Raw genomic sequence first — 115,343 nt, 5'->3', positions numbered from 1 at the left:
CGATCCTCGGCCCAGTCGCGATGCGACAGGCTGTGCGCGGCCACCTGCCAGGACATGGCGACGGCACAGGCAGTGATGGCGGCAAGCAGGATATAGATAAAGCGCTTCATGGCTTTGAAAATCCACATAAAGTGCCGGCGAAACCCCACCGGCGGAGCAAGGGCCGGACGGCGGCGCTATCTCACCGCCGCCCGGTACGCGTCACTCAAATCCCCCCTCATATCCGGGCGATAACCCGGTCCCTCCCAGAGGCGTAGTGAGTGTGAAACAGCGCTTTCTCACAGGGGCGAACCATGATATGAACGCTGTTCACAATTGTTATGTATCGCATGTTTGAACGACGTTCAATATAAAAAATGAACTTTGTTCAAAAATAATTCGAGACTTGTCACTCATGTCCATCAAAGTCGTATCCCCTGCCACCGCCGATCGCCGCCAGGCCCAGCTCGAAGCCCTTCTGGCGGCGGCAGAAAAGCGTATCTGCGATACGGGCTCCCATACCCTTAAGGCGCGTGATCTGGCAGCGGATATCGGTGTGGCCCTGGGCGGGCTCTATAATATCGTGCAGGACATGGACGATCTGCTGCTGCGTATCACGGTGCGCACGCAAGGGCGGCTGGATGCCCTGTTTGAGCGCGATACGGCCCATCTGCCCATGACAACGCGCAGCGAGGCCCTGGAGCGGCTGGTGGCGGTGGCACTGGCCTATTTCACCTTCGCGCGCGAGAACCTGTCTCTGTGGCGGATGATGTTCGAGGTGCGCATCCATACGCCTCTGCCGGAATGGGCGGAGCAGGCGCAGCTGGGGCTCTTCCGCCATGTCGGCGCACCGCTGTCGGTCATCATGCCGGACCTGACGCCGGAGGCCCTGACCATACGAGCACGGACCCTGTTTTCAGCCGTGCATGGCGTGGTCTATATCGGTCTGGAAGAACGCCTGATCGCCGTGCCGTCACAGAAGCTGGCGGACGAAATCGACTGGCTGGTCCGGGCGGGGTGTGGGTGATGCGCATGGGTTTGCCATTGAGGCTCATCATCGCCGGTATACTGTTGATCGCAGGAAGTATTGGACTGATGATGTATTTCTTCGAATACGAAAGCGATAATGGGGGTGCCCTGTTTGGGGTAACGGTTGTCCCGGTAGCGGTGGGATTAGGCGCTATTCTGGTGATTGTCGGAATCGTCGTTGGAATTATTCGACTAACAAACAGAAAAAAGCACTAGGTGGTATGTTTCTATACCTCCCGGCTATGCCGGGGAGGTATAGGTCGGACACTATTCAGCGCTATCGCGATTTCGGGTGCAGGGCCTGTGGCCCTCACCAGATGCGAACGCGATCGGCCGGGGCCAGATAGTACTTATCGCCCGGCTGGACATTAAACGCCTTATACCAGGTATCGACATTGCGCATGGGGCCGATGACGCGGAAGTCGTAGGGGCTGTGCACATCCGCCACCAGCCGCATTTTCAGCGTATCGTCGCGCACGATCCCCTGCCAGGACTGGGCATATGAGATCAGCAGGCGCTGGTCGCCGTCAAAGCCGTCGATGACCGGCGCCGGCTGGCGTTTAAGCGCCAGATGGTAGGCGTCGAGCGAGATCAGTATGCCGCCCAGATCGGCGATGTTTTCGCCCAGGGTCTGGTCGCCCTTGATATGCAGGCCAGGCAGGGGCTCGAACTGATCGAACTGTTCCGCGTATTTTTTGGCCTCGGCGTCGAAGCGCTCGGAATCGGCCTCGGTCCACCAATCGGTCAGCTTGCCGTCGCCGTCATAATGGCGCCCTTCGTCATCGAATCCGTGGGTGATTTCGTGGCCGATGGTCGAAGCGCCGATGCCGCCGTAATTGACGGCCAGATCGGCCTTTGGGTCGAAGAAAGGCGGTTGCAGTTCGGCCGCCGGCAACACGATTTCGTTGCGGACCGGGTTGTAATAAGCGTTCACCGTCTGCGGGGTCATGTCCCATTGCAGTGGATCGACCGGCTTGTCGAGTTTGGAAAGCTGCCAGTTCCAGTCGAAGCGGCTGCCGCGCTCGATATTGCCATAGAGGTCATCCCTCGCCACGGTCAGTCCGGAATAGTCGCGCCATTTTTCCGGATAGCCGATCTTGGCGTTCAGCTTGGAGAGCTTCTCCAGCGCTTTCTGCTTGGTGGCGTCCGACATCCAGGTGAGGTTCTGGATGCGATCTTTCAGCGCCTCGCGGAAATTACCGAAAATCTCTTCCATCTGTGCCTTTGAATCGGCCGGGAAGTAGAGCGCCACATAGTCGCGGCCGAGGGCCTCGCCGAGATTGTTTTCCACCAGGCCGATGGCGCGTTTCCAGCGCGGGCGCTGCTCGACGGCGCCGCGCAGGGTGTGGCTCTTGAACGACCACGAGGCGTCGACAAAGCGCTTCGAGAGATAGGGCGCGGCCTGATCGATAACCTTGTAGGCCTGCCAGGCTTTCAGGGTTTCCAGTGGCGTATCGGCATAGATCTGCGCGATCTTCGGAAAAGCGGTGTTTTCCCCAACAATGACCTGGCGGGCATTGGCCAGACCCGCCGCCTTGAAATAGGCAGCCCAGTCGAAGCCCGGCGCATAGGCCGACAGAGCAGCCTCGCTCATTGGATTGTAGGTCTTGACCGGGTCGCGGCGTTCGGCGCGGCTCCAGCTGACGCGGGCGATGGCGGTTTCCAGCGCCACGATATCGTGGGCATTTTTCGCCGGATCGGGATAGCCGGCCATGGTCAGCATCTGGGCGACATAGGTTTCATAGGCGGCCAGCTTGTCCCTGAAGCTGTCTTCCAGATAGTAGTCGCGATCGGGCAGGCCCAGTCCGTTCTGGCCGATATAGAGCACATTGATCTGCGGATTCTTGGCGTCGGCGTCGATATAGGTGTCGAAAAAGGCGCTGCCGAAGCCGCCCGCGGCCTGGCCCATGGAGGTGGCCATTCCGCCCTTGGTGTGGATGGCGGCGATGGCGGCGAGGGCCGGTTTCAGGGGCGCGGCATCGAGTGTTTCGATCCGGGCCTCGTCCATCATCGAATTGTAGAGGGCGGCGATCTTCGCATCGTCGCCGGTCAGGTCCGTCCGGCCGGCCAGGCCGGTGACGATGGCTTTCGAGCGGTTTTCCGACAGGTCTTCCAGGATTTCATTGACGCCGTTGGAAGTTTTGTCGGCGGGGATGACCAGCTTGCGGTCGGCCGTGCCGTTGACATAGGTGAAGAAGTTGTCGCCGGGCTTTACGGAGTTGTCCATGCCGGACAGGTCGATGCCCCAGGTGCCGAAATGCGGGGTTTCCAGACTTGGTGCGTCCTGGGCGAATACGGGAGCGGTCAGGGCCGTTGTGGTCAAGAGGGCGGCGCAGGTCAGGGTCTGGAAGAGGCGCATGATGGCTCCTGAAGGGTAGCTTTCATAAAAAGGCCGTCCCGAAGCGATCGGAACGGCCTTTAATCAGAAGTAAGAGGCCCCCTCCGGCGAGACAAGCTCGCCGCCTCCCTCACAACGACGTTGCCGTACGCTACAGGGGAGGAGGGAGTGAGACCCGCACCGGCGCGTGTTGCAACCGCCGTCAAGATTCCGGATCCAGGATCCGGGACCCTGGTTACCAGATACGGACGCGGTCTTCCGGCGCGATATAGTACTTGTCGCCGAGCTGGACGTTGAAGGCCTTGTACCAGGCGTCGATGTTGCGGACCGGCCCGATGACGCGGAAGACCGCCGGCGAGTGCGGATCGGTGGTGACCTGAAGCTTCAGCGCTTCCAGACGGTACTTGGAACGCCAGACCTGGGCGAAGCCCATGAAGACGCGCTGATCGCCGGTGAAGCCATCAAGAACCGGCGATTCCGTGCCCTTCAGGTAAAGGTGGTAGGCATCCAGGCCCATCAGGTTGCCGCCGAGGTCGGCGATATTTTCGCCCATGGTCTGGCCGCCCTTGACGTTAAAGCCAGGCGCGACTTCGTACTGATCGTATTGTTCGCCATAGATCTTGGCCTCGGCATCGAACTTCTTGCCGTCTTCTTCCGTCCACCAGTCCTGCAGTTTGCCGTCGCCGTCGAAGTGGCGGCCCTGATCGTCGAAGCCGTGAGTGATTTCATGGCCGATCACGCCGCCAATGCCGCCGAAATTCACCGCCATGTCGGCATTCGGATCGAAGAAGGGGGGTTGCAGGATGGCGGCGGGGAAGACGATCTCGTTGCCGGTCGGGTTATAATAGGCATTCACGGTCTGCGGGGTCATGCCCCATTCAGTCTTGTCGACCGGCTTATCGAGCTTGGCCAGGTCACGGTTCCAGCTGAACGTGCTGCTGCGCTCGACATTGCCGATCAGATCGTCGGCCTTCAGGGTCAGCTTGGAATAGTCGCGCCACTTGTCGGGATAGCCGATCTTGACCGTGTACTTGGAGAGCTTTTCCAGCGCCTTGGCCTTGGTTTCCGGGCTCATCCAGGTCAGGTTCTCGATACGGGCCTTCAGCGCGACGCGCAGATCGGCGACCAGGTCGATCATCTTGGCCTTGGAATCGGCGGGGAAGTAGGCGTCGACATAGTTGTGGCCCAGGGCGAAGCCCATCTGGCTGTTGACGATGCCGATGCCGCGCTTCCAGCGCGGCTGCTGGGCCAGGGCGCCCGAAAGTTCATGCGAACGGAACTGCCATTGCGCATCGACGAAGCGCTTCGACATGTAGGGCGCGGCCTGATCGATGGTGCGGAAGGCTTCCCAAGCCTTGAGGGTATCGAGCGAGGTATCGGCATAAACCTTGGCAATGCCCTGGATCGCGGTGTTTTCGTTCAGCACGATCTTTTTGGCCTTTGCAACGCCGGCATTGGTGAAGAAGGGCGCCCAGTCAAAGCCCGGCGCATAGGCCGGCAGGTCCGACAGCTTCATCGGGTTATAGGTCTTAACCGGGTCGCGGCGCTCGATATTGGTCCAGCTTACCTTGGCGATGGCGGTTTCCATCGCCACGATGTCATGCGCAGCCTTCTTCGCATCGGGATAGCCGGTCTTACCCAGCATGTCGGCGACATAGATTTCGTACTTGGCCAGTTTGTCGGCGTACTTGTCTTCCAGATAGAAGTCGCGGTTCGGCAGGCCCAGGCCGGACTGACCCATGGAGAGGGCATTGACGGTGGGGTCCTTGGCATCGGCATCGATGCCGATATCGAATACGGCCCGGCCGAGTATGGTCGCGGTTTTGCCCATATAGGCGGCCATCTGTGCCTTGGTCTTGATGGCGGCGATGTCGTTCAGGCGATGCTGGATCGGCTGGAAGTCAAGGGTCTCGACGCGGGCCTCGTCCATCATGGCATTATAGGCGGCGGCGATCTTCGCATCGTTGCCGGTCAGGTTCTTTTTCGTGGCCAGGTCCATGACGATGGCCTTGGAGCGGGCTTCGGACAGTTCCGCCAGCTTGACGAACGAACCGTAGGAGGTGCGGTCGTCGGGGATGACGATGTTCTTCGTCGCCGTGCCGTTCACATAGTCGTAGAAATTGTCGCCCGGCTTGACCGAGGTATCCATGCCCGAGATATCGATGCCCCAGGTGCCATAATGCGGGGTTTCGGTCGAGGTGCCGTCGGCGCCTGCCTGGACCTCGGCGGCATTGGCCGGAATGAAGCCGTCCAGGCTTTCCAGGCTCTGCATGTGGCAGTAAACATCGAAGCATTGGGCGGCGTGGGCCGGCGCGACGCTTGCGGCAAGGCCGGTGAGAGCCGTGGAGCAGGCGAGAATTTTCAGCAATTTCATATGGAAGTCACCCCAGTGAACCGGTGGTCTTGGCCATCGTGTCCGTTGATTGAAAAAGATACTAATTTGGACCTTAGCGCTTTTATGAACGTAGCCAACATGAATTTTCCGTCATGTTTCACGAAAACGTGCGCATCGGGGGTTACAATTCACGCAATCCTCCCCTTATAGTTAAGGCACACCCCTAAAGAGGATAAGTACCCGAAGATGAACGCATCCGCAGCCAGCCACATGTCCACTATGGCGAAGGAAACCCTCGCGCCCGTCCTGAATACCGAGGCGCAAGGATATTATGTCTTCATCATTGTCTTCCTGCTGGCCTCCGCGGTCGTCGTTCCCATCTTCCAGCGCTACAAGGTATCCAGCGTCCTGGGCTTCCTGCTGATCGGCGTGCTTCTGGGACCGGATGTCATGGGCCGCCTGGCCACGGCCTGGCCGGTGCTGGGCGCTTTCGGCCTTATCCGCTCGCATACGGTCCACCAACTTGCCGAGCTGGGCGTGGTCTTCCTGCTGTTCTCCATCGGCCTGGAGCTGACCTTCGAACGCCTGAAATCGATGCGACGGCTGGTCTTCGGCCTGGGCGCGCTACAGGTGGTCTTGTGCGCGGTAGTGCTGACCGGCCTGTTCTTGCTGCTGGGCCAGAGCATCGTCGCCTCGATCGCGCTCGGCATGGCCATAGCCCTGTCCTCCACCGCCGTGGTGGTGCCGGTCCTGGCCGACCGCAAAGCGCTGAAGACGGCCTCGGGCCGGAGCGTTTTCGCCGTGCTTCTGGCGCAGGATCTGGCCGTGGCGCCGATCATGATCACCGTGGTTATGCTGGCGGGCGGTTCGGGCGGCGGTAGTGGGCTGGGCGGGTTGCTGGCTCTAATCCCGGCCCTGATCGGGATCGGCATTCTGGTGATCGGCGGCCGCTGGCTGCTGCGTCCGCTGTTCAATACAGTTGCCTTCTCGCGGTCGCGCGAACTGTTCATGGCCGCCTGCCTGCTGTGCGTGCTGGTGGCCGGTCAGATATCGGTCATGGCCGGGCTGAGCATGGGGCTGGGCGCCTTCGTCGCCGGCGTCCTGCTGGCCGAAACCGAATACCGTCGCGAGATCGAGAACATGGTCGATCCCTTCAAGGGCCTGCTGCTGGGTCTGTTCTTTGTGACGGTCGGAGCGCGTCTCGAAATCGCCGCCGTCATCAGCCAGCCACTGCTGGTCTTCGGTCTGGCGGCGGCGCTGATCGCGCTCAAGGCCGCAGTCATTTATCCGGTGGCGCGCCTGTTCGGTCTCAATAACCGCAGCGCCATTGAAACGGCGGCGGTGCTCGGGCCTGCGGGGGAATTCGCCTTCGTCATCATCGATCAGGCCATCGGCCACAAGGTTCTGAGCGCCGAAATCGGTCAGGCGGTCATACTGGCGGCGATCATTTCACTGTTCTGCATTCCTTTCCTGGCCGCTGCCGCCGGGCGCCTGTCGCGCTCGATCGCCAAAAGCAGTGAAACCCCCACGGCCGTGATGCCCGATGTGGTCAGCGAGGCCGCCAAGGTCATCGTGGTCGGCTTCGGGCGAGTCGGCGAGCTGGTCACCGAAATGCTGAAGGTGCACAATATCGACTACATGGTGGTCGATATCAATCCGTCCGTCACCCAGCGCGCCCGTGCCCAGAATATCGAGGCCTGGTACGGCGATGCCTCGGCGGCAGAATTTCTGCACAGTTTAGGGATTGAGCGCGCCCGCGCCGTGGTGGTCACGGCCTCGAACCCGGCCTTCACCGACCAGGTCGTTCAGGCGGTGCGCGCCATGCGCGCCGACGTCCATATCATTGCCCGGGCGCGCGATGCTGCCCATGCCCAGCGGCTGTATCAGATGGGGGCCACCGACGCGGTGCCGGAAACCATCGAGGCCTCGCTGCAACTGGCCGAAAACACCTTGATCGACCTGGGTGTGCCCATGGGCCTGGTGCTGGCGAGCGTGCATGAACGCCGCGACGTCTTCCGCAAGATGTTCGGTATCCGCAAGCCCGAAGCGGCGCCAAAGCCGCAGCGTTCGCTTGAGGCCCTGGCGTCGGCGATGGCCGAGAAAACCGGAAAAGCCTAGATAGTCAGTGACAGTGGGCGTCGATCTGGACGTCCATATCCTGCTTCTGGCTGGCAAAGCTTGAGGACATGTCCTGCAGGTCGTGCAGCATTCGGTCGCGCACGGTATCGCTCAGTCCGCGATCATGGCCAAGCTGAGCCTGGAGCTGCTGGGCCAGGGCCACGCTGTTATCCAGGCCAGATGAGGCGGCGCGCAGGTCTGTGCAACCACCGGCAATATCATTGGCCCGGAAACGCTCGGCGGCGTCATCTGCCTGCTGTTCGGCCAGATTGACGGAATCCACCAGCTGGTCCTGGAGCTGCTCCTGGGTTTGCGCCTGCGCCGTGCCAGCCATGAGGCCCAGACAGAAGACAACAGGCAGGATGCCCCTGGGCAGGACGGACTTCATACGCGGCTCCATAGCAAACACCCGGAAGCTATCACAGGCTTTTCAGCGATAAAATCCCGAATTCTCGGTATTATTTGCCGTGGCTGTCGTGGGCTTCCAGACGGTTGCGCAAGGAGTCGATCTCGTTGAAGAAGCGCTTGCGGATTTCGGCAGCGAAGGGGTTGTCGCGTTCGATGGAGAGGAAGAGCTCGTCGGAATCGCCGGAGACGAGGCCGACCCCCTGCATCAGCAGATCATAGGAGCGTGTGGTATGCACGGTTGGCAGGGGCTCCAGACCACTCAGAACCTTGGCAATCAGGTGGGTCAGGCCCTGCACAGCCGCCAGCGCCTTGTCGTGTTCCTCCGGCGTGGCCACCGAAACCTTGAGATCGAGCGTCTTCTCAAAGAACCGCACCAGTGTGTTCATATGACGCACGCGCACCGGGCACAGGACGATTTCCAGGTCGTGGACGCCCTTGCGCGCCGATTGCGGCCCGAACAGGGGATGGGTGCACAGAATCGACACCGTGGAAGGCAGGGTCTCGATGAGCCACTTTGCCGGTTTCATCTTGACGGAACCGACATCGGCCACCAGCCCGTTGGGCTTCACATAGGGCGCGATGGCCTTTGCCAGGGCTTCCAGGGTGCGGATCGGCGTGGCCAGCACTACCACATCGCAGGCGGCGGCGGTTGGCAGGTCCGTGAGGGTGACATTATGACGTTTGGCGTAGGCGCGGGCGTCCGGACTGGGGTCGCAGGCATAGATGTCGAAATAGGGGGACAGATGCCTGACAATCAGGCGCCCGAAAGCGCCGAGACCAAATAAACCCAGAGTGCGAACCTTTTTGGACACTTTGTCCCTGCCTCAGATAAAAATGAAGCGCGCCACCTAACATGAAACCATAGACGTGGCGAGAAAAAACATCCTTATTGATGCAATTAAAAGGTCCGTTTTTACTAAAAGAACACGATTGTGCGAATGATTTTGCTGGAAAATCAGTTTCCAGTGAAACGTTTTTTCTTGCCCTTCTTTGCGTCCGGCGGCGGCATCTCACTGGCGAGCTGGGACGGCGTCTTTGGCAGTTCGTCCGGCGTGATGAAGCCGTCACCATTGCGGTCCAGAATGGTGAAGCGCTGGTTGGTAGCCGCCAGCCATTCGTCACTCTTGACGCGGAAATCAAAATTGGCGTCGGCGGCGCGGATGGGTTGAGGCTCATCGATCAGGCCATATTGCGAGGCGCCGATCAGTTGCTTTTGGTAACGGCCGGCCGTCGGGTCGCTGACCTGCCCGGAATCGTCCGGTTGTGCAACATAGTTCTTGGGCTGCTTGACGCGCGGATCTACGACTTGGATTTCCGGTGCTACCTTGGTCTCGTAATTGGTATTTTCCGGGCTGTTGATATAGCCGTCGTGATTCAGGTCGAGCGAATTGAAGAAATGGGTGGCATCGGCGACGAACTCGTCATGGCTGATCTTGCCGTCCTTGTCAGTGTCCACCTGCTGGAACCATTTCATCACCGGATAGGGCTCATTAGCCGCCGAGCGGAAGGGCTGGCCCGAGGGAGAAAAGAAGATGTTCTGATTCATGCCTATGCCGAGGTAGCCTTGCGCGCCTGCGGCAGAAGCGAGACCGGTGCCGGCGATGAGAAGCGGAAGAAGAAGGTGGATAGGGCGCATGGCGGTGTCACTGCTCTGGAGAATGAAAGTGGTCTGACGGGTACGGACGTTTTGTGGTCAATTTTGGGCCTGGAATCAGCTTATATGTACTGCCCGATACAGGCAAGCCGGTCCGTGAGGCGGGAAAAACTTGCCGGATAAAATTTTCCTAGAGTAAAAATTGCTCATTTTTATATTTACAACGTTATAATCGTAATCGATTACTGTATGTTTGAAGTCCTTATTGCGTTATTTTCGTTTCTATTTTGAAATATCCATTAAAATAACATCCTGTTAACTTTAATATTTTTTTCTGTTGACTTGCCGGCGTCTCTCCACCGGCATTTTCAGGAGATAAACATGCAGATAGGCAGCACGACGGGGTCATCCCTCAGTCAGTTATTGTCTCAGATGCAGAGCAAACTGGCGTCCCAGACGTCTTCCACCTCTTCTGCCTCAAGTACGTCCAGTACTTCGGGCAGCAGCGGGTCATCGTCTTCGACCAGTTCGACTACCTCTGCCTCTTCGACAACCAGCGTAAGCGAAGACTTAAGTTACTTCCTCAGCCAGATGTCCGATGAACTGATGAGCAGCCTGCTCGACGCTCAGCAGCAAGGCCAGGGGCCGGGCGGTCCTGGCGGCCAGCAGGGCGCTCCCTCCCTGTCCGACATGGACAGTGATGGCGATGGGGCGCTCAGCAAGACCGAGATGGAGGCCTTCGATACCTCCGTCACGGGCAGCACCGATACCACGCGTGCCGATCAGATGTTCGCCGCTATGGATACCGATGGCGACGGCTCGGTCACCTCGACCGAAAAATCGGCCTTCGATGAGCAGATGGCTGCCAATGGCCCGCAGGGTGGGGCTCAGGGCGCCGGCGGGCCTCCGCCAGGACCTCCGCCGGGCGGCATGGGTGACAGCACCTCCACCTCATCAGCTTCCAGCAGCCTGAGCAGCACTGATTCCACTACGGACATCGCCAGCCTGCTCAAGGAACTGCAGGATGCGATCTCGTCCTACAGCCAGAGCAGTCTGCAGTCGATGGCCACGGCCTCTACCTCCAGCCTGTCAGTGGCAGCCTGACACGAGGTCTGAAACGAAAAAGACGCTTCTCTGCAGCCGCAGAGAAGCGTCTTTTCAATTCAACAGTCAGGATTTCCGTCAGGAGCGATCCGGGAACAACTCGCGGCGGATCGAGGCCCAGATATAGTCGAGCACCAGATAATAAAAGACGGTCTTGACCAGCTTCACCGTCTGGATGTCGTAAAAATATTGCAGGCCGATGCACAGCAGCAGCGTGGCGATCATCACCAGGCCCGCAATCATCAGCTTTTTCGGCATCAGCAGTTTTTCAGTCAAAGACATGTACGCGTCTCCACAACTTATGACATTTTAACTTTTACAACCGCCGGATTTATAATCTCTTAACACCGGTTAACAGGGGTGCGTCAATCAAAAAATGCGCCTGAAAAGCGAGGGGGGTGGGATTTCACCCCGTCTGCGACCGTGATAGCGTCGCCGCATGAGCCGTGAATTCGTCAATGCGCTGTGCACCACCCTGCCGGGCGCCGAGGTCTCCGATCCGTGGGGCGGCGGCCATGACACCTGGAAGGTCGGCGGCAAGATGTTCGCTTCCATCGGCGCGGTGACGCCGGCCGTCTCGGTCAAGACCGCCGCCATCGAAGTGGCGGACATGCTGGTCGAGGCCGGCATCGGCCAGCGCGACAAATACATGCACCGCTCATGGGTTCAACTGCCCTGGGGCACGCCGGAAGACGAGCTGCGCGCCCGCATTCTCGATTCCTACAGGCTCATCCGGGGCGGACTACCGAAAAAGGTTCAGATGGCGCTGGGCGTCATTCCGGGGGACAAGACATGATTTCAAAACGCGCTTTTCTGGCTGGGCTGACCGCCTCCGGCCTCGTCGCTCCCGCATTTGCCCAGACTGCGCCGGCATCCATGGTGGCCAATGCCAAGCCAATCGACGCCACCGAGCGGCTGGCCCGCATCGACAAGCTGCAAGGTCTGATGCAGGCGCAGGGTATTGCCGCTCTGCTGGTCGAATCCGGCTCGACGCTCGACTACTTCACCGGCATCCAGTGGTGGACCTCCGAACGCGTCACCGCGGCAGTATTGCCGGCAAAGGGCGCGGCCATCGTCGTCACGCCCGCCTTCGAGGAGCCGAGCGTTCGCGAAACCCTGCAGATCGAGGCCGATGTCCGGCCATGGAACGAGCATGAGAACCCGGAAGCGCTGATCGTACAGGCGCTGAAGGATCGGGGCCTGACGGCGGGACGGATTGCCATCGAGCCCGATGTGCGCTTCTTCATCGTCGATGCCCTGAAGGCGCAGGGACCGGCCTTTGAACTGGTCTCCGGCCAGGGTCTGGTCAATGCCTGCCGCCAGATCAAGTCGCCTGCCGAACTGGCCCTGATGCAGGTGGCCAACGACATCACCATCGCCGCCCTGCGCCAGGTCCATGCGGCCGTCCAGCCCGGCATGTCGGGCCACGATATCTCCGCCCTGATGAACAAGGCGACGGTGGCGCTGGGCGGCTCGGTCGAATTTTCCATGGTTCTGCTCAATGAGGCCAGCGCCTATCCGCACGGCTCGAAACAACCGCAGACCGTGCGCGAAGGTTCGGTGATTCTGATGGATTGCGGCTGCAGCGTGCATGGCTACGAGTCGGATATCTCACGCAGCTGGGTCTATGGCACACCATCGGCAAAGCAGCGCCAGGTATGGGAAACGGTCAAACGCGGACAGGAAATCGCCCTGGCGACGGCGCGGATCGGTGTCCCGGTAGGCCGTATAGACGACGCGGTGCGCGCCTTTTACGAAAAGCAAGGCTGGGGACCGGGTTATCGCCTGCCTGGCCTGTCGCACCGCACCGGCCACGGCATCGGCATGGACGGCCACGAGTCGCCCTATCTGGTCCACAGCGACCTGACACCGCTGGCCCCCGGCATGTGCTTCTCTGATGAGCCGGGCCTCTACATTCCGGGTGAATTCGGCATCCGACTGGAAGATTGCTGGCACATGACCGAAACTGGCCCGAAGCTGTTCACACCCCTGGCCCGGTCTATAGACGATCCGGTTTAAGCCGAGGCCGAGCTGTCCGCGAAGGTCTCGCCGATGCGCTGGGCGCCGGTGATCTCGATGGGGGCGGCCAGCATCTGGCCGGCCCAGCCGCCTTCGCGGGTGTGGCTGTCGATCTTGCCCTTCAGGATGGCCTTCACCACGTCCAGACCCTTGGTGACATGGCCGAAGGCGGCATAGCCGAGCTTGTCGTCCGAGCCTTCACGACCGGCGTCCATATAGGTGTTGTCGCCAACGCAGAGAATGAAGTCGCCGGTCGCCGTGCCGGGGGCGAAGCGCGACATCGAGATGGCGCCATTTGTGTGCGAAAGGCCGGTCATCTTGGTCGATTCATGGGCGATCGGCGGGAAGGTCGGGCCCTGGATGCTGGCCTGGATAAAGCCGCTGGGGCCGGAATGGGCGGCGCGCCAGAAATTGGCGCCGACGATCTTGCCGGCGTCGAGATAGTGCAGGAAGTTGGCGGTGGTGAGCGGGGCCTTCTTCGCTTCCAGCTGGATCTCGATATCGCCCTTGGTCGTGGTCAGGCGCACGCTGACGGTTTCGGGTTCCGGCGGCGGGGCCGGCGGCGCTTTCGGCTTTTCAGCGACGGGTGCCGCGGCCTTTTCCGGCTTTTTCGAACAGGCGGCAACCGCCGTCGCGACAAGCGCCAGGCCCGCGCCGATAAATCCCCGTCTTTTCATACCGTCTCTCCAAACTGACAGGCTCGCAGTTATCGAAATTCCGGCCGTTTTGGCAAGCCCTACCGGACTGAAAGCCTCTGTTTCAGTCTGATATCGGCCGAGGACTCGCCGATCATCAGATCGACGGGCGCGGTCTCGACCGTGAAGGCCCTGGTGTCGACATTCCAGTAAGCCAGTTGCGAGGCCTTCAGGGGCAGGGTCACGGTCCGGGTCTCGCCGGCCGCCAGATGGACGCGCGTGAAGCCCTCCAGTTCTTTCAGTGGGCGTTCGACTTGTGAGGCCGGATAGCCGACATAGAGCTGAACGACCGTATCTCCCGCCACCTTGCCGGCATTGCTGACATCGACGCTGACCGTAACCTCGCCGTCCTTATTGATCGCCGGCGCGCTCGTTTTCAGATTGGCATAGCGGAAGGTGGTGTAGCTCAGACCGTAGCCAAAGGGGTAAAGCGGCTTAGCCTTGGCATACATGTAGGTGCGGCCGTGGCGGATATTGTAGTCCATCATCGGCGGCAACTGATCCATCGAAGCCGGCCAGGTGGTCACCAGATGGCCGCCGGGATTGTAATCGCCGAAGATCACCTGGGCCAATGCTGTGCCTTCATCCTGCGATGAATGCGTCATGTGCAGGATGGCGGGCACATGCGCCTGCGACCAGTTGATGGTGTAGGGGAAGCTGGAAATCAGCACCATCACCGTTTTGGGACTGGCGGCGTACACCTGCTTGACCAGATCTTCCTGTGCCAGAGCCAATGTCTCGCGGTCGCGGCCCTCCCGGCCGTCGCCGGGATCGGCGCAGGGGTTGGTGCCGGCGTCGTTCCAGTCATGCGCCATGTTCGGTCCGCAGGTCGGGTCATTGCCGACGATAACAATGGCGACATCGGCGGCCTTGGCCGCGGCCACTGCTTTGCCATCGGTATTATCCGCGGCATAGGTCACGGTCACATCCGGTCCCAGCGCGGCCTTGATGCCGGCCAGGGGTGTCACCGCATAGGGTGGCGTGCCGCCGTACCAGTCCCAGTGAACACTGTCGGCCAGTGGCCCGACCACCGCCACCGATTTCAAGCTGGCCTTTTGCAGCGGCAGAGCCCCCTTGTCGTTCTTGAGCAGCACAACGGATTCCAATGCGATCTGCTGCGATACATCGCGACTCTGATCGGTATTCCAGGGCTCGGCGCCATCATGGATTTTGCTGTAGGGCACGCGTTCCGGCGGATCGAGCAGGCCGAGCTTGAGGGCAATGCGCATCTTGCGGCGCACGGCATAGTCGATATCGGCCGGCGTCAGAGACCCATCGGCCAGGGCGGCATGGACCTCGTCCTTGTAGGTATCGAGAAACTGGTTGATGCCGGCTTTCACGCTGGCCACCACGGCATCCTTCTGGTCGGGGAAGGTCTTGTGCCACTTGACCAGATTGGTCACCGCGCCGCCATCGGAAGACAGCACCTCGACACCCCATTGTTTCGTCAGAATGCTGTCGAGTATGGGATGAATGGTCATCGGCGTGCCGTTCCAGCTGTTGTAGGACGCCATCACAGCCTTGGCGCCGCCGTCCTCGAAGGCCATGCGGAAGGGCACGGAATAATATTCCCAAAACAGCCGCTCGTCGAAATCGGACGACGACCAGCTGCGGCCGTTCTCATTGCTGTTGGCCAGGAAATGCTTCAGCAGGGCGGCCGACTGCCAGTATGTCGGATCGTCACCCTGAAGGCCCTTCACGAAGGCGGTCGCCAGGGTGCCGTTGAAAAACGGGTCCTCGCCATAGACCTCTTCGCTGCGTCCCCAGCGCGGATCGCGCGCCAGATCGGACTGCGGCCCCCACAGCATCAGGATCTGCCGGCCGTATTTTGCCGTCTGTGAGATATAGCGTGCCTCATACCCCTCTATACCGGCGGCCTTGCGCACGATTTCCGGATCCCAGGTTTCGCCCATGCCGGGCGGCTGCGGGAACTGGGTGGTGGTGATCGGCGTCAGGTTGCGCTTGCCGCCGCCGCGCTGAACCACGCCGTGAATGCCTTCGGAACTGCCGATATTGGCGATGCCGAGGCGCGGCACGCCGGTCTGGGTGCCTAAGATGTCGATCTTCTCATCGATCGTCATCAGCGAGAGGACATTGTCGATGCGTTGTTCCGCCGGCAGGTCGGGATTACGGAAGGGGTAGGCGTCCTGCGCCAGGGCGGGAACGCCGGCGCACACTATTGAAGCCGCCAGCACAAGGGCGCGCCATATCTGGCCTGACATGCGCATCTTCTCCTGAAATCGGCCGCTTCTCATTCGACGAACGGTCGGCCATCCGGAAAGCCTGTCACACGAAACCCAGGCTGGCAAGAGCTGTTAAGGCGTGGTGCGCCGGGTCTGCCAGCGGCGCCATTCGAGGATCCACATGCCGGCGATTAGGGCCAGGCTCAGTCCGTATCCGCCCCACAGGCCGACCGCGGTGATCTGGGTATACATGTCGACATGCGAGGACAGCTGCACGGCGAAATGGGAGATGATGGCATTGAGCTGGAAGGCCGAGATGAAAAGCGTCCAGATGCGCCGCGACCGCAGAGACAAGACAACAAAGCCGATCAGGGTGATGATATCGACCACCACAAAGGCAGGCACTTCGAAGCTCTCCCTTGGACGTGTGAGCTCCACCACCTCGGTCATCAGGAAGCCGACGAGCAGGATGGCGCCGCCCCAGCGTTCCGGCGCTTCGCCTCGCCACAGGGCCCAGAGGCAAGCGCCGAGCAGCAGGGTCGTCCCCAGAAATTGCCAGATGAATTCAATTGTCATGGCTTCGTTTCCCGAACAATCCGCCGACCCCGAAAGGGAAATCGCCAGACCTGCCCCCTCAGCGGATCTGGCGATTCAAAACCTGAAGACCTTCCAGCGTGCCGATGACCGCCGCGATGAGCCCGCTGACCAGGATGGCAGAGAGTACCCCCACGACCACGATCAGTCCCAGCCACTGGAATGCATTCAGTCGGGCCAGCCTGTATTCGAGGCTGCCCCGTCGTCGGTCAACCAGGCGGTCGCCGCGATCAGGTCGAACAGTGCCATCTCCGGGCCTCTGGTCATGTTCAGCCTCTGGATATCCGCCAGTATGCCGTGGATCGAGGCCCGCTTCTCCGGCGCCGCGACCCGGCGCCAGGCTGTTTCCAGCTGGTCCCAGCGGATCGTCAGGGGCGATGGAGGCAGAGAGACGGGTTTGTTCATGAGGTGAAGCTAACGATGTGTCCGGGTTTTCCGCCATCGGTCGCGTTGCGCCTCGGTCTTCACGACCGATGGCGGCGCCTTCCTGCCCGGCCTGAGGCAATGCCTCAGATAACGCCTCATGAGCGACCAGCAGGCGGGCCGCATCACGACTGCTGGCCACGCCCAGGCGCCTGCGTATTTCCTCGGTATGGGTCTTGACCGTGCGTTCGCTGATATCGAGCAGACGCGCGATTTCCTTTGTCTGGTATTGCTTTGCAATCAGCCGCAGGATTTCCTTCTGACGCGAAGTCAGGGTGTCAATGCCCGCCGGTTTACGCTCCATAGTCCACTCCTGATCCACTAACAGTTGCGGATCGTGGGCAACCTTAAGCAGGTTTTACCGTCAGTAGCCAGAAGATTGCGAAATTGACATGAAGGTTTATTGGCCGATCGGCGAGGCAATGGCCTTCTTCGCCGCCACCTTGCCGGTCGTCGGCGCGCCCTTCGCCTGGGCCTCGGACAGCAGGCCGGCGCAATTGGCATCCCTGGCATAGTCGAGATTGACGAAGGGCAGGATGGTATTGAGCGCCACTGCCAGTCCGCCCTGCAGCACGGCCGGCCCCGGATCGACGCCCAGCTTCGGCGCCGACAGATGGCCGCCAACCACGATGGGAGCGGTGACGTGGATCAGGCGGAACTTCTTGGGCTTGCCCTTGAAGACCAGCTTCATGCTTTCGTCGTTAAGATTGATCTGACCGTTGCCGTTCACGCGCGTCACGCCGGTGTCGAAGATGGCGGTCGTTGTGCGCATCTGGCCATTCCGCACCTGTAAATCAGCGACTGCGCAGCGGATATCGGTCTGGTGCGGGTCCTTGGTCAGCAGCTGAAACAGGCCCTTGGTGGCATTGACACCCATCAGTTCGGCGAAGCTCTGGCGGATCGTGCCGCGCGGCATGACGATGGTGAGCTGGCCATTGGCGCTGGCGGCCGCCTTGTGCACCGAATTGCCAGTGCCTGTGGCCTTAAGCCGCGCATCCAATACGCCTTCCAGGGGCTTCGAGCCGCTGACATTGGGCAGGAAATCCTGCACGCGCAGGCCGGTCAGGCGCATGTCGACGCTGTTTTGCTGCACGGCGTTGCGCGCATCGATCCGGGCCATGCCCTGCAGGCGGCCCTGCGGGAAACTGAATTCGACCGGATCGAGGATCAGCAGGCCATGATCGAGATTGACGCCCAGGCTGACCTCGCGCAGCGGCAGGCTGGAACTGGCCTTAACCGCCAGCGCCCGATAGCGCACCTTGGCGTCCATGCCGCGCACACGCTCGATATCGAGGGTCGAGTCCGGCAGCAGGCGGCGCGCGGTGGTGGTGGCCGTCGGGGTGGCCGATACCGAGGCACCCTGTGGCGTATTGGCCGAGGTGGCGCCGACCAGCGAGCCGAGATCCTTGAAATCGAGCCGGCGCGAACGCAGATCGCCGGTCAGGTAGGGGCGGTTGTTGCGGCTGGTATCGACTTTCAGCGTGCCTTCCAGATCGCTGCCGCCGACCCGGCCATTGATGCCGGCGATATCGTAGACGCGATTCTTGCGCGTCACATTGGCCGATATGCGGTAAGCGGGCGTATTCGGCAGGGTCAGGCCGGTCAGGTAATAGAGGTCGGCCAGGTCGCGGCCGCTGACGGAGACGGTGCCGCCCAACTGGCCGAGATCGAACGGATGCAGCACGCGCCCCTTGGCCGTGATGCGCGTCTCGCCGGCCTGCACGGCCATCTCGAACGGGTAGGGCACGCTGGTGCGCACATTGAGCAAAGGCCCGCCGGTGGCGTTCAGCGCGAACTTGCGGTCGTTCAGGCTGCCATCGCCGGTCAAGGCAAAGGCCTGGCCACCGGCATCGGCGGTTTCATGGGCATTGACCGTGCCGGTAAAGGTCATCTTACGTTGCACGCTGGTCAGGGTCAGGTGGCCGTCATTGATGATGAAGTTCCTGATCGGCGGCAGCTTGGTGGACTGGCCGGTATTCTTGCCGTCGCTGAAATCCCAGTTGGCGCGGCCGTCCTTGTCCTGGTAGAGGACGACATCCGGCCGGTCGATCTGAAGGCGCGGCAGGACAATATGGCCGATGAACAGTGGCATCAGCTCGGCGGTGACGCCGATACTGTCGACTTCGGCCAGATAGGGTTTCAGGCCGGCCTTGGCGCCCCAGTCCGGCTGGCCGACCTTCAGGCCGCCGACCGTGGCACTGGGCATGAAGCTGAAGAGATGAACGCGCAGATTGCCATCTATGGTGACCGGGCGATGCAGTTTTCCGGAAGCGATGGAGGAGACAAAAGGCCGCGCCCAGTTCCAGTTCGGCTGGGCCAGAAAGAGAAGCAGCGCACCGATGAGAAGCACGATCATGGCGATGATGCCCTGCAGCCAGCGGGGCAGGGCGCGCGCACGGGCCCACAGGCTGCGGCCGACAGACTTCAGCCAGTCCCACGCCTTGTGGAGCCATGCGACGGCCTTGGCCTCGGCGTCGGCAATATACCGGTCGATGTCTGCCTTGCTGGTCATGCGCAAAGCGTAGGGAGGCCGGTATCAGGATTCGATCAGGATTGGTTCGGCATAGTCTAGGAAGTCCGTCAGGATATACGATGCGCCGAGGTGATGATAACGGGCTTCACGATCGCCTGGTCCCTGATATGGCTGTCCAGGATATGTTTGACCACATCCATGCCTGAAACCACATGGCCGAAGACGGCGTAGCCCTGTTTGTCGGGCGTGGCAGTGCCGCCGGCATCGAGATAGGTCATGTCGCCGATGCAGATGGTGAATTCGTTCGAGGCCGTGCCTACAGCATAGCGCGCGGTCGAGACGGCGCCATCGGTATGCGAAAGTCCGGTCTGGCTGGTCGGCTCGTGCGGGATCGGCGGATAGGTGCGATCGCCGCTGTTGAACTGGATGAAGCCGGCGTCTCCAGCGCGGATGGCACGGTAGAAGGTGCCATTGTCGAGTTTCTGCGTGTCGACATAATGCAGGAAATTGGCGGTGGTCTGCGGCGCGTGCTTGCCATCGAGTTCGAGCACGATCTCGCCCTCACTGGTCTCGATAGCCACGCGCACCGTATCCGGCGGCACGTCGAGTCCGGTGTCCGGCAGGTACTTTGGCGCGGGCGTCGCCGCGGGTTTGGGCGGATCGGCGGGCTTCGAGCAGCCGGCCAGCAGGGCACCAGCGGTCAGGATCAGGAAAAGGCGTCTGGTCATGAGACGACTATTAAAAGCGAAACGCATTCTGGCAAGGGGTGCGGTAGTGGCATTCTCCGGAAACAAGGAGAAAGCGACTTTATCTTTGGCCCTATCTTTGGCCCTGGCGGAAGGCGAGCGGGCGTTGGCCCGTCGCTTTATGGAAGAACCGCGAAAAATACGAGGGATCCTCAAAGCCAAGCCAATAGGCAATCTGTCCGATCGACATATTGGAATAAATCAGATTTCGCTTCGCTTCGGCAATTATGCGGTCATGGACCAATTTGGCTGGCGGCTCGCCGATGACGTTCTGGCAGGCCACGCGCAGGGCCGAATAGGTAATGTTCATCTCATCGGCGAAGCGCTGAACCGGCCAGCCTTCGCGATAGCGGCGCTCCAAGAGTTCGGTAAATTGACCAACAATGGTAGAGTGTACGCCAAAGAGGGTTGACTGCGCGGTTTGCTGGGCACCGATCTCCCGCAAGAGCGTGATGAGAATGCGAGTGACATAGGCTTCAGCCATGACAACGGCGCCAACCTCGCCGGTATCGAGTTCCTGGTCCAGCTCCAGCAGGGTCTCATTCAGCAAGCTGAATGACCGGGGCGAATTGGCAAGCGATAGGGTGCGGGGAGATTTGAAGATCGTGTCGATGCCAATGTGTTCGGCGATCATCTTGCGTCGGAACGACTCGGCAATTGTCAGAACCCAGCCATCGGTATCGACATCGTAGCTAAAGCCGTGAACAACATGGACGGGAACAACGAGAACCGAATGCGCCCCGAATGGCAGGGTGGTCTCATCCGCCTGCATAGTGCCGCCACCCGTTTTGACCAGGACGATCTGCGTGAACCCCGGGTGAGAATGCGGCGCGATATGCCAGTTGGATTCCCGGCAGCGTTTGGACAGAGGTTCGACATTGACGAACCAACTGCCGTCGGCTTCGCTGTCGCCATAGAGATAATAGCGTGGAATGCCTGGCGATGCCCCGGCTCCGGCAAAGGTGAGTTTGCGCTCTGTCATGTTCCGCCCGTTTTGCTTTTTTTTAAAAAGTACCAGAAATTGCGCGAAAAATCCATCGCCCAAGCCGGTAACTTGGCATTTAATGGATGATATTGGACAAGTATTGATAAGGTCAATATGCAGTCTGCAAAATGAAAATTGATGTACGCCTGGTGTTTGTGCGCGCGGGTGCGAAAAACTCTGCGGTCTATAAACGGAGGGTTTGTTTTGGGGATGAATTAGACATGTGCAGTCGCATGTATGAGGTGTCTTTGGGCGCTATGCTGGGTGGATTATTGCTTTTTAGAAAATCATTCATATCTCGCTTGGGTCGATTGCTAGGGGCGGCGTTTCGCTTATTGTTGAAATGCATTGCTCTATCCTGCTTGTCTTCTGATTGGCGCAAAGTTGTCTTTCCTCTGCCCCTCTGCCGCACGGAATTCCCATGAACCGTGCTGTCTTTTGTCTTGTCATCCTGGCAATTGACGGTGGCTTCGCGCTCCTGAGTTCGAAATCCCTAAGGCTTCCGTCCCAGATCCCGGCGGTATCCGGCATTCCGGTCTCGATTCTGGCAGGCATTGCCGGCATCGCATTGCTGGTTTTACTGAATTTTGTCATCGCGGCCCTTGTCCTGCCGAAGCGTGGAGGCGGGCAATGATCGGAATCATCTGTTTTGTCGTCACAGTGATCATCACCCTGCTGATAACTGCTTGGGCAGGGCGCCAGGGGCAGAAAAAGGCGCAGCTCTATAACGCTGGCGGCAATATCACCGGCTTTCAGAATGGCCTCGCCATTTCCGGCGACTTCATGTCGGCAACGACCGTACTCGGCATTACAGGGCTGTTTTTCTCCGGCGGCTGGGACACTATCCTGTTCTATCTGGCGCCGATTGCGGGCCTCGCCTTAATGCTGTTGCTGGTCGCCGGGCCGCTCCGTCGGCTGGGGGTTTACACCCTGGGCGACGTTCTGACCCATAGACTGCAGTCGCCAGGCTTGCGTCTGTTCTCCGGCCTGACGACTATCGTCATTTCGTTATTCTATCTGCTGGCGCAGATGGTAGGGGCGGGCACGCTGATCGCCGCCCTGTTCCATATGCCGTTCGTACTTGCCGTGACGATCGTCGGCGTGCTGATGGCGATCTATGTGGCCGTCGGCGGTATGCTGGCGGCGACCTGGGTTCAGATCGTCAAAGCCGTTCTGCTGGTGGGCACTGTGATTGTCATCGCCGTCATCTGTCTTGTGCAGGCCAACGGTATCGATGGGCTTTACAGTCAAATCGCGCCGCTGAAAGCCCAGCTTCTGGCGCCGGGAGGCATGAAGTTCGATCCCCTGTCGGCAGCGTCGCTGGGTCTGGGCATGACGGTCGGTCTGGTCGGTCTGCCGCATTTGCTGATCCGTTTCTTTACCGTCCCCGATGAGCGCGCGGCGCAGACTTCAGTCGTGGTGTCCAGTACGGTAGTGGGCGTTGTTAATATCGTACTGTTCCTGATTATCGGTCCCTCGGTCCTCGCCTTCGTCACGCAAGCGCCCCATGTCGGTGCCGACGGCAAGCTGATCGGGGGAAGCAATATGGCGATCCTGCATCTGGCGTCCCTGCTGGGCGGCGACAGCCTCTACGGAATCATTTCCGCGGTCGCATTTTCGACCATTCTGGCGGTCGTTGCGGGCCTGACCATCGCCTCAGCCTCGGCGGCTTCGCACGACGTCTGGCGTACGCTGCGTGCCCGCAAAAGCAGTGAGGCGGAAGAACTGTGGGTGTTCCGGCTGGCCGCCGTGGTGCTGGCTGGAATCGCGATCGCCCTTGCCGTCGTGTTTCAGCACGAGAATATCGCCTTTCTCAGCGCCCTGGCCTTTGCCGTGGCGGCCAGCACAAACTTTCCCGTGCTGATACTTGTCCTCTACTGGCGCAGACTCACGGCGGCGGGCGCGCTCATCGGTGGGCTAAGCGGACTTCTCCTGTCCGTAGGGCTGATCGTCGTCGGCCCTCAGGTATGGGGACCGGTTTTCCATCAGGCCAGGCCCCTGTTTCCATATGAATATCCGGCCTTGTTCGTAGTGCCCGTAACCTTTCTGGTCTGTATTCTGGTTTCGATTCTGGGCCGCAAGCCCCCTCACGAGGAATAGTCGGAATGGCTCGCATTATTGGGGGTATCGGCTCGTCACATACGCCGACAATCGGCTTCGCCGTCGATCAGGGCAAGCGGGACGATCCGGTCTGGGCGCCAATCTTCGAGGCGTACCAGCCGGTGCGCGACTGGCTGGAGGCGAAGCGCCCCGACGTCCTGTTCTTCATCTATAACGATCACGTCACTTCGTTCTTTTTCGATCACTATTCGGCTTTCACACTGGGGATAGGCGAGGCATATGAAGCGGCGGATGAGGGTGGAGGGCCGCGCAACCTGCCGCCGGTGAGGGGGCATGGGGCGCTGGCCCGCCATATTGGTCAGTCGCTGATGGCCGAAGAGTTCGATATGTCCTTCTTCCAGTCCAAGCCGCTCGATCATGGCTGCCTGTCGCCGCTCAGCGTCATGTGGCCCTATGAAGGCGGCTGGCCGGGCCAGATCATTCCGCTGGCGGTGGGCGTGCTGCAATTCCCGATCCCGTCGGCACGGCGTTGTTACAAGTTTGGCAAGGCTCTGCGCCGGGCGATCGAGAGCTATCCGGAAGACCTGACCGTCGCCATCGTTGCGACCGGTGGACTGTCGCATCAGGTACATGGCGAACGCGCCGGCTTTAATAATCCTGAATGGGATCGCGAATTCCTCGACCTGATGATCGACCAGCCGGAAACCCTGGCCAATATGACCCATGCCCGCTACGCCGAACTGGGCGGCTGGGAAGGCGCCGAGGTGATCATGTGGCTGGTCATGCGCGGCGCCATGCCGGATCGTATCAACTGCCTGCATAAGAGCTATTATCTGCCGTCCATGACCGGCATTGCCAATTTGCTACTGGAGCCGGCCGAAACAGACCCCGTTACAGATGTCGAGGCGCAGCGCGTTTTGATCGGCCGCCAGCTGGAAGGGGCCGAAGTCCTGACCGGTACCTATCCCTTTACGCTGGATCTGAGTGTTCAGGCTTACCGGGTCAATCAGTATCTGCACAATATGGTGCACCCCTCTCACCGTCAGCTGTTCCTCAATGATCCAGAGGCGTCATTCCAGCAGGCTGGTCTGTCGGAGACGGAGCGAACGCTCATTCGTAACCGCGACTGGGCCGGCCTGATTCATTACGGCGCAATCTTCTTCGGTTTGGAAAAGATGGCGGCCGTGCTCGGCCTGCCGAATGCCGCAGTTTATGCGGGCATGCGCGGCGAGACCATGGCTGATTTCCAGAAGACACGGAACGCCCCGGGGGCCATCTATTCGGTTTCAGACATTAAGGTCAGATAGCGCCTTCCATCTGCTCAGTCCGCGAATGAAGGGGGCATTTGCGACAGACTGTCAAATAGATCACAGGTCAAGAAAAAGACATTTGAATTACAAAAAGTACCAAAAATACTGCGAATTGTCCATCGTTTCCCTGTTTCTGCAACCGTACGGTAATCGGATAAGTCTTTCGTTTCAGTCTGAAATAAAAGGCTTTGAAGATAAAAATATACGTGACGGCCCGTCTAGTTGCGATAACGCCTGATATCAAGGGCTATACATACAGGGAATGAAAGAATGAAGGGGTTTCTAAAATCTAGTCTTATCGCGTCTTGCGCCATGATTGCCTATCCTGTCGTTACCGGCGGAGCTCAGGCGCAGGACACCGCCAAGAAGGACGACGAAATTGTCGAGGTCATCGTCACCGCGCAAAAGCGGGCGGAGGTGGCTTCGAAGACGCCGGTGGCCATTACGGCCTTCTCCGGCGACATGCTCAAACAGCAGGGCGTCATCAATGTCGCCGACGTCCAGAACGTCGCCCCCTCCGTTGCGGTCGGCAATGACGGGTACGGTGTCAATCTGAACATTCGAGGCGTGACGACGACCGATACGCGCAGCAAGGGTGAGCAGGGTATTGCGTTCAGCGTCGATGGCATTCCGATCGGTCGTCCCAGCGAGCAGGGCGTGGCCTTCTTCGACACGCAACGGGTCGAAGTTCTGCGTGGACCGCAAGGGACTTTGTACGGCAAAAGCTCGACCGGAGGCGCTATCAATGTGATCACGAATAAGCCGAGTTCGTTCTTCGATGCCGCCGGTGATGTGGAACTCGGTAATTACAACACGCGCCGCGCCAACCTCATGTTGAACCTCCCGCTTAACGACAAGCTGGCGGTTCGTTTTGCGGTGAACAGCAATAAGCGCGACGGGTTTGTCGAGTTGAACAATGGCGGAACGCCGTTAAACGACGAAGACAACACCTCAGGCCGTATGTCGGTCCTGTGGAAGCCTGCCGATAATTTCTCTTTCCTGGCTACGGTGACCGGCGGGGAACTGGGCGGGGTGGGGTCCACAGTCGTACCGGTCTACAATGTCGCCAACTATTCGGGTGAGGCGCAGCGCACAGGCTACTCCAGTCCGGTGACTGGCGATATCAATGAGCACTACACCAATCTGAACGCCGAAGCGAACTACAGCTTCAATGGTATTCGGGCGACCGTTCTTGGCGGCAGCCTCTTCTTCAAGGCACATGACCTGAATCAGTTCGCATTCAACCCGGCGGGCAATACCAGCCAGTATCAGTTCCGTCTCTATCAGGGCGATGTCAGCACTGACTATGCCGAACTGCGTTTCTCGAACGACACGCCGGGCAAGCTGGACTGGGTGGTCGGGACGAATTACTTCCGTGAAGACATAAACGAAAGCGACCATGTTTGGAACCTGGCCGTCGCCACCCCGGATATTTCGAACAGCAAGAATAGCATCAACCCGCTGAACGAGACGGTACACACGAGCCGGGGCCTGTTCGCCCAGGGCACCTATCACTTCACCGATAAACTGGGTCTGACCCTGGGCGCGCGTCAATCGAGCGATGCGGTCTGGCGTCTGGGTACGTTTGCGGCGGGGCCGGGGCCCTGGCTTGACGAAGACGGCAACACCTGCGTCTGGCCGAACAGCTGCGTCGGTACGGCCAACAATGCCTCACAGACGGAAAAAAAGACGACATGGCGGGTGGGGCTCGACTATAAGTTAACGCCGAACCAGATGATCTATGGCAGCGTCGCCACAGGCTATAAGGCGGGCGGGTTCAACGACTTCGATCCAGATACTGGCACGGTCGGCACCTATGAGCCGGAAGAGCTGACCGCTTATGAAATCGGGTACAAGGGCCGCATCCGCAGCAACCTGCAGTACAATACCAGCGCCTTCTATTATGACTACTCTAAGGATCAGATCAGCAGCCGTCTGTTGTTCGGCACGGCTCGGGTGATCTACACGCGTTCGGTCCCGGTCAAGATCAGCGGTTGGGAAAATGAAGTTCACTGGAAGCCGACGTCGGCGGATGCCGTGGATGCGTCCATTGTCTTTATGGATTCGCACTATGTGAAGTTCATGGCCGGTATCAATCAGAACGTCGATTGGAGCGGCAAGAAGCTGGACAAGACGCCATCGACGTCCGGCACCCTGGCCTACAGCCATACCTGGACGCTCAAGGATAACAACGCGCTCGTGGCCCGCATCGGCACCAAATATAGTGCCGATTACCTGCTGAGCGACTTCGTCAACGCGGTGCAGTTCACTCAGAAAGCCTTCACGCGGACGGATCTGACGCTGACCTACCGCTTCGATGACGATAAGATGTATTTCGAGGGGTTTGTGAAAAATCTCGAAGACAAGATTCAGGCGGTCAGCTCGCCGATCAACTACTCCGCGTCCGTTGCGGATGCTGCCGCCTCGGCTGTTTCTCAGCCACGGATGATGGGCGTGCGTTTCGGCGCGAAGTACTAAGCGTTACACCCTTTGGGGCGGGCTCTTTAGGCCCGCCTCCTTTTAGTTGTGTCTTGTGACCAAATTTCATTCCAATTGGCCAGTTTTGGGTTTACCCGAGAAAAGCAGTCCTGGAGTGACAGTGCTGATCGGCGCGTGGCAGGCGCTTAGGACTTTCTGTTATGCAGGCTGCGTGATGCACCAAGTAAAAAGATAATTCCAACGAGTCCTGAGACCTGCATTAAGGCAATGGCAGGTGCGAGACCATCCGAGAAGCCGCGCTCCGCGAAGCAATCGCTGAACCAGCCCGCCAGAGACGGTCCGGCCCCCATGCCAATGACATTCAAAAGAAACAGTACAGTCGCCATGCCTAGCGCACGCAAACGAGGTGGTAGGAGTGCCTGGCTGGCGGTGAAGATCGGCGCGTATATCGCGGATTGAGAAAACTCTACAACGAAGTAGCAGACGTACATCGCAACGCCTGTCAGCTTGAAGAAAATAACAGCGCCAGCGCCCGAGAACACGAAACCCAGCACCGCAAGCCATATGTACCAGCGCTTATCGCGATTTCCGAGCTTGTCCGCCAGGAGGCCGAACAGAAGCGTGCCGACAAAGCCCGTAACGCCCTGAAACAGACCGCTGATAGAGCCCACTTCTGACGAACTCATATGGTTGACCCGGATCATGTAGGTCGGAATCCAGTTCTCGAAGGTGCTGTTGGCAGCCCCTACCAGAGCGAAACCGATGGCAATCAGGAGAAAACTGGGGTGGCTGAAGATATGGGCGGCGGCTTCCTTTAAGCTGTATTGACGGTCGCTCCCTTCCACATGTTGGTCATAGAGGCCGCGCTGTGGTTCCTTCACGATCAGGAAAAACAGTGTCGCGAGCAGGACGCCTGGAAAGCCGAGCATCATGAAGGCATAACGCCAGCCGAATTTATCCTCCAGAATGCCCCCGAATGTAAGGCCGGCCCACATGCCGATGGAGATGCCCAGGCTGTAAATGGCAATGGCAGTCCCACGTCGCTTCTGGGGGAAATAGTCTGAGATCAGGGAGTAAGCCGCAGGTGAACAGCCCGCCGATGAGATGGCGATGCCACACCGGCTGAGCGCCAGCGTCAGGAAACTACCGGCGAAGCCGCTGGCCGCTGTCAAAAGACTCCATGCGCCAACAGCCGCCGTGATGATGGCGCGGCGTGACCCCTTGTCGGCAAGGCGGGCGATGGGAAAGCCCGCGAGCGAATAAAGCAGTGAGGAGCCAAATCCCGTCAAGAGCCCGATCTGGGTGTTCGTGACATGTAATTCCTTGCTCAACGGATCGATCAGAATGATGAGCAGGGACCTGTCGACCCAACTGAAGCTGTAAGCGGCCACCAGCATGGCCAGCACTATCCACGCCCGGACCGGCACGCGCACTTCAGGAGAAACGCGCGGCGTTTGTACCTGCGGAATATCAATGTCACTCATGTCGCGCCTTACTGAAGGGTACTGATCTCGGTATGAAACATGGCGCCGAGCATGCCGAGGATGCTGAACTACGAAACCAAGCTTGTCACAAATTCGAACAAAAGTTCGCCCATGTCAGATGGCCCGCTTCAGCCCCTTATTTGTGAGGGATGGCGCGGCATTCACAGCCTCGACATGGTCTACAAAGGCATTGATCAAAGGAGATAACTTGCCCTGCCGAGTGATAATGGAAATGTGGCTTTTGTAGCCGAAGGTATCCGGCAGGATCTTGCGGAAACGCGTCGGGTTGGGTTGGCACGCGACATAGTGGTCCGGCAGGAAACCCAGGTAGCGTCCAGAGGCCACCAGCATGCTCAAGGCCTCCATGTGATCGACCGTTGCGGTCCGCTTGAGCAGCCCGCGCACGCCAAGCTTCTCCATTTCGTGCTCGAAGGGATACCCTACGAAGTCGCATTGCCTCAGGTCATCCTCGGTAATGTTTCCCTGGGATGTCTGCCAGACCGGGTGATCCTCGGTGCAGTACATGAAGCAGGCCTCTTCATAGAGGAAGCGGTAGTTTAGCTGCTCCATTCGCCTGCGTTCGAAAACGATGCCGACATCTAACTCGCCGTCGATGACTTCCTGTTCGATATAGTTCGACGTCTTGCTTGAGATCCGGAAATGCACATTGGGGTAGGCGGCCTTGTAGGCTTCGAAAGCGCGCGTCAGTCGGAAATTGGGGTCGGTGGTAAGCGCATCGACCATGCCCAGGCTGATCGCGCCGGCCGGGTTGGTATAGATGTCCCGTACGCGGCTTTCGAATATCACCAGATCATCGAACAGCTTCTGGCAGGCATCATGTACGTGTTTGCCCTCGGCCGTCAGTGTGAAGCCGCGTCGGCCGCGGTCACAGAGCCGCACGCCCAGGCGAATTTCCAGATCCTTGATATAGCGGCTGATCGATGGCAGACCGATCTGGAGTTCGGACTCTGCGGCCACGAAGCCCCCGTGTTTCACCACGGTTGCGAAGGTGCGCATAAGGCGTAAATCGTTGTCGCTGATCCGCCCGGTAAAAGGCTTCAGTCCCAGTTCCATAGTTTCAGGCTCCGGCAAGTATCATTGCGAACAGCCCTATTCTCCAGCTGTCATAAAACCGTATCAATGAAGGTGACGATCTGTACAGAACGAGATTCGTGCAGTTCAGAACTGTTGCGATGCAGCAACACCTGTTGGAGCGCAATTGTTGTATTTAAATAGTTTTTCTTCGTTTTTCGATTTGGACGTGGAATTAAATATTGTGCAATGCAGCAATTTTTTGCCCAAAAGCGTGCCGGATTTCGTCCCTAAGGCGAAGTCTCTGCCATCTGCAATTATTTCCTAAATGTACAATTAAACAGGAGCCGAGTTGTGACCTTACGTCAACTGTTAGCCGGCGTGATCGCCGTCGCGGTGGCTATATCGCCCCTGGCCGCGTCTAGCCAGACCAGGAGTGATCGGTGGGCGGGAGATGGCGGGGTGACGGCCTTCTATACCTATGACCTGAAGATCCCCGCTCAGCCAGGTGTCATGTTGCGGACGGAAGCCGCATCGGCGGAGGTGTCGGTGCCGTCGGCGGGATCCGCCTACCGGATTCTGTATAGCTCATTGGACTGGCGTGATGGCAAGACGCCCATAACGGTCTCGGGACTTATCTTCTTCCCGAAAGGAGCGCCGCCTAAGGGCGGGTGGCCCATCTTGGCCTGGTCGCACGGCACGACCGGAGTTGCCGATGTGTGCGCCCCGTCGCTTAATCCCAGGTCCGAGCGTGACAGAATCTATCTCAGTGCCTGGCTGGACGACGGTTATGCCATCGTCGCAACCGATTATTCCGGTCTCGGTACCCCAGGCGCCCATCCTTACCTTCAATATAGATCCGAGGGTATGGCCGTTCTGGACAGTGTGCGTGCGGCGTTAAAAGCCTATCCTGGGAAGCTGCAAAACAAGATCGTCACCATCGGCCAATCCCAGGGCTCGGGGGCTGCAATCGCCGCCGCCTATCTCGCCCCCACCTACGCCAGGGATCTCAGGATCAAGGGAACAGTCGCAACGGGCATCGTGGCGCACACCACCCATCTGAACGGGGCGAGACAAGAACCGGTACCCAGCCTCTATACCGAAACGGATACGGCGAAGAACGCGGGCTACGAGATGCTGTATTTCCTGGGAACCGTTCGGTCGATTGACCCTGATGGGATCCGACCTGAAGATTACATTTCCGACGCGGCCTGGCCGCTGCTTGAGAAGGCGCAGAGTACCTGCCTGTCAGGTCTCAGCACCTATGCGGGCCAGCTCGGCGTGACGGTTGACCAGCTTTACAAGCAGCCGATTGATGAACTCGAGAAGCGCGCCGATCAGGCTGGCGATTTCCCGGATGTCAAAATCCGGACGCCGGTATTTGTCGGCACGGGGTTGGCGGACTCGGACGCGCAAACCGCGACCCAATATAATTTCGTTTCTGCCATGTGCGCCGCGCGCGATGTTGTGGAGTGGCATTACTATCCCGGCGCCACGCATTCGAGTGCGGTCTTACGTTCACGCGCAGATAGCCCGGCCTTCGTGGAGGCTGTCATGCACGGACGAAAGATTGCTAATCGCTGCGGGAGTCTTGTGCCGCCGGGGCCATTGCAAGCGCCCGATAGCTAATCGGAAGCCCCAAAGGCCGCCTCCTTTCGGAAGTGGCCTTTTGGGCAGGGCTTGTGGCGCCTTTGTTCACACCTGGGCGATGAAGGCGCGCCATCCGCCAAATTCGGTGATATCGCGAGCGCCCTCCATGGCGCGGGGTTCCGCGACGAACCCCTTGACCGTCCGGCCATCAGTCAGGACCACCGAGCCGATCGCCAGCGGCGCCGGTACGTCGGCAACGAAGCTGCCGAAGGCGCTGAGGTTCAGTTCGTACAGTTCGACGGCAATCGAGGCGCCGTCGTTAGCATGTATAAGTGCGGGTTTCGGCGGCGTTGAATTGGCGATGCTGTACAAACGATAGGTGGGCGCTGTCTGCGCAGGTCCAAGTGACCGGGCATTACGAGACGTCAGTTGCCAGTGCAGCGGCATGCCCTCAAGGTGGGCGCCTACGACGGCGAGCGTAACCGTTTCCATTTTCTCTCCCAGATCAAGCGATGGCGCCTCGGGCAGCGCTGCAGTGGACAAATAGGCCTGCCCGATATCGAGCAGGGCGCGATCGCAATGGGCAGGGCCAATCAGGGTAATACCGAAGCCCGTTCCGTTTTCGCGAAAACCGGCGGGCAAGGCGACTGCGCTCATATCGAGCAGGTTGACGAAATTGGTATAGAGGCCAAGGGCGGAGTTGAGGCGGATCGGTTCCTGCCGCATTTCGGAAATACGGTAGCAGGTCGGTGCGGTGGGCAAGGCCAGAACGTCCACCCCTTGCCACATCGCCTCGGCTTCCCGCGCCAGGGCTTTTAGCCTGTATTCGCCTTCGAAAAGCTCGACCGCGGAAATACCAAAACCGGCAGCGCTGATCGCCCTAACAGTGGCGTCCATGACATCCGGATTCGTCTGGAGCAGCTTTTTCAGGGCGGTGGTGCGTTCGGCCACCCATGGGCCGCCGTATAGAAGCAGGGCGGCTTCCGACAGAAAATCGATATCGATCTCTATCAGCTCAGCCCCCATAGCGCTCAGGGCAAGCAGCGCTTGGTCGTACAGAAACGCACTTTGCGCATCACCCATGAAATTACGCTGGGCCGGTAGGGGGACGCCGATTTTCCGGCCCGATCTGGGCACATTCTCCAGCGGCCTTGAGAAGGGATCGGTCAGGTCGAAGCCCGCCATGACGGCGTCAACAAGACCCGCGTCCTCAAGCGAATGCGTAAAGGCCGTGATGCAGTCGAGCGAACGGCAGGCCGGCACCAGACCCGATGTGCTCCAGCGGCCCTTTGTGGGCTTGAAGCCGATGAGATTGTTGAAGGCGGCCGGCACTCGACCGGACCCCGCCGTGTCAGTGCCAAGGGCGAAGGCGACGAGACCGGCGCCCACAGCCACAGACGAGCCTGAGCTTGAGCCACCGCTGACAAACGCCCGATTGAAGACGCAATGCGGCGCGCCGAAGGGGCTGCGCGTGCCGTTCAGGCCGGTGGCGAACTGATCCAGATTGGTCTTGCCGACCGGGATGGCGCCGGCTTCTATCAGTTTGTTGACAACGTAGGCCGAGGCGGTTGGCGGGTAGGAGAAGGCCGGGCAGCCGGCCGTGGTGTCGATGCCCTCCAGATCGATATTGTCCTTGATGGCGAACGGCACGCCAGCCAGGGGCAGGATTTCGCCGGCCGTCAGTCGTGCGTCCACGCGCGCGGCATAGGCCTCGATCTCTGGCTCTGACAGTCTGGAAATCCAAATCTGCGGCTGAACCCGGTCATAGGCCCGGATGCGATCCAGGGTTTTCTGAATAACCTTCGCCGCCGTCGTTACGCCGGCCTGTACTGCGCTGGCGGTCGCCTTTACGCCGATCATGCCGACACAATCATGCGTACGGGTGTGGGATTGAACCCATTGCAGGGGTTGTTTATCTGCGGGCAATTCGAAACCACGACCGTGACATCCATTAAGGCCTTCAGTGTCACCGAGAGGCCGGGCGCGGATATGCCATCGACAATGCCAAGCGCGCCGTCCGCCTCTACAGGCACGTTCATGAACCAATTGATGTTCGACACCATGTCGCGCTTGTTCCGTCCAGCCCGAGCATTGGCATCGAGGAAGTTGTCGACACAGGCGTGTTGTGACTTGGTGTGGTGGCCATAGCGCAGGGTATTGGACTCGCACGAGCAGGCGCCGCCGATCGTATCGTGGTAGTCGACATTGGTCGCCAGAATCGACATCATCGGCCGGCCTTCGTTCGACATCAGCTTGGCACCGGTCCGCAGGAAGATATTTCCCTGAGCGGCAATCGTATCCTGGGCGCTGTACCGCTCTGCGTCGTCGGCCAGGGCGTAAGCCAGAAAGTCGACGGCCTGGTTGCCTTCGAGGTCGATGATCTCCAGGGTCTGTCCCCTCATCAGGTCATACATCCAGGGGGCACGCGCTGGCACGACCTCATCGTGAATGACTAACTGAGCCGGGTTCAAATCTTCACGCATGACTATCTCGCATAATAATCTTCGACATTCAGGAAGGCCCGCAACGCTTCCGGTGTTCCGGTTCGGATCGGGTCGTCTTCAGGCGTAACCGGGCCTTTCCAGGCAAGGCACTGAACCGGGGAGACGGCGTAATCGGAGCGCGTATCCAGCACATGCGGCGTGTTCGCGAGCACGACGATCAAGTCCATTTCCGCGCGCAAGGTGACCTTCCGGTTCGGCGCAAACGGCCCGATCTGCGGCGTAACAGAGCCATCGGCTTCAATATACGCGCCCTTGAACAGGTTGAGGCATGGGTGAATATCCTTTCGGCCAAGGCCGTATTTGGCCACGGCAATTGCGAAACGATCCCGTGCGGATGGGTGAGGGCCATAATTGCCGCCATCGCCATATCGCGCCGTGTTGGAGGCGGCATTCGAAGCGCCGCAGAATGCATCATGCGTGCCGGCGGTATCCTCGATGATGCTCATGAGAACACGGCCCATATCGGACAGAAGAAAGCGTCCTTCGCCGAGATAACCATTCCACTGAATCTTCAGTGTGTCAGCGATGTTCAGCCGTTCGACCGGCCGTTCCGCATTGAACACAAGCATGGACACGCAGGCGTCGCCGTAAAGATCGGTCAGTTGCAGGTGCGTGCCGCGATTAATCTGCTTGCTGGCATAGCCACCGGCCGCAATCGTCTCCGCCCAGACCATGTTCTGCGCGTGCACTTGTGACGGCAGGGGACTTGCTGCGCTGGCGGGCAGGATGGGCATTGCCTCGACAGAGGTTCCGCCCTGTGCGCGGGCATGGGCCTGAGCGCCGTAAGGGTCTTTGGTCTGGCTCATGTGAGAGGCCCTACTCTGCGGCGACGGGCGTGCGGGCGGCGAAGGCGTCGATGATCTCCTGAGCCGAACGCCGGGCCCCGGTCTGGAGGTATTCCATGGCATTCAGCGCCGCATCGTGCGCCGGCTGGGACGATCCGGAGACGCAGTCCTCGACGACGCGGCAGTAGTAGTCGCCCTGGTGCGCGTCGACAAAGGTGTAGTGTACGCACACGTCGGTAAAGCCACCGGTCAGGATAAGCGTATCGGCCTTCAGACCTTTCAGAAGAATCTGGAGTTCGGTTCCGTAAAAACAGGAATAACGGCGCTTGCTGAGCAAGTAATCCTCAGGCTGAATGCCCATTTCCTCATAGGCGAAATCCGTTCCGGGCGAGGTCTCCAGGCAATGTACCTGCTCTGTGCCGTCCAATTCGCGTCCGAAGTCGATCATGTTCGGGCGGTGGATTTCCTTGAAAAAGATGATGGGGATGCCGGCTTGTCTGGCCGCATCCACGACGGTACGGACGCGGTACATGCGCTCGACACTGTCTGGAAGCAAGGGCAACCGCTCAGTTGGTTCCCAGGGCAGAAACGCGCCCTTCTGGACGTCGATGACGACAAGGACAGGGGTGCCGACGATCATCGGCTGGGCATTGTTGGCGGCGTAAGGCAAGAGCGCGGTCCTCAGGTGTTAGAGGTCGCAGGAGACTATATTGATCTGAGGTGTGACATATCCGCGATGGCAAAATTAGTTGCGGAACGAAGCAAGTAAGGGGGGCTTCAGTACGACCCCACACTTCTATATGCAGGCCGCGGAAAATGGCCCTGTTTGTTGCATGTGCACAGAGGTAAGCCGAAATAAACGAGCCAGAATAAGGGTTAGTTCATTTATGCGGCAACTATTCTTGTGCTTCGCAGCATGTTCAAAATCGAAAAGTTCGTAACTCTTGTTCGCAGAGTGAAACTTAAGCGCTCATACGCCGGACTTTTCATTACTGCTTGCCTGACCTTTCCATCGACGGGAAACGCAGATCTTTTATCAAGGTCAGCGTGCGGTGGCTTGCGATCCAGGTGCACCAAAGGGGATATCAAAATGCAAATGCTGAACGTGCCTGCCCATTCTGTCTTCCGAAAAACGCCTGCCTCATTAGCCCTTTCCGGCGTCGTTGCGGCGATCCTGATGGGCGCCTCCTTTGGCGCTCAGGCACAGACGACGGATGCCGCTGCGGCGCCAGCCGATCCGACGATTGTGGTCGTCACCGCTCAGAAGCGTAAAGAAAACATCCGCGAGGTGCCGCTGAGCATTTCGGTGCTCAGTGCCGACAAGCTGGAAAAGCAGCACGTGCAAGACTATGCCGATCTGGCGCGCACGGTGCCGGGCCTTTCCTTCGTCAATACGGGTAATTCGGGCAACAGCCGCATAACCTTGCGCGGGGTCGGCTCTGCTGCCGGTGCGGCGACAGTCGGTGTCTATCTGAACGACGTGTCTCTGACCATACCGAACCAGTATTTCACGGGCGTCACCCTCCCGCGCCTGTTCGACCTCGACCATGTGGAAGTGCTGCGTGGTCCGCAAGGCACACTTTACGGTGACAGCTCGCTCGGCGGCACCATGCGTTTCATCACCAATCAGCCGCGCCTGAACCGGTTCGGAGGCTACCTGTCAGTCGACGGTTCCAGCACGTCGGGTGGCGGTAATAACGGCGCCCTGGAAGGGGCAGTTAATCTACCCATCGGTGACAAGATGGCGCTGAGACTGGCTGGTCAAAGTGAATATATGAGTGGTTATGTCGATCATGTCGACGCGGACGGCAATATCGACAACAAGAACGTCAATTCGGAGCGCACGAACGCCTTCCGCGCGACCTTGCTGATCCAGCCCGATGACACCCTGAAAATCATACCGGCCATTCAGTGGCAGGAGACCCACTCCGCCGACACAGGCATCTTCGACACCAGCCTGCCGAAGTTTGAGGAAAGCAAGGCTATACGGGAGTCGGGGGTCGACACCATGTACACCCCGAGCCTGACCGTCGAGAAGAGCTTCGGCGGCTATACCCTGACCTCGGTGACCTCTTTCATGTATCGCCAGCTGAAGCGCCAGTTCGATGCCACGATCTACGATTCCGAATATGTCGCAAGCGCTCTCGATCCGGATTATGGCGACAATTACGAGACTGTCGCTGCCTTGCCGGGCGTCTTTTACAACACCGATACGGTCCAGAACTGGTCCCAGGAGCTGCGTTTCTCCTCGCCGTCAATCAAGGCCTCGGGCAAGCGTTACGAATGGCAGGTTGGCGCCTACTACAACTATCTGCGTACCCGAACGCTTGACGATGAATATGTGCTCGGAATCAATAACACGGTCGAGTCGCTTTACGGTTCGAGCGTTGAAGACATGCTGGGCTATACAGCGCCCAACGATCAGATGGGCTATTTTCATCCTCGGCGCTGGCTGACCCAGGCCGCCGTTTTCGCGGAAGGCGCCTATATGCTGACCCCGAAGCTGAAAGCGACTCTGGGTGTGCGGCAGGCATTTGCCTGGAATACGTTCCGTTCGGAAGAGGGCGGTTGGCTGGCTGACGGCACGCCGTCTGTGGACACAGCTAAATCCCATGCCAGCCCGACAACGCCGAAGGTGGCCCTGACCTATCTGGCCAATGACAATGTCAACCTCTATGCCAGCGCCGCGAAAGGCTACCGGTTGGGTGGCCAGAACGACGCCCTGCCGAACTTCTGCGCCTCAGCCATCACCGGTCTGGGACTGACGGTCTCCGGCTCGCGGTCCTATAGCCCGGACTCCCTGTGGGCCTATGAGGTTGGCGCCAAGACCCAATGGCTGAATCATCGCCTGACCGTCAACGGATCGCTTTATTCGATCGACTGGGACAATATTCAGCAGCAACTGCGACTGGCCTCGTGCGGTTACGTGATCACGGCGAATGCCGGCAACGCCAAAAGTCAGGGTGGCGAGCTTGAAATTAATGCGCGCCTCTCCGACAGCTTTACCCTGAGCGTCAGCGGCAGCCTCACGGACGCGCATATTACCAAGGAAGCCGCCGGTTCAAGCGCTACAGTTGGCCAGAAAGTTCTGGGTGTACCTGACAAGAGCCTGATGATCGGCCTGGATTACAACACGCCCCTGGGTGACGATAAGAGCCTGTTCGCCAGCGTGAACTGGAACTACACTGGTGAAAGCCATGGCACATTTGACACAACCAGCACCGATTATGTCCGCCCGTCGTACAGTGTTGTTAACGCGAGTCTTGGGATCGCCAAGGACGACCTGACCTTGTCGCTGTACGTGAAAAACCTGCTCGACGATCGGACGATTATTCAACAGCCGTCGGTCCTGTTCATCACCCAGGGCCTTAGCGTGTGGCCGCGTACTGTCGGCATGTCGCTGAACAAGAAGTTCTGATCGACGCTGCATCCATGCAGGCCAACTGAGAAGATGGCGGGCGTCCTTTGCGGACGCTCGCCTTTCCCGTAACGGCGCCAAGTTTTTCTTTCCTCTCTGATTCGGATAATTATAATGGATGACATGGAACAGAGCCGCTTTGAAAAAGCGACCGATAAAAACCTCCCCGCGGATTGTGTTGGTTCGGTTGTGCACGCCTTCACCGTCCTGCATGCTTTCGATCTTGAGCATCGGGAAATGACGTTGTCGGAGGTCGCCGAGCGCATCGATATGACGCGCGCCGGCGCCAGGCGTTATCTTCTGACCTTGATTTTTTTAGGTTATGTCGCGCAAGACGGCCGCCTGTTCCGGCTGACGCCCAAGGTGCTGGACCTGGGCTTTTCCTATTTGTCGACGCTTGGCCTTGTCGATATCGCCCAACCCTTCCTGAATCGGATTGCGCGAGAAACCAATGAAACCGCGGCGATTGCCGTCCTCGACGATCGAGACGTGGTGCATCTGGCCCGTGCGCGTGTCCAGAAGGAACTGGCGCCCGTCGTGACCATTGGGCGACGGTTCAGCGCGCTCTATAATTCGACCGGCCGCGTTCTTATCGCCCATATGGCCGATGAAGCGATCAAGTCTTTCATCGATAGCGCCGATCTCACCGGACCCACCGCCTATAGCATCACTTCAAGGGCGAAGCTTTTGACGGAGCTGAAGCAAATTCGGGTGCAAGGGTTCGCTATTGTTGATCAGGAAAGCGAACTGGGTCTGCGCTCTATCGCGGTGCCGATCCTTGATCGCCGGGATCGGTTTGTCGCGGCGTTGAATGTCATTACAAGCGTCGCCGCAATACCCTCAGAGGAGCTGCAGACGCGCATATTGCCCGTTCTTCGGGCCGCGGCCAGCGAGATTTCACAAGCCCTGGTCACGGACTGAGTCCGGCGCCCTTAGTTGACGTGCGGAACAAGTTAGGTTGTGCCTTCGGGTATTGTCTAACGCGCAAAAAGGGATTGGTCTTACCCATAGGATTGCCCTTACTTGGCAGCGGCGTAATGCCTGCCAAGCGCGATACGCTGTGTGCGTAAATCAAATTAAAATCAATAAAAATCAATATGTTAGATGATTTTTTTCATCATTTTGGGTTGCGAAGAGGTGGGGCTCGTGTTACGCATTCAGAACAATAGTTCACAATTCGTACAGCGATACGGGCGACAGCCTCTCGGAGAATGACCATGGCGGATACGGCAGCGATCAATTCAGTGCTTAAGGACAAAGCGCTCGAGCACGTCTGGTTCCATGTCACACCGCCCAAAACCCTGCGGGCGAGAAACGGCCTGACCGTCTTCGAACGCGGGGAGGGGTGCTATCTCTTCGATGAAGAGGGGCGCAGCTATCTCGATGCGTTGTCGGGTGGTGCGTTCGTCACCAATATCGGCCACGGCCGCAAGGAGGTGGCTGAGGCCTATGCTCGACAAGCGGAAAAGCTGGCCTATGTGACGCCTTACAGCTTCGTAGCGCAACCGACCGCCGATCTGGCCACCAAGCTGGCCAGCCTGGCCCCCGGAGATCTGAACCGGGTTTTCTTTGGCTCGGGCGGTACGGATGCCGTCGAGACCGCCGTCAAGATCGCCAAGCAGTATCACTGGCTGGGCGGCGACCAGAAGCGCACCAAGGTTATCAGCCGGCGCGGCTCCTATCATGGCTCGTCCTTCTACGCGATGAGCATCACCGGGGCCAGCCACGAGTACAATAACAAGGTGTTCTCGCCGCTCGTCCCCGGTTGTGCCCAGGTGCCGTCGCATAATTGTTATCGCTGTGAGTACAAGCTCAGTTACCCGACCTGCGGCGTGCTCTGCGCCGACATGATCGAGCGTCAGATCCTGCATGAGGGCCCTGAAACCGTGGCGGCCATCATCGCCGAGCCCATTCCGGCAGCGGCGTCGATCTACGAGCCGCCCGAAGAATACCTGCCGCGTTTGCGTCAGATCGCCGACAAGTACGGCGTGCTGCTGATCATCGATGAAGTCATCAATGGCTTTGGGCGTACGGGCAAGATGTTCGCCTGCCAGCACTACGGCGTCATTGGCGATATCATGACCATGGCGAAGGGACTGACCAGCGGTTACGCGCCCATGGGCGCCACTATCGTCAGCGATAAGGTCACGGCGCGGTTCGATGCGGCGGAGGGGCGCGAGTCCGGTCTCAACCACGTCATCAGCTTTGGCGGACATGCGGCGTCGGCAGCCGCGGCGCTCAAGAACATCGAGATCATGGAAACCGAAGGCTTGATTGAGAACGCGGCCGAAATGGGAGCTTACCTGTTTGAAGGCCTGGAGACCTTACGCAAATATCCGATCGTTGGCGATATCCGTGGGCGCGGTCTCCTGGCGGGAATCGAGCTGGTCCGTGATGTGAAGACGCGCCAGCCCTTCGCGCCATCGGACATGATGATGAGCAAGGTGACCGGACATTTGCAGGACCTGGGCGTGCTGGCGCGCACCTTCCAGGTGGTCGAATTCGGGCCGCCTTTGTGCGCCACCCGCGCTGACATCGAGCGCCTGGTCGACACACTGGAGCAAACCATCGTCTGGTTCATGAAGGAAACGAACATCCAATGACAGGTTCGGGTAAAACAGCCGTTATCATCGGCGGCGGTATCATCGGATGCGGGATCGCCTTCGCCCTGCTAAAGGCGGGGTATAAGACCATCAATATCGATAAGAACGCGGAAGTCGGATATGGGTCAACCGTCAATTCCTGCGCCATAGTCCGCTTTTCCTACTCCACGCTCGATGGCGTCAAGCTGGCGGTCGAGGGACATCACTATTGGAAGAACTGGTCGGATCTGGTGGGCGATGCCGATCCGAGTGGACTGGCTCGCTATGTCAAGTCAGGTCACCTGGTCCTCAAAACCCACGCGGACGATCGGGCGGAGATGCTCGACCTCTATCGCGAGGTCGGCGTCGACTTCGATGAGTGGACGGCCGAGGAGCTGCAGGCCAGACTGCCGATTTACGACATGACGTCATTCGCGCCGCCCCTGCCGGTTGACGATCCGGTATTCGGTGAAGGCAACGGCCAGCCGATCGCGGGCGCCGTCCATTGTCCCGAAGGCGGTTATGTCAACGATCCGCAACTGGCGACGCACAATCTGCGCTGTGCGATCGAGGCCTTGGGCGGTGTGTTCAAGCTGAAGAGTGAAGTCGTGGAAATTCTCTCCGAGAACGGCCATACCTCCGGCGTGCGCCTGGCCACCGGCGAGGTGGTGTCGGCCGATGTCATCGTCAATGCGGCCGGGCCTCATTCCAGCCTGATCAATCGCATGGCCGGCGTGGAGGACGAGATGACCGTCAAGACCCGCGCCCTGCGTCGCGAGGTTCACCACTTACCGTCGCCGGAGGGCTTCGACTTTAGCCTGAGCGGCATCGCCACATCAGATCCGGATACAGGCGTTTACTGGCGTCCGGAGGTTGGCAACAAGATCAGCCTGGGCTCCAGCGACCCAGCCTGCGATCCGAAAACCTGGGTTGAAAACCCGGACGATTTCGATCGCAACATCAGCGAGTTCCAATGGAAGACCCAGACCTGGCGATTGGGCCTGCGGGTTCCAGACCTGCCGATCCCGAATACCGCGCAGGGCGTAGTGGATCTCTATGATGTGTCCGACGACTGGATTCCCATCTATGACAAGACCAGCCTGCCTGGATTCTATGTCGCGATTGGCTCGAGCGGCCACCAGTTCAAGAACGCTGGTGTCGCCGGCACGCTGATGGCTGAACTCATCGAGTATCAGGAAAACGGTGGCGATCACGACGCCAGGCCGCTCCAGTTCACGGGCCAATACAGTGGCCTGACCATCGACACGTCGGCCTTCTCACGTCTGCGCAAGCAAAACACCAAAAGTAGCTATTCGGTGCGGGGATAAGCACATGCCGAACATGACCATCAATGGCCGCGCGGTGACCGCCGGGACTACCTATGACGTCGTCGATCCGGCGACCGGCGAGGTGTTCGCAACGGCGCCGCAAGCGTCCGTTGCGCAACTGGACGCGGCGGTAACTGCCGCACAAGCGGCCTTCCCGATATGGCGCGATCTCACTATCGCCCTGCGCCGGGAGGCGCTCGTGAACTGCGCCAATCGCATCCGGTCGCACGTCGATGAACTGGCGACCTTGCTGGTCCGCGAGCAGGGTAAGCCCTTGGCGGTGGCTCAGGGCGAGGTCATGGGATCGGCACGATGGTTCGAATATACCGCCGGTCTGCCGTTACCGGGTGAAGTCGTTGAAGTCGACGGGATCAAGGTCGGGGAAGTTCGCCGCAAGCCGTACGGCGTGGTCGGTGCGATCGTGCCCTGGAACTATCCGCTGATCTCCGCCGCCTGGAAGATCGCGCCTGCCCTTCTGACCGGTAATACGCTGGTCCTGAAGCCGTCGCCGTTCACGCCGCTGACGACGCTGAGGCTCGGTGAGATTTTGCTTGATCTGTTGCCTGCCGGTGTTCTGAACATCGTCAGCGCCACCGATGATCTGGCGCCGGTTTTGACGGGGCATCCAGGTATTCGCAAGCTGACCTTCACCGGCTCCACGGCCACGGGTAAGAAGATCTTTGCCGCCGCAGCCAGTGACTTCAAAGGAGTCACGCTCGAACTCGGTGGCAACGATGCCGCTATTGTCCTTGAAAAAGCGGATATTGCCGACATCGCGCCAAAGCTGTTCGCGGCCGCTTTTACCAATAGCGGCCAGGTGTGCTCCGCCATCAAGCGCGTCTATGTCCACGACACCCTCCACGACGAACTGGTCGCCGCCCTGGCGGACCTGGCAAAGGCGGCCGTGGTTGGCAATGGTCTGGATGAGACCGTCACCATTGGACCGCTCACCACCAAACCTCAGTTCGATCGCGTTCTGGAGCTCCTGATGGATGCGGCGAAGCTCGGGGGGCGCTTCGCGGCCGGTGAACCGAAAGCGATCGACCGGCCGGGCTATTACATTGCGCCCGCCATCGTCACCGATCTGGACGATCAGGCGCGTCTCGTCGCGGAGGAGCAGTTTGGTCCGGCGCTGCCGATCCTGCGGTTTACGGAGGTTGATGACGCCATCGAGCGCGCCAATGCCACGCCTTACGGACTGTCGGCTTCGGTGTGGGGCACGGATGTCGAGGCAGCGCTGGACGTTGCCGGGCGCCTGGACGCGGGTACGGTCTGGGTAAATCAGCACATGAAACCCCGACCGCAACTGCCCACCGCAGGCGTGAAAACCTCTGGTGTCGGGGCTGAGAATGGTGCCTGGGGCCTTGAGGGCTATTTACAGATCCAGACGGTGGCGGTGGCCTGACATGCGCGCGGAAGCTCCTCGTCAAACCCCCATCGCGACTGGCATGCCGGGCCGGATCGGCGCCATGCCCCGTCTGAGGCTTGCGCAACTGCCCACGCCCCTTGAAGACGCCGTGCATTTAAGCCGTGCTTTGGGCGGGCCGCGTATCCTGTTCAAGCGCGACGATCTGACCGGGGTCGGTCTGGGCGGCAACAAGGTTCGCAAGCTCGAATTCATCATGGCGCGCGCCCTGGCGGAAGGGGCGGATACGCTCATCGTTTGCGGCGGTTATCAATCGAACCTGGCGCGGATCACCGCCGCCATGGCCAAGCGCGCCGGCCTGGCCGTCGAGCTCGTCCTAGGCGGCGTCCCCGGGGAAGCGCAGCTGAGGCAGGGCAATCTGCTGCTCGACGAATTGCTCGGCGCAAACGTCACCTTCGTGGAGACGGTGCCGCGCTGGGATTTCGGGGACAGCCTTGAGCGCGTTGCCGATCAGGTACGCGCACGTGGCGGTCATCCGTTCATCATGCCGCTGGGTGGCTCTGGCCCCGAAGGCATGGCGGGGTATATCTGCGCCACGGCCGAGATGCTTGCTCAGTTTGACGCCATGAGCGTTCAGCCCGACAGGCTGGTCGTGGGTATAGGCTCAGGCGGCACCTATTCGGGGTTGCTTCTGGGTAAGCTGAACCTGGGCGGTCAATACCGGCTCACGGGCATCAGCGTCAGTCGAACACAGGACTACCTTCACGAGGCGATCCCCGAAGCAGCTGGCCTGGGCGCTCAGATGTTGGGTCTGGCGCACAGGCCCACCGTCTCGGAGCTCGATGTCCACGACGGCTATGTAGGCGACAGCTACGGCGCGCTTACCCCCGCCTGTGTCGAGGCTATCAATCTGGTGGCACGGACCGAAGGAGTGTTTCTTGATCCTGTCTATTCCGGAAAGGCGATGGCCGGTCTGATTGACCTGATACGTCAGAGGCAGATCGCAAAAGACGAGACGGTGGTGTTCCTGCATACAGGCGGTCAGCCCGCCTTGTTTGCCTATCCTCCGGATGCTCTGGTCACGGCGGTGACGACATGACCGCGCTAACGCTAAATCGGCCGGTCGGTCAGCGTTTCGCCGCCGCAGACTATCGGGCGCGTCAAAAGGCGGTGCGCGAAGAGATGGCCCGCCGGGGCCTTCACCGGCTGTTCGTGACCAGTCCGGCCAACCTCCTGTACCTGACCGGGTATGAGGCTATCTGGTACCCAAACCGGCTTCCGGTCGGTCTTATCATCGATCGCGATCGCCCCGAGACGCTCCTGTTCGACTGGAGCCGACACGCCGGCTATGTTCGGACGCGCGTTTTTGCCGACAAGGCGGTCTTATTTGACTACGGAAATGCCATCGACGTTGTCTTGGAAACCGTAACAGGCGCGCCGGAGACGTTCGGTATTGAATGGAGCAGCGCAAATCCCGCCGCGCCCGTGATGACAGAGCTGGCGCACCGTCTGGAACGGGCGGGTTTTACTGTCGTGTCGGGCGATTGGATCGTCGATTCCGTCCGCCTCTATAAATCCGATGCCGAGCTGGATTGCGTTCGAAACGCCGCGACGATTGCCGACGCCGCCATGACGGAACTCTGGTCGCGCCTGCGACCGGGGATGAGCGAACTTGAGGTCTCGGCCTTGCTGGGGTTTCTGCTGGCGGAGCGCGGCAGCGAGCCTCCCGCCATGCCGGTTCTGGTCAATTCCGGTCCAACAGCCTGGATGGATATTCATGGCTTTCCCTCGACGCGCCGCCTTGAAGCCGGCGATGTCGTCAATATCGACTGTTGTGCCTCGGTGGGCCGGTATCATGCCAATCTCGGCCGCTCGTTCGTCCTGGGGGCCTCGTCGACCAGCGCCAGGCATATCATCGCCCAAGGGGGCGGTAGCCTCGACGTATTCCGCAGACTGGCACGCCTGAATGACGACCCGGCGCCAGCCATGGCGGCGGCCGATGCCTTTGCCCGCGGTCAAGTGCCGACGGAGAATGTGTGGTGGATCGGCGGCTACGCCCTGGGTATCAGCCTGCCGCCGAATTGGGTCGGCCACACCTACCTGGCAAATGACGGCATGGAAAAATGTGCGTTGAAACCAGGCTATGTCAGCAATTTTGAGAACGTCTTCGTCGATGAAACCGAGGGGTTCGAGGCCGGTTGCATCGACACCCTGATCATGACGTCCAACGGCGTAGAGGTTTTGTCGAAACTGCCACGCCAACTGCTGGATGTTGAGATCTGAGGAGCAAAGCCATGGACACCCAAATGGACACCCCCGTGTCGGAATCGATCGCGCCAAACGCTTATCCCGAAAGCCTTGCGGATGCCTTTGTCTGCGACCTGACCTTTCCGCAATCGCCGGCCGGCCCGCTGCAAATTCCTGACTTCGATGACGCCATGGCCTCTCGTTTCGCGGCGGGCGTCACCTTTACCTCGGTCACCATCGCCAGCGACGAGCTGACGATCGAAGGCCCGATCCGCTGGCTGGCCGCCTCGCGTAACCAGATTCTGAGTCAGCCGGAGCGTTACGTCCTTGCGCAGTCCGTCGCCGACATCCGGCGCGCCAAAGCCGAAGGCAAGAGCGCGATCAATTTCCACTTCCAGGGCACGAACAGCCTGCTGGGCGATCTCGACATGGTCGAGACCTATAAGCAACTGGGCATCGGCCATATGCTTCTGGCCTATAATTCCCGCAATCTGGTGGGGGATGGCTGTCATGAAGACAGCGATGTCGGCTTGAGCCGCTTCGGTAAGGCGCTGGTCGCTGAAATGAACCGGGTGCGCATGATGGTGGATGTCACGCATTGCGGATTCAGGACATCTATGGACGCCATTGAATGTGCGTCGGCACCTGTGGTTTTCACCCACTCGAACGCGCATGCCCTGTGGGGGCATCAGCGCAATATCACAGACGAACAGGCGAAGGCCTGTGCACAGACGGGGGGCGTCATCGGCATCAATGGCGTTGGCCTGTTCCTGAGCGAAACCCGCTTTGACATGTCGCCAGAGATTATTGGTCGGCACATCGATTACTTTGCCGAGCTGGTCGGCCCGCAGCATCTCGGTCTGGGCCTCGATTCCGTTTTCAACATCCCGCACTTCCTGACCAATTTCGCCAGTGTGGGGCGTGACAAGAAATACCCGGTCGGCGGTTATCTCACCTCGAACAAGCCCAGCTTCGCCGGCCCCGACGTGATCCCTCAGGTCGCGCACTGGCTGCTCGGACGCGGCTGGAGTGTCTCCGACGTTCGCGGCATCCTCGGCGAAAACTGGTTGCGGGTGCTTGAGACAATCTGGGGCGCCTGATCGGCAGGCACGCGGCTCCCGACCTTACATCTGAAAGGATTTGCTTCATGGTAAAGCTCTCTAAGCGACTACTGGCCTTGGCTGTCTGGGTGTTTGCCGCGCTGTCTGCAACGGGCGCCATCGCAGATCCTCTTTTCGGCGACGGCGGTGTGTCCGCCTTCTATAGCTGGGGCGGGAAGGTGCCGTCGAAGCCTGGGACTTTCCTGCGCAAGGAAGCGATGGATGCCGCACCCTATGTTCAGGCCAGTGTCGCTGAACGCATTCTCTATACCTCTCGCGATGCGTTCGACAAGAACCGGACCATCGTCGTCTCTGGCCGGCTATTCCTGCCGAAGGGGACGCCGCCCAAGGGCGGTTGGCCGGTTATGAGCTGGGGGCACCCGACGACCGGTGTCGCGGATGTCTGCGCGCCGTCCTGGAAGGGCGATGGGGCTGACGAAATCGCCATGATCGATGCCTGGCTCGCGGCCGGCTTTGCGGTCGTTGCGACCGACTACCAGGGCTTGGGTACCGAAGGCCCGCACCCTTACCTCCTGTTCAGACCGGAAGGTATCGGCATACTCGATGCGGCGCGGGTCGCGTTGAAGATGTATCCGGGGAAACTGGCGAATAAGATTGTCACTGCGGGTTTCTCGCAAGGTTCCGGCGCGGCGCTCGGCGCTGCCTGGTTGGCCCCAAGCTATGCGCCTGACTTGAAGCTGGTCGGCGCGATTGCCACCGGCCTGGTGGTCGAGACCAACCATCCGGGGGCCGCCCCTCAGGTGGCGACACCGCCTTTCGCCGATGAAGATGGGTCTATTGAGGCGGCCTTTGAGATGCTCTTCCTGATCGGCACGGCGCCGGCTCTGGATAAGGGCTTCCAGCCGGAGAGCGCCCTGTTACCCGCCGGGCGGTCGATCCTGAAAACCACACAGACCAGTTGTTTCGGCTCGGTCGTCCGTGAGGCCGTCAAGGACAAGCTCGACTATCGGGACGTTCCGGGCACGACGAATATCTTCACGGCGGATTATGCCAAGACGGTCGAGAAAATCGAACAGGCCAGCCCGTTTGAGAATGCGCATTTCACCGTACCCGTACTGACCCTGACGGGTCTGGCCGACGAATGGGCGCCGATCTCTCGCCAATACAATTTCATTTCCGCCATGTGCTATGCCGGCACCACGGTTGAAGCCCATTATTATCCCGGCGAAACCCACGATAGCGCAGTCAACGCGTCCCTGCCTGAGACCCTGCGCTTTGCAAAAGCCGTAGTGACTGGAGCGCCCGTGACCGGAAACTGTTCGACCCTGGTCCCGCCGCAGCAAACCCCCTCCCGCATTCCGAGCGATCGCCGGCAGTAAGCCCGCCGTCATCGTCACCTCCTTTTCAACACCCGAGTAAAGCCCATGATGAGTCAAGAACAGAATGATCGTCTCACACGCGTCGGTCCCCAGACGCCTGCAGGTGAGGTGCTGCGGCGGTACTGGCAACCTGCGGCGCTGGTCGAGGAATTCGAGGGGCAGCGGCCGGTCAAGGCGATCACCTTGCTCGGCGAGGCGCTGGTTTTGTTTCGCAAGGCCAATGGCACGTTCGGCCTGATCGGGCGTCACTGCCCACACCGGGGGGCCGATCTGGTCGCGGGGCGCCTCGAGGCGGATGGATTGCGCTGCGTCTTTCACGGCTGGCTCTATAATGAAAAAGGGACCTGCCTGGAACGACCGGCCGAACCCAAGGCAAATGGCAGGGGGGAGCCCCGGGCGAAGACCTATCCGTGCGAGGTTAAGGCCGGTATTGTCTTTGCCTATATGGGGCCCGGCGATCCGCCGCCCTTCCCCGCCTTCGACTGCTTTCAGGCCCCGCCGGAATACACCTTCGCCTTCAAGGGATTGTGGGAATGCAACTGGCTGCAGGCCCAGGAGGTAGGTATCGACCCGGCGCACGCCTCCTACCTTCATCGCTTCCTTGAGGACGAAGACCCCGAGGACAGTTACGGCAAGCAGTTCCGCGGGGCGGCGGCCGACGCGGCCGTCCCGCTGACCAAGATTCTGCGTGACTATCCCGCCCCCGATATCCGGATGGATCAGACGGATTACGGCATCCGCCTGACAGCGTTGCGTGAACTTGAAGACAAGACAATGCATGTGCGCATCACCAACGGCATCTTCCCGAACGCGATCTGCATCCCGATGAGCAATGAGATGACCATCACACAGTGGCACGTCCCGGTCGATGACGAGACCTGCTACTGGTATTCGATCTTCACAAGTTTTGGCGACTGCGTCGACCAGGCCACCATGCGCGCTCAGCGTCTGGAGATGATCGATCTTCCAGACTATCGCTCCAAACGCAACCGAAGCAACAATTACGGCTACGATCCGGTCGAACAGGCCACCGCTACCTATACCGGTATGGGTTTCGACATTAACGTTCACGATCAATGGGCCGTTGAGTCCCTCGGGCGCATTCAGGACCGCACGGATGAACATCTCGGGCAGACCGACGTCGGCATCATCCGGCATCGTCGGATGCTTCTGCGGGCGATGGAGGTTATAGAGACGGGTGAGGGTGAACTGCCGATGTGGGGCGGCGCGGACAAGGCTGCGGCATTGCGTGGGCCTGTCGCCATCGACGAAATCGCTGGCGGGCAGGACTGGGACGCGGCTTGGAAGGCCCGGGACTTGAGACGGCGCAACGCCAGCCCCTGGCCCGCGTCCGAAGGGTTTTGATATGACGGATGTCTTTCTCGACGATATCCTTAAACGCATCAAGGCCGAGAAGATCGAAGTCATTCGTCTGGCATTCGCCGATCAGCACGGTATTCTCCGGGGCAAGACCATTGCTGCGGCCGATCTGGCCTCGGTCGTCAAAAGCGGCCACAGCATGACGACCAGTCTGCTGCTGAAAGATACGGCCCATCGCACGAGTTTTCCGATCTGGCGGCCGGATCATCCGGGTATGCGGGACTTCGCCGGCGCCGCCGATATGATGATGGTGCCCGATCTCGATACCTTCCGGGTTCTGCCCTGGTCACCCCATAGCGGTTGGGTGCTGTGCGATCTCATCTTTCAGGACGGCCGTCCGGTGCCGATGTCGACGCGCCGGATCGCGCAGGAGGCAGTCGAGGACCTGGAACATCTGGGCTTCGATTACCTCTGTGGTCTGGAGGTCGAGTTCCACGTCTTCAAGCTGGACGACGCCGCACTTAAACCGGTCGTTGGCAACGCCCAGCCGGGTCCGCCGCCAGAGGTCAGCTTACTGGCGCACGGTTTCCAGTACCTGACCGAGCAGCGCTTTGATCAGTTAGAGCCGGTAATGGATCTGATACGCCGGACCTGCCAGGCCCTGGAACTGCCGGTGCGTTCATTTGAGATCGAAATGGGGCCAAGTCAGTTCGAAGTGACTTTCCATCCCATGAAGGGGATCGCTCACGCCGACAACATGGTTTTGTTCCGCAACGCCGTAAAGCAGGTCTGCCGCCGTCATGGCTACCACGCGACCTTCATGTGTCGGCCGCGCTTGCCTAATTGTTTGTCGAGCGGCTGGCACCTGCACCAGTCTTTGGTCGATCGATCAACCGGCGCCAATGCTTTCATTCCTGAGCGGGAAGGGGAGATCCTGTCCCCGGTCGGTCAGGCGTTCGCGGCAGGTATTCTGGCGCACGCACGGGAGACGAGCCTGTTTTCCACGCCGACCATCAATGGCTACAAGCGATATGCGCCGCAGTCCCTGGCGCCGGATCGCGTCGTCTGGGGACGGGACAACCGTGGTGCCATGCTGCGGGTCATCGGCGGCTTTGGTAATCCGGCCACGCGTATCGAGAACCGCATTGGCGAGCCGGCCGCCAACCCTTACCTGTATCTGGCCGCCCAAATCCGTGCGGGTATGGATGGTCTGAAGCGCAATTTGTCGCCAGGACCGATCTCGGAAAATCCGTACGACGCCGCAGCACCCCGTTTGCCCACATCACTGATGGAGGCGATCGTCCTGGCCCGTAACAGTGACTTCCTGACCGAGGCCTTCGGCGTCGACTTCGTTGAATATCTGCTGACGATCAAGGAAGCCGAAATCGCCCGCTATCTGGCGGACCTGTCCGATTGGGAGCAGCGCGAATATTTCGACATCTTCTGATCCTCAGGCGCCCTGTAAATCACCGCCAATAATAAGGAGCGCGACCGCCCCGGCGCGCGAGTACATGCCCAAGATCACCTATATTGAAAGCAATGACACGCGCCATGTCGTGGAGGTCAGGATCGGCCAATCCCTGATGGAAGGAGCTATCCGTAACAATGTACCCGGCATTGAGGCCGAGTGTGGCGGTGCGTGTAGCTGTGGGACTTGCCATGTCTATGTCGATCCACAATGGCTGGAGAAACTCGATGCTCAGGATGAGACGGAACGTGCCTTACTGGAATTCAATGAAGACATCCGGGACAACAGCCGTCTGGCCTGCCAGATCCGTATTACAGAAGCGCTGGACGGCCTTATCGTACAGGTGCCAGAGTCTGAGTGGTAGTGACTGAAAAGCGATTACGGAAATAGCAGAGTTGTTTTTAAGCTCGGACATTAGAATGTCCGCTGGTGTGGTGACAAACCAGAAAGCGCCACCGCTCTTGGGCTATTGTCCCGGCGATCCTGATGCGGTACCGAGCGGAGGTAACCCGTCTCCACAGCGCCATTTTCCTCATTTTTCAAACTATTGAGGTGACTTGGAGGAGTTAGTCATTGGCTTCTCCGTTTTGTATTAATGGGAGGGGCGGCGACCGCCATAGTGCGGTGGCGCTGATAGTCTGCCCAAGTCCCCGGTGTTCCCACCCTCTTCCATATAGACATCGGTGAGCCTGTCGTGTCCCTCGCATTCTTGGCTATATCCATGCGTATACGCGGGGTATCGATACCTTCCCATAGATTTGATCCATTTGCGAGAAGTGGCTGCGTCGATTCACAAATATCCGCTTTGGGCTCTGCGCAGTAACGACTGGGGAATGTCTGCAACGGGGCGCTGAGGCGACGCGCGTTTAGCTGGGCAGGTAGACCTTGCGCTATTGTTATATTGTTAGGTCTCAAGTAGCCTTCTTAAGTGGGGGCATCAAGCCCTGGGACGGGTACGCCGCTCCCGGGGCCTTTTTGTTTCTGGCAGTTAAGCTCGGGGCGCCCAAGCAGCGGTCATAGATTGCATTTTGCATTTACGACCTGCGGTACTGCACGGGAAGAAAAAGTACGACTTTGCAGTACTGCATGACCAAAGTTTTATGCAAAAATAATGGCGAATAAGACAAAACGCATTTATCATGTTGATAAAGTTGACAATTTTTTTGATGGAAAAATTGCTCAAAATGCAGTTTTGAATTGTCCGTTCAGTCATCGAAATTTTAAAAATGAGTAAAAACAATATATTGTCTGGTAAATTTTCCGTCGCACCTATGATGGACTGGACGGATCGGCACTGTCGCGCCTTCCATCGCACCTTGTCGCGCCAGGCCCTGCTCTACACTGAAATGGTCACTAGCAAGGCCGTGATCCATGGTGATCGCGAGCGGTTGCTGGGTTATTCCGATGTCGAGCATCCCGTCGCTTTGCAACTCGGTGGTTCCGAGCCGGACGAATTGGCGCAGTGCGCGAAGATCGCCGAGGACTGGGGTTATGACGAGGTCAACCTCAACTGCGGCTGCCCGTCCGATCGCGTGCAGTCCGGCAGTTTCGGCGCCTGTCTGATGCGAGAGCCGCAACTGGTGGCCGACTGCATGCAGGCGATGATCGAGGCGACCAGCCTGCCGGCCACAGTGAAGTGCCGCATCGGTGTCGATGACCAGGAGCCGCGTGACAGCCTGTTCGCCCTGGTCGAGGCCTGTGAAAAGGCTGGCGTAACGTCCTTCGCCGTCCATGCGCGCAAGGCGTGGCTGAAGGGCCTGTCGCCCAAGGAAAACCGTGACGTGCCGCCACTCGATTATGACCTGGTCTATGAGCTCAAGCGCGCCAGGCCGCACCTGACCATCGCCATCAATGGCGGCATCGGCACGCTGGAAGAGGCGCAGGCCCATCTAAAACATGTCGATGGCGTGATGCTCGGCCGCGCGGCCTATCATGAACCAGCGCTCCTGGGGCAGGTGGATCGCCTGTTCTTCGGTGCGGAGGCGGATGTCGCGCCTTTCGAGGCTCTGGAGGCTTATCGGCCCTATATGGCCGGGCAACTGGCTATAGGCGTGCCATTGTCGCACATGACGCGCCATATGCTGGGCATCATGCATGGCCTGCCGGGGGCGCGGGCCTTCCGTCGGATCATGACCGTGGAGTCAATTGTACCTGGGGCGGGCCTTGAGGTGCTGGATCGCGCGATCCTGGCCGTGCGCGAAGCCTTGGCGGCGGTTGATGCGCGCCGCGAAGCCTATGAATTTAAGGATGCAGGATAAGGTTCGACGGGGTCGCTTCGAAGCGTGACAGGCGGCCGAGATAGCTCATGCCGAGCAGGGAGGTCTGCAGGCCGTCCTTGACCACCAGCGCCTCGACATTATGCACCTGGCTCTGGCCGATGCCAACAACGCTGAGATTGACGATGGCGCCGTAGGTCTTGCCGTTAGCGGTGGTGATTTCGCGGTCGAAGGTCAGGGCGTGCATATCGAAGCCCAGGCGCTGGGCGTCGGCGGGGGTCAGGGCCACGACGGTGGCACCGGTATCGACCAGGAAGCGCACGGCGCGGGTATTGACCGTGGCATTGGCCCAGAAGTGGCCGTCACTGGCCTTGGGGATGGCTGTGACATGATTATCGATGGTTGTGGAGCTGCTGGCGGGCGGTGCGGACTCCGTGGTCGCCATATCGACCGTATCGGTGTGTGCGCCAAGTGACAGGACACCGGTGCCGGTCAGGACCGCGCAGAAGACGGCACAGCCCAGTACGATAGCCGATTTGAACATAGAACTGACACTCCGCGCCGCATCGACGTCTGGCGCCGAAGGGATCATTTTGACCTGCGCCTACCATAGACCAACAGGGTTGCTTTATGATGAATCAGATTCCCGAGGTGGGAAAAGTTGAAATTAGATCGGTAAGGTTTCTTTTTGACGATTTTAAATGTAATAAAATCAATATTTTAATGATAAAATTTCAAATAATATGCTCCGTGTTCGGAATAGTTCTTGCAATGCGGGAATTTTCTGGCATAGTTAACTCACGACGCGACGACGACTGAGAGGGTGAGAACCCCTGCGAGCCGCGGCGCGTCTTCTGGTCCATTCACGCATTTGGAAAAGGAGACGCACCCCATGCAAGACCAAGAAAAGAAGCAACACGCCATGACTTCCTTCGCCCTGTTCGGAGGATTGTTCGCCAGCCCGCGCAGTAAGGAATCCCGCGCGGTCAGTCGTCCGCAGGACTTTAAGCCGATCAATCGGAAGTAGGTACTTCGGGTCCAGTCAACAAACAAAAAAGCCCCTCGCGAGCGATCGCGAGGGGCTTTTTTTTAAAGCGTGAAAGCTTAGTTCGAAGCGAGCTTGACGCCGGCCTTGGCCGAAGCGGCGGCCAGGTTCGGGCTCAGGCCGCTGATCTTCATGTCGGCAACCTTACCGGCCGCGACCTTGGCGGTGCCGGTGACCCAGTACAGGCCGTCCGAACCGATGACGTTGAACTTGAATTCCGAGACCAGGTTGGCACCGGCGGCATCGCAGGTTTCCAGGTTGATCATCTGCTTGGTCTGGGTCGGCACCACCGGTGCGATCTTGGCGCTGGCGGCGGCGGCGATGGCCTTACCGACCATGGTTTCCTGACCTTCGTCGCAGTCAGCGAAGGCCTGGGTGGAAGCGAGGGCAAAGGTGAGGGCGAGGGCGCCGGCCAGGAGGGTCTTGGAGGTTTGCATTTTGCAGACTTTCACACTGTTTTCTTACGTTCGGTTTTGAGGGGCTTGTTCGGTTTCTGATCAGCCCATGCCGTAACAATACATCTGAAGGTTTAATTTCCAGTGAATCGCCGACACAATTCGATGTGGTTAAAATTTTGCAAATAAAAAACGGAGACATCTTGCGATGTCTCCGTTTTATTACTTAAGCGAAACCAGGCCTGCGGGCCGGCAGGCCGGCTTATATTTAAGCGGCCGTCAATTCCGACAGGAAGCGGCGGATATTCTCGCCCATGGCTTCCGTACGCTGGGTCAACTGATTGGCGGCGCCAAGCATTTCCGTCGAAGCCTTTTCGGTATCGGCGGCGGAGGCGGAGAGCTGGGAGACCGAAGACGAGGCCATCGAGGTGCCGTCAGAGGCTTCGTTGACGTTGCGGGCGATTTCGTTGGTGGCGTCGCCCTGCTGGTGGACCGAGTCGGCGATGGACGAGGCGATCTCGTTCATGTGCTTGATCGTTTCGCCAATGCCCTTGATGGCGCTGACGCCGTTCTGGGCGGCGGCCTGGATGTCCTTGATGCGCTCGCGGATCTCGTCAGTAGCCTTGGCGGTTTGCTGGGCCAGCGACTTCACTTCCGAGGCGACGACCGCGAAGCCCTTGCCGGCCTCCCCGGCGCGGGCCGATTCGATGGTGGCGTTCAGGGCCAGCAGGTTGGTCTGCTGGGCGATGGCATTGATGAGGTCGACCACTTCGCCGATCTGGTCGGCAGCGCGGCTAAGCTCGGCCATCGAGGCATTGGTGCGGTCGGCTTCCGAAACGGCTTCGGCGGCGATTTCGACGGAGCGGACGGCCTGGTCTCCGATAACACCGATCGAGGCCGACAGTTCGGTGGTGGCCGAGGCGACGTTCTGAACGTTATCCGCCGAGTTGCGGATCGAGGACACGGCGTCCTGCGAACGGCGCTCGTTTTCCTGAGCGATGGTCAGCAGGGTACGGCCGTTGGCGTCGAGGTCCGAGGCGGCATTGCCGAGAGCGTCCAGCATGTCCTGGGCTTCGTGGCGGAAGCGTTCGGCCAGTTCCGACATCTGGCGGGCGCGTTCCTCACGGGTCTTGGAGGTGGCGGCTTCGATGGCCATCAGGCGGGCCTTTTCCTCGGCATTGGCCTTGAAGATGTTGAGACTGTCAACGACGGACTTCAGTTCGTCGCGGCGGGCGAGGGCGGAGATATCGACGGCCAGGTTGCCGTTGGCCAGTTCCTCGGTCGTCTTGGCGATGCGGTTGATGCCGGTGACGGTGACGCGCGAGAACAGGAAGGCGATGGCACCGGAGACGCAGGCCATGATGACGGCGAAGAGGGTCAGCAGGCTGATGCCGGTGGTTTGCGAAGCCTTGGCGGCCTGGGCGGATTTCGTGGCGGCGGCAACATTGGCCTTGATCAGCTGGTCGCTGATATCCGACATCTTGGCATAGCCGTCATCGAACTGCGACATCATCGGGCCGACGGAGGCGAAATCGACGTCCATGACCGAGCCGGCAAATTCGACGGCTTCCTTGTAGGTCTTCACTTCCTTGGCGAGATCGCTCAGCAGCTTCTTTTGCGCCGGGTCGCTGGCCTTGGCCGCATCGGCCTTGACGCGGGTTTCGATCGTGCCGAGGTCACCGGTCACCTTGGTGACGGTCGCCGAGGCATTGGCCGACGGGTCGGTGGCCTTCTTGGTCAGGGCGTTATAGAGCTGGCCATTGGCTTCCTTGATCGAGGATTTGATATCGCCCAGTTCAACGACCTGCGGCAGCGCCTTGGTGTTGATGTCGTCGATCGTCTTGCCCTGACCGTTCATCACCATAATGGCGCCGAAGGCCAGGACGGCCATCAGGGCGGTGGCGACCGCAGCCGGCGCCATGAATTTTACGGTAAACGACAGGTTGGAGAGCTTGAGCCCGCCGGCGGAGGTTGCGCTGTTTTTTGTCATGTCTGTGGCCCCTGACACACATTTGATTGGATGAAGGCGTTGAATTTCTTTCAGACTTTCCCTTCCGTGCAATCGCTTTCAGACATGCGGACGCCTGACGCGACTCATGGTTAAGATGAGCCTCTGCGCCAACCTGTCAGATTAAGGTTGTTGAAATCCTAACGCCGTTAGGCCTTGTGTCGAAAATATGAAAAAGCGCGCCATTCCTTGGGAATGTCGCGCTTTTTGGCTGTTTTCAGGGTGTGATTTTACTGCGTAATGCCCTTGGCCGGGATCGGGGGGGAAGCCTTTACCGCTTCGCTGGCCGTCGCCTTTGCGGGCGTGGAAACTTCGGCGATGATGTCCTGCGCCGACTTGCCGTGGATCTGGGCAGACACCTGGACCGGCTTCTGGGTGGCATCCGCCTGGGCCTTGGCCGAATTATTCAAGGACTGCGCGTTCAGCATGGCGACCGTCTGTGTCTCGGCAGCGGTGTTTGCCTTCGGTGCTTCAGCCGGCGCCATGGGCACATCCGACGGACGAACGCCGTCAAGCGTGTTGGCGATGCGCGAGCCGCGGCCGCGGAACTGATAGAAGATGTGTGAGCCGACCTGGGCCACGCGCTCCATGGTGCTGCCCCAGCCGGGCTGGACGCCAGTGGTGTGGAAGCTGGTGGAGGTGCCGACCGAGGTCATGACGTAGCCATTGAGCGCGGCATCGGCGACCTTCTTGGCGCGGCGCCAGGCCCAGCTTTCGACCGGCGCGCCCATGGCGCCGTTACAGACGAAGCTGAACTGGCAGGAGGTGCGCTGATAGGCGCCCTGATAGACGACGCCGCAAATGGTCTTCGGATAGGCCGGATGGCGGACGCGGTTCAGGATAACCTGGGCCACGGCGCGCATGCCGTCATCGCCTTCGCCACGTGCTTCATAATAGACGGCCTGGGTCAGGCAGTCGGAATCGCTGCGGTTGGCGCCGGCGAAGCGGACGGCGGCTGCGGCGCGGATGGAGGGCGCCGGGGCACTGAGCGGGGAAGCCGGTGCGATATTGCTGGCCAGCACGACCTTTACTTCCGGCAGGCCGCGTTGCTCGCGCGCATCCTCGGAGGTGCGGATATTGGTCAGGTTCTGGGCAAGCAGGCTGTTATCGGTGCCGGTGCCGGCATATTGCGAAAAGCGCATGGCAATATTGAGCGCGCTCTGGTCGACCGTACCGGCCGCATCCAGTGCTTCCATATCGACCTTGCCCTCGCGTGACGCCATCATCAGGCGGGCGGCGTCCTTCGGGGCGCTGCCTTCGCGCGCCAGGTGGCTGCCCAGGCTGGCGGCGCCGATCGACGCGCCGGCCAGAAGGCCCACTGAACCCGCTGCCATGAGGGCGCGCATGCGATAGCGCGCAATCGAAGGTGTTAACAAGACTATCTGGTCCTCTGTGACGAGGGCGTTATGTGCCCTCCGGGAAAGTCATCCAGGTACATTGCGGCTGACGTATTTATGCAATTTACAAGCCAGAGACTCGCGCCGGCAGGCCAGATAGGACCGGCCGGGCAAGGGGCTATCTAGGTGGCAATTGTGGCCTAAATGTGTTCGTTTGGTGCCGATGCTTTCGCGTCGCTAGTTATGCCCGACTGGCAATAAGAAAATCATGCGATTTGATTGCAGCTTAAAATCTTTTTATTGACATGAAATTCCAAGTAATTTTTCGATAGATTATCGGTAATATCGAAACTTTATTATTTGAGAATGCTTTATAGTCAAATTCGTATTCAGAAAAGCTTAATTTAACCGGGCGTTAAGTTCACGCTTTATCAGTTTTCCCGCCACCTTTCCGCCCACGTAAAGACGAACGGAAAAATTAACCGGCTGGAATCCAAACAAAAATGCCGCCTTGCCGCTGCCTCCCCTGACAAGTTTTGACGCAGGGGGCGGTCAGAACTTCGTTATCCGGATTGCACTTGACGCAATGCAAAACTTTTATGGCCCCCTTTCAATTTTTTTATCTCCCCTTATGTTGTGTTCATGAGCCGTTCTCCCCAAAATTCCGGTTTTTCCGATAATTCGAGCGCCTTTGTCGCGGACTTTAATCCAACCCATCCGGTGACCTGGGTGCCGCACAAGCCGGAGCGGCCGGAGAAGTCGGAAGGCGGCCGGAAATTCCGTCTGGCGGCCCCCTATGAGCCCGCCGGCGACCAGCCGACCGCCATTGCCGACCTGCTGGCCGGTATAGAGGGACATGAGCACGATCAGGTGCTTCTGGGCGTCACCGGTTCCGGCAAGACCTTCACCATGGCCAAGATCATTGAGCAGACCCAGCGGCCCGCCTTGATCATGGCGCACAACAAGACCCTGGCCGCTCAGCTCTATTCCGAGTTCAAGGCTTTCTTCCCGGATAACGCGGTCGAGTATTTCGTCTCCTATTACGACTACTACCAGCCGGAAGCCTATGTGCCGCGCACCGATACCTTCATCGAGAAGGACTCGTCGATCAACGAGCAGATCGACCGGATGCGCCACTCCGCCACCCGCGCCATACTGGAGCGCGATGATGTGATTGTCGTCGCGTCCGTGTCCTGTATCTACGGTATCGGTTCGGTCGAGACCTATACGGCCATGACCTTCGACCTGACCGTCGGCCAGACGATCGACGAGGGCCAGCTGCGCGCCGATCTGGTTGCCCTGCAATACAAGCGCAACGACCAGGCCTTCGAACGCGGGACCTTCCGCCGCCGCGGCGATGTCATCGAAATCTTCCCGGCCCACTATGAAGACCGCGCCTGGCGCATCAATATGTTCGGCGACGAGATTGAGGGTATCCAGGAATTCGACGCGCTGACCGGCAAGAAGATGCAGGACCTGAAAGAGGTCCGCGTCTATGCCGCCTCGCACTATGTCACGCCGCGTCCGACGCTCAACCAGGCGATCACCCGCATCAAGGCCGAGCTGAAGCAGCGTCTGGACCAGCTTATCGGCGAAGGCAAGCTGCTGGAAGCGCAGCGGCTGGATCAGCGGACCACCTTCGATCTGGAAATGATGGAGGCGACGGGCGCCTGTGCCGGCATCGAAAACTACAGCCGCTACCTGACCGGACGCGGTCCTGGCGAACCGCCGCCGACCTTCTTCGAGTATATGCCGGAAAACTCCCTGCTGTTCGTCGATGAAAGCCATGTCTCGGTGTCGCAGATCGGCGGCATGTATCGCGGCGACTTTGCGCGCAAGTCGATCCTGGCCGAATACGGCTTCCGACTGCCGTCCTGCATGGATAACCGCCCGCTCAAGTTCGAGGAATGGGACGCCATGCGGCCGCAGTCGGTCTATGTCTCGGCCACGCCCGGCAAGTGGGAGATGGAGCGCACCCAGGGCGTCTTCGCCGAGCAGGTCATTCGCCCGACCGGCCTGATCGATCCGCCGGTCGAGATCCGCCCGGTGCACAAGGACAATTTCAGCCAGGTCGATGATGTCATCGCCGAAGTGCGCGAGGTAGCCAAGCAGGGCTATCGCTCGCTGGTGACCGTGCTGACCAAGAAGATGGCCGAAAATCTGACCGACTATATGCACGAGCAGGGCATACGCGTCCGCTATATGCACTCGGACATCGATACCCTGGAGCGCATCGAGATTATCCGCGACCTGCGGCTGGGTGCCTTCGATGTGCTTGTCGGCATCAACCTGCTGCGCGAAGGCCTCGACATTCCGGAATGCGGCTTTGTCGCCATTCTCGATGCCGACAAGGAAGGCTTCCTGCGCTCGGAAACTTCGCTGATCCAGACCATCGGCCGGGCGGCGCGCAATGTCGATGGCCGCGTCATCCTCTATGCCGACAAGATGACCGGTTCGATGGAGCGGGCCCTGGCGGAGACCACGCGCCGCCGCGACAAGCAGATGGCCTATAATGCCGAGCACGGCATCACGCCGGAATCGGTCAAGCGCGGTATCTCCGATATCCTCGACAGCCCGTATGAGAAGGGTGACCGCGTGCAGGTGCCGATGGGCGTGGCCGAGAAGGACGCCAAGCCGTTCCTCGGTTCCAACTTTCAGGCGACCCTGCGTGACCTGGAAGCGCGGATGCGCGAAGCTGCCGGCAATCTTGAGTTCGAAACCGCGGCGCGCCTGCGTGATGAGATCAAGCGCCTCAAGACGCTCGACCTCGAGTTCGCCAAAGACATGCTGGATAACGGCTAACAGTCATAATTCTGTCATTCTGGAAGTATCGTAGTAGGGCCTTACCGTAGCCAAAAAACCTGTGAGGCGACCCCTTTTTTGCGATTATTCCCTTGACAGGGCGACTCAACCCTCACGTTAACCGAATAGCGTTATATAAGCGCCACGCCTGTGGACAAATCATGCCGTTTTAACTCCCGCAGGCCATAATTTCTCTGGATTTTTATTCGATTTCAGGAGACCCTTACGTCAGGGCTGCATCATGCGTCAGCATTGTTTTGGTTGACGCGTCACGGGGTTCAGGCTGGTCGATTGTACAGCTTGTTAACTAAAACCGGAGATGGTTGCCTCTCAGGACTGGTTCATTGTGCGTTCGTCACGGGGTGTTTTTGAGATGCGTAGGACTAGGTTGAATGTGGTGCCGCCGGTCTCCAAAGAGGTAGCGCTGGGTGAAAATGCGGGAGCGAAGGAAATCGCGCTCGGCCAGGTGATCGATGGCGACAAGGTGATGAGCCTGCCGACCCCGATCACCCATAAGACAAGCCTGCCGGATGATATGCCGCAGGTGCGCGAAAGCCGTACGCAGCGGGTCCGCCGCCTGCAGGAAGAGGCCCGCGCCCTGGCCCGCGAACAGATCGCCGAATTCGAAGTCCTGCTCGACGCCACCGCCAAGGCGGCGCTTGAAATCGCCGATGGCGGCGAGGTCTATTCGATCGGGGCCCGCGAAATCTGCCGACGCCTGGCCGAGGAACTGCCGCGTACCCTGCAGACGCTCCAGGTCATCTCCAAGAAGCGCTGACCTCTGTCCGCAGGGGCGCCCTAAAAATTCCCCAAACGCCGTATATAGGTCTGGCATTGCCTTGGCTTATCCCATAGTCTCACCTATCCGCACATGTGGGTAAGCTTCGCGGCAGGGGTCGTGGTGGCGGACGGGAAGCGCGTATATGTTTCAGCTGGATGCGTACCGGACAGGTCGCCTGGTCTTCATGGCTGGGGTGACGCTGGCCGTGGCCGGTTGCCACAAGGTGCCGGAAAAACCGTCTGAGCAGACGGCGCAGGCCGTATCCGTGGTCGCGCCCGTGCCAGTGGTGAAACCCTCCCTGCCATTGCCGGCGCGCACGCCCGGTCTGTGGCAAACCACGGTGACGGAAGAAGGCAGCGCCGGGCCGCCGCAGGAGGTCAAGATCTGCATCGACGCCCTGACCGACAAGCACCTGGGTATCCTCGGCACTGATCTTTCCGGTGACAGCTGCAATACGAAGACCTTCAGCCCGCAGGCGGATGGCAGCTGGGGTATACTGGCGGAATGCACCCTGGCTGCCGGAGTGGTGACAGAATATTCCGGTGCGGTGAAGGGCAGTTACAGGAACAGCTATGAAATGACTGTGCGGTCGCAGACGACCGGCGGCAACCAGATGAACCGGGTCACCAACTATGTGGTGACCTCGAAGCGGCTGGGCGGCTGCACCTCCGGCCAGAAACCCGGCGATGTGATCAATGCCGGTGTCAAGATGAACCTGTTCGACATGGCGGGGATGTCTCGTGGCGGCAAGACTGAGTCCTCCGAAGCCCCGCCGCCGGATGTGGTGGATTAGACCAGCCCTAAACTAACCAGGTTTTTGGGTTCGGGATCGGGCGGTCGTGCAGGATGTGGTTGAAGCCCATGATGGCACGGCCCACCGTATAAGCGAGCGTCAGCAGGACCAGGCCCAGCATGACGGTGGTGATCACCGGCTGGGTGATGCCATGGCGCTGGACAAAGGTATAGACGACTGCGCTGGCCAGCACCGGGCCGATGCCGTACCAGAAGGTGCGCTTCTGGAACTCGTAATGGGTTTTGATCCAGTCCGGTCCCTTGTCCTCGGCGAAATTGGCGATCAGCATGGCGATCAGCGCGGTCAGGCCGAAGGTCATGACGGTGAAAAGCAGCAGAGCATAGTTGAGAAAGGCCACCAACCGCACGTCCTGCAGGAAGGCCTTGAAACCGTTGGCGATATCCTTGCCGGTGATCGGCGCTTTGGCGGTCATGTCTTGTGGTCCCCTTAATGTCGACTGAGCCTAGTACGGCCCGCACTATCCCGCAATGCAATAATCAGGCCGAGAAGTCCGGGATCAGCGGTGCCAGATCAGTGACGCCGATATCCAGGTCCATCTGGCTGAGCAGGGTGGTGATCTGCCCGCGATGATGGGTCTGATGATTGAAGACATGGCTCAGCAGCAGGCCAGCCGTTTTGGTGAAGGTGCCGCCGGTGGCGCTTTGGTAGTGCAGGGGGGCTGCGAGGTCGGCCGCACCGATCCGGTCGATGAAGCGGATATAGAGGTCATCGAGCGTTTCGCGCACCGGCACCAGTTCGGCGAGCGTGGGGTAGAGCAGGTCGGTCAGTACCTTTGGCTTCGGCATGTCATCGAGTGGCGCCAGTACCTGGCCATAGGTCTGCGGCCGGAAGCGGTTGAGCCACATCAGGTCGGCGACGATCAGGTGATTCAGTGTGCCGAGGACTGAGCCGAAAAACGCCCCGCGCGGCGCCAGCAATTCGGTATCGGACAAGGGCGAGAGGATCGCAATCAGGCGCTGGTTCATCACCTGGTTATAGGCGGCCATCAGGCGCAGATGATCCTTGTAGGGTAGGTCAGTCATTGGCGAAGATGACGCAGACGCCGGCCTGGTCGGCATCTGCCAGGGCTTCCGGCTTGATCACCGAAACCTCGACGCGACGGACATGCGGCAGGGCGACGAGCGTACGGGCCATGTCCTCGGCCAGGGTCTCGACCAGCTTGATATGGCCGCGGTCGATGAAGTCGCGGGCGATCTGGCCGACCAGCTCGTAATTGAGCGTGTCCTTCAGGCTGTTAATGGCGTGCAGGTCGAGATCGAACATGGCGTCGATGATCAAGGGCTGGGTGCGGCCATGCTCATGGTCATAGATGCCGATGGCGGCCTCGACGCGCAAGCCTTTGACGAAGACGCGGCGTGAGGTCAGGCTCATAATGAACTCCAGGCGTCCGGAGGCAACAGGTCGTTCAGGCTGAGATCTGCCCGATGGCACCACTCGCCAAGCCGGATCGGGCAGGCGGCAATATCGGCGGGAGTCAGAACCACGCTGTTGGTCGGGGTCTCCTCTATCTCGAAGCGCGCGCATTCGAAATCGGGCAGGTGCGCGGCCAGTATGGCGTTCAGCTTCATATAGAGCGCAGTGGCCACGGCCTCTGTGGTCGGGTCACCCTCGATGACCAGAAGGCGCGGCAGCAGTTCCGGTTCATGCTGCTTGAAATAGCCAAGCATCGGATCGTCATGGCCGAGCTGGAAGGCGTGGTCCAGACTGTCATCGACAAAGCGGTGCCAGTGACGCTTCAGATCGGCGAAGCTGGCGGCATAGTTGGCATTGCCCCAGCGCATGGCGCCGATGTCCTTCGCCTGCAAACTGACAACGACGAACTCGTTATGGCCATGTGGGGTCAGACACTTCGAATTCTCATCGAAGCGCAGGCGGTGGGCCATGGAAAAGCGGCGTTTGAACTGAAGCTGCATATTGGAAACCTTTGGCCGCGTTCAACAGCAAAGCGCCGTCAAAGTCAATGTGGACGGGGGAAAGCGTTCGGGTTTGAGTGCATCGGATAGTAAGGATTGACGGACGGGTGTGTTTGATACACGAAAGCCAAAGGCTTTGGGGTGGGAAATAATATGCGTACAATCCTGTTGTCTTTGTTTTTAGTCGTGATTGGGCAGTCTAACGCTGCTCATGCCCAGTCAGATGTCCCTGAACTGATGCCTCAAATAACCGTCAAACCGGCGGTGGAGGTCAAGGCGTGGGGTTTCGATCCGGCCACTCAAAAGTATGCGCATACTCCGTCGGTGGAGGAAATCCGTAAAGAGGCTCTGGCAGGCAATGCCGTGGCCCAGTTCATGATGTCAAATATGTACGCGTATGGGCTGCATGGCCAGACGGTGAATGCTTCCGAGGTTATTCGCTTTTTGACGCTGTCCGCAAATCAGGGATACCTGCCGGCGATCAAAAACCTCGCTCAATCCTATATGATGGGGTCTCTGGTCGCCAAGAACCTCGATAAGGCGATCCAGCTGTTTTACGTGGCGGCTGAAGCGGGGGATGTCTGGTCCATGTCGCAACTGGGGTCACTGTACCAGTTGAGCGGCTTCGGCCAATCTCCGGGCGAGCGTCAGAAGAATTGGGATCAGGCGATCTATTGGTATACCAGGGCTGCGGACAAGGGCGACGTTATTGGCCTTTATAACCTGGCCAATGCCTATAAAGCGGCTGAGCCGGCAAAGTCCGTAGATTTGTTCAAGCGATTGGTAGCCTCCGACGACGCGGGTATGATGTACGCCTCTGCTGTCGAAGGCCTGGCGGACCTGTACTATAGCTATGCCGACCAGGGTATAGCGCAGAATTTACCGGAAGCGCGCCGGCTATCGGAAATTGCCGCCAATCTGGACGATCCGGCGGCGCAACATCGGCTGGGCGTTATGTATTATGAAGGCGAGGGCGTGGAGCGGGATGATCTTAAGGCTTATAGCTGGCTAAAACTTTCCGCGGCGAACAATGATCCTGAGGGAGTTGAAGATTATCAGACGGTGAGCGACCAGATTACCCCTGCTTTGATGAAACAGGTGGATGAGAACATCAGCCGCTTGCGTGAGCGCATCGCAGCAAATGTTGCTGAACGGAAAGCGCGTTATGAGAAAATCATGGGGGCAAAAGGCGTGACGGTGATTTTCCCTGGCCAGTAAGATTAATCCCCGGCGCCGCCGAAGCGGTAGCTGAAGCCGGCGAAAAAGGTCCGGCCGCCATTCAGCGCATAGCTGACCGAGGAAACCGAGGCGGTGTGGGTGAGGGTGCGCACCTGACCGCCATTATAGATATCGCTGGCACTGAGCGTCAGGTTGAGGCGCGGTGTCACCTTGCGCTTCCATGACAGGTTCAGGGCGCTGATGCCGGAGCGCGTGCCCTGGGCGGTGATGGTGTCGCCGGTATAGTTGCCGTCCAGGTGCAGGCTGTCGCGGTCGTTCGCCTTGTAATCCAGCGAGACCTGCGCCGTGCCGGAAATCGCCGAATGACGCAGGGTGCTGTCCACATCGGCGGCCTGGAGTTCGGCATAGAAGAGATTGCCGGAGAGGCTGTACTTACACTTTTCGCCCCACTTGCCGGAGGTCTCCGTCTCGATCCCGCCGGAGCGGCCATTGCCGGCATTGCGCTTGGTGGTCAGCAGCACATCGGCCGACAGGAAATAGCTGTAGTCGGTGATGGTGTTGCGGCTCTCGCGGTAATAGGCGGTGGCCGACCAGCTGTTGTCACCGTGGCTGTGTTCATAACCGCCTTCGAGCGCGCTGACCTTCTGCGGCTTGAGGTAGGGATTGCCGGAGCGCAGGTTCTGCGGATCGCTGTAGCTCAGGAAGGGGTTCAGATCGCGGGCATCCGGCCGTTGCAGGCTGCGGGTATAGCTGAGCTTCCAGCGGTTGTCGTCGCTGAGGACATAGGCCAGGTGGAGGGTGGGCGTCAGGTTGGTGAAGGTCGATCGGGTCTCTTCGGCGCTGGTGATCTGGTGGCCGCGCGTCACCACCTGCTCCAGCCGGGCGCCGGGCTGAAGCTGCCACTTGCCGAACCGGCCCTGCCAGGTGAGATAGGCGGCATAGAGGCGCTGTGTGACGATAAAGCGGTTGGTCAGGCCGGTCTCGATGGTTTCCGCACCGCTGGCCGGATCGATATCGCCTTTCAGATTGTCGAAGCGGTTGTTGTCGGTACGCCCGTCAAAGCCCAGGTCGATTTCCTGATTGTCGCCGAAGGGATGGCTATAATCGCCGCTGATCTGGTCATTGATCGTCACTGTTTTGGAGAAGAAGTGCTCCAGCGTATCGTCCTGGATCGGCTGGATGAAGACGCTGCGGATGGTGCGGTCATTGCCGTTGATCGTTACAGACCGGCTGGCATTGAGCTTGGCTTCGCTGCCATTCTCGGCGTGATGCGTGTAGGCGAACTCGGCCTCGGCATCGTCCTGGGTATTGGGGCCGGTCTTCTGGCGGACATAGTCGCGCAGAAGCACATCGTCGGCATCGTAGTCCTGTCGGAACTCCTGGGTGGGGTTGTCGGAGTCGCGGTGGCTGGCCGACAGATCGAGGCTGAGGGTATCGCTGTCGCTGAGACTGTATTCGAGGCCGGCGCCGAGCTTGGCCGTCTGGCGGCCGGCGAGAAAGGCGGAGGCGCTGACATTGCGGCCGGCCGTGTCCTTGGCCAGATTGCGGTAGGTGCGGTCATCATGGCGGATGGTCTGGCGCACATCGTCGCGCAGGATGAGGCGGCCGTTGATATTCAGCTTGCCGGCATTGTAGTTGCCGGAGAGGCGCAGATTGCGGCGGTCCTCATTGCCGATATTGACCGCCAGGGTGGCGTTGCCGCCCGGCTTGCGGTCGGATTTCAGCACGATATTGATGATGCTGCCGCCATTGGCGTCATACTTGGCGGAGGGGTTGGTGATGACCTCGACCGAAGCGATATCGCTGCCGGCCATGGATTGCAGGGTGGCGGCGCGGTTATCGCCCTGCATCATGGCCGAGGGCTTGCCATTGATGTAGACCTGCACATTGCCATTGCCGCGCAGGGAAACGTCGCCATCGGGCGTGACATTGACCGAGGGCACGGTATTCAGCACATCCGCCGCCGTGCCGGACTGCGCCGCCGGGCTGTCGCCGGTGGTGTAGACCGTGCTGTCGATCTTGTGGATCACGTCCGGCTTCTTCGCCTTGACGGTGATGACGGTGGTGTCGTCGGGCTTCGGGGCGGGCGCGGGGGCTTTTTCCTGCGCAAACGCCGGCACAGCCGTGCAAAGCAGCAGGCTGATTGTGGCCGTGAGCGGTTTGGGAAACAGGGACAAGCGGTTTTCGGGTTTGTAACAGGAGTGCAACCCATAGCTAGTCTGTTTTTATCTTTTGTGACAGCCGTTGCCGACAGGTTTTATATAACCGCGCGCGGTCTTGTCAGGCCGGTGCTGGCTTGTGCTTCACAAAGACTGGATTTCCTGATCCCGGTTCGGGATGGGCCTGAAGGATACGGGCAGCGTAATCGATAGAGGGGACTTCAGCCATATTGCGAGGCGCAGACGGGGCGATGGCTGGTGGAATCGCCTCTGCGGGACGGGCTTCCGCGACCGTCTGAGTGACGGTCTTAGTCGCGTTTTGGGCGGCGTCCCACCAGTGTCCCAGATCGCGGCGGCGCTCCTCACCCCATTTCAGCGTATTGGCCAGCGAGACGCGCGCCTTGATGGCCGCGACCTCATGGGTGGCGCGTTCGGCTTCGATCTTGTGCGGATCGGGCGTTTTGTCACGGATCTGACGCTCGGCGTGATCGCAACGGCTATAGACGCGCTCGATCACGGCGGCCACGCGCATGGCCTTCTCTACACCCGGCAGGTCTTCGGGATCGTCCATGGCGCTGAGTTTACGCAGCATCCGGTCGGCAAAGGCGCGCAAAAGCCCGCGCCGTTCCGCCGGAGTCAGGTGTGCCTGTGCTGTGTGGTCATCCAAAGCCATCGCTACAGAATGCACCGGGAAATTTGAGAGAGGATAGATTGTCCGTGTTTGGGCGCCAAGGCACCTTTCTGGTAAAATTCGAGATATTCCACGTTCGTATATTGGCTAATTTTGCCATTAGGATAAGGTTGTCTAAGAGCCGGATCGTCGGCCTACGGATGAAACGGGCTAACCGGGGGCTTCGATGACACGCACTCATTTGATTTTGCTATGCCTCGTTCTAGGCGTTATTGCCGGGATGGCAGTACGGTTGAGCGGGCAGCCTTGGTTGATCAGCGCGACCAACGGACTGTTGGTCGGCGGACAGTTATGGGTCAGGGCATTGCAGATGACCCTGGTCCCGCTGATTTTCGCGTTGATAACCCATGGGGTGGCCACCGCCGTGATAAGTGGGCGTGGCGGCCGCCTGATCGGCTCGACGCTTGGCTTGTTCCTCGGCGTCATGGTGATCACGGTCATCCTATGTACCCTTCTGACTGAGACCGTGCTGCATTTCTGGCCGATCCCGCCGCATGCGCTGGATGGCCTGATCCAGGGGGCTCCGCCACAGCCTGTACCGGGGCTGGGGGCGCAACTGCTGGCCATTATTCCCGACAATCCGGTGGCTGCGGCGGCGCAAGGCCAGATTTTCCCGCTGGTTATTTTCGGGCTGGCGTTCGGTATCGCGATTGCGCGACTCCCGCGCAAGGCCGATGTTGAGCCACCGATCATTAGTTTGCTGGGGCATATCGCCCAGGCCATGATGACAATCGTCGACTGGGTGTTGATAGTGGCGCCCGTCGGCATTTTTCTTCTGGCCCTGGGGCTTGGATTATCATCGGGTCTGGGTATTGCCCAGGTGTTGGGTGTCTTCGTTGCCCTTTGCTTCGCCACCACCTTGCTGATGACCGCTCTGTGCTATGTCGCGGTGATAATCACCAGGGCTTATCCGTTGGGCCGGTTCGCCGCGGCGATCGCCCCCGCGCAGGCCATGGCAGCCGGCAGTTGTTCGTCTATGGCGACGACCCCGGTCATGATCGAGGTCGCCATTGAAAAATTGGGTCTGCCAAGAGATGTTGTCGGATTGGTTATTCCGATGGCGGTGTCCGTGTTCCGACTGGGCACAGTTGCGCACGCGGTAGCCGCCGTTCTGATCGCCGCCCATGCCGCCGGTATCCAGCCTAGTTTGTCGCAACTGGTCCTGGCGGGGCTGGCTGTGATCCTGGGAAGTATTAGCGGTGCAGGGTTACCGGGCGCGGCGGTGATCTACGCCATTTACGGACCGGGTATACAGCTTCTCGGCGCGCCGATGGCCATTATGCCACTCTATGTCGCGGTGATCGCTCTGCCAGATCCAGTGATTACCATGACCAGCGTCACCGGAAATCTAACAGCAACTGCCCTGATTGACCGCTTGATTCGTGGAAAGCCAGAGGTTGGCCGTCGCGCTGACGAGCCGCTCTTATAGGCGCCGCCAACGCATGGCCTATTTGTCGGGCTGCTTCTGACCGACAGTCACTCATGACCGAAGCTTTTATCAGCAGGTATGTCTGCAACGGGGCGCAAAGCAGTCTTGTCACCAGACCCAAACATAAAGGCCACCGCGAGCGGTGGCCTTTCGTGTGGTTAAAACCAGCGATCCTTACAGATAAAACTGAACCATGCTGGAGAGCGGGACCGGCTTGATCTTCGGGGCATTGCCGGCGGAGCCGAACTGTTCGAACCGTTCCTCGCAGACCTTTTGCATCATGGCGTAGCCGGGCTTGAAATAGCTGCGCGGATCGAAGTTCGAAGGATTGCCCTTCATGGTCTTGCGGATGCCTGCGGTGATGGCCAGGCGCAGGTCGGTATCGATATTGATCTTGCGCACGCCCATCTTGATGGCCTTTTGCAGTTCCTCGACCGGCACGCCCCAGGTCTGCGGAATCTCGCCGCCAAATTCGTTGATCAAATCCTGCAGGTCCTGCGGCACCGAAGAGGAGCCGTGCATGACGAGGTGGGTATTGGGGAGGCGCTTGTGGATTTCGGCGATGACGTGCATTGCCAGCACCTCGCCATCTGGCTGGCGCGTGAACTTGTAGGCGCCGTGGCTGGTGCCCATGGCGATGGCGAGGGCGTCGACGCCGGTCTTGGCGACGAAATCGACCGCCTGGTCCGGATCGGTCAGGAGCTGGGAGTGATCCAGCACGCCCTCGGCGCCGTGACCATCTTCCGCCTCACCCATGCCGGTTTCCAGCGAGCCCAGAACGCCCAGTTCACCTTCGACCGAGACGCCGCAGGCATGGGCCAGTTCGACCACCTTGGCGGTGATATCGACATTGTATTCGTAATCGGCCGGGGTCTTGGCGTCGGCCTTCAGGGAGCCGTCCATCATCACCGAGGTGAAGCCGTGCTGGATGGCCGTGGCGCAGGTAGCCAGGCTGTTGCCGTGATCCTGGTGCATGCACAGCGGAATTTCAGGATAGATTTCCGTCAGGGCATCGATGATCTTGGTCAGCATGATGTCATTGGCATAGGCGCGGGCGCCGCGAGAAGCCTGGATAATGACGGGAGAAGCGACTTTACGCGCCGCCTCCATGATGGCGATGCCCTGCTCCATATTGTTGATATTGAAGGCAGGCATGCCGTAATTATACTCGGCGGCGTGATCGAGGAGTTGTCGTAAACTGATGCGAGCCATTATTTTCCCTTTTTGGCTAATATGATTGCCCTGTGGCTGGGCGGTAGATTGTCCGGACAGGTTGGTCTTTGACCTGTTTTGAACCGTCCGGACGTAAATTTTAAATAGGCCAATAGCCCTGCAACTATTGTTCCAGAGCTGCGACGCCGGGCAGAACCTTGCCCTCCATCCATTCCAGGAAGGCGCCGCCGGCGGTGGAGACGAAGGTCATGTCGTCGGCCACACCGGCGTGGTTCAGCGCGGCCACGGTATCGCCGCCACCCGCCACGGCAATCAGATTACCTGATTTGGTTTGCGATGCAGCAAATTTCGCGGCGGCGACGGTCGCGGCATCGAACGGTGGCAATTCAAACACACCGAGGGGGCCGTTCCAGATCAGAGTCTTGGCACCAGCCATGATCTTGCACAGTTCGTCGACCGTCTTCGGGCCGGCGTCGAAGATCTTGTCGGCGTCGGAGAGGGCGGCGCCGATGTCTTCGGTGCGGTTGGCGGCATTGGCCTTGAATTCCTGCGCCACGACGATATCGAGCGGCAGCAGCAGGCGACAATCGGCTTCGGCGGCCGCGGCCATGATCTCAAGGGCGGTGTCCTTCAGGTCCTTTTCGCAAAGGGAGCCGCCGACATCGTAGCCTTGCGCGAACAGGAAGGTATTGGCCATGCCGCCGCCGATGGCGAGGTAGTCCAGCTTGCTGACGAGGTTTTTCAGCAGATCGAGCTTGGTGGAGACCTTGGAGCCGCCGACAATGCCGAGCGTCGGGCGTTGCGGATTGCCGAGCGCGGCATCGAGCGCGGTCAGTTCGCGACGCATCGATTCACCGGCATAGGCGGGCAGGAGGTGGGCCACGCCCTCGGTCGAGGCATGGGCGCGGTGGGCGGCGGAGAAGGCGTCGTTGACGTAGAGATCGCCGAGCGCGGCCAGTTGCTTCGAGAAGCCGGCGTCGTTTGTTTCCTCGCCGGGGTGGAAGCGGACGTTTTCATAGAGCACGACCTTGGCCGCGCCTGCATAACGCGCATCGAGACTGTCGGCAAAGGCGACGTCCTGGCCGAGCAGGGCGCTGAGGGCTGGAGCAACGAAGGCCAGCGACATTTCGGGGACAACCTTACCCTTGGGGCGATCAAAGTGGGCCAGCAGGGCGACGGTAGCGCCCTTGTCGAGCAGCTTCGTGATGGTCGGCAGGGCCACCTTCAGGCGGGTGTCGTCGGTGATGCGGCCGTCTTCACGCGGCACGTTGAAATCGACGCGCACCAGTGCGGTCTTGCCGTTGAGGTCGGTGAGGGTGTCTAGGGTTTTAAAGGTCATGGTGCCTCAAAAAGCGTTGCAAACGGGATAGGCAAAACGGAGCACATTGGTGGCGCTCAAGGCGAAAACGAGGAAGGCGATCACCGACAATATCAAGCCAGGTCGGGTTCGGTTGCGCCAGGCAAACAGGCCGGCGATTATCAGCCAGGCGGCCATCAGGGCGAAGAGTATCGGATAAGTCGCGACAGGTATGTCAGGGCCAATGTCTAACACATCATGCGTACGGGCAAAAATCTGGTTTTGCACAAAGCACACGAAAGTCATGCCGGCGGCAGCCAGGAAGCCGGTAACGATAAGGGCGACCCCTTGGACAATCAGCCAGAAGGTCGCCCCTATTTTCATCAGAGGAACTTGGCGAAGGCGATGGCGGTATCGGCCATGCGCGACGAGAAGCCCCATTCGTTGTCGTACCACGAGAGGATACGCACCAGCTTGCCTTCGATGACCTGGGTCTGGCCCAGGGCGAAGGTGGAGGAGGCGGGCTCGTGGTTAAAGTCATGCGAGACCAGCGGCTCGTCGGTATAGGCGAGAACGCCCTTCATCGGGCCGTCAGCGGCGGCCTTGATGGCGGCGTTGATCTCGTCCTTCGTCACGTCGCGGCCGGCGTTGAACACCAGGTCGACGGCCGAAACGTTGGGGGTCGGGACGCGGATCGACGAACCGTCGAGCTTGCCCTTCAGTTCCGGCAGGACGAGGCCGACGGCCTTGGCGGCGCCGGTCGAGGTCGGGATCATGCTCAGGGCCGCGGCGCGGGCGCGGTAGAGGTCCTTGTGCATCTGGTCGAGCGACGGCTGATCGTTGGTGTAGGAGTGGATCGTCGTCATGTAGCCGTTGACGATGCCGCACAGGTCATGCAGCACCTTGGCGACCGGGGCCAGGCAGTTGGTGGTGCAGGAGGCGTTGGAGATGACCAGGTCGTCCTTGGTCAGGGTGTCGTGGTTGACGCCGTAGACGATGGTCTTGTCAGCGCCGTCGGCCGGAGCCGAGACGATGACGCGCTTGGCGCCGGCTTCCAGGTGGGCAGCGGCCTTGTCGCGCGCGGTAAAGATGCCGGTGCATTCGAAGGCGATGTCGACGCCCAGATCCTTGTGCGGCAGTTCGGCGGGGTTCTTGATCGCCGTCACCTTGATCGGCGCATAGGTGCGGCCATTGGCGGTGATGACGAGGCTGTCGCCTTCGACGACAACCTTGGCCGGGAACCGGCCGTGGATCGAGTCATAGCGCAGCAGGTGCGCGTTGGTTTCCACCGGGCCCAGGTCATTGATCGCGACCACTTCGATGTCCGTGCGGTTGTATTCGACGATCGAACGCAGCACAAGACGGCCAATGCGGCCAAAGCCGTTAATGGCAACACGTAAAGCCATGGGAAATCCTTTTCTGAATTAAAGCGGCGTCTGAAGACGCGCCGTGTCCGGGGACGAATTGCGCCGTGGTTTTTTAGCCTCGGGGGCTTCAAGTCAAGCTCTATTTCACGCTGATCCCTATATGGGAGCGCTGTCAGCCGAAATCCATGCCCGGAAAGCCGATTTTTACCGGACGGGACGTTACATTAGTCTGATTTGAAACAGGTTTGGCTCAGGATTTCATTAGCCGCGGCAAAACCATACGCAGTTCGAGGCCGACGACCTCATCGCCGGCATAGCGGTTATGCGCGGTGAGGGTGCCGCCCTGAGCCTCGGTCAGGGCGCGCGCCACGCTGAGGCCAAGGCCCGTGCCACCGGTATCGCGGCTGCGCGACGATTCCAAACGGTAGAAAGGCTCGAACACCGCTTCCAGGGCATCGGGAGGCAGGCCGGGGCCCGTATCGATGATGCGCAGTTCCGCCTTGTTGCCACGCGACGATAATTCGACGCGACAGCCGCCGGCATAGCGGCCGGCATTTTCCACCAGATTGATCAGAACACGCTTCAGGCCCAGGGCATCGCCCTTCACCATGATATTGTCCTCTATCTGTGCCGGTTCCATGTCGCACACGGCGCACAGGTCGTCGCTCAGGGATTCGACCAGGGCCGACAGATCGAGCGGACGCAGGGTTTCCCCCATCTTGTGCGCACTGGTGAAGCTCATAGCGCTGCGGATCAGACCGTCCATATGGGCGATATCGCCATTCAGCTTTTCACGGATCGGTGCGGGCAGATCCTCGATGCGCAGGCGCATGCGGGCGAGTGGCGTCTTCAGGTCATGGGCGATGGCGCCCATGAGCGCCGTGCGGCTTTCCATCTGCTTCTTGATGCGGGTTTGCATATCGTTGAGCACCTCGGCGGCGGCGCGGACTTCGCGCGGGCCGACGGCCAGGACGGGCGGGGCATTTTCCTCGACACTCAGCTTGGAAGCCGCTTCCGAAAAAGCGATGATCGGACGGGCCAGACGGCGTGACAGCCACCAGGCCAGGGGCAGGATCAGCACGGCAGTGATAAGGAAGGAGAACAGCAGGCGCTGCTGCCAGGGGGCGATCCAATCCTTGGGTGGGTTGATTACGCGCCAGGTATCATCCTTTAGCTGCCAGGCCACGCTGAAGGCCGGATAGAAGGTTTCGGCGCGGGTTTCGCCATTCATAGTCACGATGCGGTTGCCGGGGAAATTGCCGGGTCCGGAGTTCGGGCCATTGTTTGGACCTGCATCCGGCGTGTAGGGCGGCATGCCAGGGTTGCCGGCAGGGCCGCTACCCGAAGGAGGCAAGGGTTGGGTGTCGGCCTCGGCAGCTGCGCCGGAAGACGCAGCTTCGTCACTCAAAGGCTGACGGGACGCATCCTGCGGCATAGGGCCGAACATGCCCTGTGGCGGCGAGAAGCCGGGAGGGGCGATAAAATTCGGACCATTGTTGAAGCTGTCCGGGCGGAAGGCCAGTTGCCGCGGGATCGTTTCCATGCGACGGCGCATCTGAAAGTGCACGAAAAGTGTATCGGCCGGCACGTTGAGTTCGCTGGCCAGCTTCTGTACGAGATCGGCTTCGAAATTGGAGCGTTGGCCGGGCATATTGCGCACGGGCGATTTCTGATCGACGAAATCAGGCTTACTGGAGACCGTTTCGGCCTTGAGCCATCTCCCGTTTTGCAGGCGTACTTCCCCCTTGCGCAGGGCTGTCACCACCTCGGTCAGGCTGTAGCCCGAGGGAGGGGGCTCGGGCGCCATGAGCACCACCAGCACCGGTATGACCAGGGCCAGCACCAGCACGGCGAATGACAGGCCCATGACCTGCCAGAAGACTGGCAGGGAAATGAGCATTTTGCGGGAGCTGTTGGCGGCAGGAGTGCTCAAGGCGTATCCGTTTAGTGCAGGGATTACTTAAGAGGTTTGAACATGTAGCCAATACCGCGGATCGTGCGGATGATGTCCTCATTGGCGTCATCGCTCAGCTTCTTGCGCAGGCGGGAAATCTGCACGTCGATGGCGCGGTCAAAGCTGTCTGCATTTGGGCCGTGCAGGTAGTCGAGAATCTGATCGCGCGACAGGGCGCGACCCGGCCGATCGAGGAAGACGCGCAGCAATTCAAACTCGGCATTGCTGAGAGCAACCTGAACGCCATCCGGACGCAGAAGGGTGCGCTTGATATTGTCGAGCTGCCAGTTGAAGAAGTGGGTGATCGGCGACTTGTCGCCGGCGGCATTGCGTGCCTCGCGACGGCGCATGACCGCACGAATGCGGGCGAGCAGTTCACGCGGGTGGAACGGCTTGGCCATATAGTCGTCGGCACCGAGTTCGAGCCCCACGATACGGTCGATTTCCTCGCCGCGCGCCGACAGCATGATGATCGGCGGACCGCCCTGCTCATTGACGCGCTTGCAGATGCTGAGGCCATCTTCGCCGGGCATCATGTAGTCGAGCACGATGAGATGGATGTCGCCGCGTGACAGGATCTTTTCCATATCCCTGCCTTGCGCTGCCGTCTGCACTTCGAAGCCGTTCTGGCCCAGAAAAGTGCTGATCAGTTCGCGCAGATCGGCGTCGTCATCGACGACCAGAATACGGGTGGGGACAGTGACCAGAGGTTCAGACATGGTGGATATGGCGGAGGAGGGCATGGCAATTATACTCGCAAACAGGTGGGGGGGAAACCTGTGTCCGAGATGACGCACCTATGCGGCTTTCAGATGTCTAAACGGAAATATTAAATCTTAATAATGACGTATTTTCTATGGCGGCTGAAATCGCACGGACACAGGCGTGGCGCATAGTGGTGACAACGAAATGAGGTGGTGATGGTGCCACCTTTCGCAGTTAAACATTAGGAAAATCAGTATGTTTAAATCCATGTCTAGGGTGGGGGCGTCCTGGGTGGTGATGGGCGCCTGTGCCCTGTTATGCACACTGCCGGCACTCGCGGCGGATAGCAGTGGACCGCCCGATATGAAGAACGGACCCAAGCCGCCTGCCTTCAGCGATCTTGACACCAATCATGACGGGGTCATCAGCCAGGCGGAGTATGAAGCCTTCAAGCCGAAGCCTCAAGAAGGTGGTCCCGGGGGCGACCGTGAAGGCGCCCCGCCGCCGAATGACCGTCACTGGGGCAAGCCGGAAGGGCGGCCAGATCATGCGCCTCCGGGTGGCCCGCAGGGGGAGCGTGGAGAACGCTTCCATGGGCCTGATCTGGCAGCGCTGGACACCAACAAGGACGGCAAGGTCAGCTTCGAGGAATTTTCCGCTCTGGCAAAGGCGCGTTTCGCAGCCATGGATACCAACAAGGATGGCTTCCTCGACGAGGCGGAGCTGAAGGCGCCTCCGCCTCCGCCTGAAGGGGGGGGCGATAGTCCCGGTCCGGCATCGCCTCCGTCTGCAAAATGATTTCTGAATTTGCCACCCTCAACCTTATCCGAGCCGAGTGGCGAGCCAAATGCCGTGGATGGCAGTAACTGACCGGGGCGAAAGCTCCGGTCTTTTTTTATGAAAAATTATGCGACGGAAAATTTCACCGCCTTCGTTAGACAGATAACGGCACAAATGGGGACTGTCCGCAGGTTCTTTGGAAACGCCAAAAAATTTCTGTAGCGTTCGTATCTCCCCGGAGCGAACCTTACAGAACGGAGCCGTGGTGGCCGCCGCCGCCACGGCTTTTTTTATTCCGCCTTATCCGTTTTGACGCGCCGTTTTCGGCGTCTCCGCACCGTCAGTCTCGATATGCTGGCGCAGCTGCTCGGCACGCTTGGCCAGTGAGATCAGGTCGTCGTCCAGTTCGCTGTTGTTGCGGGCATAGTCGCGCAGGTCCTTGACCAGCTTGAGCAGGTGTGGGGCCGCGGCGATCAGGCGGGCCTGCATCTCGATCAGGGTCGGGTCGCGTTCGTATTCGGCGCCCGGCACACGCCAGCCGCCCCAGTCGTTTTCATCGGTGACGACGATCGGATAGGTGCCGGGGAAGGGATGATTGCGGCTTTCCTCGGGTGTCTGCCACTTGTTGCGGGCGCGCATCAGGCGCCAATGGGACAGGTGCCCGTCATGGGCGCTTTTGTCGGTGGCGCTTTCCGGGGTGAGTTCTTCGGCGGCGAAATCGCGACCCAGGCCGCAATCGTAGGTGACGCGCACCGGCTCATCGAAACCCTTGACCCAGACCGGATTGACCTTATCGATCACCGCCCAGGTGCCGACAGGCTCGACATAGACGCGCTGATGGCGATGAAAGGTCGCTTTGGCCATGTAGATCCCCTGGCTTGTTCTCAAGCTGCTCCGAACCCCGTATCCTAGGCTCAAAGTCTTAATAACTCGCTCCGCAGCTTGGTAAACGCCCGGTGGGTTGCACCGCAAACGCGGCGCAAGGCATTGTTTCCAATGAAACTTTTTACTGAATGTGCCGCGTGGCAAAAATATTAAATCAGACAATAGGCTGCAAAGCCTTGGATTTATTCAGACTATCAAAACGACCGCCCAAGCAGCCGAATTTGTTATCTTGCGATGCACAAAAAGGACGCCTAGACATGTCATATAATTATAAACCGGCTTGACCCCCTAACGCTTGTCGTCGGAACAACCTGACCTTAGGTCTTTGTTTTTGTGACCATAAGTGTGTGAGTCAGGCCCGCGGGCTCCTGGAACATCGCATCATGACCGACACCGTCCTCAACCACGTCAGGCAACATATCACGCTCCTCGATGGCTTTCTCGATGAAGCGGTGCGCGAATTCGGCAAGTCCGACGTGATGGGCAAGGTCGAGCTGCTGAAGGACAAGGCCTTCGATTTCGGCACACTGAGCGAGTCCGAGGCGGCGCATATCGCCCGCATCATGACCTGCATGTCGATGCTGTCGGTCATCTCGGAAGACGTCGGCCAGCTGGGCCAGATCGACACCTTCGACAGCGCCGATGGTTCCAAGCAGCCGATCAGCCTGGCCAATGCCGTGGCTTCGGCGCGCCAGTCGGGTCTGGAAAAGGACGAGATCGACTCGATCCTGGGCAGCATACTGGCTTCGCCGGTCTTCACCGCGCACCCGACCGAGATGCGCCGCGCCTCGATCGTCGAGCGCGAGACAGAGATTGCTAACCTGCTGCAGGCCTATGAAAAGTCCAGCAATGCGGCGGAGAAGAAGCAGGTAGAGGACGACCTTTACCGCGCCGTGGCACTGCTGTGGAACACGCGTCTCAACCGGCCGGAGCGCATTACGGTACGTGACGAGATCAACAACCTGATCGCGGCGGTGAAGCGCTCGGTCCTGCCGGCCCTGGTGACACTCTATACCGAATGGGGCCGCGATATCCCGCATGATGGCCCTTTGCCCGACGTGCTCAAACTGGGCTCGTGGATCGGCGGCGACCGCGACGGCCATCCGCACGTCGACGAGGTGACCCTGCGCTATGCCTATCGCGAGCAGGCGCGCGTGGCCTTCGACTTCTATGCCGCGCACCTCGACAAGCTCGACAGCGAACTGACCATGTCGGACGAGGTAACCCCGGTCAGCGACGCGCTGCTGGAACTGGCGCGCAAGTCGCTCAATACCGACATCCACCGCGTCGACGAGCCCTATCGCCGCGCCATCGCCTTCATCAAGCTGCGCCTGGCGCGCACCCGGGCCGAAATCCTGGGCGAGGTGCCGGGCACCCGTGCGGGCGATACCTCGGTTGCGGCGCCGGCCTATGAAAGCTGCGCCGCCTTCCTGAAGGACTTGCGGGTGATGCGCGATTCCCTGGCGCAGAATGGCGGCCGGCGCATGATCGGCGCCACGCTCAAGACCCTGATCCGCATTGCCCGCTCGTGCGGATTCCATCTGCTGGCGCTCGACCTGCGCCAGAATTCCGATGTCCATGAGCGCGTCGTTGCCGAACTGTTCACTCAGTCGTCGGAACTGGTCGATTATCTCGGCATGTCGGAAAGCGAGCGCTGTTCATTGCTCTTCGCCGAGCTGGCCAATGACCGGATCCTGCGCTGGGAATACGGCAAGTATTCCGACGAGACACGCAAAGAGCTGCGCATCGTCGATGCCGCCGCCGAGATCGTGAAGACCTTCGGGCCGGAGGCCTTTGGCGCCTATGTCATCTCCAAGGCGGGTTCGGTCTCCGATATCCTTGAGCCGCTGGTGCTGCTGAAGCAGGCCGGCCTGGTGCGCGGCGGGCCGCAGCCGCACTGCATGATGAAGATCTCGCCCCTGTTCGAAACCATCGGCGATCTGGAGGCGGCGCCGGAGATCATGAAAAAGTGGCTCGGCAATTTCGCCGTGCGTTCGCTGATGGGGCGGCCGGCCCTGCAGGAAGTGATGCTCGGCTATTCCGATTCCAACAAAGACGGCGGTTATACCTCTTCGCGCTGGTCGCTGCACAAGGCCTCGAAGGCGATCAAGGTCGTGTGCCAGAAGGCGGGCGTGAAACTGCGCCTCTTCCACGGCCGCGGCGGCTCGGTCGGACGTGGCGGCGGCCCGGCCTTCGCGGCCATCCTGGCCCAGCCGGAGGGCACGGTCGACGGCCAGATTCGTGTCACCGAACAGGGCGAGATGATCGCCCGCAAGTTCGGCAATGTGGTCACCGCACACAAGACGCTGGATAGTTTCGCGGCGGCCACCTTCCTGGCCACCGTGCCGAAGCGTGGCGAAAAGACGCCTGACGCGGTGATGGAAGAAAAGTTCACGCCACTGATGGACAAACTGCACGCGGCAGCCTTTGAGGCCTATCGCGGCCTGGTCTATGACGATCCGCACTTCCTCGATTTCTTCCATACCGTTACGCCGGTGGACGAGGTCAGTAATCTCAAGATCGGTTCGCGCCCGGCCTCGCGGACTTCATCGGGCAAGATCGAGGACCTGCGCGCCATTCCGTGGGTCTTCGCCTGGTCGCAAACCCGCTTCATGCTGCCGGGCTGGTACGGCTTCGCGGCGGCGGTGCGCGAGCTGGAGATCGGCGAGGACGTGCTGAAGGAAATGATGCAGTGGGACTTCTTTGAGGTCTTCATCGCCAATATGGAAATGGCCCTGGCCAAGGCTGACATGGAAATCGCCGGGCTTTATGCGGACCTGGCCGGTGAGCCTGAAGAGGCGGCGCGCATCTATGCCAAGGTCAAGGCCGAGTTTGAGGACACGGTGGCGCTGATCCTGCGCCTGCGCGGCGCGCCCTACCTGCTGTCTACGCATGAGCGCCTGCGCAACCAGATCGAACGCGCGAACCCGCTGCTGAACTCACTGAACCGCCTGCAGGTCTATCTGCTGGGCATTCGCCGTCAGGGCAACAGGCACAAGCTTGTGCAACTGGCCATGCAACTGACGGTCAACGGGATTGCGTCGGCCTTGCGTAATACGGGGTAAAACAGGGGGTATTGCCGGCCGGCTGGCAAAAACATGTTGGCAAGCTTGGTATTCCCGTCGATTCAGGGTTAAACATGTAGGACAAAAGTGACAGGGACCTGTATCGCTTCCTCATGGCTGACGTTTTATTCTCTTCTCTGGTCGACCGGCTGCACCCTTGCGGGCCGGTTTTGAACGCGGGTGCGGCGGATTACGTCATTGAAACCCTGTATGAAGTCGCCAATGCCGAAGGCTGGCGCGACGTGTTGCGGCAGGCCGAAGACGCTATCCGTCCGGTGGTGGCCGCCTCGCCCTACCTGGCCGGTATCATGCGCCGCGATCCGCAGCGCCTGCGCGAGACCCTGATCTCGGCCCCGGAAGCTCGCCTCAAGGCCATTCTGCTGGCCACCGAAGCCTTGGAACAGCAGGCCGCTACGGTCGAGACACTCGATATTCCCGCCGCCAAGAAGGTGCTGCGTCACCTCAAGGCCGATTGTCATCTGCTGACCGCCCTGGCCGATCTCGGCGATGTCTGGGGGCTCGATCACGTGACCGCGGCGCTCAGCCGTTTCGCCGATGCCGTCACCTGCGCGGCCCTGGCCCTGGTGGTGCGCGAAGAGCATGACAAGGGGCGGATCGATCCGGCCCGCCTGAAAGGCCATGAGGCAGAGCGCGGCGTGCTGCCGGGCCTCTTCGTGCTGGCCATGGGTAAGCATGGCGCCGGGGAACTGAACTATTCGTCGGATATCGACATCACCTTCTTCTGCGACCTGGAGCGCCTGCCGGTCACGGAACAGGTCGATCCGCAGACCTTTGCCGATCGCGTGGCGCGCGGGGTTTCGACCGTGCTTTCGGAGCGCACCGGTGACGGCTACGTTTTCCGCGTCGACCTGCGCCTGCGGCCCGATCCGTCTTCCACCCCCACCGTGGTCAGCGTGCCCTTCGCGCTGAACTATTATGAATCGGTGGGCCAGAACTGGGAACGCGCCGCCTTCATCAAGGCGCGGCCGGTGGCGGGCGACATGATCGAGGCGAAGGCATTCATGAATGACCTCTCGCCCTTTATCTGGCGGCGCAGCCTCGATTATCCGGCTATTGCCGATGTCCATTCGATCAAGCGCCAGATCCACGTCTACAAGGTCGATGAGCGGCTTGAGGCGGCGGGCGCCAACCTGAAGCTGGGGGCCGGCGGCATCCGCGAGATCGAGTTCTTCGCCCAGACCCAGCAACTCATCCTGGGCGGTCGCGACCCTTCGCTGCGGTCGCGCCGCACGCTTGACGCGCTCGATGCCCTGCGCCGCGCCGGGCACCTGGCGCCGGCCGTCGCCAAGGAACTGAAACAGGCCTATGTTCGCCTGCGCGACTGGGAACATCGTGTTCAGATGATCCATGACGAGCAGACCCACGATCTGCCGGAAAATGACGAGGACCGGATGCGTGTGGCCGTGCTGGCTGGCTTCTCCAACCTGTCGCGGTTCGATCTGGCGGTATCGCGCACCCTGCGCCTGGTCAATTCGCACTATGGCGAACTGTTTTCCGAGTCCGAATCCCTGTCATCCTCCTTCGGGTCGCTGGTCTTCACCGGCGTGGAAGACGATCCGGAGACGATCAAGACCCTGTCGCGCATGGGCTTCGAACACCCCGAGCAGGTAGCGGCCACCATCCGCTCATGGCATCATGGCCGCATCCCGGCCACGCGTTCGGAACGTGGCCGCGAACTCTTCACCCGGCTGGTGCCGCGCCTGCTGGAAGCCTTGAACGAGACGGGTACGCCGAGCATCGCCTTCAATCGCTTCGCCTCCTTCTTCGTGACGCTCAATGCCGGGGTGCAGATCCAGTCGCTGTTCCTGGCCAATCCGAAGCTGTTTCACGCCATTGTCGAGATCATGGGTTTCTCGCCGCGCCTCGCCCAGATTCTGGCGCGCCACCCGACGGCCTTCGATGCCATGCTCGATGCCGGTTTCTTCGATCCGCTCGGCGATGAACTGGACGAGCTGGTCCGCCGCGAGGTCGAGCGCGTGCCGCTTGATCTGGAGGCGGTGATGAACGCCCTGCGCCGCATCGGCCGCGAGCAGCAGTTCCGCATCGGCATGCAGATTCTCAACGGCCGTCTGAATACCGAGGCTGCCGGCGCTGCCTATGCGCGCCTGGCCGACGCCTGCATCCATCATCTGGCGCCCCTGTCGCTGGAAGACATAGTGCGTCAGGCGGGTCGTCTGGACGGACAGGTGGCGATCCTGGCGCTCGGCAAGCTGGGCTCGCAGGAAATGACGGCGACCTCGGATCTCGACCTGATGGCGGTCTATCTGCCGGACGATCCGTCTTCGGTCTCGACTATAAAAGGCTGGGCGCCGGAAACCTGGTTCGGCCGTTTCACGCAGCGACTGATCTCGGCGCTGTCGGCGCCGACGCACGAAGGTCAGCTCTACGAGATCGATATGAAGCTGCGGCCGACGGGCGCCAAGGGGCCGGTGGCGGTGTCGCTGGCGGCTTTCGAGAACTATTACGACAAGGACGCCGATACCTGGGAGTTCCAGGCCCTGACGCGGGCGCGGATCGTCTGGTCGAGCTCAGCCGATTTCGCCGATCTGGTCCGGCTTAAGGTCGAGACCATCCTGCGTCGCCAGCGCTCGAAGGCGCAGACGGCGCTCGATGTGCTGGCCATGCGCGCCCTGATGGAAAAGGAACGCCCGGCGAAAAGCTTCTGGGATTTCAAGCTGTCGGTGGGCGGTCAGGTCGATGCGGAATTTGCCGCGCAATATCTGCAACTGGTCCATGCCGAGGCCGGCGGCCCCCTGCGCGTCGGTACGCTGGCGGCGCTTTCGGCCATTCAGCGTGCCGGTCTGGCGCCGGCCGCCGAGATCGAAGCCCTGAGCACGGCCTGGCGGGTGCAGCAATCCCTGGCCCAGGTCATGCGGGTGTCTCTGACCGAGCAGGACGATCCGCACCATGAGCCGGAAGCCTTCCAGCGCAAGCTGGCGCGGGCCGTCCATACCCGCCGGCTCGATACGCTGGAAAAGAAACTGCGCGATATCCGCAAGCGTGCTCGGCTGGCTTTCGAAAAGATTGTGAACACCAGCGACGGATAACCTTGGTTGCGACGTGGAAATAAACACGAGAGCGGCGGATTTCGGGTTTCATCTCTCTGTCTGAAGGACCATATTGATGGCGCGGAGCCTTTTCCACAACCGGGCGGATCATGACCGGACCGGTATGTCGGAAAATCTGCAACAGAAACGGATACATCTCGTGTCCGGCCGTGTGGACAGGTTGCCGGGGACACAGTTGACGACAGACCCTGACGAGGTTCTGCTGGAGCGGATCGCGCGCGGCGATATGGCGGCGGCGTCGGCGCTTGTCTCGCGCAAACTGCCGCGGCTGCTCTCACTTGGTCGGCGGATGCTTAACGATCCGGCTGAGGCCGAGGATGTGGCGCAGGAAACCCTGATCCGCACCTGGAAGCAGGCCCCCACCTGGGTGGCCGGCAAGGCGCGGATCGATACCTGGATGCACCGGGTGGCGCTCAATCTCTGCTACGACCGGTTGCGGCGGCGCAAGGACAACGTCAGTCCCGACGAGGTCGAGATCATCGACGAGACGGACGGCCCTTCGGTGCAACTGGAACAGGCCCAGACGGCCAGCGCCCTGCAGAAGGCCCTGGCACAGTTGCCCGAAAGGCAAAGAACGGCGATTACCTTGAATTATTTCCAGGAAATGTCGAATATCGAGGCGGCGGCCACCATGGGGGTCAGTATCGAGGCATTGGAAAGCCTCCTCGCACGCGCCCGGCGAACGCTGCGTGTATTGATGAGCGAACAAACGGAAATCCCGGGGAAAACGGGAGTAAAAAGATGAGTGACATGCGTTTGGAACGACTGAAAACAATTATCGAAGCCTATGGCGCCCATGCGGCACGCTGGCCGGAAGCCGAGCGCGAAGCCGCCCTGGCCTTGGCGCAGACCCAGCCGCAAGCCCAGGCCTGGCTGGAGGACGCGCGCCAGCTGGACGCGATGATGGATGCCGTCAAGGCCACGGACCTGGCCAGGGCGGAAGCCGATCAGCCGGTATTCGAGGCGGCGGTCGAGCGTTTCGCGGCGGATTTTGCCCAATCCCGAAAAATGCCGACAAATGTCGTCGCCTTCCCGGTACAGCCGGCCCGCCGGCAATGGCACGGGGGCGTGCCCTGGCCGGTTGTCGGCGGCATCGGTATCGCGGCGGCGGCCTGTTTGGCGGGCGCGATATTTGGTGTTAATCTCAGCCTGATGAGCCTGAGCGATGTGCGGGCCACCAATGTGCTGGAACAGGTCGCGATGATCGACGGGGGTAACTGAGTATGGGGTCGTGGCTGACCGACACGCGGCTGAAATGGATTCTGGGCGTTTCTCTGGTCCTGAATATCTTCCTGATCGCGGCCGCCATCGGGGCCGGATTTGTCGTCAAGCGTAATCTTCGCGATTTCCAGCGCCCCCTGGCGATGCAGAAGGCCTGGCGGGATGCCACGGCGGGTACGACCGACGCTGAACGCCATCATATCTATGCGATTACCAAGGCGGCCGTACTCACCGGTGAGGCGGACATGCTCAAGGCGCGGGCCCTGCGCAGCCAGGCGCGGGACCTGACGGGGAAAACCCCCTTCGATGCGGCACAAATGGCCATCGTTTCGGAGCAGGCGCGTAATGCCGAAAACGATGCGCGCGGCAAGATCGAGAACGCGCTGATCCTCAATACCAAGGAACTGTCGGTGCGTGAGCGCGCCTTTGTGCTCGGTACCCTGCTGCGGCCCAGCGGCCGTTACGACCGCTTTATCCAGGACAGGCCACAGCCGCCGGTAGCGCAGCCGTCACCGAACAAGCAACCTTGACCGCTTCGACCTCTGACATCGCCTTTATGCAACAGGCGCTGCGCCTGGGTTTGTCACAGATGGGGCGGACCTGGCCAAATCCGGCGGTCGGCTGCGTCATCGTCAGGGAAGGCGCGGTTATCGCCGAAGGTGCCACGGGCGATGGTGGACGGCCGCATGCCGAGGAAATCGCGCTGGACGCCGCTGGAGACATGGCCAAGGGCGCCACGGCCTATGTCACGTTGGAACCCTGCGGCCAGCGCTCCAATGGCGGTTGTTCCTGTTCGCAAAGATTGGTTGAGGCCGGAGTGGCGCGCGTAATCTATGCCTGTGAAGATCCGTCGCCCTTCGCCTCGCATATCGGCGTGGCGCGTATGATCGCCGCCGGGATCACGGTGGAAAGCGGGCTGCTGGCGGGAGAGGCGGACCGCCTGATCGCGCCCACGGCCTATTATCATCGCACGGGCCGCCCTTTGGTGCAGACGGGCGAATCCGGGCAAGGCTTTGACGCCGAATTTGTGCCCCAGGGCGATGATCTGGAAGCCGAGCTGATCGCCTGGGCGGGTAAGGGCTACCGCCACCTTTCGGTTGAGGGCGGTTCCGATCTCGCCAGTACCTTGCAAGCCTTGGGTTTGCTCGGCGAATAGACCCAAATTTTAAGACTTATGTGCGAAGCTTTCCCAAACTGTCGAGTGAAAGCCTTTCCGCATGAGCGCCACAGCCGGCGACACACGCTACACCAAGCTTACCCAGGAACAGGTCGATGCGATCTGCAGTCGGCATGAACGCCTGCGCGCCATGAAGCCGGGCGGCGCGCGCGCGGTCTTTGCGTGGTGCGACCTGTCGGGGCTCAGCCTCAAGGGGCGCGTGCTGAATGATGCCGATTTCACCGCCGCCATTCTGATGGATTGCGACCTGTCCAATGCGGTGCTCGATACCTGCAATCTCTATTGCGCCGATATGCAACTGGCCAATCTCAGCCATGCCTCCATGCGCCGGGCGGATCTGCGCGGTGCCTGCCTGCGTGGCGCCAATCTCTCGGATTGCGACCTTTACGAAGCCGACCTGCGCGAGGGCGCCCTGGCCCTGCCGGACAAGCAGGCGGGCCTGTCTTACGTCGAAATCTCGATGCGCTCATCGGAAGCGACCTATGCCAATCTGCGCGGCGCCAATCTGGAACGCTCCAAGCTCTCCGGCATCCAGGCCATGAAGGCGGATTTCACCGACGCGACCATGAAATCCTGCAAGCTGATCCGCGCCAATCTCAAGCAATGCATCATGGACAATGTCGACCTCGGCGGCGCCGATCTTTCCGGTGCCGACCTTTCCGGTGCATCGCTGCGCGATGCTGTGCTGATCGGCGCCAAGACCGACATGTGGCGCACCTCGCAGACCGACATGACCGGCGTACTGACCGACAAGGTGGTGGGGACCGACATCAAGGCCCTGCCCTACGGTCAGATGCTGAAGGACCATGCCCAGTGGGTCGATACACTCGGCAAGGAAGGTACGCCTTCGAAATTCGATCATGCCGACCTGCGCGGTCTGGGTTCGATCCGGGACTTGAACCTGGCGGCGCTTTCCGCCAAGGGCGCGGTCTTCTACGGACTCGACATGCGTGGTGTCCAGCTTCAGGGCGCGCATCTCGAAGAGGCCGACCTGCGCAACTGCAATCTCGCCGGCGCCGACCTGCGTGGTGCACGCATGCTCAAGGCCCGACTCGATGGCGCCAATCTTGAAGGCGCCAATCTCGGCGCGCTTCGGATCGATGCCACGCGCTCCCTGCCGACGGACCTGCGTGAGGCCCGCCTGCGCAATGTCAATTTCACCGATTCCGATATGAAACAGGTGCGTCTCGATGGCGCGGATATCTCGCGTTCCAATCTGCAGGGCGCGAGCATGAATCTGGAAGCACTGGAGCACACCACCTGTGTCGCCTTGCGCGGCCGGCTGGCCAGCTAGAGCTCAGTCAATACCGTCCTACGATAAGGTATTATAGACAAATATTTGCAAGCAAATTTGGCCGATCAAACATAGGGTCGTCACAGTCCATATGCTGATCTGTAACGGACGATGACTGGCCCGCGCATTAAGTATCCAGGCAATGATGGCGATAACCAGCAAGTAGGCAATTAGTCCCCAGAGCAGGCCAATACCTGCCTCCTTGCCGTTTTGCAAAATCTCAAACGTAACATAATAGCCCTCACAGGCGGAACAAAATACTCCGACCGGAAGACATAAGACTGTAAGTGCTATGCTGAAAATCCCACCCTTCATGAGCCAATTCATAATCGTAACGGCCAGAGCTGGCAATCGGCCTCTTGTGCTGACAATATTTGGCAGCAGATCGGCGTAGGGTATCCTCTCGATAAGGAGGATATTATGACCCTGAAAGGCAGTTGCCATTGCGGCGCCACCACGTTTGAAGTCGAAGCCGCGCCGACCGATGTGACCCAGTGCACATGCAGTCTGTGTTCCAAGCGTGGGGCGCTATGGGCCTATTATACGCCGGCACAGGTAAGGATCGCACCGCCGCCGACCACGGCCACCTATCGCTGGCAGAGCAAGACTGTGGCGCATCATTTCTGTCCGCACTGCGGGTGCACGACCTATTCGGAATCGCCTGACTGGTCGAAGGGCGAGCCAGACTTTACCAACCCGAGGGTCGGCATCAATGCCCGCCTGTTCGATGACTTCGATCTGGCCGCGGTGCCGGTAACGGTTATTGACGGCCGGAACCTGTGGTGACCCGCTTCTGGCTGGCCGTGGCCTGCGCCGAACATGTCCGGCGCGGACGGGCGGAAGGCTTCATGCAGGTCAATCATGGCAAGCTTGGGCCGCTGAAGCGCATGAAGGCGGGGGATGGCGTTGTCTACTATTCGCCGTCGGAAAAGATGGGGGCAAAAGATGGCTTTCAGTCCTTCACCGCCATCGGTCGTATCCGGGAAGGCGAACCTTATCAGGGCTTCATGTCGGAAGGGTTCCAGCCCTTCCGCAGAGATGTCGAGTGGACCGAGGGCCGGGAACGGCCAATCCGTCCATTGATGGGCGCGCTTGATCTGACGCGTGACAAGAACTGGGGGTACAGCCTCCGCTTCGGACTTCTGGAACTCAGTGCCGAAGATTTTGCGACGATCGGCGCCACCATGACCTCTAGCGGCTGAAGCGACGCACCACCAGAATGCCGGCGCGGTAGCTCATTTCCTTGTTCTGCTTGAGTTGGATCAAAGGACTGTCGGCCACATCACCCAGGGCGCGTTCGGCATTGAGGAAGGTGGCGATCGCATAGTGTTTTTTTATCGGCGTCATCATCAAAAAGGCGATGCCGACATTCTGCGCTCCGGCGCCAACTTCATAGGGGCTGAGGCCGGTGGCTGCGGCTTCCGACTCATCGATGCCGTAATAGGCCTGGTTGGTCTTGCGGTCGCCAAAGCGCGTATAGACGAGGGTCTGCAAAAGACCGACCCTGGTGATATCCTGATGGCCGGCGGACAGGAACAGAGATGAGCCGTTGGAAACGTTGCTGACATCGTGCATCAGGCGTCCGCCGAGACTGAAATTTTCACCGACGCGATAGAAGGCGTAACCCGCCAGATCGGCACCAAGGCCCGGCACTTCCAGACCTTCCAGACCATCGGCATTGCCACCGAAATGCGGTCGGATCTGAACGCCGGCGCGCAGGCGGTCACGCAGGATCAGGTTGTAGCCAACGCCATTCAGCGCGTCGCCATAGAAGCGGTTTTTGTAGTTGAAATCGATCCAGGGAATGGCGTTGACCTTTTCCGGATCGCCGCCATTGGCGCTGAAGCCATAGACCGCTCCGCCACCGATATCGACGGTCAGGTCATGCGCTTCGCCGACCGCCTGATAAGGCTGGGTCTGGGCGTGGGCAATGCCGAAAAGCAGAGGCGCAGCAACGGAAAGGGCGGAAAGGGTTTTGAACATGTCGGTAAAATCCACACGAGCGGCAAGCTTTAATGGGTAAAAGAAATACCGTACCGTACAGTTCAAATCAAGTGATCGTCCCGCATACGCACATAAAAAGCCCCCCGGCTTGTCGTCTGACCATCGCACACCTGAAGGGACCACAGGTGGAGATCAGAGGGGCCGGGGGGCTTGGGCGTGATCCTGCCTCCGGCGGACCACGCAACACACATCAGTCTGGGGAGAAACAAGGGACGTGCCTGAAACGCCTAAATTCCAGGCACGTGGTTGTCTTATTCGGCTGCGGTCAGAACCGACCCAGAGACATTGACCGGGTCATTGGAAGCCGTCTTGATGGCGATGGTCTTGGCCTTCTTGGCTTCCGGCACTTCGAGCTTGAGCGTAATCGAGAGCAGGCCATTGGCGAGGTCGGCTTCGGTCACCTTGATATGATCGGCCAGCTGGAAGCGGCGTTCGAACGAGCGCTCGGCGAGGCCGCGATGCAGGAAGGTGCGGGCGGTGGTGTCGTCGTCCTTCTTGCCGGTAACGGTCAGGACGTTTTCCTTCACCTCGATATTGAGCTGGTCGGGGCGGAAGCCGGCGACAGCCACTTCGATGCGGTAGGAATCACCCTGGTCATCGCCCTCGGCAGCCGGCAGGCGTTCGATATTGTAGGGCGGCCAGCCCGGCGCGGTGTCGGTGCGGGCGGCGCTGTCGAGCAGGTTGACCAGGCGGTCAAAGCCAACGGCGGAACGATACAGAGGGGAAAAATCGATGGCGGTACGCATAGGGGCTCTCCTTCAAGAAGCGAGGCCTTACGGGCGTGCAGACGTGCTGCGGGATAACCCGTAAAGATTTGATTCTGAACGACATCCACATCCCCTGCTGGGCGATGTTGTCGGTCAAGAAGGCCCGGTCTCCGGCGCCTTCGCTTTATGATTTGGTAGCGACTTTTTGCTGTTCAAGAGGCAGATGCGAAAAATCTTCGGCGATTTCCTTCGCGGTCAGGAGGCTGTGGTGATGGTCCTCTTCCGCGATCAGGCGGATGGCTTCCAGCGCGGCCTGGCAGCCCATGCCGGCGGCCGTGACGGCCTGGCGATAGACGTCATCGGTGACATCGCCGGCGGCGAAGACGCCCTTGATCGAGGTCTTCGGCGTGCCCGGTTCGACCACCAGATAGCCGCCTTGCTTGGTTTCCAGCTGGCCTTCGAACAGTTGCGAGGACGGGGCATGGCCGATGGCGATGAAGACACCATCGAGATCGACCACCCGGTTTTCACCGGTATTGACGTCCTGAAGGCGCACGCCGACCACGCCGGCGCCGCCGAATTCATTGGTCTCACCGAGGATTTCATCGATGGCGACATTCCAGATCGGCTCGATCTTCGGATCGTTGAGCAGGCGCTCAACCAGGATCTTTTCGGCGCGCAGCTGCTCGCGGCGGTGAATCAGGTAGACCTTGGCGGCGAACTTGGTCAGGAAGAGCGCTTCCTCGACCGCCGTATTGCCGCCGCCGACCACGGCCACTACCTTGTTGCGATAAAAGAAGCCATCGCAGGTGGCGCAGGCCGAAACGCCAAAACCCTGGTAGGTCTTTTCGGATTCGAGACCCAGCCACTTGGCCTGGGCGCCGGTGGCGATGATCACGGTCTCGGCCAGGAACTGCGCGCCGGATTCGGTTTCCAGCAGGAAGGGGCGCTTGGAGAGATCGGCTTTGGTGACGATCTCGCCGATGATCTCGGTGCCCATGTGGACGGCCTGGGCCTTCATCTGATCCATCAGCCACGGGCCCTGCACCACCTCGGCAAAGCCGGGATAGTTTTCCACGTCCGTGGTGATCGTCAGTTGGCCGCCGTCCTGCGGGCCGGTGAAGATGACCGGCGACAGCAAGCCGCGCGCCGCATAGATGGCGGCGGTCCAGCCGGCGGGGCCGGTACCGATGATGGCGCAGCGAAGAGGACGAGGGGAAACGGACATGGCGGACCTGAGAGATTCGAAAAAGTTAATGGCTCTTTAGATAGGAAGTAGCGGGCCGAATGTCATCAGGAATTGCAGATGCGCTGCGGTTTTCAACATCTGTCTCTTTTCCAAAACTTTGCAAATTACGATCTTAACCGTATCTCAAACTCTTTTGGACCGGGTTACGGTCACTCTAAATCCGCGGGCTGTTCGCGGTAAGTATTTAGAGAGGTGATATCATGAACGAACAAGGTATTGGCTGGCTTCTGGCCATCATCGTTGGGGCTGCCGCCGGCTGGATCGCCGAACAGATCATGAAGTCCAACCAGGGGCTTCTGATGAACATCATTCTGGGCATTGTCGGCTCGATCGTGGCCAACGCCCTGTTTTCCATGATTGGCATCGGTTTTGGCGGTGTGATCGGTTACCTGATTGCCGGTGTGATCGGCGCCTGTATCCTGATCGCGCTGGGCCGCATGATGCGGGGGCGGCACGTTTAAAAACGGACGATCCCGACAGACGACCGGCGAGGAGTGAGAGCTTCGCCGGTTGTTTTTTGCCTATTTTTTCGAGCGATGCATTTCCAGCAGATATTCGGCCGCGCGGCGCGTTTCATCGAGCGGCGGATAGGGTTTGCCCGAAAGCGTGCCGTTGAAGGGATGGCTGATGCCCTTGGCGCGCAGTGTTTCGTGAAAATCCTCAAACTTTTCGCCGGAGCCGAGTGTACGGCGTTCCAGGCTGAGGATCTGGATTGGCTTGCCGGTGGCGGCGGCTTCGGTAGCCATATTGACCGAATCTTCCGTCACCAGGAAATGATCAGCCGCTTTCAGGAAGGCGAAATAGGGATTGTCGCCCTGGCCATCATAGATGATGCCGGGCAGGCCTTTCAGCGCATCTTCGAGAACGAGACGCGCGTCCAGCGGGGTGCGGCGGGAGACGGTCAACAGCACGGAGCCATTGGCCTGGGCTATGGCGGCGCGCACTTCCGCAGCCATGATCTCGGCATGGGCCGCATTCAGGTCATAGGCCTTGGAGCGCCCGCCAACCAGCACGCAGACGCGGGGTTTAGGCAGGTTTCTCAGGCGATTGCGCCAAACCTTGTGCGCATTACTCAGTTTGGTGGCCTCGATGCGGTTGGTCGAACCGATGATCGACAGGGTATTGCTGCCCTGGACGTGATCGTGCTCGGGCGCGATCACCAGATCGAACGCCTTCAGGTCATGCCGCGGGTCCTGAAGCTGGACGACGAAGGTCTGGCCTTTCGAGCGTCGGTGCATGCGAATGCTGTGGGGGATGGTGGCGCGGCCGGCGGCGATCCAGATATCCGGCCAGGGTTCCTCGAAGGCATCGCTGCCCTTGGCCAGCATCTGATCGGGGAAGAACTTCAAAGCCGAGGGCAGGCGGTCATACAGGCCTGTGTACCGGACGCGCTTCTTGATGATCTTGGCCGGGCTGATGCGTGCTACGGCTTCCGCCAGTCCCAGGACCTGATTTTCAATGCCTGCCCGTCCGTCTGATACGGCCCAGATGGTCAGCGGCAAGGGCATTCATCACTCCTGTCTCATTCAATAAATGAGTATTACTCTATGTTCATGCGAACCGCGATTCCAAATCGCGGTTCGCCTAAACCATCATATCGAAACATAAAAAATAAATGCTGCAATGCAAAATTACGCTTCAGTATTTTACAGCCACTCGACCTTGATGATCTCGTAGGCCTTGACGCCGCCGGGGGTCTGAACCTCGACGACATCGCCGACTTCCTTGCCGATCATGGCGCGCGACAGCGGCGAGGACAGCGAAATCTTGCCCGATTTGACATCGGCCTCATGGTCGCCGACCACCTGATAGCGGCCTTCTTCCTCGGTGTCCTCGTCGATCACGGTGACGGTGGCGCCAAACTTGATCTGGCCGCCGGAGAGCTTCGATACATCGATCACCTGGGCACGGCTGATCTTGTCCTCGATCTCGGCGATCTGACCCTCGATCCAGCCCTGGCGTTCCTTGGCGGCGTGATATTCGGCGTTTTCCGACAGATCCCCATGGGCGCGCGCTTCCGAGATGGCGGCGATTACATTGGGACGTTCGACGGATTTCAGTCTTTTCAATTCATCGTCGAGGACCTGATAGCCCGCGACGGTCATCGGCACTTTTTCCATGTGCGATTAGGTTCTTTATTCCACCCTGAGGAATGACAAAAAATCCTGACGGCGGTTGAGGGGGACAACAACCGGTCAGGACGATTACGGACGGTGATGGGTCTTGTTCGTTTCTGCTCACGCAGCGCACAAAACGAAACCGGCAGCCCTTATAGTTCTATTTGTCGTGTTTTAAAAGAACTTTTCAAGACCGCCTGTTTGCAGGCTGGATCAGCCTTCGATCGGCGGCGCCGCAACCGGCGCGTTCGGATCGATCAGCTTGATATCGATCAGCTTTATGCCCAGGGCGCGAGCATCGACCGGGATGGCTGCTGCCGCTTTCGCTTCCCGGAACGCTGCGCCGCGGCCGGTAAACTTCTCTGCAGCCCTGGTGGCGACGACCTCCTCCTCGTCCTTGGCCGGTTCTTCAACCAGGAAACGAATCTTGAGGCTTTCGCTGCGCAGGGCCGAGGCGGGCAGGGGCAGGGTATTGAGCGTGGTATGACCGTTCAGGCTGATTTCGCCGGTCTTGATGCCGTTGACGAACACGCTGACGAGAACCGGCTGGCGGCTCTTCGCCTTTAGCGTCATTTCAAGCTCTTTCGGCTTGGGCGTATCGAACTGGACGTGCTTGATCGGGATGCGCAGATTGGCTGCCGGGCCTTCGCTCCATACGCCGTCATATTCCGGTCGCGACCAGTTTTCGTCGAGCAGGCAGGTGCCCTGGTCCAGCCAGCCGAAGCGCACTTCCGAGCGCAGCGGCGACCATTCGGGCTTTGGCAGGTCGATATGGCTGTCCTTCGGCGGGATGATCCACACGCCATCGAGCATGCGCAGACGTGGCCACAGTTCCTGCGGCGCGTCGCACTGCTTGAGGAAGACGAACAGGTGGTCGGACTTGATCTCACCGCGCTTGAAGGCGTCCATGCCGGCTTCCTGATTGGCGATCTGGATCAGGTTTTCACGGGCGGCGTACATGGTATTGACCGGCTTGACCTGCGAAGTGGCGCGCCAGGTCAGTTCATAGAACAGCTTGTCGTTCATATGGACATTGGCCGGATAGAAGTCGATGCCCTTGGCGTCCTTCACCAACTGGTCCCATTCCGGGCTCGGCGTCTCGTAGAAGATCTGGTCGGAAGCCGCCAGGCTGGTGGCCTTGCGCATTTCCTTCGACATGCCGGCGATATCATAGGCCTGGACGACCAGGACCAGCGGCAGCAGCACGGCAATGGTCTTGGGGCGGCTGCGGAACAGCACGACCAGCGCGGCGACGACCAGCAGATAGGTGATCGGCCAGGTCAGGCGGCCGGAGGCGCGCAGCACCGCGGCGGGATTGCGCAGCGAATCCGGCAGCTTGAAGTTCCACAGATCGTAACCGTAGAACTGTGCGTGGTTGGAGGTGGCGATCAGCAGCAGGACCAGGAACGGAATGGCCAGCGGGCGCAGCGACTTCAGGAAGGCGCCTGAGCGTCGGGCTTCCGGCGTGGTGATGAACAGCACGATTGCGGCGACGACCAGCAGGATCAGGCCGAAGCCGAGATACTGGTAACCCTCGAACGATTGCCCGCCATCGAGCGGCCAGGCCTTGAGAATGGATGAGAATTCCGGCCTGACGGGATTGAACCAGCCATCGAGCGGGAAGGAATAATAGCCATAGCCACCGGCGCCGGGGCTCATGCCCTTGTTGAAGCTGCCGCCGATATAGAGGGCGACGACCGCCAGGACGAGCGGGGGAAGAGCGCGGACGACGGCATCGAGCAGAATCTTCCAGTCGCCGTACAGCTTGAGCTTGCGTTCGGAAAAATCGGCCCGCACGCCGCTGAAGAAACGCTTGATGCAGTCACCGCCGAAGATGGCGGCGATCATGAACAACAGATAGGGGTGCACCATGCCGGTGACGAACAGGAGAGCCGACCAGCCGAGCATTTTCGAACCGTTGCGAAACCAGCTCAGGACAAAGCGCCAGCCTGATCCTTCAGGCAGGGTGTCGTCCTTGACGTTGATGAACAGGTGCAGACCCCACAGGATCAGCCATTGCGCCACCAGGGTATCGTGGCGCATGCGGTAATAGAGCATGGGCAGGGCCGAAAGGGCGATGGCGCCGCCAAGCGCGGTCCACTTGCCGGGCGCGTGCGGGCGGATCAGCTTGTAGGCGAAGGTGAAGTGCATCACCACGCAGAACAGGAACCACGGGCCGATGTACTGGAAATTATCCGGCAGCCACTGACGGAAAGGCTTGAAAATAAAGGCGAAAAGGGGGTTCGAGTCGGTTGAGAAGATGGTGTTGCCGACCGGCGCGCCCAGCAGGGTTTCGTGGTTGAAGGTCGACCACGGCATGCGCCGCCAGGCGTTCCAGCCCAGCACGTGCTGACCCCAGTCATGCTCCATCAGCCAGCCGATACGTGTCGGGTTGACCACATTGACGTCGAAAAAGGCGGCGAACAGCAACAGGGGCGCGATCACGCACAGGCCGCGATGCAGTCCGGTCCAGACGGCCGGCGGCGTTTGCTTCAATTGGGCGTATAGCAGGCCGGGACGGAGCCAGTTCGGCAAGGTCATTTGTGTCTTAACTCGGATAGAAGGAAATCTTTGGCGCAACAGTCGTGCCCGTTACCGGAGCATTTGCCGTCTCCGCGTGACATTTTTGCGGCGGAACCGGCGCTTCAGACGGCAATTTTTTGCGTCGTAATCATAGCAAAAATCACGCTGTTCACAAGCGTGTGATCGGTGACTTTTTGTTACGAGGTTGAGATGCGGAATTGGGATGGGTCAGATGACACCGGAGACCAGCGCCGCCGGCGGCAGGGCCTCGCTGGAAGCCGTGGCGGCGGAAAGGGCCAGCTTGCGGCGATAATCCTCAAGTGAGCCATGGCGCTGAAAGCCATGCATGTTAAAGGCGTTTACATTCAGTTCGAAATGGATCGCCTGGTCTTCGGCGGAAAGGGCCTCGAAGAAGGCCTGCTGCGCCTGGGCGGGCGAGCTATGCCCCTGCACAGCGGTGCGGATCGCCTCGGCCTCGTCGTGCTGGATGGCGGCTTCGCGCTGGCCGAGGTCGCTTTCATCCGTCAGCTGATGGAACAGGCGGGCATTTTTCGAGTCGATGCCGCGCAGGGCGCCGCGTGCCGCCAGACCGCGCAGGGCCTGCATCGCCTTCAGGCGCCGGTCGAGCTGATTGCCGGCTTCGGCGCTGGCCAGAAAGGCGGTCAGGCTGTTGAACTGCGCCTGATTGAGCGAAAAGGCGGTGGCGTAACGGTCCTGTGGCAGGCGGTCGGGCGCCGAGGTGACCGGCTGCACGCGCAGTGGCGGCAGGGACGCATTGATGGACGGGATCGGGGTAACTTCCATGGCCGGGCCTCCAGTGCGAAAAAGGCGGACGTTTTTCACGTCCGCCCTTCACATTAGGTAGTCAGGCTTAAGGGCTTGTTAAGACCCTCGAAAAAACGAATCAGGCGTATTCCTGAATTGGCTTGACGTCGAGCTGGTCGCTCGCGCCGTTGGCGATGGCGCGGGTGGCCGCCACAGCGCCGGAAGCCGTGGTGTAGTAGGGGATCTTCATCATCAGGGTGGTGCGGCGGATCGAGAATGAATCCGACAGCGACTGCTTGCCCTCGGTGGTGTTGAACACCAGGTCAATCTCGCCGTTCTTGATGGCGTCCAGGATATTCGGACGGCCTTCCAGCACCTTCTTGACCGCCTCGACCTCAAGGCCGTGGCTCTTCAGGTAGTCGGCGGTGCCGCCGGTGGCGACGATCTTGAAGCCCAGGCCGATCAGGGTGCGGACGGAGTCGAGGATGACCGGCTTGTCCATGTCCTTGACTGACACGAATACCTTGCCCGAAGTCGGCAGCTTCACGCCGGAGCCGAGTTGCGACTTGGCGAAGGCGCGCGAGAAGGCATCGATCATGTCTTCGTCGTCGCGCGCCCAGTCGAGGCCCATGACCTCGCCGGTCGAGCGCATTTCCGGCCCCAGGACCGTATCGACATTGGCAAAACGGGCGAACGGGAAGACGGCTTCCTTGACCGCGACATGACGGTAATCACGCGGCTTCAGATCGAAGGACGACAGAGACACACCCGCCATGACCTTGGCGGCGATACCGGCCAGCGGCTGGCCCAGGGTCTTGGCGACGAAGGGCACGGTGCGCGAGGCGCGCGGATTGACTTCCAGCACGAAGATCTGCGGATTATCCGAATAGGGGTGCAGGATGGCGAACTGGACGTTCATCAGGCCGCGGACCTTCAGCGCCCGGGCCAGTTCGATGGTCTGGCGCTCCAGTTCCTTCACCGTTTCCGGCTTCAGCGAGAAGGGCGGCAGCGAACAGGCGGAGTCGCCGGAGTGAACGCCGGCTTCCTCGATATGCTCCATAATGCCGGCCACGAAGACGCCGGACTCGTCGGCCAGGGCATCGGCATCGACCTCGATGGCGGCCGACAGGTACTGGTCGATCAGGACCGGGCTGTCGCCGGAAACCTGCACGGCCTCGCGCACGTAACGGGTCAGTTGCTCGTCATCGCGGATGATCTCCATGGCGCGGCCGCCCAGCACGTAGGACGGACGGATGACGATCGGGTAGCCGACCTCGTGCGCCGCCTTGAAGGCTTCTTCCGGCGTGCGGGCGATGGCGTTGACCGGTTGGGTCAGGTTGATGTCGCGCAGCAGGTGCTGGAAGCGCTCGCGGTCCTCGGCCAGGTCGATGGCGTCCGGCGTGGTGCCGAGGATGGGGATGCCCTCGTCCTCCAGCGCCTGGGCCAGCTTCAGCGGGGTCTGGCCGCCGAACTGCACGACGACGCCCTTGAGGTCGCCCTTCGATTGCTCGACATGGATCAGCTCCAGCACGTCTTCGGCCGTCAGCGGCTCGAAATAGAGGCGGTCGGAGGTGTCGTAGTCGGTCGAGACGGTTTCCGGGTTGCAGTTGACCATGATGGTCTCGTAGCCGTCCTCGCGCATGGCGAGCGCGGCGTGCACGCAGCAGTAGTCGAACTCGATGCCCTGGCCGATGCGGTTGGGGCCGCCGCCCAGCACCATGATTTTCTTCTTGCCCGTGGGCGCGGCCTCGCACTCCTCGTCGTAGGTCGAGTACATGTAGGCGGTGTTGGTGGCGAACTCGGCCGCGCAGGTGTCCACGCGCTTATAGACGGGGCGCACGTTCAGGGCGCGACGGGCTTCGCGCACGGCCTTCTCGGTGGTTTTGAGCAGCTTGGCCAGGCGCCGGTCGGAGAAGCCCTTTTTCTTGAGCGTGCGCAGCGTGCCCGCATCCAGCGCGGCCAAGGCGCCCTCGCCTTTCTCGTCGGCCAGCCTGTCCAGGTCGAGTTCGATCTTCACGATCTCCTCGATCTGCACCAGGAACCACTTGTCGATCTTGGTGAGGTCGTGCACCTCGTCCACGCTCAGGCCCATGGCGAAGGCATCGCCCACGTACCAGATGCGCTCGGGGCCGGGCTCGCCCAGTTCCTTCTCCAGCACCTCGCGGTCCTGGGTCTTCTCGTTCATGCCGTCCACGCCCACTTCCAGGCCGCGCAGGGCCTTCTGGAAGCTTTCCTGGAAGGTGCGGCCCATCGCCATCACCTCGCCCACCGACTTCATCTGCGTGGTCAGGCGCGCGTCGGCCTGCGGGAACTTCTCGAAGGCGAAGCGCGGGATCTTGGTGACCACGTAGTCGATGGCCGGCTCGAAACTGGCCGGGGTCCTGCCGCCGGTGATCTCGTTGCGCAGTTCGTCCAGGGTGTAGCCCACCGCCAGCTTGGCGGCGACCTTGGCGATCGGGAAGCCGGTGGCCTTGGAGGCCAGCGCCGAGGAGCGCGACACGCGCGGGTTCATCTCGATGACGACGAGGCGGCCGTCGGCCGGGTTGACGGCGAACTGCACGTTGGAGCCGCCGGTCTCGACGCCGATCTCGCGCAGCACCGCCAGCGAGGCGTCGCGCATGATCTGGTATTCCTTGTCGGTCAGGGTCAGGGCCGGGGCGACGGTGATCGAGTCGCCGGTGTGGACGCCCATCGGGTCGACGTTCTCGATCGAGCAGACGATGATGCAGTTGTCGGCGGTGTCGCGCACCACCTCCATCTCGTATTCCTTCCAGCCGACGATCGATTCCTCGATCAGCACTTCGCTGGTAGGGGAAAGGTCGAGGCCGCGCTCGACGATTTCCTTGAATTCTTCCTGGTTGTAGGCAATGCCGCCGCCGGTGCCGGCCAGGGTGAACGACGGACGGATGACCGCCGGCAGGCCGCCGATGGCTTCGAGACCAGCCACAGCCTCGTCCCAGGTGTGGGCCACGGCCGACTTGGCCGATTCAAGGCCCAGCTTGTCCATGGCGTCGCGGAACTTCTGGCGGTCTTCGGCCTTGTCGATGACCTCGGCCTTGGCGCCGATCATCTCGACATTGTACTTGGCCAGCACACCGGCGTTTTCCAGCGAGAGCGCCGTGTTCAGCGCGGTCTGGCCGCCCATGGTGGGGAGCAGCGCGTCCGGGCGCTCCCTGGCGATGATCTTCTCGACGAATTCCGGGGTGATCGGCTCGATATAGGTAGCATCGGCGATGTTCGGATCGGTCATGATCGTCGCCGGGTTCGAATTGACCAGGATGATGCGGTAACCTTCCTCGCGCAAAGCCTTACAGGCTTGCACGCCGGAATAATCGAACTCACAGGCCTGACCGATCACAATAGGGCCTGCGCCGATAATGAGAATGGACTTGATATCTGTGCGTTTGGGCATCTCGGTCTTTCGTACACAAGGCGCAGGCTTAAGGGCTTGCGCAAGATTAGAGCGGGCTGTGGGTCCACAGTCCGGTTAAAAAAATCGCGCCGCTGCGGGCGCTGCATGTTTTATGGCTAAGCGGGTGCTTTAGAGCCTATGCTCCCGCGTTGCAACCCTTGATTCACGAATCTTAAGCCGATCAGCTCGATGTGAAGACATGTAATAACAGGAAACATGGCAGCCTGTGCTGATGCAGCAATTCAACACCTCAGGCTGGAATGGTTAACGCAGACTGGTACATCTTAAGGATTAGTGTTAAGGAAACCGGGTGTCCACACGTGGAGGCACTTGAAAACGGTTTAGAGTCTTCTGGGGGAGGCTCTAAAGGGGGCCGCATGAAACTGGTTGCTGTACCTGTACTAAGTGCGTGTGTTTGCCTGTTCATGACCCTGCCCGCGGTGGCAGCGCAGGGCGCACGTATGTGCGGTGCCGGCGCCATTCGGGCAGCGGCGGCAAAACAGGTGGCGCCTAACCTTGTCGGCTGCCGGTATGATGCCGTGGCCGTGCCGCTGGCGCAGTATTTTTCCATTTTTCCCTCCCTCACCAAGACGGCAGGTGAGAAAGCGTCCAGCACCATTTTGCAGCAGGCGCCGGCGGCCGGCGAACCCTTGGGAGCCGGCGGGCAATTGGCCCTTCAGGTGTCGGTAGGGCCGGCGGGAATGCCGACAGCGGCGCCCCTGACCCAACCACAGGTAATAGCAGCGCCGGTAGCGAACCCAACCGTCCCTGATACGGTGGCCGATACCGAGACTGTCCCGCCGGCGGCCGTCTACCAGGCGCCATCGTCTGAAGTACAGACGTCGAAATCCACTGCCCAACCGTTACTGCCGGCCTATCTGCTGCGGCCAGGCCTGATATGGGCCTGGGTTGGCATCATTGCGGCGGGGGTGGTGGTGGTTCTGATATGGCGGGCACGCCGTCCGCGTTATGGCGGTGGATATGACCGGGTGCCGCAGGTCAGTGCCCGCTTTGTCTTCGGGCCCAGCCGTCTGAGCGCCAGCGGACCGCTGGTATTGAAAAGCGGGGGGGAAACATGACCGCGACAACCGAGACTGCGTCAGAAGTCCTGTGGTTTGACGACCTGATCGACCGGGAAACCCGCGCCGATATCGAAAAACAGGTGGTCGAAACGGCAGACAAGGACCGTCGGCTGCGCGACCTGATCCTGACAACGCCGATCCTGCGCAGCGCAATCCTGAGGGCGGTGACGGCGGCCCTGCATTTCGATCCGCTGGTCCTGTTGGCCGATGGTTGGTGTACGGCCAGGGATATCCGCGCCGCCTGCCGCGAAGCGGGCAAGAGCGAGGCGCTGGTGGTGCTCAGGCTGTCGTCTCACCGCATCGAGCGCGATATCCGCCCGGCCATCAAGGTCAGTACCGGTGCGGAGAAGAGCTTCGAACTCGATGTCGGCCTTGGACTGGCCGGCACGTTTGACGGGATTGCCCTGACGGTTCGGGACAACCGGCTGGAATCGGTCGGCGAAGGCACCTGCGATCTGGCCCTGCTGATCCGCGTGGGCGGGCGTACGGTGATCAGCAAGGATATCCGGACAATAGACCTGCCGGCGGAATACCGCTTCGCCCAGCCTCTGGCTTTACGTTAGTTCGGGACGTCAGGCCGAAACCTTGGCGTCGCGCATGTTCTGGGCGAAGCGCTCGAACAGATAGAGCGAATCGACCGGGCCGGGCGAGGCTTCCGGGTGGTGCTGCACCGAGAAGACCGGCTTGCCGGTCATGGCGATGCCGCAGTTGGAACCATCGAACAGCGAGACGTGCGTCTCGACCACGCCTTCCGGCAGGCTGTCGCGATCGATGGCGAAGCCGTGGTTCATCGAGACAATCTCGACCTTGTTGGTGGTCTCGTCCTTGACCGGATGGTTGGCGCCGTGGTGGCCCTGGCTCATCTTGATGGTCTTGGCGCCCAGGGCGATGCCGAGCATCTGGTGACCGAGGCAGATGCCGAAGACCGGCACACCCGATTTCACAATCGCCTGGATGACTGGCACGGCATATTCACCGGTGGCGGCGGGATCGCCGGGGCCGTTCGACAGAAGGACACCGTCCGGCTTGCGGGCGAGAATCTCTTCGGCAGAGGTCTTGGCGGGCACGATCTGCACCTCGGCGCCGATATCGACCAGGGCGCGCAGGATGTTCTGCTTGACGCCGTAATCGATGACCACGACCTTGAATTCCTTTTTGGTGCCGTCGCTGAAACCGGTGGGCCATTGCCACAGGTCGGTGGTGTAGGCGGCGGCTTGCGCCACCGTGGCGTCGATGGCGAGATCGAGGCCGCCCAGGCCCTTCCACTCGCGCGCCTTGGCCTTCAGGGCTTCGAGATCGAAGACGCCGGAAGGCGAGTGGGCGATGACGCCATGCGGCATGCCGTTTTCGCGGATCTTCTTGGTCAGCGAGCGCGTATCGATGCCGGAAATGCCGACGACGCCGCGCTGGACCAGCCAGTCATTGAAGCTCATATCCGAGCGCCAGTTGGCCGGCGGGGTCGGGGCGTCGCGGAAGATGGCGCCCTTGGCGGCGCGCTTCGGGTCATTGCCCAGTTGCTCGACATCGTCCGAGTTGACGCCGACATTGCCGACGTGCGGGAAGGTGAAGGCGACGATCTGCTCCATATAGGAAGGGTCGGTCAGGATTTCCTGATAGCCGGTCATGGCCGTGTTGAAGCAGACCTCGCCCAGGGCGTCGCCCGTCGCGCCGCAGCCCAGGCCCTGATAGACCGTGCCGTCCGAAAGGACCAATACGCCCGTGCAACCTTCCAGCAGTTCAGTTGTCATGGGGTATCATCTCCTTTGAAAAATTACTGCAAGCGCCACCCGGCGCGCAAACGGCGGGACACATAGGGGGCGAGGGCCGAAAGGTCAATTGTTAACACGGAAAATAACATCACGATTCCGCGTCTTTTGTTAGCAGATGTGTAACACGGCATTGACCGCTTAGACTCGAATAGGGTCTAAGGTGGAAATGGAAAGTGTTGCCATATCTCTGTTTCTGCTGCTGGCGGTCGTGGTCAGCGGCTGGTTGTCGCGCCTGTCGCCGATCTCTCTGCCGACGCCGGTGGTGCAGATTGCCCTGGGCGCGGTGATTGCCCTCTCTACTGGTGCGGCGGTCGATCTGCAGCCGGATGTTTTCTTCCTGCTGTTCCTGCCGCCGCTGCTTTTCTATGACGGCTGGAAGATCCCGAAAGAGGGCCTATTCCGCGACAAGGGCACCATTTTGCAGCTGGCACTGGGACTGGTTGTTTTTACCGTCATCGGCCTTGGCCTGCTGATCCACTGGCTGATACCCCTGATGCCCCTGGCGGCCGCCTTTGCGCTGGCCGCCATCGTTTCCCCCACCGATCCGATCGCCGTATCGGCTATCGCCACGCGCGTGCCGATCCCCAAGCGCCTGATGCACATTCTTGAAGGCGAGGCCTTGCTGAACGATGCGTCCGGCCTGGTGTGCATGCGTTTTGCCGTGGCCGCCGTGGTAACGGGCAGTTTTTCGCTGGTCAGCGCGGTCGGCACTTTCCTGTGGCTGGCGATCGGCGGTCTGGCCATCGGTATTGTTGTCACCTTTGCCGTGACGCGCCTGAAGGGCATTATTACGCGCCGGATCGGCGAGGAGGCGGGTTCGCAGGTGCTGATCAGCCTGCTGATCCCCTTCGGTGCCTATCTGCTGGCCGAACGTCTGCACTGTTCAGGCATTCTGGCCGCGGTCGCTGCTGGCATCACCATGAGCTATGCCGAGCAGAGTGGCCAGGCCCTCGCCGATACGCGCGTCCGTCGCAACGCCGTCTGGGACATGATTCAGTTCACCGCCAATGGTATCATCTTCGTGCTGCTGGGCGAACAATTGCCGAGCATAGCCTCGCGCGCCGCTCATGTGGTCCAGTTTACCGGACATACCGACCCGCTGTGGCTGATTGTTTATGTGGCCGCCATCAGCTTCGCCCTGATCGCCCTGCGCTTTCTGTGGGTGTGGGTGGCCTTGCGCTTTACGCTGTTTCGGGCGGCGCGAAAGGGGCAGGCGGTGCAGCGGCCGAGCCTGCGCCTGATCGCCGCTACCTCGCTGGCCGGTGTGCGCGGTGCCATAACGCTGGCGGGCGTTCTGACCATTCCGTTTGTGGTCTCCGATGGCACCGCCTTCCCGTCGCGCAACCTGATCATCTTCCTGGCGGCTTCGGTGATCGTGGTCTCCCTGCTGCTGGCCAGTGTCGGCCTGCCGTTCCTGCTGAAAGACCTGAAGCTGCCGCCGGAGCCGAAGATGCAGGCCGAGGAAGACAAGGCCCGCGCCGCCGGCGCCGAGGCCGCCATCGAGGCCATCGAGCAACTTCAGAAAGCCATGAAGATCGGCAAGAACGACACGGAACTCTATGCCGAGGCGAGCGCGCGCGTCATGGAGATCTACCGGCGGCGGATCGATAGTCAGGGACTGCACGGGGAAGCGGCCAAGCACCTGCGCCGGCTGGAAAAGATCGAGCGCGACCTGCGCCTGGCGGGAATCCGGGCCGAGCGCGAGGTCTTTTACGAACTGAGCCGTGCGCACGAACTCTCCGATGAAACGGCGCGCAAGCTGGTGCGTGAGGCGGACCTGCTGGAGGCCCGCCTGACCGGAAGCTAGGCGTCCAGCGTACCGAGAAGGGCCTCCAGTTGCTCGAACTGTTCGCCAAATCCGCTTGTGGCGCCGGATACCATGGCCTCGTCGAGGGCGTCCTTGGTGGGGTATAGATCGCGCCAGACGACCAGGGTCCGCCCGTCGCGTTCCTCGAAGGTGACGGTGGTGACAGCCCCCTCGCCATCGCCTTCCTCGTTGGTCCAGACGATCCGCGCATTTGGCACAACGTCGAGATACTTGCCGAAGAACGCCATCGGTTGTTCCATGGAGGGGTGACTGATCACCAGGCGATAGCCGCCGCCGGTCCGGACATCCATTTCACAGGACAGTATGGTCATGCCGAATGATTTTGGCGTCCACCACCGCCTGAACAGTTCCGGATCGCTCCACGCCTTGAATACGATATGCGCCGGGCCGTTGACGGTGCGCGTGATGACGAACTCACGATCAGAGGTGCGTTCCGCTGTTGTGGGGTTATTTTCCGTTTGGCTCATTGGCTTTCTCCCTTTGTTTCAATTCTTCGACAATCTCGTCCAGCGCGTCGAACCGTTCGGCCCAAAGCTGCTGATATCTTTCGATCCACGCCGCCTCTTCCGCCATCCGGCGCCGGCCCAGTTTGCAGGTGCGCACGCGCCCGACCTTTTTCGTGACGACAAGGCCGGCCGCCTCCAGAACGCTGACATGCTTCTTCATGCCCGTCAGGGTCATGTGAAACCGGTCGGCCAGATCGGTGATTGAGGCATCCGACCGACCAAGCTGCTCCAGCACACCGCGCCGGGTAGGGTCCGAAAGCGCGGCGAATGAGGCATCGAGAGGGGCTATATACTGAACCATTTGGTTCAGTATATAGCTTAAGAGGGGCCGGCAGGCAAGTGGGGGCAGAACTTTCGCCGCCGTACCTGTGGCAGCTTCGGCAAGGCCCAACACGGAAAGCACGGAAGCCGCGCAAGCGCGGGCACGGAAAGGCACGGAAATATGAGTGTGCCGCACTTTACTCGCCCGAAGGGCATGCAGTCGCTTAAAGAGTTCGGCTAATGACGTTTCGCGCCGAAATTACCCCGCAAGGCATTTCCGTACCTTTCCGCGTCGCTGCCTGAAGGGCAGCGTATCCGTGCTTTCCGTGTTACGCCTTCCTTTCCTACCGCACCGTCGTCCACGGCCGGCTGAGCAGGTCGGCGCAGGTGATCAGCCCGACCAGCGAATAGGTCTGAGGGAAATTGCCCCACAGTTCGCCGGTTTCGACCTGAACATCTTCCGACAGCAGGCCGGAATGGGTGCGGCGGGCCAGCATGGCTTCGAAGAGGTCTCGCGCCTCCTCGGTGCGCCCTTGCAGGTGCAGGGCTTCGATGTACCAGAAAGTGCAGAAGTTGAAGGCGGTTTCCGGCGCACCGAAATCGTCCGGCTCGACATAGCGGTAGAAGTTGTCGCCCTTGCGCAGCTGCCGTTCGCATTCCTTGAAGGTGGCGATGCAACGGGGATCGTCGGCCGGCAGGAAGCCCAGCTCGAACAGTTGCAGAAGGCTGGCATCGACCTCTTCGCCGCCGAAGGAGCCGGCAAAGATACCCAGTTTCTCGTTCCACGCCTTCTCTTCGATGGCCTTCCGGATAATGCCGGCGCGCTCGCTCCAGAAGGCGCTGCGTTCGTTCAGCCCCAGCGATACAGCCACATTGGCCAGCCGGTCGCAGGCCGCCCAGCACAGGAGCGCCGAATAGGTATGGACGCGGGCAATGGTGCGAAATTCCCATAGCCCGGCATCGGGCTTGTCATAGACGGCGAAGGCGCGCTCTCCCACCTTTTCCAGTGTGTGAAAATCGGCCTCGGTGCCGACGCGCAGGAAGCGGGCATCGAAGAAGGATTGGGTCAACGGCAGGACCATCTGGCCATAGACATCGTGCTGGTGATGTTCATAGGCCTGGTTGCCGACGCGCACCGGGCCCATGCCGCGATAGCCTGTCATATCGGGGGCGATGCGCTCGGTCAGGTCGCTTTGCAGGGACACACTATAGAGTGGCTGGACATGGCCGCCGGCCGACTGGTCGGTCAGGTTGCGCAGGTAGACGAGATAGCTTTCCAGCATGTCGGCGGCGCCCAGCCGGTTCAGCGCCCGCACTACATAATAGGCGTCGCGTATCCAGCAGTAGCGGTAATCCCAGTTGCGGCCGGTATTGGCGGCTTCCGGGATCGAGGTGGTCATGGCGGCCACGATGGCGCCGGTATCATCGTATGAACAGAGCTTGAGCGTGATGGCGGCGCGGATCACCGCTTCTTGCCACTCCAGCGGAATGGTCAGGGTGCGCACCCAGCCCTGCCAGTAGGCGATGGTGGCGCGCAGCATGTGCTCGGCATCGGTCAAAACCTCGTTCGGATAGGGTTCGTCCGGCCCTAGGTGAAAGCCGAGCGGGCCTTCCAGCCGGAAGGTCTGGTCTTCGCGCAGGTAGGTCAGGGGGGCATTGGTGGTCAGGCGCATAACGGCCGGACCGCATTCATAACGGATATGGCTGGAGCCATAGGTGGCCTCACCGAGGTCACGCCCCCAGTGGCCGGTCGGGATCATGCGGACGCGGATACGCGGTGTGCCGGAAACCGGCCGGATCAGGCGGTAAAAGGCCCAGGGCTTGTAGGTGCGGTTGAGGTGGTGCAGGCGCGGGGCGAAGTCGATGATCTCGACTACGGCGCCATGGGCATCGCGCATTTCGGTCCGCAACACGGCGGTGTTGCGGATGTATTCTTGCGTGGTCTCGGTGACGTCGGCCATCTCCACTGACCAGAAGCCGGCATTTTCGCTGCCACCGCATGAGGGTTCGAGCAGGGCGGAAAAGACCGGTTCGCCGTCGATTCGCGGATAGCAGGCCCAGACAAAACGGCCATCGCGGTCGATCAGGGCGGTGGCGGCGCAGTTACCGATGGGGGCGAGGTCGAGATTGGGCTGTTCAGGCACGAGAGCACTTTCCGAAAAGTGTGACGCACTTTTCGGATTAAAAAGTGCGGTTAAGCAAAGAATTCAGAGCGCCGATCTGACGCAGTCAGACCGGAAAACGCTCTGAATGACTCCGGACAATATATCTTGATGCGCGAACGCACGTGCGCAGTGATCACGAAATCTCTCATAATCGATCACAGAAACGCGAGGTCGGTTGAAAAGAGTTTGTTGCGAGTGCTAGGTTGATAATCGCAAGGCTGTACGGCCTCAAGACGAAAATATTGTCTTTATGGAAATTTTATTTTCCATCTTAATCTCAATAATCTCAATAAATATTCTGATTTTGTCACAATTGAGGCTGGGCTGTACTTTAAAAACGATGTTCGGTGAGGTGTCTTTGCCGTGTCTGTCGTGATCTGTGAAGTGGAACGGGCAAATGAAATCTATGGTAACTGGCGGCAGCCTCAGGGTTCCGGGCGCATGATGGTTGACGCCCTGAGCCGCTATCGGCTGGATGATATCTCCCTGTTTCTCGATCTCGACGGTACGCTTGCCCCCTTTACGGACCTGCCGGAAGAGGTGGGGCCGGATATCGCCCGCAATGCGCTGATCCGTAATCTGGCCCTGCGCCTCCAGGGCCGTCTGGCGGTGGTCAGCGGCCGGCCGATCGCCGATATCGACCGTATTCTGGAAGGCGTGATACCGGCGGTGGCCGGCAGCCACGGCCTGCAGCGGCGCGACGCCCGTCTGGATCTGATCGTGGCGCCGGTCCATTCCGGCGTGGCGCAGGCGAAGCAGGAAATCGCCGCCTTCGTGCGCAGATATCCGGAGCTGCATGTCGAGGAAAAGCCTCTGAGCGTGGCCCTGCATTATCGTCTCGAACCCACCCTGAAGCCGGTGGTCGAGGTCTTCGCCGAAGACCTGGCGCGACGCACCGGCCTGAAACTGCAACGCGGTATCATGGTGGTCGAATTCCTGACGCCGGGCATGGACAAGGGCCGGGCGGTGCGCGCCTTCATGGTCGAACCGCCCTTCGCCGGCACGATCCCTGTTTTTGTCGGCGACGACCTGACCGACGAGGACGGCTTTCGCGTTGTGCGCAGTTTCGGCGGCATAGGGGTTCTGGTCGGAGCTTTGCGCGAAACCTTCGCCGATTATCGTCTGGGCAATGTGGAAGCTGTCCATCACTGGCTCGAACGCGGGCTGCAAACCCAATATCTTGAACTGGAGACCGCCATTGAGCCGTCTTATCGTCGTATCTAACCGCGTCAATCCGCCGGCCGATCCGGGGGTCGGCACCGCCGGTGGTCTGGCCATGGCGCTCTCCGCCGCGCTGCGCGAGGACAAGGGGCTGTGGTTCGGCTGGAGCGGTCAAACCGTCGAGACCTATACCGGCCAGATGTCGATGCAGGTGGTGGGCGGTGTGACCGTGGCCCTGCTCGATCTCGATGCCCAGGACGAGCAGGAATATTACAACGGCTATGCCAACCGCACCCTGTGGCCGCTGTTCCACTATCGGCCGGATCTGGTGAACTACGAGCGCAGCTTCGATGAGGGCTATGAGCGGGTCAACACGCGCTTTGCCGAAACTCTGCTGCCGCTGGTCGGGCCGGACGACATCATCTGGGTGCAGGATTATCACCTGATCCCGCTGGGCCGCGAACTGCGCAAACGCGGCGTGAAGAACCGCATCGGCTTCTTCCTGCATATCCCCTGGCCGGCGCGGCGCATCCTTTCCACCCTGCCGCGCCATGCTGAACTGGTCGAAGCCATGTTCAGCTACGATCTGGTCGGTTTCCAGACCGAAGACGATGCCGAGGCCTTCACGGATTATGCGCTGCATGATGCTTCGGCCAGTCTTGAAAAGGACGGTGTCGTGCGCGCCTATGGCCGCCAGACGCGCGTCCGGGCCTTCCCGATCGGTATCGATGCCACGGATTTCGAAGCCACGCTGAAAAGCGAGCGTGCCGAGCTGTTCTACAAGACTATGCTGAAAAGCCAGGGCGGCCGCAAGATGCTGCTGGGCGTCGACCGGCTCGACTATTCCAAGGGACTGGAGGAGCGCTTCACGGCGTATGAGACCCTGCTGGCTAATAATCCCGGCATGCACGGCCATCTCTTCCTGTTGCAGATCGCCACGCGCTCACGCGATGAGGTCGACGCCTATCAGGATCTGCGCGGTCGATTGGACAACCTCTCTGGCAAGATCAATGGCGCCTATGCCACGGTCGATTGGGTGCCGCTGCGTTATGTCAACCGCGCCTACCGCCGCGATGAGCTGGCCGGCATCTATCGCGCCGCCGATATCGGTCTGGTAACGCCCCTGCGCGACGGCATGAACCTGGTCGCCAAGGAATATGTGGCGGCGCAGGACCCGAACAATCCCGGCGTGCTGGTGCTGTCGCAGTTTGCTGGCGCCGCCGAGCAGATGAAGGACGCGCTGATCGTCAATCCGCTCAGCCGGGAGGATGTCTCCGAGGCCGTGCACCGTGGCCTGTCCATGCCGCTGAAGGAACGCAAGCGCCGCTGGGAATCCCTGATGGAGAACGTACGCACAAATGACGTATCGCGCTGGCGGGATGATTTCGTCGCCTGCCTGAAAACGCCGATCCCGGAACTGGCGGAAGCGGAGTAGCGGCAGTTATTTCGCGGTGGCGCGCAGACCATAAGGACCATCGACGATTTCATGGCCGCGGCGGGTCAGTTTCACCTTGCCGTAGCTTTCGGACATATCGAGCACCTTGGTCGTGCCGCCATTGCCCTTCCAGCTCCAGGTGATCCAGCCGATTTTCTGCGCCTGCGCCACCTGCATCAGGTGCAGGTGATCGACGGCGCTGCCGTCCTCGACCAGTTCGCGGTCGCCGAATTCGCCGAGCAGAAAGGGCACGCCTTGCTGGCGCAGGGCGGCGATATTCTGGTCGATTTTTTCCGGGGAATTCCATGGCTTGTTATAGGCATGAACCGAGACGATCAGGTTGTGCAGCGGATCGAGCGCCTGCAGGGTCTTGCCGCGCCCTTCGAGGAAACTGCCGGGCGCCTGCCCGCAATCGGCGGCGTCGATCACGATGGGGGCGCGAAAACCCCGTGCGCGCATGGCGTGGATCAGATCGGTATAGGTCGCCATATAGCTGGCGTAATTGTCTTTCGAACTGCCCCATTCATTAGCGATATTGAGCATCAGGTAAGGCTGGTACTTGCGCTGATTGAGTACATCGGCCCAGCGGGTCAGCCACAGGTCGCCGGTATCCTTGCGCAGACGGGCGCTGTCGGTGCCGCAGGTGATATCCTGCTCCCAGTAGAAAACCATGACCGGAATCTTATGCTTGACGGCGGCGTCGAGCGCTTTTTTCAGGTCCTTCGCCGAGGTGTCGCGGCGCAACTGCAGGCGGATGATATTGGCGCCTGTCGAGGCGATGGCGCCGATGGCCGGGCGGGCGGCTTTCGGGTTGTCGCCATATTGCAGATTGATGCCGCGGGCGATGAAGGGCGCGCCCTCGGGCGTCAGGATATCCGGGCCTTGTGTGTGGAAAACCGCCGCCGGGGCGCGGTGCAGGGCGTCATAGGCCGATTGCACGGTGGAACAACCCGTCAGAACCAGCGTTAAGCCAATAGCTGCCGCAGCTTTTACCCACGATTTCACGCGCATTTATCCTCACTCCGCACCCAAAGGCAAAAAATGGCAGCAAAGCCTTGCCAATTGCCTAATCGCGCAGGAGAACGAATCCCTGTTAATATGTGTGAATTGCCAATATCCAATGTGCTGGCGGAGAGCTTATATATAGGCCGTGCGGTTTAACGATCATTTTCTTGAAGAGCTGAAAACACGCCTGCGACCCTCCGAGGTCATAGGCAAGAGCGTAAAGCTGCGCAAGAATGGCCGCGAATGGGTGGGCCTGTCGCCGTTCAGCAAGGAAAAGACGCCGTCCTTCTACGTCAATGACGAGAAGCGCTTCTATCATGACTTCTCGTCGGGCAAGCACGGCGACATCATCTCCTTTTTGCAGGAAACCGAGCGCCTGAGCTTCAACGAGGCGGTGGAGAAACTGGCTTCCGAGGCCGGTATGGCGCTTCCGGTCGATACCCCCCAGGCCAAGGCCGCCGAAATGAAGCGCCGGTCCCTGACCGACTGGATGGACCTGGCGCAGAAATGGTTCGTGGCGCGTTTGCAGGACAAGACGCCGGCCGCTCAGAATGCCCGCGACTATCTTGAACGGCGCGGGCTTTCCAAAGAAGATATTGTCACCTTCGGCCTGGGCTATGCTCCGCGTGACCGCACGGCGCTCAAGGATGCGCTGGTGCAGCGCGGCGCCAAGGTCTCCGAACTGGTCGAATGCGGCCTGCTGATCGAGGTCGAGAACGGTTCGGCCCCCTATGACCGGTTTCGCGACCGTCTGATGTTTCCCATCGAGGACCAGCGCGGCATTGTCGTCTCCTTCGGCGGACGGGCGCTCAATCCGGACGACAAGGCGAAATATCTCAACGGGCCGGAAACCACCCTGTTCCACAAGGGGCAGATGCTGTTCGGCCTGCCCAAGGCGCTGAAACTGCTGGGCGCCGAGGAAACCCACGCCGAACTGGTGGTGGTCGAAGGTTATATGGACGTCATCGCCTGCCAGCGCGCCCATGTGGCGGCCGTGGCGCCTCTGGGAACGGCTCTGACCGAGGAGCAGATCGATATCCTGTGGCGACGCCACCCGGAGCCGACCCTGTGCTTCGATGGCGACAAGGCCGGGCAACGCGCCGCTTCGCGCGCGCTCGACCGCGCCCTGCCAAAGCTCAAGCCCGGCCGCTCGTTCAAGGTCTGCCTGATCACTGGCGGCAAGGACCCGGACGATGTGCTGCGTGACAAGGGGGCGCTCGCCCTGCGCGAGGCGCTGAAGGAGACGCGGCCGTTCGTCGAGGTGCTGTTCCAGCGCGAGGCCGAAGCCGCGCCGCTCGATACCCCGGAGCGCAAGGCCGGCTTCAAGAAGCGCCTGCGCGCCCTGGCCGCCCAGATCGAGGACAAGGATCTGGCGGAAGCTTACCGCCAGGACCTGCTCGAACGCTATGATGGCTTGGTGGCGCCGCCGCGTCAGGCCAATACCGGGGCAAAAACGCCATTCGTTCCCAATCAGGGGGGCAGTCAAGGCGCGGGGCCGCGCAAGCCCTGGCAGCCTGGCCAGAAACGCGAACTCTATATCCCGCCGGCCATGGAGGAATCCAAGCGTGCGGCGGTTACGCTCTCCGCCGCGCTCGACCCGACCTCGGCCGGCCTGGCGCAAGGGTTGATCGACAATCCCGACTGGATGCTGGACCAGGTCGAGGGGCTGGAGGCCTATGGATTTGGCGACGAGGCGTTGAGCCCGCTGGCAAATGCGCTCATAGCGCTCAGTTTTCAACACGAAGGGCTTGACAGGCAGGCATTGAGTCGCCATCTGCAAAAGCAAGGACTTGGTGCATTGTTAAGCGAGATACAGAAGGCGGCCCTAAAGAGCGGCGCGCCATTCCTCTCACCGGACATATCTTCAGCTGATGCCCATTCCCGCTGGTTACAGGCGTTCAACGCGGTCTCGCGTTTGACGGCCTTGGATCGTGCTCTGAATTCGGCCCGCGAGCAGGTGGGGACAGAATTTTTTTCACGGCTCAAGCTCGAACGCGATGCCCTGCGGAAGTCCTTGAGAAGCGGACAAATCTGGCAGGACGGCAGCGAAGGCTCAACCTAAAAAACATGACAAGTCATGTGGTTAAGCATTCGTTCAGACTGTTCTTTATAAGACACATGAGCGGCACCTGGCTTTTCAGGCTCGTTGCGGAGACCCATATGAGTGTGACAAAATGAGCACGACTACAGACAAACCTGAAAATGAGGCTTCGTCCGACGGTCCCTTGCTCGACCTGACCGATTCCGCGGTCAAGAAATTCATCAAGGCGGCCAAGGCGCGCGGCTACGTCACCATGGACGAGCTGAACAAGGTGCTGCCGTCGGAAGAATTCACCTCCGAGCAGATCGAAGACACCCTGGCCATGCTCACCGAGATGGGCGTGAATGTTATCGAGTCCGAGGAAGAGGCGTCTGAGGGCGGCGAAGTCGTCGTCCGTGAGGAAGCCGGCGCGGTGGTGGAAACCACCAAGACCTCGAACTATGACCGCACCGACGATCCCGTGCGCATGTATCTGCGCGAAATGGGATCGGTCGAACTGCTTAGCCGCGAGGGCGAAATCGCCATCGCCAAGCGCATCGAGGCCGGCCGTGACACCATGATCCGCGGCCTGTGCGAATCGGCCCTGACCTTCGAAGCCATCATGATCTGGCGCGAAGAACTCGGTTCCGGCCGTATCCTGTTGCGTGAAATTATCGATCTGGAAGGCACCTATGGCGGCGCCGGTCAGGACGGTCCGCCGCCGGGCGCACTCGGCGAAGACGGCGAGGAGGGCGAGGAAGAAGTGATCCAGCCCGGACCGCGCCCGCAGCGCTTTGTGCCGCCGGTCATCAAGATTCCCGATCCGGAGCCGGTCAAGCCCGAGCCCAAGCCGGAATCAAAAGCGCTGTCCGAAAAAGTCGTCGAGCCTAAAAAGGCCAAGAGCGGCGATGACGACGACGATGACGATTACGTCCCGATGGACGAGGAAGAGAAGAAGCCCGAGCCTGAGGAAGAGGAAGAGGACGATTTCGACGATGGCGCCGGCCCGTCGGTTTCGGCCATGGAATCGGAGCTGCGCGAAGGCGTAATGGCGACGCTCGACGCCATTGCCGGCGAATTCGAGACCTATCGCCACACGCAGGAAAAGATGCTGACCGCCAAGTTGGAGGGTCTGCCCCTCGATCCGGCGGACAAGGCAGCTTACGACGAGGTGACGGCGACGATCACCCGCCATCTGAAGACTCTGAAGCTCAACAACCAGCGTATCGAGGCCCTGGTCGAGCAGCTTTACACCATCAACAAGAAGCTGATGGGGCTGGAAGGCCGCCTGCTGCGCCTGGCCGATAGCTACGGCATTTCGCGAACGGAATTCCTGAGCGCCTATTATTCGCGTGAACTCGACCCCTCCTGGGGCGACAAGGTGCGCGACATGGGCATCCGCTGGCAGAAATTCATCGATAATGATAGCACGGCGGTCAACCGTATCCGTGGCGAGGTCACCCAGCTGGCCACCGATATGGGCGTGGCGGTGGATGACTTCCGCCGTATCGTCGGCACGGTGCAGAAGGGCGAGCGCGAAGCCCGCCAGGCCAAGACGGAAATGGTCGAGGCCAATCTGCGTCTCGTCATCTCGATTGCCAAGAAGTACACCAATCGCGGCCTGCAGTTCCTCGATCTGATCCAGGAAGGCAATATCGGCCTGATGAAGGCGGTCGACAAGTTCGAGTATCGCCGCGGCTACAAGTTCTCGACCTACGCCACCTGGTGGATTCGTCAGGCGATCACGCGCTCCATCGCCGATCAGGCCCGCACCATCCGTATCCCGGTGCACATGATCGAGACGATCAACAAGATCGTCCGCACCTCGCGCCAGATGCTGCACGAAATCGGCCGCGAGCCGACGCCGGAAGAACTGGCCGAAAAGCTGGCCATGCCGCTGGAAAAGGTGCGCAAGGTTCTGAAGATCGCCAAGGAACCGATCTCGCTCGAAACGCCGATCGGCGACGAAGAGGATTCGCACCTCGGCGACTTCATCGAGGACAAGAACGCTGTCCTGCCGATCGATGCGGCCATCCAGTCCAACCTGCGCGAAACCACCACGCGGGTCCTGGCCTCGCTGACCCCGCGTGAGGAACGCGTCCTGCGGATGCGCTTCGGCATCGGCATGAACACCGACCACACGCTGGAAGAAGTCGGCCAG

The 115,343-nt window shown here is 60.3% G+C and carries 98 protein-coding genes (1 of these 98 running past the window's edge); 48 read left to right on the top strand and 50 right to left on the bottom strand.

All coding sequences use genetic code 11. The annotated features are described in order from the left end of the window. On the bottom strand, positions 1-110 hold the 5' portion of the coding sequence (locus tag QM647_RS14745; RefSeq protein ID WP_414996299.1) for a hypothetical protein. It extends 55 nt beyond the left edge of the window; the window shows 110 of its 165 coding nt (coding positions 1-110); it begins with the start codon at positions 108-110; its stop codon lies off the left edge, out of view. Between the two features lie 284 nt (positions 111-394). On the opposite strand from QM647_RS14745, the gene QM647_RS14740 reads away from it, so the two are divergent. Both QM647_RS14740 and QM647_RS14735 read left to right on the top strand, forming a co-directional pair. After that, a complete protein-coding gene (locus QM647_RS14740) occupies positions 395-1,006 on the top strand; it encodes a TetR-like C-terminal domain-containing protein (RefSeq protein WP_414996298.1) in 612 nt (203 codons plus the stop codon). Next, a complete protein-coding gene (locus QM647_RS14735) occupies positions 1,006-1,224 on the top strand; it encodes a hypothetical protein (protein WP_414996297.1) in 219 nt (72 codons plus the stop codon). The genes QM647_RS14740 and QM647_RS14735 overlap by 1 nt, the downstream gene beginning before the upstream one ends. A gap of 94 nt (positions 1,225-1,318) precedes the next feature. Here the strand turns inward: QM647_RS14735 and QM647_RS14730 are convergent, their stop codons facing one another. After that, a complete protein-coding gene (locus QM647_RS14730; protein ID WP_414996296.1) occupies positions 1,319-3,367 on the bottom strand; it encodes a M13 family metallopeptidase in 2,049 nt (682 codons plus the stop codon). A 214-nt stretch (positions 3,368-3,581) separates the two neighbouring features. After that, entirely contained in the window at positions 3,582-5,720 is a 2,139-nt protein-coding gene (locus QM647_RS14725) for a M13 family metallopeptidase (protein ID WP_414996295.1), read from the bottom strand. Between the two features lie 207 nt (positions 5,721-5,927). On the opposite strand from QM647_RS14725, the gene QM647_RS14720 reads away from it, so the two are divergent. Further along, the gene (locus tag QM647_RS14720) at positions 5,928-7,799 is read left to right on the top strand and encodes a cation:proton antiporter (RefSeq protein WP_414996294.1); all 1,872 of its coding nucleotides are present in this window, start codon (positions 5,928-5,930) and stop codon (positions 7,797-7,799) included. A gap of 4 nt (positions 7,800-7,803) precedes the next feature. Here QM647_RS14720 and QM647_RS14715 read toward each other — a convergent pair whose 3' ends face one another. The 3 genes from QM647_RS14715 to QM647_RS14705 form a co-directional block, all read right to left on the bottom strand. Then, a complete protein-coding gene (locus QM647_RS14715) occupies positions 7,804-8,187 on the bottom strand; it encodes a hypothetical protein (RefSeq protein ID WP_414996293.1) in 384 nt (127 codons plus the stop codon). Positions 8,188-8,257: 70 nt separating this feature from the next. Continuing rightward, on the bottom strand, positions 8,258-9,019 hold the full coding sequence (locus QM647_RS14710) for a prephenate dehydrogenase/arogenate dehydrogenase family protein (RefSeq protein ID WP_414996292.1): 762 nt from the start codon (positions 9,017-9,019) through the stop codon (positions 8,258-8,260). Positions 9,020-9,162: 143 nt separating this feature from the next. Further along, the gene (locus QM647_RS14705) at positions 9,163-9,843 is read right to left on the bottom strand and encodes a hypothetical protein (RefSeq protein ID WP_414996291.1); all 681 of its coding nucleotides are present in this window, start codon (positions 9,841-9,843) and stop codon (positions 9,163-9,165) included. 339 nt (positions 9,844-10,182) lie between these two features. Between QM647_RS14705 and QM647_RS14700 the strand changes: the two genes are divergently transcribed. After that, positions 10,183-10,905 carry a hypothetical protein gene (locus tag QM647_RS14700; protein ID WP_414996290.1) on the top strand — a complete coding sequence of 241 codons (723 nt, stop codon included), beginning with the start codon at positions 10,183-10,185 and terminating at the stop codon, positions 10,903-10,905. Between the two features lie 78 nt (positions 10,906-10,983). On the opposite strand, the gene QM647_RS14695 is transcribed toward QM647_RS14700, so the two are convergent. Continuing rightward, positions 10,984-11,187, bottom strand: coding sequence for a hypothetical protein (locus QM647_RS14695; protein ID WP_414996289.1), 204 nt, complete (start codon positions 11,185-11,187; stop codon positions 10,984-10,986). A 157-nt stretch (positions 11,188-11,344) separates the two neighbouring features. Here QM647_RS14695 and QM647_RS14690 point away from each other — a divergent pair, with 157 nt between their 5' ends. After that, complete coding sequence (locus QM647_RS14690) at positions 11,345-11,701, top strand: MmcQ/YjbR family DNA-binding protein (protein ID WP_414996288.1); 357 nt, start codon at positions 11,345-11,347, stop codon at positions 11,699-11,701. Next, the gene (locus tag QM647_RS14685; protein ID WP_414996287.1) at positions 11,698-12,924 is read left to right on the top strand and encodes a M24 family metallopeptidase; all 1,227 of its coding nucleotides are present in this window, start codon (positions 11,698-11,700) and stop codon (positions 12,922-12,924) included. Before QM647_RS14690 ends, QM647_RS14685 begins: the two co-directional genes overlap by 4 nt. Here QM647_RS14685 and QM647_RS14680 read toward each other — a convergent pair. The 7 genes from QM647_RS14680 to QM647_RS14650 form a co-directional block, all read right to left on the bottom strand. Continuing rightward, positions 12,921-13,601: a peptidylprolyl isomerase gene (locus QM647_RS14680; protein WP_414996286.1), complete on the bottom strand. Its 681-nt coding sequence runs from the start codon at positions 13,599-13,601 to the stop codon at positions 12,921-12,923. The genes QM647_RS14685 and QM647_RS14680 overlap by 4 nt on opposite strands. A 59-nt stretch (positions 13,602-13,660) precedes the next feature. Further along, the gene (locus tag QM647_RS14675; protein WP_414996285.1) at positions 13,661-15,841 is read right to left on the bottom strand and encodes a glycoside hydrolase family 3 C-terminal domain-containing protein; all 2,181 of its coding nucleotides are present in this window, start codon (positions 15,839-15,841) and stop codon (positions 13,661-13,663) included. Between the two features lie 93 nt (positions 15,842-15,934). Next, positions 15,935-16,378, bottom strand: a complete 444-nt coding sequence (locus tag QM647_RS14670; protein WP_414996284.1) for a hypothetical protein — start codon at positions 16,376-16,378, stop codon at positions 15,935-15,937. Positions 16,379-16,436: 58 nt separating this feature from the next. Beyond that, positions 16,437-17,123: a LuxR family transcriptional regulator gene (locus QM647_RS14665; protein ID WP_414996283.1), complete on the bottom strand. Its 687-nt coding sequence runs from the start codon at positions 17,121-17,123 to the stop codon at positions 16,437-16,439. Between the two features lie 96 nt (positions 17,124-17,219). Continuing rightward, positions 17,220-19,331 (bottom strand): AsmA family protein, encoded by a 2,112-nt coding sequence (locus QM647_RS14660; protein WP_414996282.1) that lies wholly within the window; start codon positions 19,329-19,331, stop codon positions 17,220-17,222. A gap of 68 nt (positions 19,332-19,399) precedes the next feature. Then, positions 19,400-20,020 carry a peptidylprolyl isomerase gene (locus QM647_RS14655; RefSeq protein ID WP_414996281.1) on the bottom strand — a complete coding sequence of 207 codons (621 nt, stop codon included), beginning with the start codon at positions 20,018-20,020 and terminating at the stop codon, positions 19,400-19,402. Positions 20,021-20,111: 91 nt separating this feature from the next. Then, positions 20,112-21,083, bottom strand: coding sequence for a helix-turn-helix domain-containing protein (locus tag QM647_RS14650; protein ID WP_414996280.1), 972 nt, complete (start codon positions 21,081-21,083; stop codon positions 20,112-20,114). Positions 21,084-21,444: 361 nt separating this feature from the next. Between QM647_RS14650 and QM647_RS14645 the strand changes: the two genes are divergently transcribed. From QM647_RS14645 to QM647_RS14630, 4 genes are all read left to right on the top strand, one after another. Next, positions 21,445-21,657 (top strand): hypothetical protein, encoded by a 213-nt coding sequence (locus tag QM647_RS14645; RefSeq protein ID WP_414996279.1) that lies wholly within the window; start codon positions 21,445-21,447, stop codon positions 21,655-21,657. Continuing rightward, positions 21,654-23,123 carry a sodium:solute symporter family transporter gene (locus QM647_RS14640; RefSeq protein WP_414996278.1) on the top strand — a complete coding sequence of 490 codons (1,470 nt, stop codon included), beginning with the start codon at positions 21,654-21,656 and terminating at the stop codon, positions 23,121-23,123. Before QM647_RS14645 ends, QM647_RS14640 begins: the two co-directional genes overlap by 4 nt. A gap of 5 nt (positions 23,124-23,128) precedes the next feature. Continuing rightward, the gene (locus QM647_RS14635; protein WP_414996277.1) at positions 23,129-24,391 is read left to right on the top strand and encodes a gallate dioxygenase; all 1,263 of its coding nucleotides are present in this window, start codon (positions 23,129-23,131) and stop codon (positions 24,389-24,391) included. A 315-nt stretch (positions 24,392-24,706) separates the two neighbouring features. Next, positions 24,707-26,872 carry a TonB-dependent receptor gene (locus QM647_RS14630; RefSeq protein ID WP_414996276.1) on the top strand — a complete coding sequence of 722 codons (2,166 nt, stop codon included), beginning with the start codon at positions 24,707-24,709 and terminating at the stop codon, positions 26,870-26,872. A gap of 146 nt (positions 26,873-27,018) precedes the next feature. Here QM647_RS14630 and QM647_RS14625 read toward each other — a convergent pair whose 3' ends face one another. Continuing rightward, positions 27,019-28,317, bottom strand: coding sequence for a spinster family MFS transporter (locus tag QM647_RS14625; RefSeq protein WP_414996275.1), 1,299 nt, complete (start codon positions 28,315-28,317; stop codon positions 27,019-27,021). Positions 28,318-28,431: 114 nt separating this feature from the next. Continuing rightward, positions 28,432-29,391 carry a LysR family transcriptional regulator gene (locus QM647_RS14620; RefSeq protein ID WP_414996274.1) on the bottom strand — a complete coding sequence of 320 codons (960 nt, stop codon included), beginning with the start codon at positions 29,389-29,391 and terminating at the stop codon, positions 28,432-28,434. Between the two features lie 312 nt (positions 29,392-29,703). Between QM647_RS14620 and QM647_RS14615 the strand changes: the two genes are divergently transcribed. Further along, positions 29,704-30,978: a lipase family protein gene (locus QM647_RS14615; protein ID WP_414996273.1), complete on the top strand. Its 1,275-nt coding sequence runs from the start codon at positions 29,704-29,706 to the stop codon at positions 30,976-30,978. Positions 30,979-31,044: 66 nt separating this feature from the next. On the opposite strand, the gene atzF is transcribed toward QM647_RS14615, so the two are convergent. Genes atzF through QM647_RS14595 form a run of 4 tightly spaced genes read right to left on the bottom strand, consistent with a single transcriptional unit; the run spans position 31,045 to position 34,898 of the window. Beyond that, complete coding sequence (gene atzF / locus QM647_RS14610; RefSeq protein WP_414996272.1) at positions 31,045-32,799, bottom strand: allophanate hydrolase; 1,755 nt, start codon at positions 32,797-32,799, stop codon at positions 31,045-31,047. After that, on the bottom strand, positions 32,796-33,422 hold the full coding sequence (locus tag QM647_RS14605; protein WP_414996271.1) for an urea amidolyase associated protein UAAP2: 627 nt from the start codon (positions 33,420-33,422) through the stop codon (positions 32,796-32,798). Before QM647_RS14605 ends, atzF begins: the two co-directional genes overlap by 4 nt. A gap of 2 nt (positions 33,423-33,424) precedes the next feature. After that, positions 33,425-34,249: an urea amidolyase associated protein UAAP1 gene (locus tag QM647_RS14600; RefSeq protein WP_414996270.1), complete on the bottom strand. Its 825-nt coding sequence runs from the start codon at positions 34,247-34,249 to the stop codon at positions 33,425-33,427. Positions 34,250-34,259: 10 nt separating this feature from the next. Continuing rightward, positions 34,260-34,898 (bottom strand): cysteine hydrolase family protein, encoded by a 639-nt coding sequence (locus tag QM647_RS14595; protein WP_414996269.1) that lies wholly within the window; start codon positions 34,896-34,898, stop codon positions 34,260-34,262. Positions 34,899-35,318: 420 nt separating this feature from the next. Between QM647_RS14595 and QM647_RS14590 the strand changes: the two genes are divergently transcribed. The 13 genes from QM647_RS14590 to dusA all read left to right on the top strand — a co-directional run bounded on the left by QM647_RS14590 (position 35,319) and on the right by dusA (position 52,655). Further along, a complete protein-coding gene (locus QM647_RS14590) occupies positions 35,319-37,646 on the top strand; it encodes a TonB-dependent receptor (RefSeq protein WP_414996268.1) in 2,328 nt (775 codons plus the stop codon). 114 nt (positions 37,647-37,760) lie between these two features. After that, positions 37,761-38,567 carry an IclR family transcriptional regulator C-terminal domain-containing protein gene (locus QM647_RS14585; protein WP_414996267.1) on the top strand — a complete coding sequence of 269 codons (807 nt, stop codon included), beginning with the start codon at positions 37,761-37,763 and terminating at the stop codon, positions 38,565-38,567. Between the two features lie 296 nt (positions 38,568-38,863). Then, a complete protein-coding gene (locus tag QM647_RS14580) occupies positions 38,864-40,249 on the top strand; it encodes an aspartate aminotransferase family protein (protein ID WP_414996266.1) in 1,386 nt (461 codons plus the stop codon). Beyond that, the gene (locus QM647_RS14575) at positions 40,246-41,556 is read left to right on the top strand and encodes an NAD(P)/FAD-dependent oxidoreductase (protein ID WP_414996265.1); all 1,311 of its coding nucleotides are present in this window, start codon (positions 40,246-40,248) and stop codon (positions 41,554-41,556) included. Before QM647_RS14580 ends, QM647_RS14575 begins: the two co-directional genes overlap by 4 nt. Positions 41,557-41,560: 4 nt before the next feature. After that, a complete protein-coding gene (locus QM647_RS14570; RefSeq protein ID WP_414996264.1) occupies positions 41,561-42,961 on the top strand; it encodes an aldehyde dehydrogenase family protein in 1,401 nt (466 codons plus the stop codon). A 64-nt stretch (positions 42,962-43,025) separates the two neighbouring features. Continuing rightward, the gene (locus QM647_RS14565; protein WP_414996263.1) at positions 43,026-44,021 is read left to right on the top strand and encodes a D-cysteine desulfhydrase family protein; all 996 of its coding nucleotides are present in this window, start codon (positions 43,026-43,028) and stop codon (positions 44,019-44,021) included. Continuing rightward, a complete protein-coding gene (locus QM647_RS14560; RefSeq protein ID WP_414996262.1) occupies positions 44,018-45,205 on the top strand; it encodes a M24 family metallopeptidase in 1,188 nt (395 codons plus the stop codon). Before QM647_RS14565 ends, QM647_RS14560 begins: the two co-directional genes overlap by 4 nt. 11 nt (positions 45,206-45,216) lie before the next feature. Continuing rightward, positions 45,217-46,269 (top strand): dipeptidase, encoded by a 1,053-nt coding sequence (locus QM647_RS14555; RefSeq protein WP_414996261.1) that lies wholly within the window; start codon positions 45,217-45,219, stop codon positions 46,267-46,269. Between the two features lie 47 nt (positions 46,270-46,316). After that, entirely contained in the window at positions 46,317-47,609 is a 1,293-nt protein-coding gene (locus QM647_RS14550; RefSeq protein ID WP_414996260.1) for a lipase family protein, read from the top strand. 45 nt (positions 47,610-47,654) lie between these two features. Further along, entirely contained in the window at positions 47,655-48,974 is a 1,320-nt protein-coding gene (locus QM647_RS14545; RefSeq protein WP_414996259.1) for a Rieske 2Fe-2S domain-containing protein, read from the top strand. Between the two features lies 1 nt (position 48,975). Continuing rightward, entirely contained in the window at positions 48,976-50,376 is a 1,401-nt protein-coding gene (locus QM647_RS14540) for a glutamine synthetase family protein (RefSeq protein ID WP_414996258.1), read from the top strand. Between the two features lie 64 nt (positions 50,377-50,440). Further along, the gene (locus tag QM647_RS14535) at positions 50,441-50,761 is read left to right on the top strand and encodes a 2Fe-2S iron-sulfur cluster-binding protein (protein WP_414996257.1); all 321 of its coding nucleotides are present in this window, start codon (positions 50,441-50,443) and stop codon (positions 50,759-50,761) included. Positions 50,762-51,623: 862 nt separating this feature from the next. Then, entirely contained in the window at positions 51,624-52,655 is a 1,032-nt protein-coding gene (gene dusA, locus QM647_RS14530; protein ID WP_414996256.1) for a tRNA dihydrouridine(20/20a) synthase DusA, read from the top strand. On the opposite strand, the gene QM647_RS14525 is transcribed toward dusA, so the two are convergent. After that, entirely contained in the window at positions 52,639-53,157 is a 519-nt protein-coding gene (locus QM647_RS14525) for a TIGR02281 family clan AA aspartic protease (RefSeq protein ID WP_414996255.1), read from the bottom strand. The genes dusA and QM647_RS14525 overlap by 17 nt on opposite strands. A gap of 348 nt (positions 53,158-53,505) precedes the next feature. Here QM647_RS14525 and QM647_RS14520 point away from each other — a divergent pair, with 348 nt between their 5' ends. Beyond that, positions 53,506-53,640: a hypothetical protein gene (locus QM647_RS14520; protein ID WP_414996254.1), complete on the top strand. Its 135-nt coding sequence runs from the start codon at positions 53,506-53,508 to the stop codon at positions 53,638-53,640. 77 nt (positions 53,641-53,717) lie between these two features. On the opposite strand, the gene QM647_RS14515 is transcribed toward QM647_RS14520, so the two are convergent. The 3 genes from QM647_RS14515 to QM647_RS14505 form a co-directional block, all read right to left on the bottom strand. Then, positions 53,718-54,095, bottom strand: coding sequence for a hypothetical protein (locus QM647_RS14515; protein ID WP_414996253.1), 378 nt, complete (start codon positions 54,093-54,095; stop codon positions 53,718-53,720). A 226-nt stretch (positions 54,096-54,321) separates the two neighbouring features. After that, positions 54,322-56,043 (bottom strand): methyl-accepting chemotaxis protein, encoded by a 1,722-nt coding sequence (locus QM647_RS14510; RefSeq protein WP_414996252.1) that lies wholly within the window; start codon positions 56,041-56,043, stop codon positions 54,322-54,324. 248 nt (positions 56,044-56,291) lie between these two features. Continuing rightward, complete coding sequence (locus QM647_RS14505; protein ID WP_414996251.1) at positions 56,292-57,395, bottom strand: cell wall hydrolase; 1,104 nt, start codon at positions 57,393-57,395, stop codon at positions 56,292-56,294. Positions 57,396-58,040: 645 nt separating this feature from the next. On the opposite strand from QM647_RS14505, the gene uvrB reads away from it, so the two are divergent. The 3 genes from uvrB to QM647_RS14490 all read left to right on the top strand — a co-directional run bounded on the left by uvrB (position 58,041) and on the right by QM647_RS14490 (position 61,774). After that, positions 58,041-60,200, top strand: coding sequence for an excinuclease ABC subunit UvrB (gene uvrB, locus QM647_RS14500; protein ID WP_414996250.1), 2,160 nt, complete (start codon positions 58,041-58,043; stop codon positions 60,198-60,200). 373 nt (positions 60,201-60,573) lie between these two features. Then, complete coding sequence (locus tag QM647_RS14495) at positions 60,574-60,978, top strand: hypothetical protein (protein ID WP_414996249.1); 405 nt, start codon at positions 60,574-60,576, stop codon at positions 60,976-60,978. A 145-nt stretch (positions 60,979-61,123) separates the two neighbouring features. After that, entirely contained in the window at positions 61,124-61,774 is a 651-nt protein-coding gene (locus tag QM647_RS14490; protein WP_414996248.1) for a DUF3617 domain-containing protein, read from the top strand. A gap of 7 nt (positions 61,775-61,781) precedes the next feature. Here QM647_RS14490 and QM647_RS14485 read toward each other — a convergent pair whose 3' ends face one another. The 4 genes from QM647_RS14485 to QM647_RS14470 form a co-directional block, all read right to left on the bottom strand. Continuing rightward, a complete protein-coding gene (locus tag QM647_RS14485) occupies positions 61,782-62,207 on the bottom strand; it encodes a hypothetical protein (protein ID WP_414996247.1) in 426 nt (141 codons plus the stop codon). A gap of 64 nt (positions 62,208-62,271) precedes the next feature. Beyond that, complete coding sequence (locus tag QM647_RS14480) at positions 62,272-62,817, bottom strand: DinB family protein (protein ID WP_414996246.1); 546 nt, start codon at positions 62,815-62,817, stop codon at positions 62,272-62,274. Continuing rightward, on the bottom strand, positions 62,810-63,166 hold the full coding sequence (folB, locus tag QM647_RS14475; RefSeq protein ID WP_414996245.1) for a dihydroneopterin aldolase: 357 nt from the start codon (positions 63,164-63,166) through the stop codon (positions 62,810-62,812). Before folB ends, QM647_RS14480 begins: the two co-directional genes overlap by 8 nt. Then, positions 63,163-63,708 carry a 6-carboxytetrahydropterin synthase gene (locus tag QM647_RS14470; RefSeq protein ID WP_414996244.1) on the bottom strand — a complete coding sequence of 182 codons (546 nt, stop codon included), beginning with the start codon at positions 63,706-63,708 and terminating at the stop codon, positions 63,163-63,165. The genes folB and QM647_RS14470 overlap by 4 nt, the downstream gene beginning before the upstream one ends. A 153-nt stretch (positions 63,709-63,861) precedes the next feature. On the opposite strand from QM647_RS14470, the gene QM647_RS14465 reads away from it, so the two are divergent. Further along, complete coding sequence (locus QM647_RS14465) at positions 63,862-64,926, top strand: tetratricopeptide repeat protein (RefSeq protein ID WP_414996243.1); 1,065 nt, start codon at positions 63,862-63,864, stop codon at positions 64,924-64,926. A 2-nt stretch (positions 64,927-64,928) separates the two neighbouring features. On the opposite strand, the gene QM647_RS14460 is transcribed toward QM647_RS14465, so the two are convergent. Continuing rightward, on the bottom strand, positions 64,929-67,064 hold the full coding sequence (locus QM647_RS14460; RefSeq protein WP_414996242.1) for a TonB-dependent receptor domain-containing protein: 2,136 nt from the start codon (positions 67,062-67,064) through the stop codon (positions 64,929-64,931). Between the two features lie 103 nt (positions 67,065-67,167). Further along, positions 67,168-67,719, bottom strand: a complete 552-nt coding sequence (locus tag QM647_RS14455; protein WP_414996241.1) for a hypothetical protein — start codon at positions 67,717-67,719, stop codon at positions 67,168-67,170. Between the two features lie 184 nt (positions 67,720-67,903). Between QM647_RS14455 and QM647_RS14450 the strand changes: the two genes are divergently transcribed. Further along, positions 67,904-69,166 carry a dicarboxylate/amino acid:cation symporter gene (locus tag QM647_RS14450; protein WP_414996240.1) on the top strand — a complete coding sequence of 421 codons (1,263 nt, stop codon included), beginning with the start codon at positions 67,904-67,906 and terminating at the stop codon, positions 69,164-69,166. A 174-nt stretch (positions 69,167-69,340) separates the two neighbouring features. Here QM647_RS14450 and fba read toward each other — a convergent pair whose 3' ends face one another. The 6 genes from fba to QM647_RS14420 all read right to left on the bottom strand — a co-directional run bounded on the left by fba (position 69,341) and on the right by QM647_RS14420 (position 75,676). Then, complete coding sequence (gene fba, locus QM647_RS14445) at positions 69,341-70,378, bottom strand: class II fructose-bisphosphate aldolase (RefSeq protein WP_414996239.1); 1,038 nt, start codon at positions 70,376-70,378, stop codon at positions 69,341-69,343. Between the two features lie 124 nt (positions 70,379-70,502). Further along, entirely contained in the window at positions 70,503-71,678 is a 1,176-nt protein-coding gene (locus QM647_RS14440; protein WP_414996238.1) for a phosphoglycerate kinase, read from the bottom strand. Between the two features lie 6 nt (positions 71,679-71,684). Then, on the bottom strand, positions 71,685-72,020 hold the full coding sequence (locus QM647_RS14435) for a hypothetical protein (RefSeq protein WP_414996237.1): 336 nt from the start codon (positions 72,018-72,020) through the stop codon (positions 71,685-71,687). Continuing rightward, positions 72,020-73,042 (bottom strand): type I glyceraldehyde-3-phosphate dehydrogenase, encoded by a 1,023-nt coding sequence (gene gap, locus QM647_RS14430; protein WP_414996236.1) that lies wholly within the window; start codon positions 73,040-73,042, stop codon positions 72,020-72,022. The genes QM647_RS14435 and gap overlap by 1 nt, the downstream gene beginning before the upstream one ends. Positions 73,043-73,253: 211 nt before the next feature. Further along, positions 73,254-74,936, bottom strand: a complete 1,683-nt coding sequence (locus QM647_RS14425) for a sensor histidine kinase (protein ID WP_414996235.1) — start codon at positions 74,934-74,936, stop codon at positions 73,254-73,256. A gap of 23 nt (positions 74,937-74,959) precedes the next feature. Beyond that, positions 74,960-75,676, bottom strand: a complete 717-nt coding sequence (locus tag QM647_RS14420; RefSeq protein ID WP_414996234.1) for a response regulator — start codon at positions 75,674-75,676, stop codon at positions 74,960-74,962. A 241-nt stretch (positions 75,677-75,917) separates the two neighbouring features. Between QM647_RS14420 and QM647_RS14415 the strand changes: the two genes are divergently transcribed. After that, entirely contained in the window at positions 75,918-76,460 is a 543-nt protein-coding gene (locus QM647_RS14415) for an EF-hand domain-containing protein (protein ID WP_414996233.1), read from the top strand. A gap of 282 nt (positions 76,461-76,742) precedes the next feature. Here the strand turns inward: QM647_RS14415 and QM647_RS14410 are convergent, their stop codons facing one another. Continuing rightward, a complete protein-coding gene (locus QM647_RS14410; protein WP_414996232.1) occupies positions 76,743-77,306 on the bottom strand; it encodes a hypothetical protein in 564 nt (187 codons plus the stop codon). Between the two features lie 404 nt (positions 77,307-77,710). On the opposite strand from QM647_RS14410, the gene ppc reads away from it, so the two are divergent. From ppc to QM647_RS14365, 9 genes are all read left to right on the top strand, one after another. Beyond that, positions 77,711-80,392 carry a phosphoenolpyruvate carboxylase gene (gene ppc, locus QM647_RS14405; protein ID WP_414996231.1) on the top strand — a complete coding sequence of 894 codons (2,682 nt, stop codon included), beginning with the start codon at positions 77,711-77,713 and terminating at the stop codon, positions 80,390-80,392. A gap of 113 nt (positions 80,393-80,505) precedes the next feature. After that, positions 80,506-83,460 carry a bifunctional [glutamine synthetase] adenylyltransferase/[glutamine synthetase]-adenylyl-L-tyrosine phosphorylase gene (locus QM647_RS14400; RefSeq protein WP_414996230.1) on the top strand — a complete coding sequence of 985 codons (2,955 nt, stop codon included), beginning with the start codon at positions 80,506-80,508 and terminating at the stop codon, positions 83,458-83,460. A 247-nt stretch (positions 83,461-83,707) separates the two neighbouring features. After that, positions 83,708-84,226, top strand: a complete 519-nt coding sequence (locus QM647_RS14395) for an RNA polymerase sigma factor (RefSeq protein ID WP_414996412.1) — start codon at positions 83,708-83,710, stop codon at positions 84,224-84,226. A gap of 5 nt (positions 84,227-84,231) precedes the next feature. After that, complete coding sequence (locus tag QM647_RS14390; RefSeq protein WP_414996229.1) at positions 84,232-84,702, top strand: hypothetical protein; 471 nt, start codon at positions 84,232-84,234, stop codon at positions 84,700-84,702. Between the two features lie 2 nt (positions 84,703-84,704). Beyond that, a complete protein-coding gene (locus tag QM647_RS14385; RefSeq protein WP_414996228.1) occupies positions 84,705-85,232 on the top strand; it encodes a periplasmic heavy metal sensor in 528 nt (175 codons plus the stop codon). Beyond that, complete coding sequence (locus QM647_RS14380) at positions 85,229-85,858, top strand: bifunctional diaminohydroxyphosphoribosylaminopyrimidine deaminase/5-amino-6-(5-phosphoribosylamino)uracil reductase RibD (protein ID WP_414996227.1); 630 nt, start codon at positions 85,229-85,231, stop codon at positions 85,856-85,858. Before QM647_RS14385 ends, QM647_RS14380 begins: the two co-directional genes overlap by 4 nt. Before the next feature lie 61 nt (positions 85,859-85,919). Beyond that, positions 85,920-87,173, top strand: coding sequence for a pentapeptide repeat-containing protein (locus QM647_RS14375; RefSeq protein ID WP_414996226.1), 1,254 nt, complete (start codon positions 85,920-85,922; stop codon positions 87,171-87,173). 420 nt (positions 87,174-87,593) lie between these two features. Then, positions 87,594-87,959: a GFA family protein gene (locus QM647_RS14370; RefSeq protein WP_414996225.1), complete on the top strand. Its 366-nt coding sequence runs from the start codon at positions 87,594-87,596 to the stop codon at positions 87,957-87,959. Beyond that, entirely contained in the window at positions 87,956-88,375 is a 420-nt protein-coding gene (locus tag QM647_RS14365; protein WP_414996224.1) for an EVE domain-containing protein, read from the top strand. Before QM647_RS14370 ends, QM647_RS14365 begins: the two co-directional genes overlap by 4 nt. On the opposite strand, the gene QM647_RS14360 is transcribed toward QM647_RS14365, so the two are convergent. The 3 genes from QM647_RS14360 to trxB form a co-directional block, all read right to left on the bottom strand. Beyond that, positions 88,365-89,156, bottom strand: a complete 792-nt coding sequence (locus tag QM647_RS14360) for a MipA/OmpV family protein (RefSeq protein ID WP_414996223.1) — start codon at positions 89,154-89,156, stop codon at positions 88,365-88,367. The genes QM647_RS14365 and QM647_RS14360 overlap by 11 nt on opposite strands. 272 nt (positions 89,157-89,428) lie before the next feature. Further along, complete coding sequence (locus QM647_RS14355) at positions 89,429-89,923, bottom strand: Hsp20 family protein (RefSeq protein ID WP_414996222.1); 495 nt, start codon at positions 89,921-89,923, stop codon at positions 89,429-89,431. A gap of 145 nt (positions 89,924-90,068) precedes the next feature. Then, positions 90,069-91,112 (bottom strand): thioredoxin-disulfide reductase, encoded by a 1,044-nt coding sequence (gene trxB / locus QM647_RS14350; RefSeq protein WP_414996221.1) that lies wholly within the window; start codon positions 91,110-91,112, stop codon positions 90,069-90,071. Between the two features lie 221 nt (positions 91,113-91,333). Between trxB and QM647_RS14345 the strand changes: the two genes are divergently transcribed. Then, entirely contained in the window at positions 91,334-91,594 is a 261-nt protein-coding gene (locus tag QM647_RS14345; RefSeq protein ID WP_414996220.1) for a GlsB/YeaQ/YmgE family stress response membrane protein, read from the top strand. A gap of 60 nt (positions 91,595-91,654) precedes the next feature. On the opposite strand, the gene QM647_RS14340 is transcribed toward QM647_RS14345, so the two are convergent. The 5 genes from QM647_RS14340 to carB form a co-directional block, all read right to left on the bottom strand. Continuing rightward, entirely contained in the window at positions 91,655-92,641 is a 987-nt protein-coding gene (locus tag QM647_RS14340) for a mitochondrial fission ELM1 family protein (RefSeq protein WP_414996219.1), read from the bottom strand. 138 nt (positions 92,642-92,779) lie between these two features. Beyond that, positions 92,780-93,253: a transcription elongation factor GreA gene (greA, locus tag QM647_RS14335; protein WP_414996218.1), complete on the bottom strand. Its 474-nt coding sequence runs from the start codon at positions 93,251-93,253 to the stop codon at positions 92,780-92,782. A 210-nt stretch (positions 93,254-93,463) separates the two neighbouring features. Continuing rightward, the gene (locus QM647_RS14330) at positions 93,464-95,791 is read right to left on the bottom strand and encodes a DUF6311 domain-containing protein (protein WP_414996217.1); all 2,328 of its coding nucleotides are present in this window, start codon (positions 95,789-95,791) and stop codon (positions 93,464-93,466) included. Between the two features lie 210 nt (positions 95,792-96,001). Beyond that, complete coding sequence (locus tag QM647_RS14325) at positions 96,002-96,577, bottom strand: hypothetical protein (RefSeq protein ID WP_414996216.1); 576 nt, start codon at positions 96,575-96,577, stop codon at positions 96,002-96,004. Between the two features lie 100 nt (positions 96,578-96,677). Next, positions 96,678-99,950: a carbamoyl-phosphate synthase large subunit gene (carB, locus tag QM647_RS14320; RefSeq protein ID WP_414996215.1), complete on the bottom strand. Its 3,273-nt coding sequence runs from the start codon at positions 99,948-99,950 to the stop codon at positions 96,678-96,680. A gap of 377 nt (positions 99,951-100,327) precedes the next feature. Between carB and QM647_RS14315 the strand changes: the two genes are divergently transcribed. After that, complete coding sequence (locus QM647_RS14315) at positions 100,328-101,029, top strand: hypothetical protein (RefSeq protein ID WP_414996214.1); 702 nt, start codon at positions 100,328-100,330, stop codon at positions 101,027-101,029. Continuing rightward, positions 101,026-101,595: a hypothetical protein gene (locus tag QM647_RS14310; RefSeq protein ID WP_414996213.1), complete on the top strand. Its 570-nt coding sequence runs from the start codon at positions 101,026-101,028 to the stop codon at positions 101,593-101,595. The genes QM647_RS14315 and QM647_RS14310 overlap by 4 nt, the downstream gene beginning before the upstream one ends. A gap of 9 nt (positions 101,596-101,604) precedes the next feature. Here the strand turns inward: QM647_RS14310 and carA are convergent, their stop codons facing one another. After that, a complete protein-coding gene (carA, locus tag QM647_RS14305) occupies positions 101,605-102,780 on the bottom strand; it encodes a glutamine-hydrolyzing carbamoyl-phosphate synthase small subunit (RefSeq protein ID WP_414996212.1) in 1,176 nt (391 codons plus the stop codon). 187 nt (positions 102,781-102,967) lie between these two features. Here carA and QM647_RS14300 point away from each other — a divergent pair, with 187 nt between their 5' ends. Beyond that, the gene (locus tag QM647_RS14300; protein WP_414996211.1) at positions 102,968-104,608 is read left to right on the top strand and encodes a Na+/H+ antiporter; all 1,641 of its coding nucleotides are present in this window, start codon (positions 102,968-102,970) and stop codon (positions 104,606-104,608) included. On the opposite strand, the gene QM647_RS14295 is transcribed toward QM647_RS14300, so the two are convergent. The 3 genes from QM647_RS14295 to QM647_RS14285 form a co-directional block, all read right to left on the bottom strand. Then, on the bottom strand, positions 104,605-105,096 hold the full coding sequence (locus QM647_RS14295) for an SRPBCC family protein (RefSeq protein WP_414996210.1): 492 nt from the start codon (positions 105,094-105,096) through the stop codon (positions 104,605-104,607). The genes QM647_RS14300 and QM647_RS14295 overlap by 4 nt on opposite strands. After that, a complete protein-coding gene (locus QM647_RS14290) occupies positions 105,077-105,436 on the bottom strand; it encodes an ArsR/SmtB family transcription factor (protein ID WP_414996209.1) in 360 nt (119 codons plus the stop codon). Before QM647_RS14290 ends, QM647_RS14295 begins: the two co-directional genes overlap by 20 nt. 304 nt (positions 105,437-105,740) lie before the next feature. Beyond that, complete coding sequence (locus tag QM647_RS14285; RefSeq protein WP_414996208.1) at positions 105,741-107,540, bottom strand: glycoside hydrolase family 15 protein; 1,800 nt, start codon at positions 107,538-107,540, stop codon at positions 105,741-105,743. A 384-nt stretch (positions 107,541-107,924) separates the two neighbouring features. Between QM647_RS14285 and otsB the strand changes: the two genes are divergently transcribed. Both otsB and otsA read left to right on the top strand, forming a co-directional pair. Then, on the top strand, positions 107,925-108,785 hold the full coding sequence (otsB, locus tag QM647_RS14280) for a trehalose-phosphatase (protein ID WP_414996207.1): 861 nt from the start codon (positions 107,925-107,927) through the stop codon (positions 108,783-108,785). After that, complete coding sequence (otsA, locus tag QM647_RS14275) at positions 108,760-110,157, top strand: alpha,alpha-trehalose-phosphate synthase (UDP-forming) (protein WP_414996206.1); 1,398 nt, start codon at positions 108,760-108,762, stop codon at positions 110,155-110,157. The genes otsB and otsA overlap by 26 nt, the downstream gene beginning before the upstream one ends. 6 nt (positions 110,158-110,163) lie before the next feature. Here the strand turns inward: otsA and QM647_RS14270 are convergent, their stop codons facing one another. After that, positions 110,164-111,168, bottom strand: a complete 1,005-nt coding sequence (locus tag QM647_RS14270) for a glycoside hydrolase family 5 protein (protein WP_414996205.1) — start codon at positions 111,166-111,168, stop codon at positions 110,164-110,166. Between the two features lie 139 nt (positions 111,169-111,307). Between QM647_RS14270 and dnaG the strand changes: the two genes are divergently transcribed. Together dnaG and rpoD are read left to right on the top strand one after the other, a co-directional pair. Beyond that, a complete protein-coding gene (dnaG, locus tag QM647_RS14265) occupies positions 111,308-113,224 on the top strand; it encodes a DNA primase (protein ID WP_414996204.1) in 1,917 nt (638 codons plus the stop codon). Between the two features lie 112 nt (positions 113,225-113,336). Beyond that, positions 113,337-115,343: RNA polymerase sigma factor RpoD (gene rpoD, locus QM647_RS14260; protein ID WP_414996203.1), on the top strand; the 2,007-nt coding region annotated here is incomplete at its 3' end.

This window comes from Asticcacaulis sp., from assembly GCF_047605585.1.
Classification (GTDB): Bacteria; Pseudomonadota; Alphaproteobacteria; order Caulobacterales; family Caulobacteraceae; genus Asticcacaulis.
Note: the sequence above shows the minus strand (reverse complement) of the source record. Positions and strands in the feature narration are given on the sequence as shown.

Coding starts and splice junctions, on each gene's coding strand:
- QM647_RS14740 (WP_414996298.1), top strand. CDS start 395: ATGTCCATCAAAGTCGTATCCCCTGCCACCGCCGATCGCCGCCAGGCC.
- QM647_RS14735 (WP_414996297.1), top strand. CDS start 1,006: ATGCGCATGGGTTTGCCATTGAGGCTCATCATCGCCGGTATACTGTTG.
- QM647_RS14730 (WP_414996296.1), bottom strand. CDS start 3,367: ATGCGCCTCTTCCAGACCCTGACCTGCGCCGCCCTCTTGACCACAACG.
- QM647_RS14725 (WP_414996295.1), bottom strand. CDS start 5,720: ATGAAATTGCTGAAAATTCTCGCCTGCTCCACGGCTCTCACCGGCCTT.
- QM647_RS14720 (WP_414996294.1), top strand. CDS start 5,928: ATGAACGCATCCGCAGCCAGCCACATGTCCACTATGGCGAAGGAAACC.
- QM647_RS14715 (WP_414996293.1), bottom strand. CDS start 8,187: ATGAAGTCCGTCCTGCCCAGGGGCATCCTGCCTGTTGTCTTCTGTCTG.
- QM647_RS14705 (WP_414996291.1), bottom strand. CDS start 9,843: ATGCGCCCTATCCACCTTCTTCTTCCGCTTCTCATCGCCGGCACCGGT.
- QM647_RS14700 (WP_414996290.1), top strand. CDS start 10,183: ATGCAGATAGGCAGCACGACGGGGTCATCCCTCAGTCAGTTATTGTCT.
- QM647_RS14695 (WP_414996289.1), bottom strand. CDS start 11,187: ATGTCTTTGACTGAAAAACTGCTGATGCCGAAAAAGCTGATGATTGCG.
- QM647_RS14690 (WP_414996288.1), top strand. CDS start 11,345: ATGAGCCGTGAATTCGTCAATGCGCTGTGCACCACCCTGCCGGGCGCC.
- QM647_RS14685 (WP_414996287.1), top strand. CDS start 11,698: ATGATTTCAAAACGCGCTTTTCTGGCTGGGCTGACCGCCTCCGGCCTC.
- QM647_RS14680 (WP_414996286.1), bottom strand. CDS start 13,601: ATGAAAAGACGGGGATTTATCGGCGCGGGCCTGGCGCTTGTCGCGACG.
- QM647_RS14675 (WP_414996285.1), bottom strand. CDS start 15,841: ATGTCAGGCCAGATATGGCGCGCCCTTGTGCTGGCGGCTTCAATAGTG.
- QM647_RS14670 (WP_414996284.1), bottom strand. CDS start 16,378: ATGACAATTGAATTCATCTGGCAATTTCTGGGGACGACCCTGCTGCTC.
- QM647_RS14665 (WP_414996283.1), bottom strand. CDS start 17,123: ATGGAGCGTAAACCGGCGGGCATTGACACCCTGACTTCGCGTCAGAAG.
- QM647_RS14660 (WP_414996282.1), bottom strand. CDS start 19,331: ATGACCAGCAAGGCAGACATCGACCGGTATATTGCCGACGCCGAGGCC.
- QM647_RS14655 (WP_414996281.1), bottom strand. CDS start 20,020: ATGACCAGACGCCTTTTCCTGATCCTGACCGCTGGTGCCCTGCTGGCC.
- QM647_RS14645 (WP_414996279.1), top strand. CDS start 21,445: ATGAACCGTGCTGTCTTTTGTCTTGTCATCCTGGCAATTGACGGTGGC.
- QM647_RS14640 (WP_414996278.1), top strand. CDS start 21,654: ATGATCGGAATCATCTGTTTTGTCGTCACAGTGATCATCACCCTGCTG.
- QM647_RS14635 (WP_414996277.1), top strand. CDS start 23,129: ATGGCTCGCATTATTGGGGGTATCGGCTCGTCACATACGCCGACAATC.
- QM647_RS14630 (WP_414996276.1), top strand. CDS start 24,707: ATGATTGCCTATCCTGTCGTTACCGGCGGAGCTCAGGCGCAGGACACC.
- QM647_RS14625 (WP_414996275.1), bottom strand. CDS start 28,317: ATGAGTGACATTGATATTCCGCAGGTACAAACGCCGCGCGTTTCTCCT.
- QM647_RS14620 (WP_414996274.1), bottom strand. CDS start 29,391: ATGGAACTGGGACTGAAGCCTTTTACCGGGCGGATCAGCGACAACGAT.
- atzF (WP_414996272.1), bottom strand. CDS start 32,799: ATGATCGGCGTAAAGGCGACCGCCAGCGCAGTACAGGCCGGCGTAACG.
- QM647_RS14605 (WP_414996271.1), bottom strand. CDS start 33,422: ATGCGTGAAGATTTGAACCCGGCTCAGTTAGTCATTCACGATGAGGTC.
- QM647_RS14600 (WP_414996270.1), bottom strand. CDS start 34,249: ATGAGCCAGACCAAAGACCCTTACGGCGCTCAGGCCCATGCCCGCGCA.
- QM647_RS14590 (WP_414996268.1), top strand. CDS start 35,319: ATGCAAATGCTGAACGTGCCTGCCCATTCTGTCTTCCGAAAAACGCCT.
- QM647_RS14585 (WP_414996267.1), top strand. CDS start 37,761: ATGGATGACATGGAACAGAGCCGCTTTGAAAAAGCGACCGATAAAAAC.
- QM647_RS14580 (WP_414996266.1), top strand. CDS start 38,864: ATGGCGGATACGGCAGCGATCAATTCAGTGCTTAAGGACAAAGCGCTC.
- QM647_RS14575 (WP_414996265.1), top strand. CDS start 40,246: ATGACAGGTTCGGGTAAAACAGCCGTTATCATCGGCGGCGGTATCATC.
- QM647_RS14570 (WP_414996264.1), top strand. CDS start 41,561: ATGCCGAACATGACCATCAATGGCCGCGCGGTGACCGCCGGGACTACC.
- QM647_RS14565 (WP_414996263.1), top strand. CDS start 43,026: ATGCCCCGTCTGAGGCTTGCGCAACTGCCCACGCCCCTTGAAGACGCC.
- QM647_RS14560 (WP_414996262.1), top strand. CDS start 44,018: ATGACCGCGCTAACGCTAAATCGGCCGGTCGGTCAGCGTTTCGCCGCC.
- QM647_RS14555 (WP_414996261.1), top strand. CDS start 45,217: ATGGACACCCAAATGGACACCCCCGTGTCGGAATCGATCGCGCCAAAC.
- QM647_RS14550 (WP_414996260.1), top strand. CDS start 46,317: ATGGTAAAGCTCTCTAAGCGACTACTGGCCTTGGCTGTCTGGGTGTTT.
- QM647_RS14545 (WP_414996259.1), top strand. CDS start 47,655: ATGATGAGTCAAGAACAGAATGATCGTCTCACACGCGTCGGTCCCCAG.
- QM647_RS14540 (WP_414996258.1), top strand. CDS start 48,976: ATGACGGATGTCTTTCTCGACGATATCCTTAAACGCATCAAGGCCGAG.
- QM647_RS14535 (WP_414996257.1), top strand. CDS start 50,441: ATGCCCAAGATCACCTATATTGAAAGCAATGACACGCGCCATGTCGTG.
- dusA (WP_414996256.1), top strand. CDS start 51,624: ATGAGTAAAAACAATATATTGTCTGGTAAATTTTCCGTCGCACCTATG.
- QM647_RS14525 (WP_414996255.1), bottom strand. CDS start 53,157: ATGTTCAAATCGGCTATCGTACTGGGCTGTGCCGTCTTCTGCGCGGTC.
- QM647_RS14520 (WP_414996254.1), top strand. CDS start 53,506: ATGCAAGACCAAGAAAAGAAGCAACACGCCATGACTTCCTTCGCCCTG.
- QM647_RS14515 (WP_414996253.1), bottom strand. CDS start 54,095: ATGCAAACCTCCAAGACCCTCCTGGCCGGCGCCCTCGCCCTCACCTTT.
- QM647_RS14510 (WP_414996252.1), bottom strand. CDS start 56,043: ATGACAAAAAACAGCGCAACCTCCGCCGGCGGGCTCAAGCTCTCCAAC.
- QM647_RS14505 (WP_414996251.1), bottom strand. CDS start 57,395: ATGGCAGCGGGTTCAGTGGGCCTTCTGGCCGGCGCGTCGATCGGCGCC.
- uvrB (WP_414996250.1), top strand. CDS start 58,041: ATGAGCCGTTCTCCCCAAAATTCCGGTTTTTCCGATAATTCGAGCGCC.
- QM647_RS14495 (WP_414996249.1), top strand. CDS start 60,574: ATGCGTAGGACTAGGTTGAATGTGGTGCCGCCGGTCTCCAAAGAGGTA.
- QM647_RS14490 (WP_414996248.1), top strand. CDS start 61,124: ATGTTTCAGCTGGATGCGTACCGGACAGGTCGCCTGGTCTTCATGGCT.
- QM647_RS14485 (WP_414996247.1), bottom strand. CDS start 62,207: ATGACCGCCAAAGCGCCGATCACCGGCAAGGATATCGCCAACGGTTTC.
- QM647_RS14480 (WP_414996246.1), bottom strand. CDS start 62,817: ATGACTGACCTACCCTACAAGGATCATCTGCGCCTGATGGCCGCCTAT.
- folB (WP_414996245.1), bottom strand. CDS start 63,166: ATGAGCCTGACCTCACGCCGCGTCTTCGTCAAAGGCTTGCGCGTCGAG.
- QM647_RS14470 (WP_414996244.1), bottom strand. CDS start 63,708: ATGCAGCTTCAGTTCAAACGCCGCTTTTCCATGGCCCACCGCCTGCGC.
- QM647_RS14465 (WP_414996243.1), top strand. CDS start 63,862: ATGCGTACAATCCTGTTGTCTTTGTTTTTAGTCGTGATTGGGCAGTCT.
- QM647_RS14455 (WP_414996241.1), bottom strand. CDS start 67,719: ATGGCTTTGGATGACCACACAGCACAGGCACACCTGACTCCGGCGGAA.
- QM647_RS14450 (WP_414996240.1), top strand. CDS start 67,904: ATGACACGCACTCATTTGATTTTGCTATGCCTCGTTCTAGGCGTTATT.
- fba (WP_414996239.1), bottom strand. CDS start 70,378: ATGGCTCGCATCAGTTTACGACAACTCCTCGATCACGCCGCCGAGTAT.
- QM647_RS14440 (WP_414996238.1), bottom strand. CDS start 71,678: ATGACCTTTAAAACCCTAGACACCCTCACCGACCTCAACGGCAAGACC.
- QM647_RS14435 (WP_414996237.1), bottom strand. CDS start 72,020: ATGAAAATAGGGGCGACCTTCTGGCTGATTGTCCAAGGGGTCGCCCTT.
- gap (WP_414996236.1), bottom strand. CDS start 73,042: ATGGCTTTACGTGTTGCCATTAACGGCTTTGGCCGCATTGGCCGTCTT.
- QM647_RS14420 (WP_414996234.1), bottom strand. CDS start 75,676: ATGTCTGAACCTCTGGTCACTGTCCCCACCCGTATTCTGGTCGTCGAT.
- QM647_RS14415 (WP_414996233.1), top strand. CDS start 75,918: ATGTTTAAATCCATGTCTAGGGTGGGGGCGTCCTGGGTGGTGATGGGC.
- QM647_RS14410 (WP_414996232.1), bottom strand. CDS start 77,306: ATGGCCAAAGCGACCTTTCATCGCCATCAGCGCGTCTATGTCGAGCCT.
- ppc (WP_414996231.1), top strand. CDS start 77,711: ATGACCGACACCGTCCTCAACCACGTCAGGCAACATATCACGCTCCTC.
- QM647_RS14400 (WP_414996230.1), top strand. CDS start 80,506: ATGGCTGACGTTTTATTCTCTTCTCTGGTCGACCGGCTGCACCCTTGC.
- QM647_RS14395 (WP_414996412.1), top strand. CDS start 83,708: ATGGCGGCGGCGTCGGCGCTTGTCTCGCGCAAACTGCCGCGGCTGCTC.
- QM647_RS14390 (WP_414996229.1), top strand. CDS start 84,232: ATGCGTTTGGAACGACTGAAAACAATTATCGAAGCCTATGGCGCCCAT.
- QM647_RS14385 (WP_414996228.1), top strand. CDS start 84,705: ATGGGGTCGTGGCTGACCGACACGCGGCTGAAATGGATTCTGGGCGTT.
- QM647_RS14375 (WP_414996226.1), top strand. CDS start 85,920: ATGAGCGCCACAGCCGGCGACACACGCTACACCAAGCTTACCCAGGAA.
- QM647_RS14370 (WP_414996225.1), top strand. CDS start 87,594: ATGACCCTGAAAGGCAGTTGCCATTGCGGCGCCACCACGTTTGAAGTC.
- QM647_RS14360 (WP_414996223.1), bottom strand. CDS start 89,156: ATGTTCAAAACCCTTTCCGCCCTTTCCGTTGCTGCGCCTCTGCTTTTC.
- QM647_RS14355 (WP_414996222.1), bottom strand. CDS start 89,923: ATGCGTACCGCCATCGATTTTTCCCCTCTGTATCGTTCCGCCGTTGGC.
- trxB (WP_414996221.1), bottom strand. CDS start 91,112: ATGTCCGTTTCCCCTCGTCCTCTTCGCTGCGCCATCATCGGTACCGGC.
- QM647_RS14345 (WP_414996220.1), top strand. CDS start 91,334: ATGAACGAACAAGGTATTGGCTGGCTTCTGGCCATCATCGTTGGGGCT.
- QM647_RS14340 (WP_414996219.1), bottom strand. CDS start 92,641: ATGCCCTTGCCGCTGACCATCTGGGCCGTATCAGACGGACGGGCAGGC.
- greA (WP_414996218.1), bottom strand. CDS start 93,253: ATGGAAAAAGTGCCGATGACCGTCGCGGGCTATCAGGTCCTCGACGAT.
- QM647_RS14330 (WP_414996217.1), bottom strand. CDS start 95,791: ATGACCTTGCCGAACTGGCTCCGTCCCGGCCTGCTATACGCCCAATTG.
- QM647_RS14325 (WP_414996216.1), bottom strand. CDS start 96,577: ATGGAAGTTACCCCGATCCCGTCCATCAATGCGTCCCTGCCGCCACTG.
- carB (WP_414996215.1), bottom strand. CDS start 99,950: ATGCCCAAACGCACAGATATCAAGTCCATTCTCATTATCGGCGCAGGC.
- QM647_RS14315 (WP_414996214.1), top strand. CDS start 100,328: ATGAAACTGGTTGCTGTACCTGTACTAAGTGCGTGTGTTTGCCTGTTC.
- QM647_RS14310 (WP_414996213.1), top strand. CDS start 101,026: ATGACCGCGACAACCGAGACTGCGTCAGAAGTCCTGTGGTTTGACGAC.
- carA (WP_414996212.1), bottom strand. CDS start 102,780: ATGACAACTGAACTGCTGGAAGGTTGCACGGGCGTATTGGTCCTTTCG.
- QM647_RS14300 (WP_414996211.1), top strand. CDS start 102,968: ATGGAAAGTGTTGCCATATCTCTGTTTCTGCTGCTGGCGGTCGTGGTC.
- QM647_RS14295 (WP_414996210.1), bottom strand. CDS start 105,096: ATGAGCCAAACGGAAAATAACCCCACAACAGCGGAACGCACCTCTGAT.
- QM647_RS14290 (WP_414996209.1), bottom strand. CDS start 105,436: ATGGTTCAGTATATAGCCCCTCTCGATGCCTCATTCGCCGCGCTTTCG.
- QM647_RS14270 (WP_414996205.1), bottom strand. CDS start 111,168: ATGCGCGTGAAATCGTGGGTAAAAGCTGCGGCAGCTATTGGCTTAACG.